This window comes from uncultured Campylobacter sp., assembly GCF_905373215.1.
Classification (GTDB): Bacteria; Campylobacterota; Campylobacteria; order Campylobacterales; family Campylobacteraceae; genus Campylobacter_B.
Map to the genome: position 1 here is coordinate 1 of NZ_CAJPRT010000006.1, position 115343 is coordinate 115343.

Annotated in this window: 96 protein-coding genes (1 of these 96 running past the window's edge); 73 read left to right on the forward strand and 23 right to left on the reverse strand. The window is 45.7% G+C overall.

The features are described 5' to 3' along the window. Together fbaA and QZ176_RS04225 are read right to left on the reverse strand one after the other, a co-directional pair. A partial coding sequence (fbaA, locus tag QZ176_RS04220; RefSeq protein WP_295151430.1) for a class II fructose-bisphosphate aldolase occupies window positions 1–674 on the reverse strand: 674 nt, incomplete at its 3' end. A 14-nt stretch (window positions 675–688) separates the two neighbouring features. Next, window positions 689–1498, reverse strand: coding sequence for a peptidyl-prolyl cis-trans isomerase (locus QZ176_RS04225; RefSeq protein ID WP_291936539.1), 810 nt, complete (start codon window positions 1496–1498; stop codon window positions 689–691). A 105-nt stretch (window positions 1499–1603) separates the two neighbouring features. Here QZ176_RS04225 and nth point away from each other — a divergent pair, with 105 nt between their 5' ends. Then, window positions 1604–2239: an endonuclease III gene (gene nth / locus QZ176_RS04230; protein ID WP_295151431.1), complete on the forward strand. Its 636-nt coding sequence runs from the start codon at window positions 1604–1606 to the stop codon at window positions 2237–2239. 176 nt (window positions 2240–2415) lie between these two features. Here the strand turns inward: nth and QZ176_RS04235 are convergent, their stop codons facing one another. The 5 genes from QZ176_RS04235 to pyk all read right to left on the reverse strand — a co-directional run bounded on the left by QZ176_RS04235 (window position 2416) and on the right by pyk (window position 8343). Next, complete coding sequence (locus tag QZ176_RS04235; RefSeq protein WP_295151432.1) at window positions 2416–3891, reverse strand: hypothetical protein; 1476 nt, start codon at window positions 3889–3891, stop codon at window positions 2416–2418. A gap of 342 nt (window positions 3892–4233) precedes the next feature. Then, window positions 4234–5511: a M20/M25/M40 family metallo-hydrolase gene (locus QZ176_RS04240; protein ID WP_295151433.1), complete on the reverse strand. Its 1278-nt coding sequence runs from the start codon at window positions 5509–5511 to the stop codon at window positions 4234–4236. Between the two features lie 281 nt (window positions 5512–5792). Then, a complete protein-coding gene (locus QZ176_RS04245) occupies window positions 5793–6053 on the reverse strand; it encodes a cation transporter (protein WP_005871832.1) in 261 nt (86 codons plus the stop codon). Next, window positions 6046–6447 (reverse strand): aryl sulfotransferase, encoded by a 402-nt coding sequence (locus tag QZ176_RS04250; RefSeq protein ID WP_295151434.1) that lies wholly within the window; start codon window positions 6445–6447, stop codon window positions 6046–6048. Before QZ176_RS04250 ends, QZ176_RS04245 begins: the two co-directional genes overlap by 8 nt. Before the next feature lie 426 nt (window positions 6448–6873). Then, on the reverse strand, window positions 6874–8343 hold the full coding sequence (gene pyk, locus QZ176_RS04255; RefSeq protein ID WP_295151435.1) for a pyruvate kinase: 1470 nt from the start codon (window positions 8341–8343) through the stop codon (window positions 6874–6876). A 110-nt stretch (window positions 8344–8453) separates the two neighbouring features. On the opposite strand from pyk, the gene QZ176_RS04260 reads away from it, so the two are divergent. Beyond that, a complete protein-coding gene (locus tag QZ176_RS04260; RefSeq protein ID WP_295151436.1) occupies window positions 8454–8585 on the forward strand; it encodes a hypothetical protein in 132 nt (43 codons plus the stop codon). A 10-nt stretch (window positions 8586–8595) separates the two neighbouring features. On the opposite strand, the gene QZ176_RS04265 is transcribed toward QZ176_RS04260, so the two are convergent. After that, the gene (locus QZ176_RS04265; protein WP_295151437.1) at window positions 8596–9942 is read right to left on the reverse strand and encodes an FAD-dependent oxidoreductase; all 1347 of its coding nucleotides are present in this window, start codon (window positions 9940–9942) and stop codon (window positions 8596–8598) included. A 121-nt stretch (window positions 9943–10063) separates the two neighbouring features. Here QZ176_RS04265 and dctP point away from each other — a divergent pair, with 121 nt between their 5' ends. After that, window positions 10064–11248, forward strand: coding sequence for a TRAP transporter substrate-binding protein DctP (dctP, locus tag QZ176_RS04270; RefSeq protein ID WP_295151438.1), 1185 nt, complete (start codon window positions 10064–10066; stop codon window positions 11246–11248). Window positions 11249–12315: 1067 nt separating this feature from the next. Here dctP and metK read toward each other — a convergent pair. Further along, on the reverse strand, window positions 12316–13515 hold the full coding sequence (gene metK / locus QZ176_RS04275) for a methionine adenosyltransferase (RefSeq protein WP_295151439.1): 1200 nt from the start codon (window positions 13513–13515) through the stop codon (window positions 12316–12318). 144 nt (window positions 13516–13659) lie between these two features. Here metK and sstT point away from each other — a divergent pair, with 144 nt between their 5' ends. The 16 genes from sstT (at window position 13660) to QZ176_RS04355 (ending at window position 33329) form a co-directional block, all read left to right on the forward strand. Continuing rightward, window positions 13660–14919 (forward strand): serine/threonine transporter SstT, encoded by a 1260-nt coding sequence (gene sstT / locus QZ176_RS04280; protein ID WP_295151440.1) that lies wholly within the window; start codon window positions 13660–13662, stop codon window positions 14917–14919. Between the two features lie 111 nt (window positions 14920–15030). After that, the gene (locus QZ176_RS04285) at window positions 15031–16944 is read left to right on the forward strand and encodes a M3 family oligoendopeptidase (RefSeq protein WP_295151441.1); all 1914 of its coding nucleotides are present in this window, start codon (window positions 15031–15033) and stop codon (window positions 16942–16944) included. Window position 16945: 1 nt separating this feature from the next. Beyond that, on the forward strand, window positions 16946–17353 hold the full coding sequence (locus QZ176_RS04290) for a hypothetical protein (RefSeq protein ID WP_295151442.1): 408 nt from the start codon (window positions 16946–16948) through the stop codon (window positions 17351–17353). Next, window positions 17350–19410, forward strand: a complete 2061-nt coding sequence (locus QZ176_RS04295) for a UvrD-helicase domain-containing protein (RefSeq protein WP_295151443.1) — start codon at window positions 17350–17352, stop codon at window positions 19408–19410. The genes QZ176_RS04290 and QZ176_RS04295 overlap by 4 nt, the downstream gene beginning before the upstream one ends. Continuing rightward, entirely contained in the window at window positions 19403–20251 is an 849-nt protein-coding gene (truB, locus tag QZ176_RS04300) for a tRNA pseudouridine(55) synthase TruB (protein ID WP_295151444.1), read from the forward strand. The genes QZ176_RS04295 and truB overlap by 8 nt, the downstream gene beginning before the upstream one ends. Before the next feature lie 807 nt (window positions 20252–21058). Beyond that, window positions 21059–21802 carry a 4-(cytidine 5'-diphospho)-2-C-methyl-D-erythritol kinase gene (locus QZ176_RS04305; protein ID WP_295151445.1) on the forward strand — a complete coding sequence of 248 codons (744 nt, stop codon included), beginning with the start codon at window positions 21059–21061 and terminating at the stop codon, window positions 21800–21802. A gap of 125 nt (window positions 21803–21927) precedes the next feature. Next, window positions 21928–22392: an SsrA-binding protein SmpB gene (gene smpB, locus QZ176_RS04310; protein ID WP_295151446.1), complete on the forward strand. Its 465-nt coding sequence runs from the start codon at window positions 21928–21930 to the stop codon at window positions 22390–22392. 55 nt (window positions 22393–22447) lie between these two features. Then, window positions 22448–23146 carry a TlpA family protein disulfide reductase gene (locus QZ176_RS04315; RefSeq protein ID WP_295151447.1) on the forward strand — a complete coding sequence of 233 codons (699 nt, stop codon included), beginning with the start codon at window positions 22448–22450 and terminating at the stop codon, window positions 23144–23146. Continuing rightward, the gene (locus tag QZ176_RS04320; RefSeq protein ID WP_295151448.1) at window positions 23136–23441 is read left to right on the forward strand and encodes an ATP-dependent Clp protease adaptor ClpS; all 306 of its coding nucleotides are present in this window, start codon (window positions 23136–23138) and stop codon (window positions 23439–23441) included. Before QZ176_RS04315 ends, QZ176_RS04320 begins: the two co-directional genes overlap by 11 nt. Before the next feature lie 15 nt (window positions 23442–23456). Further along, window positions 23457–25838, forward strand: a complete 2382-nt coding sequence (locus QZ176_RS04325; protein WP_295151449.1) for an AAA family ATPase — start codon at window positions 23457–23459, stop codon at window positions 25836–25838. Then, window positions 25838–26521, forward strand: a complete 684-nt coding sequence (gene aat, locus QZ176_RS04330; RefSeq protein ID WP_295151450.1) for a leucyl/phenylalanyl-tRNA--protein transferase — start codon at window positions 25838–25840, stop codon at window positions 26519–26521. Before QZ176_RS04325 ends, aat begins: the two co-directional genes overlap by 1 nt. A 62-nt stretch (window positions 26522–26583) precedes the next feature. Beyond that, window positions 26584–28404: a penicillin-binding protein 2 gene (locus tag QZ176_RS04335; RefSeq protein ID WP_295151451.1), complete on the forward strand. Its 1821-nt coding sequence runs from the start codon at window positions 26584–26586 to the stop codon at window positions 28402–28404. Between the two features lie 160 nt (window positions 28405–28564). After that, window positions 28565–28777 carry a hypothetical protein gene (locus QZ176_RS04340; protein WP_295151452.1) on the forward strand — a complete coding sequence of 71 codons (213 nt, stop codon included), beginning with the start codon at window positions 28565–28567 and terminating at the stop codon, window positions 28775–28777. 110 nt (window positions 28778–28887) lie between these two features. After that, window positions 28888–30123, forward strand: a complete 1236-nt coding sequence (locus QZ176_RS04345; RefSeq protein WP_295151453.1) for a nucleotide sugar dehydrogenase — start codon at window positions 28888–28890, stop codon at window positions 30121–30123. A gap of 242 nt (window positions 30124–30365) precedes the next feature. After that, window positions 30366–31772, forward strand: coding sequence for an ankyrin repeat domain-containing protein (locus QZ176_RS04350; protein WP_295151523.1), 1407 nt, complete (start codon window positions 30366–30368; stop codon window positions 31770–31772). Window positions 31773–32015: 243 nt separating this feature from the next. Continuing rightward, the gene (locus QZ176_RS04355) at window positions 32016–33329 is read left to right on the forward strand and encodes an ankyrin repeat domain-containing protein (RefSeq protein WP_295151454.1); all 1314 of its coding nucleotides are present in this window, start codon (window positions 32016–32018) and stop codon (window positions 33327–33329) included. Window positions 33330–33486: 157 nt separating this feature from the next. On the opposite strand, the gene hemH is transcribed toward QZ176_RS04355, so the two are convergent. Both hemH and QZ176_RS04365 read right to left on the reverse strand, forming a co-directional pair. Beyond that, window positions 33487–34569, reverse strand: coding sequence for a ferrochelatase (gene hemH / locus QZ176_RS04360; RefSeq protein WP_295151455.1), 1083 nt, complete (start codon window positions 34567–34569; stop codon window positions 33487–33489). After that, entirely contained in the window at window positions 34566–35438 is an 873-nt protein-coding gene (locus QZ176_RS04365; protein WP_295151456.1) for a Gfo/Idh/MocA family oxidoreductase, read from the reverse strand. The genes hemH and QZ176_RS04365 overlap by 4 nt, the downstream gene beginning before the upstream one ends. 121 nt (window positions 35439–35559) lie before the next feature. On the opposite strand from QZ176_RS04365, the gene alaS reads away from it, so the two are divergent. The 15 genes from alaS (at window position 35560) to QZ176_RS04440 (ending at window position 54738) form a co-directional block, all read left to right on the forward strand. Then, window positions 35560–38103 (forward strand): alanine--tRNA ligase, encoded by a 2544-nt coding sequence (gene alaS, locus QZ176_RS04370; protein WP_295151457.1) that lies wholly within the window; start codon window positions 35560–35562, stop codon window positions 38101–38103. Next, window positions 38100–38609 (forward strand): hypothetical protein, encoded by a 510-nt coding sequence (locus QZ176_RS04375; RefSeq protein ID WP_295151458.1) that lies wholly within the window; start codon window positions 38100–38102, stop codon window positions 38607–38609. The genes alaS and QZ176_RS04375 overlap by 4 nt, the downstream gene beginning before the upstream one ends. Continuing rightward, on the forward strand, window positions 38609–39154 hold the full coding sequence (gene maf / locus QZ176_RS04380) for a septum formation inhibitor Maf (RefSeq protein ID WP_295151459.1): 546 nt from the start codon (window positions 38609–38611) through the stop codon (window positions 39152–39154). Before QZ176_RS04375 ends, maf begins: the two co-directional genes overlap by 1 nt. After that, window positions 39148–41058, forward strand: a complete 1911-nt coding sequence (locus tag QZ176_RS04385; protein WP_295151460.1) for a PBP1A family penicillin-binding protein — start codon at window positions 39148–39150, stop codon at window positions 41056–41058. The genes maf and QZ176_RS04385 overlap by 7 nt, the downstream gene beginning before the upstream one ends. Before the next feature lie 226 nt (window positions 41059–41284). Then, window positions 41285–41419 (forward strand): hypothetical protein, encoded by a 135-nt coding sequence (locus QZ176_RS04390; RefSeq protein WP_295151461.1) that lies wholly within the window; start codon window positions 41285–41287, stop codon window positions 41417–41419. A gap of 600 nt (window positions 41420–42019) precedes the next feature. Then, the gene (locus tag QZ176_RS04395; protein ID WP_295151462.1) at window positions 42020–42226 is read left to right on the forward strand and encodes a hypothetical protein; all 207 of its coding nucleotides are present in this window, start codon (window positions 42020–42022) and stop codon (window positions 42224–42226) included. A 226-nt stretch (window positions 42227–42452) separates the two neighbouring features. Beyond that, a complete protein-coding gene (locus QZ176_RS04400) occupies window positions 42453–45260 on the forward strand; it encodes a hypothetical protein (protein WP_295151463.1) in 2808 nt (935 codons plus the stop codon). A gap of 188 nt (window positions 45261–45448) precedes the next feature. Next, the gene (locus QZ176_RS04405; RefSeq protein WP_295151464.1) at window positions 45449–46138 is read left to right on the forward strand and encodes a hypothetical protein; all 690 of its coding nucleotides are present in this window, start codon (window positions 45449–45451) and stop codon (window positions 46136–46138) included. 120 nt (window positions 46139–46258) lie between these two features. Next, complete coding sequence (locus tag QZ176_RS04410; protein WP_295151465.1) at window positions 46259–47764, forward strand: Ig-like domain-containing protein; 1506 nt, start codon at window positions 46259–46261, stop codon at window positions 47762–47764. A 17-nt stretch (window positions 47765–47781) separates the two neighbouring features. Then, window positions 47782–49194 carry an Ig-like domain-containing protein gene (locus tag QZ176_RS04415; RefSeq protein WP_295151524.1) on the forward strand — a complete coding sequence of 471 codons (1413 nt, stop codon included), beginning with the start codon at window positions 47782–47784 and terminating at the stop codon, window positions 49192–49194. A 312-nt stretch (window positions 49195–49506) separates the two neighbouring features. Next, window positions 49507–51744, forward strand: a complete 2238-nt coding sequence (locus QZ176_RS04420) for a nitric-oxide reductase large subunit (protein ID WP_295151466.1) — start codon at window positions 49507–49509, stop codon at window positions 51742–51744. 274 nt (window positions 51745–52018) lie between these two features. Continuing rightward, the gene (locus QZ176_RS04425; protein ID WP_295151467.1) at window positions 52019–52462 is read left to right on the forward strand and encodes a GatB/YqeY domain-containing protein; all 444 of its coding nucleotides are present in this window, start codon (window positions 52019–52021) and stop codon (window positions 52460–52462) included. 132 nt (window positions 52463–52594) lie between these two features. After that, window positions 52595–53218, forward strand: a complete 624-nt coding sequence (locus QZ176_RS04430) for a hypothetical protein (RefSeq protein ID WP_295151468.1) — start codon at window positions 52595–52597, stop codon at window positions 53216–53218. Between the two features lie 63 nt (window positions 53219–53281). Then, a complete protein-coding gene (locus QZ176_RS04435; protein ID WP_295151469.1) occupies window positions 53282–53914 on the forward strand; it encodes a hypothetical protein in 633 nt (210 codons plus the stop codon). A 173-nt stretch (window positions 53915–54087) separates the two neighbouring features. Beyond that, a complete protein-coding gene (locus QZ176_RS04440; RefSeq protein WP_295151470.1) occupies window positions 54088–54738 on the forward strand; it encodes a hypothetical protein in 651 nt (216 codons plus the stop codon). Between the two features lie 619 nt (window positions 54739–55357). On the opposite strand, the gene QZ176_RS04445 is transcribed toward QZ176_RS04440, so the two are convergent. Continuing rightward, the gene (locus QZ176_RS04445; RefSeq protein ID WP_295151471.1) at window positions 55358–57604 is read right to left on the reverse strand and encodes a hypothetical protein; all 2247 of its coding nucleotides are present in this window, start codon (window positions 57602–57604) and stop codon (window positions 55358–55360) included. A gap of 205 nt (window positions 57605–57809) precedes the next feature. On the opposite strand from QZ176_RS04445, the gene groES reads away from it, so the two are divergent. The 3 genes from groES (at window position 57810) to QZ176_RS04460 (ending at window position 61382) form a co-directional block, all read left to right on the forward strand. Continuing rightward, window positions 57810–58073, forward strand: coding sequence for a co-chaperone GroES (gene groES / locus QZ176_RS04450; protein ID WP_295151472.1), 264 nt, complete (start codon window positions 57810–57812; stop codon window positions 58071–58073). A gap of 12 nt (window positions 58074–58085) precedes the next feature. Beyond that, window positions 58086–59723, forward strand: coding sequence for a chaperonin GroEL (groL, locus tag QZ176_RS04455; RefSeq protein ID WP_295151473.1), 1638 nt, complete (start codon window positions 58086–58088; stop codon window positions 59721–59723). A 594-nt stretch (window positions 59724–60317) separates the two neighbouring features. Then, window positions 60318–61382: a hypothetical protein gene (locus QZ176_RS04460; RefSeq protein ID WP_295151474.1), complete on the forward strand. Its 1065-nt coding sequence runs from the start codon at window positions 60318–60320 to the stop codon at window positions 61380–61382. 23 nt (window positions 61383–61405) lie between these two features. Here QZ176_RS04460 and QZ176_RS04465 read toward each other — a convergent pair whose 3' ends face one another. Continuing rightward, on the reverse strand, window positions 61406–61552 hold the full coding sequence (locus QZ176_RS04465) for a hypothetical protein (RefSeq protein ID WP_295151475.1): 147 nt from the start codon (window positions 61550–61552) through the stop codon (window positions 61406–61408). A gap of 461 nt (window positions 61553–62013) precedes the next feature. On the opposite strand from QZ176_RS04465, the gene ispG reads away from it, so the two are divergent. From ispG to QZ176_RS04510, 9 genes are all read left to right on the forward strand, one after another. Further along, window positions 62014–63081 carry a flavodoxin-dependent (E)-4-hydroxy-3-methylbut-2-enyl-diphosphate synthase gene (gene ispG / locus QZ176_RS04470; RefSeq protein ID WP_295151476.1) on the forward strand — a complete coding sequence of 356 codons (1068 nt, stop codon included), beginning with the start codon at window positions 62014–62016 and terminating at the stop codon, window positions 63079–63081. Between the two features lie 517 nt (window positions 63082–63598). Then, entirely contained in the window at window positions 63599–63766 is a 168-nt protein-coding gene (locus tag QZ176_RS04475; RefSeq protein WP_295151477.1) for a hypothetical protein, read from the forward strand. Between the two features lie 149 nt (window positions 63767–63915). Further along, window positions 63916–66000, forward strand: coding sequence for a replicative DNA helicase (locus tag QZ176_RS04480; protein ID WP_295151478.1), 2085 nt, complete (start codon window positions 63916–63918; stop codon window positions 65998–66000). Further along, a complete protein-coding gene (locus QZ176_RS04485; RefSeq protein WP_295151479.1) occupies window positions 65954–68146 on the forward strand; it encodes a hypothetical protein in 2193 nt (730 codons plus the stop codon). The genes QZ176_RS04480 and QZ176_RS04485 overlap by 47 nt, the downstream gene beginning before the upstream one ends. A gap of 597 nt (window positions 68147–68743) precedes the next feature. Beyond that, window positions 68744–69157 carry a hypothetical protein gene (locus QZ176_RS04490; RefSeq protein WP_295151480.1) on the forward strand — a complete coding sequence of 138 codons (414 nt, stop codon included), beginning with the start codon at window positions 68744–68746 and terminating at the stop codon, window positions 69155–69157. Then, window positions 69144–69674 (forward strand): hypothetical protein, encoded by a 531-nt coding sequence (locus tag QZ176_RS04495; RefSeq protein ID WP_295151481.1) that lies wholly within the window; start codon window positions 69144–69146, stop codon window positions 69672–69674. Before QZ176_RS04490 ends, QZ176_RS04495 begins: the two co-directional genes overlap by 14 nt. A gap of 456 nt (window positions 69675–70130) precedes the next feature. Next, entirely contained in the window at window positions 70131–72212 is a 2082-nt protein-coding gene (locus tag QZ176_RS04500; RefSeq protein ID WP_295151482.1) for an RNA degradosome polyphosphate kinase, read from the forward strand. Window positions 72213–72346: 134 nt separating this feature from the next. Further along, window positions 72347–73372: an SEL1-like repeat protein gene (locus tag QZ176_RS04505; RefSeq protein ID WP_295151483.1), complete on the forward strand. Its 1026-nt coding sequence runs from the start codon at window positions 72347–72349 to the stop codon at window positions 73370–73372. 458 nt (window positions 73373–73830) lie between these two features. After that, window positions 73831–76899: a TonB-dependent receptor gene (locus QZ176_RS04510; protein WP_295151484.1), complete on the forward strand. Its 3069-nt coding sequence runs from the start codon at window positions 73831–73833 to the stop codon at window positions 76897–76899. 761 nt (window positions 76900–77660) lie between these two features. Here QZ176_RS04510 and ppa read toward each other — a convergent pair. The 4 genes from ppa to aspS all read right to left on the reverse strand — a co-directional run bounded on the left by ppa (window position 77661) and on the right by aspS (window position 81156). Beyond that, a complete protein-coding gene (gene ppa / locus QZ176_RS04515) occupies window positions 77661–78179 on the reverse strand; it encodes an inorganic diphosphatase (protein ID WP_295151485.1) in 519 nt (172 codons plus the stop codon). Window positions 78180–78188: 9 nt separating this feature from the next. After that, window positions 78189–78620 (reverse strand): NirD/YgiW/YdeI family stress tolerance protein, encoded by a 432-nt coding sequence (locus tag QZ176_RS04520; protein WP_295151486.1) that lies wholly within the window; start codon window positions 78618–78620, stop codon window positions 78189–78191. Between the two features lie 203 nt (window positions 78621–78823). Then, window positions 78824–79405, reverse strand: a complete 582-nt coding sequence (locus tag QZ176_RS04525) for an adenylate kinase (RefSeq protein ID WP_295151487.1) — start codon at window positions 79403–79405, stop codon at window positions 78824–78826. Then, on the reverse strand, window positions 79402–81156 hold the full coding sequence (gene aspS / locus QZ176_RS04530) for an aspartate--tRNA ligase (RefSeq protein WP_295151488.1): 1755 nt from the start codon (window positions 81154–81156) through the stop codon (window positions 79402–79404). Before aspS ends, QZ176_RS04525 begins: the two co-directional genes overlap by 4 nt. An 83-nt stretch (window positions 81157–81239) precedes the next feature. On the opposite strand from aspS, the gene QZ176_RS04535 reads away from it, so the two are divergent. The 6 genes from QZ176_RS04535 (at window position 81240) to QZ176_RS04560 (ending at window position 86791) form a co-directional block, all read left to right on the forward strand. Further along, complete coding sequence (locus QZ176_RS04535; protein ID WP_295151489.1) at window positions 81240–82115, forward strand: NAD(+) kinase; 876 nt, start codon at window positions 81240–81242, stop codon at window positions 82113–82115. After that, window positions 82109–83632 (forward strand): AAA family ATPase, encoded by a 1524-nt coding sequence (locus QZ176_RS04540; protein WP_295151490.1) that lies wholly within the window; start codon window positions 82109–82111, stop codon window positions 83630–83632. The genes QZ176_RS04535 and QZ176_RS04540 overlap by 7 nt, the downstream gene beginning before the upstream one ends. Before the next feature lie 125 nt (window positions 83633–83757). Continuing rightward, entirely contained in the window at window positions 83758–84555 is a 798-nt protein-coding gene (locus tag QZ176_RS04545) for a TatD family hydrolase (protein WP_295151491.1), read from the forward strand. Continuing rightward, window positions 84552–85550 (forward strand): lytic transglycosylase domain-containing protein, encoded by a 999-nt coding sequence (locus tag QZ176_RS04550; protein ID WP_291936754.1) that lies wholly within the window; start codon window positions 84552–84554, stop codon window positions 85548–85550. The genes QZ176_RS04545 and QZ176_RS04550 overlap by 4 nt, the downstream gene beginning before the upstream one ends. A 13-nt stretch (window positions 85551–85563) precedes the next feature. Further along, window positions 85564–86319, forward strand: a complete 756-nt coding sequence (locus QZ176_RS04555) for a septal ring lytic transglycosylase RlpA family protein (RefSeq protein ID WP_295151492.1) — start codon at window positions 85564–85566, stop codon at window positions 86317–86319. Window positions 86320–86554: 235 nt separating this feature from the next. Then, window positions 86555–86791 carry a hypothetical protein gene (locus QZ176_RS04560; protein WP_295151493.1) on the forward strand — a complete coding sequence of 79 codons (237 nt, stop codon included), beginning with the start codon at window positions 86555–86557 and terminating at the stop codon, window positions 86789–86791. Window positions 86792–86865: 74 nt separating this feature from the next. On the opposite strand, the gene QZ176_RS04565 is transcribed toward QZ176_RS04560, so the two are convergent. Both QZ176_RS04565 and QZ176_RS04570 read right to left on the reverse strand, forming a co-directional pair. Beyond that, complete coding sequence (locus QZ176_RS04565; protein WP_295151494.1) at window positions 86866–87273, reverse strand: hypothetical protein; 408 nt, start codon at window positions 87271–87273, stop codon at window positions 86866–86868. Between the two features lie 244 nt (window positions 87274–87517). Continuing rightward, a complete protein-coding gene (locus tag QZ176_RS04570) occupies window positions 87518–88351 on the reverse strand; it encodes a YihY family inner membrane protein (RefSeq protein ID WP_295151495.1) in 834 nt (277 codons plus the stop codon). Between the two features lie 227 nt (window positions 88352–88578). On the opposite strand from QZ176_RS04570, the gene QZ176_RS04575 reads away from it, so the two are divergent. The 14 genes from QZ176_RS04575 to QZ176_RS04640 all read left to right on the forward strand — a co-directional run bounded on the left by QZ176_RS04575 (window position 88579) and on the right by QZ176_RS04640 (window position 103805). Continuing rightward, window positions 88579–90828 carry a TonB-dependent receptor gene (locus tag QZ176_RS04575; RefSeq protein WP_295151525.1) on the forward strand — a complete coding sequence of 750 codons (2250 nt, stop codon included), beginning with the start codon at window positions 88579–88581 and terminating at the stop codon, window positions 90826–90828. 287 nt (window positions 90829–91115) lie between these two features. Continuing rightward, window positions 91116–92534 (forward strand): TrkA C-terminal domain-containing protein, encoded by a 1419-nt coding sequence (locus QZ176_RS04580; protein WP_295151496.1) that lies wholly within the window; start codon window positions 91116–91118, stop codon window positions 92532–92534. A gap of 43 nt (window positions 92535–92577) precedes the next feature. Next, window positions 92578–93609 (forward strand): 3-dehydroquinate synthase, encoded by a 1032-nt coding sequence (gene aroB / locus QZ176_RS04585; RefSeq protein ID WP_295151497.1) that lies wholly within the window; start codon window positions 92578–92580, stop codon window positions 93607–93609. After that, on the forward strand, window positions 93606–95315 hold the full coding sequence (locus tag QZ176_RS04590; RefSeq protein WP_295151498.1) for a mechanosensitive ion channel family protein: 1710 nt from the start codon (window positions 93606–93608) through the stop codon (window positions 95313–95315). Before aroB ends, QZ176_RS04590 begins: the two co-directional genes overlap by 4 nt. After that, window positions 95312–96544 (forward strand): tRNA (N(6)-L-threonylcarbamoyladenosine(37)-C(2))-methylthiotransferase MtaB, encoded by a 1233-nt coding sequence (gene mtaB, locus QZ176_RS04595; RefSeq protein WP_295151499.1) that lies wholly within the window; start codon window positions 95312–95314, stop codon window positions 96542–96544. Before QZ176_RS04590 ends, mtaB begins: the two co-directional genes overlap by 4 nt. Then, window positions 96513–98300, forward strand: a complete 1788-nt coding sequence (locus tag QZ176_RS04600; protein ID WP_295151500.1) for an AAA family ATPase — start codon at window positions 96513–96515, stop codon at window positions 98298–98300. Before mtaB ends, QZ176_RS04600 begins: the two co-directional genes overlap by 32 nt. Window positions 98301–98329: 29 nt before the next feature. Beyond that, entirely contained in the window at window positions 98330–98857 is a 528-nt protein-coding gene (gene mog / locus QZ176_RS04605) for a molybdopterin adenylyltransferase (RefSeq protein WP_005871651.1), read from the forward strand. A gap of 65 nt (window positions 98858–98922) precedes the next feature. After that, complete coding sequence (locus tag QZ176_RS04610) at window positions 98923–99240, forward strand: HMA2 domain-containing protein (protein WP_295151501.1); 318 nt, start codon at window positions 98923–98925, stop codon at window positions 99238–99240. Continuing rightward, on the forward strand, window positions 99237–99848 hold the full coding sequence (locus QZ176_RS04615; protein WP_295151502.1) for a hypothetical protein: 612 nt from the start codon (window positions 99237–99239) through the stop codon (window positions 99846–99848). The genes QZ176_RS04610 and QZ176_RS04615 overlap by 4 nt, the downstream gene beginning before the upstream one ends. Before the next feature lie 95 nt (window positions 99849–99943). Beyond that, window positions 99944–100435: a hypothetical protein gene (locus QZ176_RS04620; RefSeq protein WP_295151503.1), complete on the forward strand. Its 492-nt coding sequence runs from the start codon at window positions 99944–99946 to the stop codon at window positions 100433–100435. Between the two features lie 8 nt (window positions 100436–100443). Further along, entirely contained in the window at window positions 100444–100746 is a 303-nt protein-coding gene (locus QZ176_RS04625) for a Cys/Met metabolism pyridoxal-phosphate-dependent enzyme (protein ID WP_295151504.1), read from the forward strand. Next, entirely contained in the window at window positions 100739–101233 is a 495-nt protein-coding gene (locus QZ176_RS04630; RefSeq protein ID WP_295151505.1) for a hypothetical protein, read from the forward strand. The genes QZ176_RS04625 and QZ176_RS04630 overlap by 8 nt, the downstream gene beginning before the upstream one ends. 3 nt (window positions 101234–101236) lie before the next feature. After that, on the forward strand, window positions 101237–103318 hold the full coding sequence (locus QZ176_RS04635) for a heavy metal translocating P-type ATPase (protein ID WP_295151506.1): 2082 nt from the start codon (window positions 101237–101239) through the stop codon (window positions 103316–103318). Then, the gene (locus tag QZ176_RS04640) at window positions 103308–103805 is read left to right on the forward strand and encodes a hypothetical protein (protein WP_295151507.1); all 498 of its coding nucleotides are present in this window, start codon (window positions 103308–103310) and stop codon (window positions 103803–103805) included. The genes QZ176_RS04635 and QZ176_RS04640 overlap by 11 nt, the downstream gene beginning before the upstream one ends. A gap of 68 nt (window positions 103806–103873) precedes the next feature. Here QZ176_RS04640 and QZ176_RS04645 read toward each other — a convergent pair whose 3' ends face one another. Next, entirely contained in the window at window positions 103874–104671 is a 798-nt protein-coding gene (locus QZ176_RS04645; protein WP_295151508.1) for a hypothetical protein, read from the reverse strand. 154 nt (window positions 104672–104825) lie between these two features. Beyond that, on the reverse strand, window positions 104826–105143 hold the full coding sequence (locus QZ176_RS04650; protein WP_295151509.1) for a hypothetical protein: 318 nt from the start codon (window positions 105141–105143) through the stop codon (window positions 104826–104828). Window positions 105144–105308: 165 nt separating this feature from the next. Between QZ176_RS04650 and QZ176_RS04655 the strand changes: the two genes are divergently transcribed. Next, entirely contained in the window at window positions 105309–105509 is a 201-nt protein-coding gene (locus QZ176_RS04655; protein ID WP_295151510.1) for a transcriptional regulator, read from the forward strand. A gap of 162 nt (window positions 105510–105671) precedes the next feature. After that, entirely contained in the window at window positions 105672–106838 is a 1167-nt protein-coding gene (gene tgt / locus QZ176_RS04660; RefSeq protein WP_295151511.1) for a tRNA guanosine(34) transglycosylase Tgt, read from the forward strand. A gap of 687 nt (window positions 106839–107525) precedes the next feature. Here tgt and QZ176_RS04665 read toward each other — a convergent pair. Both QZ176_RS04665 and glmS read right to left on the reverse strand, forming a co-directional pair. Beyond that, on the reverse strand, window positions 107526–108659 hold the full coding sequence (locus QZ176_RS04665) for a hypothetical protein (RefSeq protein WP_295151512.1): 1134 nt from the start codon (window positions 108657–108659) through the stop codon (window positions 107526–107528). A gap of 60 nt (window positions 108660–108719) precedes the next feature. Further along, window positions 108720–110537 (reverse strand): glutamine--fructose-6-phosphate transaminase (isomerizing), encoded by a 1818-nt coding sequence (gene glmS, locus QZ176_RS04670; protein ID WP_295151513.1) that lies wholly within the window; start codon window positions 110535–110537, stop codon window positions 108720–108722. 141 nt (window positions 110538–110678) lie between these two features. On the opposite strand from glmS, the gene mqnE reads away from it, so the two are divergent. The 5 genes from mqnE to QZ176_RS04695 form a co-directional block, all read left to right on the forward strand. Beyond that, window positions 110679–111761: an aminofutalosine synthase MqnE gene (gene mqnE, locus QZ176_RS04675; protein WP_295151514.1), complete on the forward strand. Its 1083-nt coding sequence runs from the start codon at window positions 110679–110681 to the stop codon at window positions 111759–111761. Between the two features lie 18 nt (window positions 111762–111779). Beyond that, on the forward strand, window positions 111780–113075 hold the full coding sequence (locus tag QZ176_RS04680; RefSeq protein ID WP_295151515.1) for an NCS2 family permease: 1296 nt from the start codon (window positions 111780–111782) through the stop codon (window positions 113073–113075). A 16-nt stretch (window positions 113076–113091) separates the two neighbouring features. Further along, complete coding sequence (locus tag QZ176_RS04685) at window positions 113092–113541, forward strand: phosphoribosyltransferase family protein (protein WP_005871628.1); 450 nt, start codon at window positions 113092–113094, stop codon at window positions 113539–113541. 111 nt (window positions 113542–113652) lie between these two features. Next, window positions 113653–114879, forward strand: coding sequence for a hypothetical protein (locus tag QZ176_RS04690; RefSeq protein ID WP_295151516.1), 1227 nt, complete (start codon window positions 113653–113655; stop codon window positions 114877–114879). A gap of 27 nt (window positions 114880–114906) precedes the next feature. After that, a protein-coding gene (locus tag QZ176_RS04695; protein WP_295151517.1) for a type II secretion system protein crosses the window boundary here: on the forward strand, window positions 114907–115343 show its 5' portion. It continues 247 nt past the right edge of the window; the window shows 437 of its 684 coding nt (coding positions 1–437); it begins with the start codon at window positions 114907–114909; the stop codon falls past the right edge of the window.

Below are 115343 nucleotides of genomic sequence, written 5' to 3' on the forward strand. Positions count from 1 at the left end.
TTATACACGCCGTGGACGTTGCCGAAGCTCGCTGCTATGCTGAATCTATCGCTGATTTTGCCAAGTCGTTCGTAGGCAAGCGCGACATCTGCGGGCTGGGTGTAAAGCCGCGCATTATCGACGCCGGTATTATCGACACCGTCCTCTTCGCCGCCTGTGACGCCAAGCTCGATCTCAAGCGAAATTCCAAGATCGCTTAAAATTTCCAAATATTTCTCGCAGGTAGCTAAATTTAACTCCAAATCATCCTCGCTAAGATCGAGCATATGCGAGCTAAAAAGCGGCACGCCGTGAGCTTTTTTATGAGTGGTATTGGCTTTTATAAGCTCGTCGATCCACGGGAGCAGCTTCCTTGCGGCATGATCGGTATGTAAAATCACCGCAACGCCGTAATGAGCCGCCAGAGCATGCACTTGATGCGCGCCTGCGATAGCGCCTAAAACTGCGGCATTAGGGCAAGTAGCGCCTGCATAAAATGCTGCGCCGCCGTTGCTAAACTGAATTATTACGGGCGAATTTGCGATTTTAGCGCTTTCCAAGACGGCGTTTATGGAGTTGCTCCCCACTACGTTTACCGCAGGGATCGCAAAGCCTTGCTGCTTCGCATACGCATAGACCTTACTTACGTCATCGCCGCTTAAAACGCCCGGTTTTACTATATCTAAAACGCCCATTTTTAGCTCCTATATTATTTATACTCGATTTTAGCGTTTTTGTGAAGATCTGCCGCTTTTTGCTCTACTACTTTTGCCGCTTTTTGCTGTCTAAGTACGCGCTCTATAAAAGGCTTTGCCTCGCTTTGGCTTAGCTGCTTTTTAGCTTGAGACTCCTCTTTTAACACGACGTGATATCCGACCCTGCTTCTAATAGCTTTAGTAGTGATTTGACCATCTTTTATCTTAGAGATCGCATCGGCAAAAGGCTTGACCTGATCGCTAGGCATCCAGCCTAGCTCGCCGCCGGTTTGTTTAGCCTGCGGATCGATAGATTTAGCTTTGGCAAGCTCCGCAAATTTAGTAAATAGCGCACTGTCGCTAAGCCCTTTTAACTGCTTAATAATATCGTTTGCCTCAGCTTCGGTTTTAACGACGATCTGAGCCGCTTTGATTCTCGCAGGCTCGGTAAAGCGCGCTTTGTTTTTGTTATAAAAATCGGCTATTTCTTTATCGTCGATATTTATTTTGCTGGCTTCTTTAGCCTGCCATACACGAAGCGCTAAGTTATCTTTTACGATTTCAAGCTCTTTTTTATAAACGTCCTCGTCCATAACGCCCGATTTTTTAGCTTCATCCGTTAGCAGCATCAGATCGATGCCTTTATCGATAAGCTCCTTCTTTTGATCGGCATTAAGAGCAGCGATATCTACATTGCCTATGCCTTGAAGTAGCGGAGCAAGCTCTTTTTCGGTTACGTCTTTGCCATTTACGGTAGCGTAAACGGTAGCGTTAAGGCTGATAGCGGCAGCCAAACTAAGTGCTGTAAATAAAACTTTTTTCATCATGATTCCTTAAAAAAATTTTAATGGCGATTATAACTCAAAGTTGTTAACAATCAAACTGTACTTTAGAATTTTAGGGTAGAATTCCGCCTTGAGGAAATGCAAATGAGAAGTAAAAAAGATATTTTAGAGATAAAAAAGAGAATTCTGCAAAACTTCGCGGAAGAGCGCAGCGAGCTGAAATTTAAAGACAACTATCAGCTTTTGGTCTGCGTGATGCTTAGCGCGCAGTGCACGGACAAGCGGGTAAATTTGATCACGCCGCGCTTTTTTGCGGAATTCCCTAGCGTTGCAGAGCTCGCAAAGGCCAATCTAGCGAGCGTAAAGCTGCTAATCAGCTCGTGCAATTTCTACAACAACAAAGCGGTAAATTTAATCAAAATGGCGCAGGCGGTGGTTAGCGACTTTGACGGCGTCGTGCCGCTTGATGAAGCGGGGCTAAAATCTCTTGCGGGCGTGGGGCAAAAGACCGCTCACGTCGTGCTTTTAGAGGGCGCGGGCGCAAATGTGATGGCAGTGGATACGCACGTATTTCGCGTCGCGCATCGCCTGGGGCTGAGCCGCGCAAAGACGCCCGAGCTTACGGAGCGCGATCTAAGCGAGGCTTTTAAGACGGATCTTGGCAAGCTGCACCAAGGTATGGTGCTTTTTGGCCGCTACACCTGTAAGGCGATCAAGCCAAATTGCAAGGAGTGCTTTTTAAACGAGCTGTGCAGCAGCAAGGATAAGAATTTTCCGTAAAATTTTAGCCTGCAGATGCGAGCTTAAATTTGACGGAATTTTAAAATTTTGACGCCTTGCTTAAACCCGCTTTACGGCAGACGTTCGGCTTTATGGCGCAAAAAATTTAGATTGAAATTTCATAAACGCCTCTTTGATTTTTATCTTTTAGCAAATTAGCGTTTTGCTTTCGGGGCCTACTGCTTTGCCAGCCAAGCCCGGTATCCTTCGCTTTTAATCACGTCCGCGATGCTTTTTGCCATCTCCTGCGGCAAAAATTCGGACTTTTTATCGATGACGGACACTAGCGCGTAAGTGCTATCATAATCTTGCAGCTCCAAGCCCGCGCGCACCAGCGTTTCGTATAAAAACGGCTCGTCTTTTTCGATGCTTACCGCATCATCGTTTAAAAATTCATAGATGAACGCAAGCTGTTTTTTATCGCCGATTTTTAAAAAATAATCGGCTAAATTCGTCGCGCTCTTAATGATGATTTTGCGCAGCTCGTCTATCTGCCGCGCAGAGTAACGCTGCGTAATCAGCCGCCAATTTTCCGCCATTCTCGCCGCGACGATAGATAGCTCAAAGGCCCTACCGCCATAAGCATATTTTTCGCTTTCATCGTCTATTTTTTCTATGGCCTCAAATTCGCTCACCATATACTCGTATAGCTCCTCATCGCTGCCGCTGAAATTTTCTAAATTTAATATCTCGGCGACGGTTTCGGAATTTTCAGGCAGATCGCTTGCGTATTCGGGCTCCTGCTCTTCATTTTCTTCGTCCCAGGCGGCTTTTCTAGCTTCAAAAGTTTTAAAATCCACCATCGGATTAGCGCCCTTTTTTACGAATTCAAAAAAGGCGGAAATATTGATCTGATGCTCATCTTCGCAAATTCCATCCTTAAACATCAGCTCGCAATCTTCAAAAAATTCCCAACCATCAAGCGCGCCTAGGTAGCTTTGACCGATCCGTCCGTCTAGGACATAGACGCATTCGCTAGCGCTATGATCAGGCATCGCGTGGTCGTTTGAGACGATATATGGCGCTTGCGTTTTCCCAAAAACCTGCAACATTCCGTCGTTGTATTCGCCGCTTATGCCCCAAAGCGCCGTTAGATTGCCGCCGATTGCGATAACGCCGTCCTGCGAATGCAGATAATTACACGCCATATCTTTGGCGACTTGCAAAAACAGATAATCATCATCGACGATATTGCCGCTGATGAATAAATTTCCATTAACAAACATCGCTCGTGCGTTATTTTTGCCGCCCGCTTCGTTAAATTTATCCTTAAGCCAAGCGGAATTTATCGTGCCTCCTGACAGGCTAAGATCGCCGTCAAACACCAGCACGTCAAAACTACCATCCAAATGTAAATTTGAGCCGTATTTTTTCTCAAATTCATCATAAGGCAGTATAAAAACGGGTGGAATTTTGGTTGCGAAAGGGCTGCGATTTTCGTATCGCTTTACCTGCGATTTAATAATCTGCTCGCAATTTTGCAGAAAATTTTTGATCTGGCTTTTCATTCTATTTCCTTTTAAATTCTTATTTGCGGTTTGCGTATTATTTATAAAAGTTCCTTGTTTGGACGATAGATCCACCGCCATCACGCAGGCTACGCCAAAAGCGCACAAAACGGCGATCAATGCTAGTCGTAATATCTTTTTCATTCACATACTCCTTAGTTAAAACAATAATTTTAACCGCAAATTACAAGGCGAAGTATCGCGCGATAATTTTGAACGTTGCGCAGAAAATTTTAATCAAGACTAGGCACTAAGCCTGTCGCAGATTAAAATTTTCAAATTTCTTTCAAAACCAACGTAGCGACGCCGCAAGCATAATTTCTATAAAGACACCCAAAAGACAAATTGTCGCAAAATTTAAAGGCGAAGTATTTTTGTTCTAGACGAGGCGGATTTAAATTTAAGGGCGGGGAGCTACCTCGTAGGTAGTGACCGAGTAAAATTTAAATCCAACGAAGTATAGGACAAAAAGACAAGCCGCTAAATTTATTGCAACCTAGCGATTATGTTTCTTACCACCTTCGCCATCATCTCCACCGACGCTATCTCGCAGTGCTCGTTTACCGAGTGAGGCGAGTGGATGTTTGGGCCTATGGAACAAGCCTGCAGTTCGGGCTGTTTTGCGACCAGTACGCCGCACTCAAGGCCTGCGTGCACGGCGGCAAATTTGGCCTGCGGCTTTTGTTTTTGCAGTTCCTCAAGCACCAGATGCGCGAAGTCGCTGACGTGCGGCGCCCAGTTTGCCGAGCGGTCGGTTACTCTCACGTCAAAACCTAGCGCGCTAGCCAGCGTAGCGGTCTCAAAGCCCAGATTTTCGAGCCCCTCTCGCTTCATCGCGCGTCCAAAAAAGTCAAACTCGATCACGCCCTCTTTTTGCTTAACGGTCGAGAGGTTTATGCTTTCGTTTACCATGCCAAGCTGCGTGTCGTAGCTGCGCACGCCCTGGGCGAATGAGTTAATTAGCGCCAAAATTTTGCCGCTGTTTACCAGCACGTCCGCTTCGCCCTCGCCTAGGCTCTTTACCCACGCCAGGCCGCGCTGCGCCGGCTCATGCGCGCACAGCGCCTTGCACACGGCATTTGCGGGGATCGAGTTGCTCCTCTCGCCAAAATCCAGGCTAATAAGCTCACAGCCCTCCTCGGCGAGAAATTTCGCCAGCAGCTTCGTCGCGTTTGGGATATTTTTGTGTATCTCGTTACCCGAGTGCCCGCCGCTAAGCCCGGTAACGCCGATCTCGTAGATTTTACCGCTCTTTTTGACGCTCGCGGCGTCTATTTTCGCGCTTACGTTTATGCCGCCGGCGCATCCTAGCGTTACGCGGTCGTCCTCCTCGCTGTCTAAATTTAGCAAATTCGGCGATAAAATTTTACCCTTAAAGGCGTTTGCGCCCACGAGCCCGACCTCTTCGTCGTTGGTAAATAGACACTCTAAATTCGCAAACTCCCTCATCGCGCCCATCATCATCGCCACGCCGATGCCGTCGTCAGCGCCCAAGCTCGAGTTTTTCGCCCTTAGGATGCCGTCCTCTTCGATGAGCTGCAAATTCGGCGCCGCGCCCACGCAGACCATATCGTAGTGGCTTTGCAGGCAGATTTTAGGCTCGCCCTTTACGGCGTGGATGTTACCCGCCTCATCGACGTTTACGTTAAAGCCCAGGCAGCGCGCAAAATCCGCTAAAAACTCCCTCATCTGCTCTGTTTCGCAGCTACAGTGCGGTATCTCGCACAGCTTTTTAAAATCGCTCATAACCTCGTTTTTTTGCATGTTTGCTCCTTGGAATTTATTTTAGCGCGGCATATATGCGGCGGCGCATATCGCTAAATTTAAGCGCGACCGCGCTCGCTTAATCGCTTGCGAAATTCTGCTAAATTTAAACGCGACAGCGCCGACATAGCGCTTCTGCAAAATACGCGCAGAATTTCAATCGCACTAGCTTACGCCGCAGGCAAGCTGCGCAAAATGAAATTTTACGCAAATCACAGGAATTTTACCGAAATTTAGCAAGAATTTTATTTAAAATTTAGTCCGAATTTTGCCGGGGATTTTTATTTTACGATTACGCCCTCATAGCCCGTTTTTGCGATCGCCTCAAGCATCGCGGTCTCGTTTGCATCATCCTTTGCCGCGACGGTCGCGGTTTTGCTCTGCTGCGAAACCTTCGCGCTTATCACGCCTGGTGTTTGCAAAAGCGCCTTTCTCACGATCGTAGTGCAGAGCGGGCAGTGGATTTTTTCCACGTAAATTTTAACCTCTTTGTCGGCAAAAAGCGCCGTAAATCCAAGCATCAAAAACAAAATTTTACGCATAAAGCCCTCCTAAAATTTCGGGATATGTAAGCATAAAGGCAAGCAAGGCTCCTAAGAGCGCGTAGATTAAAATCCATTTTTTACGCCCGCTTTGTAGCGAGCATGTGCGCGGCTTTTTGAAAAATAAAAACGCCGAGAGAGCGAAGCAAAAAAGCGCTAACGCAGAAAGCGGCGCGCGGTAACCTTCCAGCGCCTCCGCGCCTGAAAAAATGGAAAAACTCGCGCCGAAAATCAAAAATAAAAGCGCGGGCAGGCAGCAAAACGTCGCCACAACCGCGCTAAAAATCGCGGCAAATATCAGCCAAAGACTGCGCGCGCTGAAGCGATTTTTGCCAGGATTTTCCCGTTTTTGCGTCAAGGTTTCTTGCGCGGGATTTTCTAGTTCGGTTTTCAAATTTTGCCTTTCAGTATAATCTTGATAATCTTGTCGCACTCCAGCCGGTTTTTAGCACGGAATTTTATCTGCAAATTTTAAATTTAAATTTCACCTTTTTTAGCGTCGTATGCTAGTCATTTATCGCTTGATGCGGCTATAAATTGGTCGTAGCGCGCCATGCGGTATCACATAAAAAAATCTGCCAGTCCACGGTGAGCCATGAAATCAAAGGCATAAGTGCTCGCACGCTCGTCCTTGATCTGCGCGAAATAAAGCTGCCGAAGCACTACCAAAGCTTTAGTGGTTAAATTTCTATCCCATGATCTCGCAATGGAATTAAATTTACAAATTCTATCACGACATAAACGCGACGTTGCTGCTCGTAATCTCGTAGCGAAATTAAATTTAGCTGCAGCCTCTGACTTTATGACCTTTGGCTACGCTTTAAATTTTACTTTCAAAGCCCGTTTTCGCCGCGTCGCGGTAGAAATCGATCTGATCTTTTTTGATGATGCGGATGTAGTCGGTACTGCCGGGATGACCGCTTTGAAAGCCCGCTGTCATCACGTAGGTGCCGCCTTCTTCGATGAGCCCGCGCTGCAGAGCCTCGCTTATGATACGTGCGAGCAGCGAGTTGATGCTCGTTTTTTCCCTGACCATCGCGGGATTTACGCCCCACACGAGACTTAGCGCGTGCGCGGTCTGCTCGTCGTGTGCGATTGCGATGATGTCGATTTTGGCGCGGTTGCGTGCGAGTTTGATCGCCGAGCGCCCCGAGCCCGTGATCGAAAGTATCGCGCCCGCACCCAGTCTTGCGGCGAGCGCTGCGGTGCTTGAAGTGATCATATCGGTCTCATCGTAGAAGTCGTAATCGTTAAATTTATCGTAAGGATAGATCTTTTCGGTCTCGCGAATCGTCTCGCTCATCGCAGCGACCACGGCTGCTGGGTTTTTGCCGATGGCACTCTCCTCGCTTAGCATCACGGCGTCGGTGCCGTCGAGTACGGCGTTTGCGACGTCGCTGATCTCGGCTCTGGTGGCGCGCTCGTGCTCGGTCATGCTAAGCATCATCTGCGTGGCGGTGATGACGGGCTTTGAGCGGGCGTTGGCTAACGCTATGATGCGCTTTTGGATGCGCGGGATCTCATAAAACGGCATCTCGATGCCCAGATCTCCGCGCGCGACCATTATGCCGTCGCTTGCTTCGATGATCTGCTCGATGTTTTCTACAGCGTCGAATTTCTCTATCTTGGCGTAAATTTTAGCTTTTGAGCCCAGTGAGTTTAAAATTTCGCGCACGCGCAGGATGTCGTTTTGCGACTGCACGAAGGAGATGCCTACGAAATTTACGCCGTGCGCCGCGCCCCAGCGCAGATCCTCGAGGTCTTTTTGCGTGATAACGTCGATATTTAGGCGGGTGTTTGGGAAGTTCACCCCCTTATTTGAGCTTAAAAAGCCGTCGTTTTCGAGCATCGCTCGCACGCCTTGCTCGCTTACCGCGACTACCTTGGCGCGGATCGAGCCGTCGTAGAGGTAGATAAACTCACCCGTCTTCATTAACGGCAAAATTTCTGGGTGATTGATACACAGCTCGTATTCGCCCGGGGCGGTCTTTTTGCCGATGATTTCGTGAGGAAGGAAGGTGATTTTATCGCCCGTTTTTAGTTTAAAATTTTCTTCGAGTTTGCCGACGCGGATCTTTGGCCCGCTGATGTCCTGAAAGACGCCTATTCGTACGCCCAGGCTCTTTTCTACGGCGCGAATTTTGTTTAAATTTGCCTCGTGATACTCGTGCGTGCCGTGGCTGAAGTTCATCCTAAAGGCGTTGCAGCCCGCCTTTACCATCGCGCTCATCATCTCTTCGCTGTCGCTTGCGGGCCCGATGGTTGCTAGGATTTTGGTTTTTTTAAGCATCTTTTTCTCCTTTAAATTTAAAATTTATCGCCGCATTAGGCGAAATTTTACGTGAAATTTTGAAATTTCTAAATTTTAAAATTTGCTAGGCAAAGGAATTTTAAAATTTTATGGCTCGAGAGAATTTCAGAATTCTACGGCATGGTGAAATTTTAAAACTCTCTATATATGTGAAGCGCGAGCAAAATTTTAAAGTCCTCGCCGAAGTAAAATTTCAAAATTCTTGCCCGAGCGAAATTTAAAAATTCCTCTTTATTGCATCATTTCCGCGTCAAATTTTGCATCATCAAAGCTCACTCCCAAATATTCGCAGGCGCTTTTTGCGTCGCGAAGCGCGTTACCTAGGCAGCTCGTAGCACCGGGACTTGGGGTCATATTAAAGATAATCCCCGGATTTTCGCCTATTCTTGCTTCGCCTAAAAGCAGCTTTTTTTGCGAGTGTGAGATTACTTGCGGGCGCACGCCGCCAAAGCCCTTGGCATAGTAAATATCCTCCTCGCGGATGCTAGGTATGATTTTGCGCGCATTTTTGACGAAAAGCTTTTTGCCTAAAATTGGTATCTCAAAGCCTATATTTCGGATTAAGAAATCCCTTACCTCGCTATCGCCAAAATTTTGCCAAATGACCTTGGCTACGTCCATGTCAAAATTTAATGACTGAAAAAATTCCGGCACCGAACGACAGCCCTTGTAGCGCTCAAGCTTCGGCATCGTAAGCGCGGTAGGGCCAAATCTGGTGCAGCCATCCGCCAAAAGATCGGGATCGCCGTGAAGCGCGGCAAATGGAAGCTTTGGGTTTTGTACCATGTAAACCTTGCCGTTTAGAAGTTTTTGCTTGGTTAGATAGAAGCTGCCCGCGATGCAAATCGTGCTAAGATCCTGTCCAAGCCCCATTTTGTGCGCCAGCCACAGCGAATGAGCGCCCGCATCTACGACTACGAAATCGGCGCTTAGAGAGAGTCTATTTGCTGTGCGGATGTAGAGCTTATCGCCTACCTTAGTGATGTTTTGCACTTCGGTGTTGAGGTACAGATCGCAGGTTTTGCCCTCTACGTTTTTAGCGTTTTGCACGAAGGAATTCGCCATCGCGCCGTAATCGATCGTCGTGTAAACTCCCGATTGCACGCCCATTGCTACGATATCCTCCGCTCGCTCCTCGCCGCGCTCATCAAAAACTAGCTTGGGCTCGATTTTTTTGAGCTCTTCCTTGTCAAAAAGCTGCAGATACGGATAAAGCTCTTTAAATTTCTCAAAGCGCTCTTTTATGAGCTCTACCTCGCTTTCGCCCACGCCAAGAGCCATTTTCTGCCCCTGAAATAAAAATTTATTCTCATATCCGTGCTTTTGGCAATATTTCACGATCATATCCGCCTTGCGCTTGACTTCGGTTGCTTTTTGCAGGTCGTAGTTGGTCTCGATATCGCCGCAATGAATCGTCTGAGAATTTGCGCTGGCTTTAGAATTTAGCGTCGCAAGCCCTTCGTATTTTTCAAGTAGAGCGATATTTTTGATCCCGCTAAATTCCGCAAGTACATATGCTAGTGCGCTGCCCGTGATACCGCCGCCTATGATGATTGCGTCGTAATGTTTTTCTTGCATGCCCTTTCCTTATCGAATTTGGCTGCAATTGTGCGAAAATTTCGCTTAAAAGCTAGTTATAAAAGCGTGAATTTAGATGATTTTATATAAAATTCGCACCATTTCATTTTGGGAGTAGTATATGAAAAAATCGATTCTTGTCGGATTAAGTTTGATTATAGCCACGTCGCTGTGGGGCGCGGATAAGAAAGTTTATCGCCTTAAGCTAGCTCAGACTTACGAGCTTAGTATGCCTATCGTAGGCGATGTCGCCAAGCGTATGGCGGATCTTGCAGATAGTATGTCTGATGGCAGGCTGAAAATCAGCATCGACGCGCCCAGCAAACATAAAGCACCTTTTGCGATCTATGATATGGTCAAAAACGGACAATACGATTTAGGCTATACTGCGAGCTACTATTATAAAGGCAAAAATAGTGCGAATATGCTATTTACGACCGTGCCTTTTGGTATGACGAAAGATGAGCAACACGCTTGGTATTACTTCGGCGGAGGCAAGGAGCTAGCGGATAAATTCTATGCTAAAAGCAATCTGAAGGTCTTTAATATCCTAAATAGCGGCATGCAGATGGGCGGCTGGTTTAAAAAGGAGATTAATACGCTAGATGATCTAAAAGGGCTTAAATTTAGAATTCCAAGCTTTGGCGGGGAGGTTATGAGCCGCCTTGGCGTCGCAGTTGCTACGATACCGGTAGGTGAGCTATATATGGCGCTAGAGATGGGCACCATCGATGCGGTCGAGTGGGCAAGTCCTAGCTTTGATATACCTCTAGGCTTTCACAAGGTCGCAAATTACTATTATACGGGATGGCAAGAACCCGCTAGCGAGCAGCAGATAGTGATAAATCTACAAACTTGGCAGAAGCTTCCTAAGGACTTGCAAAATATCCTAGAGGCTTCGATCGCAAAGGCGCGCGAATACGCAGAAAATGAGACGTTTTATAAAAACGTAATAATTTGGGACGAGATCAAAAAGAAATATCCGAACGTTCAGATTCGCTCTTTTTCGTCCGAGATCATGCGTGCGCTTCGCAAGGCGACGGATGAAATTCTAGCCGAAGAAAGCGAGAAAAATCCCGATTTCAAAGAGATTTGGGAGAGCCAAAAGGCGTTTTTAGCTAAAGCTAGAACATGGACGAAGATGGGAGATTTTACGTATATCGAAAAAACGGGCGATGTTGAAGCTGAGCAGAATTTCACTGCTTCGGTGAAAAAAATCTCTGTTCCTGAGCCCGTAAATAGCGCAGCCAGTGAGATAAATGCAAGCACCGCCGCCCCAAAAAACGAGGATAATCAGACGAAATAGTGCTTCATTTTTTAGCTGCGTTTTTATGCCGCGCGGCTAAACTAAGCGCCAGATAAAGGTGCATGCGGCTTAAATTTGATCGGCAATTTAAGAGATTTGGGCGAGGCGCGGGTGATTAAAATGCGGGCGATTTACTTATTGCAGCTGCGTAGCTCGGACGTATCTTTAAAATTTTAATTTATGAAAGCAGCGATGAAATTTTATCGCTGCTTTAGCATTTAAGTTAAGGCACGGAATTTGCATCGCTGCGTTTAAAGTCCAATTTAAAAGCCGCTCGGTCGCCGCCGCACAAGGCTAGAATTTTATCAAGCTCCAAGCCTCCTATCTTTTTGCTTTATTCCTTATACCTTTTGCGTTATTTAAGCTTGATATTCCGCCGTGCTTGCTTGCGGGCGACATCGTGCGGGAGAGAATTTAATCTTGCTTTTTCATTTTACGTAGTTAGCGGAGGAGCTTCGGCAGAGCGTGCTAATCTGAGATTTTAAATTAGTAGCGTTCATAAATTCCACATTTTAAAATTTTAATGTTTTTGTCTTGCCGATACCGCTTTTAAATGAAATTTGCTTCGGGTTTTCTTTCTATATAAAAGCGACAAACTTCAAATAAAATGCAAAATTTAAAATTTACACGCTTAAACATCACAAGTAAGGAGAATTTAAAATTTTACTCTTCGGAGATTAAGTAAAAAGCGCGTTAGAAAAAATTTTATAGGTCAAATTTCATTTTAAGCGATTGCGAATTTAAAAGCTTGCGTGTAAATTTTTTAAAGCCTGCTCTAGTTAGAATTTATCACTAAACTATACGGGCTTAGCCTTGAGATTTCACCGCGTCAATTTTAAAATTTTGCGCGAGCTACGCCTAAAATTTTTGAGATTCAATTCTACCTGCGAAAACTCTTAAATTTCATGGCTTAAAATTTTGATGCAGAATTTTGCCGCAACGCTATTTTTTGGGATGCGATAAAACTACACGGCATGCAAAGCCGCGTAGAATAATCGAGCTAGGCTTGCAGCAGCAAGCCTAGCGAATGTCGTAAGCTAAAAAGGCGCTACTGCAAAGCGTAAATCTTATTTCAAAGCCCTAAAAAGCTCCACGCCGTCAAGCTGCTCCCACGGATATTCGTCGTTTCCGACCTGTCCGCGTGCGGCGACGTCGGCGTAGAGAAAGCTTCCTTTGCCGGGGCGATCAAGGCCGAATTTATCGATAATCCAGCGCGGCGTGAGTGGGAATTTTTCAAGCACGAAAGCGGATAGCTCATCGTCGCTCGCCGCGCCTAAATTTGTCCCCATGCAATCGACGCTGACGCTGACGGGCTTTGCGACGCCGATTGCGTAGCTGAGCTGGACAATGCATTTTTTCGCAAGCCCCGCCGCGACGATGTTTTTGGCGATGTAGCGCGCCGCATAAAGCCCGCTACGATCGACCTTGGTGTAGTCTTTGCTGCTTTGAGCGCCACCGCCGATCGGGCTGTAGCCGCCGAAGCTATCTACGATCAGTTTGCGCCCTGTTAGGCCGCTGTCGTGAAGCGAGCTGTGATTTACGTAGCGGCCGGTCGGATTGATGTAGATGATCGTTTTGCTTTTGTCGTAAAGCTCCTTCGGAAGCCCCGCCGAATCGATTAAATTTCCGATCAGATCTCGGACGCGCTCTATGCTCATACTCTCGACGCATGGCGCTGAAACCACGATCGTATGGATGCTTTGCGGCTTGCACTCCTCAAAATTGCTCTTCGTGCCGTAATCGACCGTAACCTGCGTCTTAATATCGACGCCAAGCTCGTTGGGATGAGATTTTGCGTAGGCATAGACGTGATCGCAAAGAAGCCTCGCGTAGGTGATCGCCGCCGGCATAAAATTTTTCGTCTCGCAGCTTGCGAAACCGAACATTATGCCCTGGTCCCCAGCTCCGATCTCGCCGCCCTCTTGATCGACGCCTTGGTTGATGTCGGGGCTTTGCTGGTTTAAAAATACGTCCACTTGCAGATCCTGCGGATGCAGGCACTGTGCGCGTGTGAAATGAGGGTTGTCGTTGTAACCGATCTCGCTAAGCGCGCCCTTTACGATGTGGCGGTAATCGTCGTGGGTGAAATCGACCTTGGCGTTTACTTCGCCGCCGATTACTACGTGTTTGCCCGCGATGAAAACCTCCGCTGCTACGCGCCCGTTTGGGTCTTGCTTTAAAATTTCATCTACGATGCTGTCTGCGATGATATCGGCGCACTTATCCGGATGTCCGGGGCTTACTACTTCGCTTGTGAATAGATACATATCTGCTCCTAATTAAAATTTCGGGGCATTTTATCTAACGAGTTTTTAAGATTAACTAAAAATTACGAAATTCCGCTCAAATTTAAATGCGCTTAAATAAAATTTCGATATATTTCAAACGACGTTTTGATTGAAAGGTAAAAAATGAGTTCGATTCAAAAATTAGTAGCCAGCTACAAAGATAAAAATCTAGTTCTGCGCATAGTTACAGGTTTGATAATAGGCGCCATTTTGGGCTTTGCCGCGCGTTCGGCGGCGGGCGATATTGCGACAGAGCACACTTCGTTTTTAATAAACGTAGTAGCTTTTGCGGAAATTTTAGGAAATTTATTCGTAGGCGCCCTTAAAGCTGTAGCTCCGATTTTAGTTTTTATCTTGATTTTAAGCTCGATCGTAAATAAACAATACGGCAGCGCAAGCGGCTTAAAACGCGTGGTTGTTCTATATATCGTAGGCACCTTTTTAGCCTCGTGCGTGGGGGTAGCAGCCAGCTTTTTATTTCCGACGCAGCTTGCTCTAAGTAATGTCGGTGCGGCAGAAAATGCGGTCCCTGCGAGCGTTTGGATCGTGCTAAAAGATCTGCTTTTTAAGGTCGTAGATAATCCGCTAAACGCTATCGCGCATGGAAACTACGTAGGAATTTTAACCTGGGCGATAGGTCTTGGCGTCGCGCTTAAATTTTGTACTAATGAAACAAAGAAAATTTTTACCGATCTGAGCGAAGCGGTAACCAAAATCGTGCAGTTCGTAATCCAGCTCGCGCCGTTTGGAATTTTCGGTCTAGTGGCTTCTACCGTGTATCAAGCCGGCGTCGATGCGCTGCTTGGATATGCGCGAATCGTAGTCGTGCTCGTAGGCGCGATGGCGTTCGTAGCCCTCGTGGTAAATCCGCTCATCGTCTTTGCGGTGATTAAGAAAAATCCATATCCGCTCGTATTTACCTGCCTGCGCGAAAGCGGCCTCACAGCGTTTTTTACCCGCAGCTCGGCGGCGAATATCCCCGTAAATTTAAATTTATGTAAAAAGCTCGGCATCAGCGACGAGCTAAGCTCGATCTCGATCCCCTTGGGAGCTACGATAAATATGGCGGGCGCTGCGGTGGTAATCGCGATCTTAGCGCTTGCTGCGGCTCATACGCTTGGCGTGCGCCCCGATTTTTGGACGGCGCTACTGCTTTGCGTGGTCTCGGCGGTCGGTGCATGCGGCGCTAGCGGCGTGCCAGGCGGCTCATTGATGTTGATACCGCTTGCGTGCTCGCTCTTTAATATCTCAAACGATATCGCAATGCAGGTAGTCGCGATCGGCTTTATCATCGGCGTGATCCAAGACTCGGTAGAAACCGCGATCAATAGCTCCACGGACGTGATTTTTACGGCGATCGCGTCGCAAAGTATGCAAAAATAACTCACCTTAAAATTTTACCGCAAATTCCGTCCCTGCGGCGGATTTTGCGGTTTTTAAAATTTTACTTATTCTTTTTTGATAAAATTATCCAAAAATTTTAAAAGGAAATCGATGAATTGGAATTTAGGCGAGCTGTTTGCAAACGAAGCGGAATTCGGCGGCGCGATAGATAGCGCGGCTGCGCAGGCTAGGGATTTTGAGCTTAAATTTAAAGACAGGTTGCGCGCTCTTAGCGCGGAGGAGTTTTTAGGCGCGCTTGAAATTTATGAGAGCATCAGCGAGCAGATCGGCAAAATAATGAGCTTCGCACATCTTAGCTTTGCGCGAGATACGAGCCTTGGGGCGCAGCAGGCTAAGACGGAGCAGGCTTGCAACGACATTTCGCAGAGCCTGCTTTTTTTCGAGCTTGAGTTTAACGAGCTTGACGCCGCAAAACAGGACGAGTTTATCGCAGGGAGCGGGAGATTCAGATACTATTTGAGCCTACTTAAGCGGCGCAAGGCTCACCAGCTAAGCTTGCCGCAAGAAAGCGTGCTTTTAAAAACTTCACTCGTAAGCGGCGAGGCGTTTTCGCGACTTTTTGACGAGAGTATGGCGCGGATGAGCTTTGATTTTCGCGGGCGGAAGCTTGGCGAGGAGGAAATTTTAAGTCTGCTTCATAGCTCCGATCGCGGGGTGCGAAAGGACGCCGCAGCTTCGCTAAGTGCGGTGCTAGAGCAAAACTCCCACCTGCTTGGCTACATCTACAATATGATCAAAACCGATCTTAAAATTCGCTGCGAACTGCGCGGCTACGATAAAGCCGAGGCGGTGATGCACGAGGAAAATCAGATAAACATCGCAAGCGTCGATGCACTGATCGCAGAGACGGAGCGAAGCTTCGCTCTAGTCGGCAAATTTTACGCCAAAAAGCGCGAAATTTTAGGCTACGACGCGCTGTATGATTACGACAGATACGCGCCTCTTGGTGGCGATGAGAGCGAGTTTAGCTTCGAGCAGGCTAAGCAGATCGTGCTTGCGGCATTTGAAAAATTTAGCCCGAAATTTAAGCAGATCGCGCTGATCGCGTTTGAGCGAAACTGGATCGACGCGATGCCCGCGCAAAATAAGCAAAGCGGCGCGTTTTCTCATTCAGGCTCGCGCGATACGCACCCTTTCGTGCTTTTAAATTTCACGCGCAAGCGCCGCGACGTATTTACCCTCGCGCACGAGCTGGGGCACGCGATACATCAGTATCTAAGCTACGGCGTGGGCTATTTTAACTCCTTTACGCCGCTAACGACGGCTGAGACCGCATCGGTTTTCTGCGAGATGCTGGTGTTTGATTATATGCGCGAAAATTTTTCACATTTAAACGGCTCGCCAAATTTAAAAAGCGCCGCCGCCTCGGACAGTTCGCAAAATTTAAAGCACGACGCTTCGCAAGAGGCTCAGGGCGGTGAAATTCCAAACGAGCGCGCCGCAAAAAACTCCGCCTCGCAAGACTCCACAGGTTCGTGCGAGCTTGCTGCGAGCGATACGGATACGCCCTCGCAGACCGCAAGCGATAAGACCGCGCTAAGAGCAATGCTTGCGGCAAAGATCGAGGATATCTTCGCTACGCTTTACCGCCAGATCGGATTTACGACCTTTGAGCGGTGCGTGCATGCAAGCGCGGATGAGCTAAGCGTAGACCGTATTAATGAGCTTTGGATGGAGGAGTCGCGCAAGATGTTTGCGGGCGAGCTGATCTTACAGGATCATTACAAAAGCTGGTGGAGCTACATCCCGCACTTCGTTCACACGCCGTTTTACTGCTACTCCTACGCCTATGCGCAGCTTTTGGTGCTCGCGCTTTATGGGCTGTATAAGAGCGGCAGGCTCGAAAATTTCGTTCAAATTTACACCGAGTTTTTAAGCTCGGGCGGCAGCGACGCGCCGCAAAAGCTGGTGGCGAAATTCGGGTTTGACATCAATAAAAGCGAGTTTTGGCGCATCGGCATAGAGCAGGTCGCGGCGCTTGTAGATGAGTTTGTGAGGGGTTAGGATGATAGATAAAATTTTAAAAGACGATAAATTTATCGCTGCGAGTAGCGCAAATATAGGCGCGGTTTTGGATTACGTTTTGGCTCTTGGATGCGGATTTGGCATCGTTGCGAGGACGGATCAGATAAAATTTGACCCGCCGCTGCCGGAGGAAATTTTAAAAAGCTTCAAAATGCCCGCGATCTTTTTGCAGCTGGAGGAATACACGCTTTCTAGCGCGCACCTTAGCAAGGATGAGCTGGTTTTCGAGGCGGGATTTGGGCCGCAGGATTTTGCAAGCACACTTAGCGTGCCGTTTTACGCGGTTTTGCAGATCGTCGTGGACGGCAAGCCTATCGCGGTAAATTTTTCTCGTCCCGAGTCCGAGTGGCTTAAACGCGAAAAATCGCGTAAAATTTTCTCAAAATGAGTGATATTTTAGAGGGTCTTAATCCTGCTCAGCGCGAGGCTGCGAGCCATGTGGACGGAGCAATGCTAATCTTAGCGGGTGCTGGTAGCGGCAAAACCAAAACGATCACCGCGCGCCTTGCCTATCTGCTATCAATCGGCGTGCCTCCGGGAAATACTCTCACGCTTACGTTTACGAATAAAGCCGCCGCCGAGATGCGCTCGCGGGCGCTTAATCTGATAAGCGGGCTAAATTTAAGCGGCGTGCCGCTTCTGTGCACCTTTCATAAATTCGGGCTTTTGTTTTTGAAATTTCATATTAGCGAGCTCGGACGTAGCGCAAACTTTCAAGTAATCGACACCGACGATAAGAAAAAGATCATCAAGGGCTTTGAGATAAATTTGCCCACGTCGCTATTGGCGGCTAAAATTTCAACCTACAAAAATTCTCTAATCGGCCCCAAAGATATCGACGAGCTTCTAAAGGGCGAAGAGGACGAGCTAAGCAGGATGTATAGCGGATTTTACGCGCATTGCGCTGATGCATATAAACGCTACGAGGCGTATTTGGCGGCGAATAATCTGGTGGATTTCGATGATCTGCTAATTTTGCCGTATAAAATTTTAAGCGCGAATGAGCGGCTATGCGATGAAATTTCGCGCCGTTACGCCTACATCACGGTCGATGAGTATCAGGACACCAACGACATTCAATTCAAACTGCTGCAAAAGCTCTGCACCGCGCACGAAAACCTCGTAGTAGTGGGCGATGACGATCAGAGTATCTACGGTTGGCGTGGCGCGCGGATAGAAAATATTCTAAATTTTAAAGATCAGTTCTCAAACGTAAAATTTATCAAGCTAGAGCAGAACTACCGCTCCACGGATGAAATTTTAAATGCCGCCAACGAGCTCATCTCGCATAACAAAAACCGCCTCGGCAAGAGCCTTACTAGCATGAACGGCGGGGGCGAAAAGATCGAAATTTTGCGTTCAGACGAGGAGAGTATCGAGGCGGCAAAGATCGCAGAAGCCATAAAAAAGCTGCTTTCAAGCGGCGCAGCGCCCTCTCAAATCGCCGTGCTTTACCGCGTAAACGCTCTTTCGCGCGCGCTGGAAGAGGGGCTGAATCGCGCCAAAATCCCGTACAAAATGGTAGGCGGCGTGAAATTTTACGAGCGTGCCGAGATCAAGGATACGATCGCCTATCTGCGCTTAGTAAACGACGAGCACGATGACTTTTCGATGAGGCGGATCATAAACGTGCCCAAGCGCGGCATCGGCAAAGTCTCGCTGGCAAAGCTCGAGGAGCTTTCGCGCTTGCGGCTTATCAGTTTATTCGACGCTTTTAGCGAGCCTGATGCGGGGCTTAGCGCCAAGGCGGCGCAGGCTCTAGCGGAGCTTAAAAGCGGCATCGCTTCTATTTCCGCGCTAGCCGATACTATCAAAAAAATAGAGGCGCTGGAGCCCGCTTTCGGGCTAAAGGCTTACTACGCCTCGCTTCCGGACGGCGCCGATCGGGTAGCGAACATCGACGAGTTTTTGGCTATGCTAAAGGATGAGGCGAGCAATAAGCCCGATTTTGATCTGGCGGAATTTTTAAATGAGCTAAGCCTTCTTAGCGATCAGGACGCCATCATGGGAGATGCGATAAACATAATGAGCGTGCACGCAAGCAAGGGGCTTGAGTTCGAGCATCTTTTCGTAATCGGGCTGGAGGAGGGGTTTTTCCCGCTTTTGGGCGATAGTAGCGACATTGAGGAGGAGCGCAGGCTCGCATACGTAGCGATAACGCGCGCTAAGCGCACGCTTACGCTTAGCTTTGCCGCCAGTCGCTTTTATCGCGGCAAGCGCGAGAGGCTGGATGCTAGTAGGTTTATAGCCGAGGCGGGTTTGGTGGCTAAAGAGCCGCCGCACGAGCAAAGTAGCGGCTTTAACAAGGGCGAGCTGATCAAACACAAACTCTTTGGTATCGGACAGATCACGGCGGTAAATGGCGAGCGACTCACGATAAATTTCGGCGGAATTTCACGCGTGATAATGTCAAATTTCGTAGAAAAGATCGGTACTTATGAATAGATTGTTTTTGGCGGACAAGCCCGCGGGCATTGGTAGCAATAAATTTTTAAGCGCTCTAAAGCGCAAATACGGCGTGAAAAAGGCGGGCTTTAGCGGCACGCTCGATCCCTTTGCGAGCGGCGCGCTGATCGTGGCATTTGGGCAATACGCGCGCTTTTTTAGATTTTTAAAAAAGGAGCCAAAAGTCTACGCCGCAACGTTGTGGCTGGGCGCGCAGAGCCCAAGCGGCGATAACGAAAACATAGGGCGCGTGGAGCAAATTCCGCCGCTTTCGCGCGAGGTTTTAGACGCCGCGATGGCGCAAATGCGCGGCGAGATAAAATTTATCCCGCCCACTTTCAGCGCCAAGAAAATTAACGGCGTGCGCGCATACAAGCTCGCTCGCGCGGGCGAAGAGGTGAGCCTGAAAGAGAGCTCGATGCGGATTTTTGATGCCGAAATTTTAAGCTACGCTCATCCATTCGTGAGCTTTCGCGTGGCACTCAGCGAGGGCGGCTACGTGCGCTCTTTCGCGCAAATTTTAGCAGAAAAGCTAGGCGTTTGCGGTACACTTAGCGCGCTTAGGCGGGAGAGCGAGGGAGTTTTTGACCTGCAAGATCCGCGCTTTGCGGATGAGGCGGCGCTAAATCCGCTCGAGTTTTTGGACCTCGCGCCGAACTTTTACGACGGCGACGCTCGCGACGTGATCTTGGGCAAAAAGCTTACCGCAAAGGATCTGACGACGCGCTCGGACGGGCGCTATCTGCTTATCTGCGGCGATTTTTACTCGATCATCGAGATAAGCTCGGGCGAGGTGCGCTATCTTTGGAACGACGTTCCGATCGCAGGCGGTGGGTTTTAATCAGCGGCTCTAGCCTGCGGCGAAATTTTAATCGGACGGTTCGAGTTTGAAATTTGAGCGGTTATAAATACGGCGCGTTTTAAATTTGCTCGCATAGCGCGCCGCCCGCGCGGCTAAATTTTATCGTGCGGAGCAGCGGGTGAGCGATCACGCTTTTTCGTTGCGCACAGATCGCAAAATTGGCATCGGGCGGCGTAAATTTAAACGTGCGGCTAGGCAGGCGACGCTCGCTTGTGAAAAGAAATAAATCCGTGAGGGCTAAATTTAAACGCGGCGGAACAGCGTTTTGATTTGCTTTTTGGTGCGATATGACGACGCGCCGCGAGATTAAAATTTCGCGATTTAAAAAGCGCGCAGGTTTGGGCTTATTGCGGCGCAGCAAGCAGCTTTTGTCGAATGAAATTTCGGCTTGCGGTAATGCGTAGTCTGTGCCGATGGGTTTGATTTTGCAGCGGGCGGCGTATCGCCAAGCTAAATTTGCGACTTAGCGCAGCGCGGCTAGAATTTTGCCGGCTTGGAATTTTAATCGCTGAGATAGATTTGCGCCGCGGGTTGAAATTTAGCCGCGTGCGTTGCGGATTAAAATTTCGTACCGCATTAAATTTACGCATAAGACGGTTAATCGCGGGTTAAATTCCACGGCGCGCACTTCACGGCACGCGGTTTTGAAATTTTAATCGCACTGGACATGGCGTGCCGCAGGCTGAAATTTAACTTGCGCACGGATTGAAATTTTAATCGCGCTAGATGAGCTTGCCGCTGGCTAAATTTAACGCAAGCGCGCCAAGGCGGAGAAGGAGTAAAATTTTGAAAGCTTATGCAAAGATCAATATTTTTTTAAAAGTCGTCGGCACGCGCGGCGGCTACCACGAGATCGCCTCGCGCTTCGTGCTGCGCAGGGAGCTGTTTGATGAGATAAGCTTCGAGCGCGCGAGCGGCTTTGCGCTTGAATGTGACGTCGCGCAGATCGCGAATAATATAATTTTAAAGGCCAAGGCGGCGCTTGAGCAGGCGGGCTTTGCGCGCGAGCTTGCGGAATTTTTCAGCTCGCACAAGATCGTGCTTAAAAAACGTATTCCGATCGGTGCGGGTCTTGGAGGCGGCAGTAGCGATGCGGCGGCGTTTTTGCGGCTTGTGAACGAGGAATTAAGCTTAAAAATTTCACGCGAGCGGCTTATAGCGATCGCGCAAAATATCGGCGCGGACGTCGCGTTTTTTGTTAGCGGACTTGAGGCCGCAAACGTGCGCGGTATCGGCGAGATCATCGAGCCTTTCGAAGACTGGCTACCCGCGATCGAAATTTTAACGCCCGCGATCTTTTGCTCCACCGGCGCGGTTTATAATGAGTTTCGCGCAAGCTTTATGCAAAATATAAACGCCGCGCAGGCTCAAGAGATGTTGCGTTTAAGCAGCGAGCAGCTGCTATCGCAATACGGCGGCTTTACGCTAAATGATCTTTTCGCGCCGTGCATAAAGCTATATCTGCAGATGAGCAAATATCGCGATATGTTTCTAAGCGGCAGCGGCAGCAGCGTGTTTTTCTTAAAATAAGAATTCCAAGGCGCGCGGTTAAAATTTAAAAGCTAAATTTAAAGATAAAATTTAAAATTTGCTCGCCCGCTTTTAAATTTAAGCAAAAACGGGCTAAGCTTAGGGTCAAATTTAGAAGGAAAAAGATGAAAGAACTGAGTAAAAATCGCAAGGCATTTCACGATTTTACGATACTTGAAAGCTTTGAAGCGGGTATCGTGCTAAAGGGCAGCGAGGTCAAAGCTCTGCGCGCGGGCAGGGGCAATCTCAAAGATAGCTTTTGTCGCGTGATCCGCGGCGAGCTATTTTTGCTAAATGCCCATATCAGCTATCTTGAAAGCACAAACGCCCACTTTCGTCCAGACGAAGGGGCAGTGCGAAAGCTTTTGATGCACAGAAAGCAGATCGACAAGCTGCTTGGCGCGGTTAGCAAAGAGGGCCTTACCATCGTGGTTTTGTCGCTGTATCTGAATGATAAAAACCGCGTAAAGGCGCGTATCGCTTTAGCAAAAGGTAAAAATCTGCACGATAAGCGCGAATCGCTAAAGCGCAAGGAAGCCGATCGCGAAGCGCAAAGCGCGATGAAGCGATACGATAAGCATTCATTTTAAATTCACAAAACTTTGGTTAAAATGCGGGCTTAAATTTAAACCCGAAGGAAATGCAATGAAGAAATTTTTACTATCATGTTTAGCGATTTTTGTCTTGAGCGGCTGCGGAGATGATTCGCAGAAAAAGACGGGCTCTGCTGGCGAGAATCCTGCTGCGAGCGAGAATCAGATGGCAAAAAATTCCGCTCAAGATAAAAGTGGTGAGCGTATTGGCGGAGAGAGTGGCGAGGAGGTAGCTTTTACGCCGTTTAAAACGGGCGAACGATTTACGCTTAAAAGCGTCGTAGGCGGCGAGGTAACGATCGAGCGGACAGAAAAGGGCTTTAAGCTCGCGGACAGCGATAAAATTTTAATGTTTGATATTTTTGGTACTTACTGCCAGCCATGCCGCATCGAAGCGCCGCATCTGATGGACTTTCAGTTAAAAAATTCCGCGGATTTTCTAATGGTCGGCTTGATTTATTTTGAGGACATTACGGACGCGCAAGTGATCGAAAATTTTACGAAAAAGTTTAATGCGTATTATTTCATCTCCAATTCAAAACAAAACGAGCGCATAGTGAGTCAAATTTTAAGCGACATCGGTTATCGCCACGCGCTTTCGATCCCTTTTAAGGTAGTGCTTAAAGACGGAAAATATCAAAGGCTCACCGACATTAATGAAGGCGATGAGCGGGGCAAGCCGTATTACTTAGGCATGGTCGATACCGATGTGATAAAAAGCGATATCGCCAGGATAAAAAATGGCAACTAAAACCGGCGTGCAGATTCGCACTCGCGCCAAAACAAAATCTTTCGTGCCTCGCCCGTATAAAGTAATTTTGCTAAACGACGACGAAACGACGATGGATTTCGTGGTTTATATTTTGATGGAGATTTTTGCCAAAAACTTTAACGACGCCGTAGATTTAATGATGAAAGTTCATAAGCAGGGTCGCGCGGTTTGCGGCGCGTATCCTAAAGAGATAGCCGAGTGCAAGCAACAAGCGGTTTTACAAGCGGCAAAGGCCGCAGGATTCCCTCTTAGATGTGAGATCGAAGAGGATTAAATTTAAAGGAAAGTAATGATAGGATTTTTTTTAAACAAACATTTTGAACAAGCAATCAGCGTCGCAAACGACGGCGAGGACGAATACATCACCACTTCGCACGTAGTTTATGCGATTTTTAAATACAATAAGCCCTTTCACGGGCTCATCGCCAAAGAAATTCCGGATATTAACTACCTAAATATCTTGGATAATCTGGGCGGGCTTTTGGATATGATGCCTAAATCAAGCGGCAAGGCTCCGGCGCAGACGATAGAATTTAAGCAGTTCTATACTGAATTAAATAACGCTAAAGAGCCTAAAAATGAGCTTGATTTTATGCTTAAAATTCTAAATGATAAGGAAAACGACTGCACTAAAATTTTAAATCACTACGGTATCAACGCTGCGATTTTTGAGCTCATCGTGAGAAAGTACAAATCTGCTTTCGATCACCGTGATGAGGTCGTTTCTCGCGATGAAGCCGCAGCGATTAAGCTAAACTCATACGATATCGATGATATCACGCATGCGATGAATTACGACGAAAGCCGCAGGCAGTGGCAGAATACGGAATTTGAACCTGCGTTTGAAGGCGAAAAAGACGCCATAAACGAGCGTGATATTAAAAAGGATTCGCCTAGCTCACTTTATACAGCAAACCTCAATAAAATCGCGCTTGAGGGTAAGATCGATCCGCTCATCGGGCGCGAAAAAGAGATCGAAAAGACGCTGCAAACCCTCTGTCGCCGCAAGAAAAACAATCCGATTTTAGTGGGCGAAGCAGGAGTTGGTAAAACCGCGATCATCGAAGGTATCGCGCTAAAAATCGTCCGTGGCGAAGTGCCAGAAAAGCTAAAAAATAAGGTGATTTACGCCCTTGATGCTGGCGCGCTGATCGCAGGAACTACGCTGCGCGGGGAGTTTGAGGAAAGGCTAAAAGACCTTATAGACGAGTTTAGCGCCAATCAAAACGCGATTTTATTTATCGATGAAATTCACACGATCGTTGGCGCAGGCGCGGGCAATCGCAACGAACTTGATATGTCAAACATCCTAAAACCTTCGCTTGCAAGCGGCGAGCTATCGGTCATCGGCGCTACTACATACGGCGAATACCGCTCGTTTTCGCAGGATAAAGCGCTTAGCCGCAGGTTTTGTAAGATCGATGTAAGCGAGCCTAGCATTGACGATAGCGTCGAAATTTTAAAAGGCGTAGCCAAAAAATATGAGGAATTTCACGGAGTGAAATTTAGCGACGAAATTTTGCGTGATAGCGTAACGCTTGCTAAAAAATATCAAAGCGATAAATTCCTTCCCGATAGCGCCATTGATCTTATCGACGAGGTGGGTGCGAGCTTTGCGTTTAAGCCACACGAAGCTCCTCTTGAAATCAGTAAGGATGATTTAGTAAATACACTTTCGATTAGCGCGAATATCGCAAATTTAAGCAGTAGCGTCGATAATAAACAGGTACTAAAAAATCTAGAAACCAATATCAAGCGCGAAATTTTCGGTCAAGACGAAGCGGTTAGCAGTCTTTGTAAGGCGCTTCTACGCTCTTACGCCGGGCTTGGAGGCGCAAGCTCCCCAATCGGCGTATTTTTGTTCGCAGGTAGTAGCGGCGTGGGCAAAAGTGAGCTAGCCAAGGTCTTAGCCGCGCAGCTTGGAGTGCATTTTGAGCGCTACGATATGAGTGAATATATGGAAGCTCACAGCGTCTCGAGGCTCATCGGAGCACCTCCCGGATACGTGGGCTTTGAAAATGGCGGAATTTTAACGAATAATATCAAAAAGCACCCCTACAGCGTCATTTTATTTGATGAGGTAGAAAAAGCTCATCCTAGCATGACGAATATTTTTTTAGGAATTTTCGATAACGCAAGCCTTACCGATAACAACGGCGTTACGACCGATTTTAAAAATACGATCATAATAATGACGTCGAATTTAGGCACGAAAGAAGCGCCGCAGGTTGGATTTACGAAGGACGAGAGCTATAAAGTAGATAGCGCCATAAGAAGCTTCTTCGCGCCAGAATTTCGCAACCGCATCGATAAAATCATAAATTTTAACCGCTTAAGCGGCGAAATTTTAGAAAAGATCGTGGATAAAACTATCGGCGAGCTGGAGTCGCAGCTAAAAAACGTAAAGATTAGTCTAAACAAGGAAGCAAAAGATTTGATTATCTCGCGCGGCTATTCGGATGAGTTTGGCGCGCGAAATTTAAAGCGCGAGATCAGCTCGCAGATAAGCGATCATATAAGCGGTGAGCTGCTTTTTGGCGCGCTACAAGAGGGTGGCTTAGTTAGCGTGAGCGTAAAAGATGGCGAGCTAAGCTTTAGCTTTGCTTCTACGCCTTTGCCGCAGATAGAAAAAAAGCAACCCGCACTAGCTCAAAGCAGTATCGTTAAATAATGGCTCGGTTTTACGATTTTCCAGATCCTATGGATGCGCCCGATTTTGCGCCGCTTGCAAGTGGCGGCGATCTGAGTGAGGATTGCTTGCTTAGCGCTTATAGCGCAGGGATATTTCCGTGGTTTAACGAGGATGAGCCGATTTTATGGTGGTCGCCCGATCCGCGCGCAGTGCTTGATCCGCGTGAAGTGCGTGTGCAAAAGTCCATCAAGCCCTATCTTAAGCGATATGAAGTGAAATTTGACGCAAATTTTAAGGGCTTCATCGAGCGCTGCAAAGACGTACGCAAAAAAGAGAGCGACGGCACGTGGATCAGCGAGCAGATCGTGCAGGCTTACTCGCATTTGGCAGCAGACGGTTACGCTCACAGCGTCGAGACATACGAAGATGGCGAGCTTGTGGGTGGGCTATACGGGCTAATTTTTGGGCGGGTGTTTTGCGGCGAGAGTATGCTGAGCCTAAAGAGCAACGCTTCGAAAGTCGCACTGATTAGGCTTTGTGAGGTGCTTGCAAATTTCGGCTTTTTAATCGACTGCCAGATTATGAACGAGCATCTGAAATTTATGGGCGCTAAAGAGATGCCGCGAGCGGAATTCCTCGCTCTATTTGCTGAGCTTAGTGTGCAAGATAGCGGCTTTGAGCGCTTTGCGGATCTTAAAGTTCCGCGCGGAGCACAGCATTGAGTCAAAGCTTGAGATGCAGCAGCATAAAAAACGTGCGGAATTTAAAATTTTAAAGAAATAAGATGTGGCAAAGAGATAAAAGCTCCTCGGTCGGTATGATTATCGTGATGTTTATATTCGTGCCGGCGGCGCTTTTCGTATTTTTGGCGATTTTATATTTTTGGGGCAGCACCGAGCGCAAATTACCGCGCCTGGACGTCAATGAAACCAACAGCGCGATCCGCGGCGCGATAATCGCAAAGGATAATTATGTCGCGGCAAATTCCGTCAAACTCTACAAAGTTAGTGTCGATGCGCGAAGCATTGATAAAAACAAGCTTGATCTTTTCGTGCGGCTATACTGCATCTACACGGGTGATAGCGAAAAGCGTGTCAAAAGCGCGATCGAGGGCTCTGGCGGCACGACCGTGCTGTCGTATAAGATCGACGCCAAAACCGCCGTGCATCTAAAAGAGCTTGCGTATAAGCTAAATTTAAAAAAGGTCTTCGTTAGCTTCATGGGCTCAAACGGCAGGCTAAATCCGCCTATCCGCATGAGCGTGAGCGAAAGCGGCGAGAAGCGCAGCTACAATGTCGGCGATTCGCTCACTCCGTTAATCGGCTATATCAATAAAAAAGAGGTTGATGGTATCACCAAAGTTAGCGGAATTAAGGGGATCGAGAAGTACTATGAGTATTATCTAGCGCCGGTTAGAGATGAGTTTATCGTGGGTCCGCGCGATATCGGCGGTAATATCATTCTAGAGCGCAGCAGCAAAAAAACGGGAAGGATCGACGGCTACAATGTCCGCCTAAGCGTGCCACTAACGCTGCAAAGAAAGATAGAGCGCCTAAGCGATGAGGGCGCTGATAATTACGATGCGCGAGAAATCGTGGTGGGCATTATGAACTCCAAAACGGGCAAAATTCTATCTCTTGCGACTAATGCCCGCTATGATCCCTCAAACATCACAAAAAACGATCTTAAGAATTTAAATTTTACCGCGAGCGAATACGCCTACGAAGTGGGCTCGATTATGAAGCCGATAATTTTTGCAATTGCCTACGACGCCAAAGCCGTCAAACCGGGCGAGATTATCAATACCTATAACGGCAGCTATAAGCTTGGTACTCGCACGATCCGCGACACGCACCCGGCTAAGCAGATGAGCGGCGAGGAGATCATCATCCACAGCTCAAACATAGGAATGATTAAAATTTCAGAGCGGCTGGAGGGGCAGGCTATTTATGATGGGCTTATGAACTTTGGTATGTCGCAAAAAACAGGCATTGATCTGCCGTATGAGCAAAGTGGAAATATCCCAAGCATCAAAAGCCTGAATAATAAAATTTACAAAGCCACGATCAGCTACGGCTACGGCGCGCAGATGACCTTTCTTCAGATGCTCAATGCCTATACCGTCTTTAACAACGGCGGCGTCATGATTAGCCCGCGCCTAGTCGAAAATCTAGAAAATAACGGCAAAACTTACTTCGTCAACGAAAGCGAAACCCGCCATGTCATCTCTAAAACTACCGCTGACGTAATAAAAGGAATTTTAATCAAAACGGTCGAGAGCGGCACGGGGCGCAAGGGTCGAGTAGCGGGGCTGCAAATCGGCGGCAAGACGGGCACTGCGCGCATCGCCAAGGGAGGCGGCTATTCGAGCGCCTATAACAGCTCGTTTTTTGGCTTTGCCAATGACGCAGATACCAGCTACACGATCGGCGTTTTGGTGCGCGAGCCTAAAAGGGGCAGCTACTACGCCGCTCAAAACGCGCTGCCGATCTTTAAGCGGGCGGTAGGAATTTTGATAGAAGAGGGCTATCTAAAGCCCGCAGCTGACGCAAACGCTACGCAAAAGGTTGAGATCAAGGATGAGGCAGTTGAAATTAAAGATTAAATTTGCTAAATTTCGTGAGGTTTTTTAAAATTTTGCGGCTTGCGACGACGAAAATTCGCGGAATTTAGCGCGGCTTTTTGAAATTTTACGGCGTTTAAATTTTATAGCGCAGAATTTTGGCGGGATAGAATTTCGTGGCGTAAATTTTAACGGCACGGCGATGGAATTCTATCGCGGCACAAAATTCGGCACGGCGATAAAATTTTATCGTGACACGGAATTTTGCATGGCGCGGCTCGCTGAGCTAAGGCATTGGAATTTTATCGTGGCTTGGGATTTTGCCGTAGCGCAAAATTCCGCGTCAAGGCAAAATTTTAAATTTGCCGCCGCGCAAGTAACGCAAGCAAAATGGCGAGCGAGCTTGCAGCGTTAAGTTTTAAGACGCGCAATGCGAGCATGAAATTTAGCGGGTTTGGCTGCGGAATTTAACGACGAAATTTAACGCAAAGAAAAGAGGAAAATATGAAAGCAAATGAGGGAAAAATGAAAATAGCGATAATCGGGCTTGGCTACGTTGGGCTTCCTTTGGCGGCGGCGTTTGCGGCGAAACACGAGGTCGTGGGCTTTGACGTTTCGCAAGAGCGCATAGACGAGCTGCGCGGCGGGCACGACCGCACGCTGGAGCTTAGCGACGAGGAGCTTGCCGCGGCGATTCAAAACGGGCTTAAATTTAGTGCAAAGTTAGATGATATGAGGCAGAGCAATTTTTATATCGTGTGCGTGCCAACGCCCGTAGATAGGCTAAATCGCCCCGATCTTACGCCGCTAATCAAGGCCAGCGAAAGCGTCGGAGCCGTGCTTAAAAAGGGCGACATCGTCGTGTATGAAAGCACCGTCTATCCGGGCGCTACGGAGGAGGACTGCGTACCGGTTTTAGAGCGAGTCAGCGGGCTTAAATTTAACCGCGATTTTTTCTGCGGATATTCGCCCGAGCGGATCAATCCGGGCGATAAAATTCACACCGTCACTAAGATCAAAAAGATCGTCTCGGCAAGTACTGAGGAGGCTTTGGACGTCGTAGATAGCGTCTATCTTAGCATTCTGCAAAACGGCACCTTTCGCGCTAGCAGTATAAAGGTCGCAGAGGCCGCGAAGGTGATCGAAAACACCCAGCGCGACATCAATATCGGCTTTATCAACGAGCTTGCGATTCTGTTCGGTAAGCTCGGTATCAACACCAACGATGTTATCGACGCGGCGGCTACGAAGTGGAATTTCTTAAGCTTCCGTCCAGGGCTCGTGGGCGGACACTGCATCGGCATCGATCCGTATTATCTGGCGCAGAAGGCGACCGAGGTGGGCTATCACCCAGAAATCATCCTATCAAGCCGCCGCATTAACGATAATATGGGAAGCTACGTCGCTACGGAGGTCGTTAAGATGATGATAAAATACGACGAAAAGGTTAAGGGCGCAAAGGTCTTGATCTTGGGACTTACGTTTAAAGAAAACTGCCCCGACACCCGCAATACGCGCGTCGTGGATATGATAAACGAGCTTAAAAATTTCGGCTGCGAAGTAAGCGTCTATGATCCTTGGGCGAGCGCCGCCGACGCCAAGAGATACTACGACATTGATCTGCTGCAAAAGCCCGATTTGGGCAAATTTGACTGCGTCGTAATCGCCGTGGCGCATAAGCAGTTTTTCGAGCTTGATTACGCGGGCTCGCTGGTTTACGACGTAAAAAACGTCTATAAAGACGCGCAAGGGAAGCTCTGAAATTTAGCCGAGGTTTAAATTTAGACTTTATCAGTGCGGTTTATTTTCTATGTTTTGAAGCTCAAACACAATGTAAGCCGCAAAAATAGATAAAATTTTTTGGTATAAGTGAAAGTTAATCCTCATCGTTATATAATCGCGGCACTTCCTGGGGAATAAAACGAGTTGTCGCTTTAGGTTTTGCTTAAAAGCTAAAGCTCTTTACAGGCTAGTGTTTTAAGGCTAAAGGATCAAATTTGAAAATGAAAAAATTCTTTGCGCTCCTACTTGGCGTCCTTTTAGCCTCTTTTATTAGTTTTTATTACGATAGATCATCTAAACCAAGTCATTTCGTCGTTACCCCCGATACCAAAATAGATCCCAACTCCGAGCTTGCCAAATATGTAACGCAAGAGGAAATAGACGATTTTGCTTTCCGCTATTGGGATATAGACGAATACGATGAGGCGAACGCTACTTTAAACGACTTGAGAAATCTTTTGCGTCTTAAGAATACCGATAAAATTTTAGATTATATGAAACAAAATAATCTTAGCGCTAATCTTAGGATGAAGGCCAATACAACGCCTCTGATGTATGCATGCTTTTACGATGATATAGGTACTGCAAAAGAGCTCGTAAAAGAAGGAGCGGATATTAATGCTACAGATAAATTTAAGCTTACTCCGATAGCTTATGCTATTGAAAATAACTCTACTAAAGCAGTAAAATTTCTGTTGAGTAAGAAAGTAAAATTTGATAGTAAAGCACTAATACAAAGATATTTGCAATCGCCTCAGCATGATATGATAAAACATATAACAATAAACGGAGATAATATATCTGTAGAATATGAATCAAAGTATGGAGCAAGAGAGAAAGGGTCAAAAGATGGCGTACATCCTTTTATATATGTTACTTTTTATGGTCTTACGGAAATTTTACAAATGCTTCTTGATGAAGGATACAGAGACTACGATTATGAATTTTCTCATGGTCTAACATATATGCCCGATTATAAACCCACATTGGAAATTCTTTTAAAATACAATGCCCCGAAGCAGCCCTCCAATGAGGAGCTTAAAGAGGCATATAATAAGTGCTATCAGGCACATAAAGAGGTAATAGAAGACAAATTTAAATATATTGATGCGATGAATGAGGGTATAGATAGGGTTAAAGAAGAGAAAATTATAGATAAATATATAAAAGACTTCCGCGATAGCCGAGCCGCTATGAAACAAAAACTGATTCAAGAAGGTATCATCGTAAGAAAACCGATTCCGCTTGATCCTGATGAGATGAAAGAATATGATACGCAGCTTGCGATATATGAAAAATATTGCCCTATTAAGAATTTTAAATTTGAAGAGCTTAAGAGCTATAATGATCTTTGGGCATTTGAAAAAAGAGAACTGGATAAAAATGAAACGTTTATGGATTTTAAGAGCTATATAGAATGGTCAAACAAGATAAAGATAAATAAAGAGATACGAGATTTTAAATTTCGTCATCTCGACAGCGTATTTCTAGCCGATAAAAACATGACCCAAAAAGAATACCTTCTTTTTAAATTGAAAAACGTACCTACGGAAACGCAGGCCGAAGATATAAAATATATATTAAAAAGATATGAACCGGCGAGCAAAAACGGTGGCTTGGTAAGATAAAGCTTATAAACCAAAGGCAGGGGGTTAAATTTAGATTTTATCAATGTAGTTTGCTTTTTAAGTTTTAAGCTCAAACACGATGTTAAGCTACAGAAATATATAAAATTTTGGTATAAGTGAAAGTTAATCCTCATCGTTATATAATCGCGGCACTTTCGGGGAATAAAACGAGTTGTCGCTTTAGGTTTTGCTTAAAAGCTAAAGCTCTTTACAAGCTAGTGTTTTAAGGCTAAAGGATCAAATTTGAAGACCTTGCTTAAAATCATAAAAAACATTTTAAAAAGCATTCCTTATATAGTTATTGTTCTCATCGCCATTGTTTTAGCGTTAAAATTTGGAATCGGCTTAAGATTTACATCAACCTCCTCTCACTATACCGTTACTGCAAATACCAAAGTAGATCCTAACTCCGAGCTAGCTAAATACGTAACGCAAAAGGAGATAAACGCAGTTGGCTATAGATATTGGGATATAGACGAAGAGGAGGTTAGAGATAACCCCACGATGGAACTTTTGCGCAGGAGCTTAAAATCAAAAGATACGGATAAAATTTTAAAATTTATGCAGGATAATAATATAAGCGTAGATACCCCTCTTCATTTCGGCGTTACCCCTTTGATGTATGCTAGCTTTTACGATGATGAAAAAACCGCAAAAAAGCTGATAGAGATGGGAGCCGATCCTCATAAGAAAGATAATTACGAGCTATCCCCTATGGCATACGCTATGGAAAATAACGCCACTAAGTCGGTCAAGCTTTTGCTAGATAGCGGAGTTAAGTTTGACGAAGTAGAGATCGTGCAGGAAACCTACGGCATTATGGATGTCGAAAACTGGATAGATTCTGTAAGCTTTGACGAAAACGCTACGCCGATCATACATTACCGTACCAAAGAGGTTCTTTTTAGCGGCGGAGGCGAGCCATATTATTTTATCACCCACCTAGTTAGAAACAATATGTACGATATAATGAAAATGGTGCTAGAGAGCGGTTATAGACCGTATACCTACTCCACTTTCAATATGGGAGAGGTCTCCGTTTCAAATAAACTAGAGGAGATATCCGGCTATAAAAATATAAAAAATACTAACAAGGAGTATGGGGTAGAGGAGTTTAGGCTTTATATGTCGGTATATGGCGATCTACTGGACGTGCCCGAGCCCGGAGCTATGATAGATCTACTTTTGCAATATGATATAGGCGGAATCCCAAGCGATGAATTTTTAAAAAGAATGTATGATGATAGGTGTTATAAGGAATATAGGTATGATGTAGAAAGCGAATATTATAAGAAAGCAACCAAAGCTAGGTTCCAGCTTGCTTTTTTGCAAAAACATTGTTCCGACAAGAACGCTACCTTTAAAAATATTAAAGAGTATATACTATTTGCGGTAGAGCGGAAAAAAGTTCGCGTGATAGAATTTACGGCAGATGAAAGAAATATCAAAAACCCCAACTTTCATATATCTAAAGAGGAAGTCGAGAGACTAACTAACGACTATAAAGAATATAAAAGAAATTTATTTAGTAAAGAAGCGGAAGATCAAAAGCGGTAAGCGGCTACGCAACCCGCTGCGAAATAATTAAATTTAAAGCTCTATCTAATTGCTTAAAAATGAAATTTAGCCGATTTTATCGGCATTGTATTAGGCTTTCAAACTCCGCAAAAAGTTTAAAAGGCTCGAATAGAAAAGTTAAATTTAATTCCTAAATTTACAGCGCTTGCGCGAGTATAAATTTCGCGAAATCCTCGCGGGAGTTCGGGCATTTGCACACTTCGTAGTATTCATAACCCAGCTCGCGTGCCCTAGCTCGATAAAAAATATCCAGCTCAAAATCGGTCTCGGAGTTATCCACGCAAAACGCGATCGGAAATATGAGCGCTTTTTTGCTCCGCAGATCCCGCAAGACGTCCGCGATATTGGGCTCTAGCCACTTCACGGGGCCAAGGCGCGATTGATACGCCAAAATAATCTCTTTAAATTTAATCCCGCGCGCAGTCAGCAGATCTTTTAAAATTTTTACGTGCGCTTCTACCTGCGCCTCGTAGGGATCGCCCGCGGCGATCATTTTTACCGGCAGTGAATGGGCGGAAAATATGAGTGAAATTTGCGAAATTTCATCTGCGCTAAATTTTGCGGCGCACCCCGTAATTAAATTTAGTAAAATTTCGTTGTAAGCGGCGCTGTCGTAGAAGATGCCCGCTATTTTATAATTTTTTATACCGAGCCGTTTAAGTGCCGCCTCGGCAGAGCACAGGCTCGATTGCACCGTAGTTTTCGAGAAGTGCGGATACAAAGGCATCAAAATTATCTCATCAAAATCCGCGTATTTTTTAAACACATCCTCCGCAAAGGGCGGCGTGTAATTCATCGCATAATCGCAAATTAGCTCGTCTATCGGTTTTTTATCCTGCAGCGCCTCGCCCTGCGTCGGAACGTCTTGCGACGGCTTGCTCTGCAATGAAATGTCTTGCGACGGCTCATTTGCGACGCCCGCATCAGCCGCGCCTTCAAATTTTAACCCCGCGCTTAATTCGGCTTGCGCTAGTTCATTTACCCGCTCGCAAAGAGCGGCGGTGATGGAGCATATCGGCGAGCGTCCGCCTAGTTTTTCGTAGTTGCTACGCGCCGCCGCCGCTCTACTTTTTACGATGAGCGCAGCCAAAACGCTACGCCAAAAACCACTTTTAATGCTCAAAATAAAGGGGTCGTTAAACATATTTGTTAAAAAAACTTCAACCTCGCTCAGATTGTTCGGACCGCCCATATTGAGCAAAATTAGGGCTTTTTTCATGAGATAATTTCTCTGATTTTTATCGCATCCTCGACGCTTGCAAGACCTGCGTTAGTACTGCTGTCGCACATCGCGCAAAATGCTTCGTGTTCGCGGCGCAGCGAAAAGTCATCGCGATCGACGCGCAGATTAACGCGCCCGTCAGGCGTAATTTTAAAAAGAGTTATTGAGATTAGATCGCCGAAATACACACCGCTGTCGGTGCAAATCTCGATACCGTGGCGCCTGATCGGATAGAGATTGGACTGCATTAGCGTGCAATAGCAGCCGCTTTTTGTGTGAAGCGTCGCGCATGCGGCTAGAGTGCGCTCTTTAGAGATATTTTTGCTAAGTTCTATGCAGGCGATCTCGCTGTGAGAAAGCAGCCGCACAAGATCAATATCTCTAAAAAGGGCATTGGCTACGATATCTGCTCTATCATCGTTTGCAAAACCGCTTACAAAGCTCATCGAAAAAATTTTATCCCCCTTGGCTAGCTCGCGTAGCAAGGATACGATGACAGGATTGTAGCGGTCGGAGTAGCCTACGGCTAGGCGCGTACCGTTAGTGGTGACTGCGTAGTTTATCTCTCTAGCTTCGGCTAGGCTTTGTGCGAGCGGGGATTCTACAAAGATATTTTTGGTAAACGGCAGGCATTTTAAAATCAGCTCTTTATGCGATGGCGGGGGAGCCGTGATGACTACGGCATCGGGCTTAGCGACGTTAAAAAGATCGGTTAGATTATCAAAGATCGGATATCGCGGGCCGAAATTTTCACTGTTGCCCTTATGATAAAGCGCTACAAGTTCGAAATAATCGCTCCTTCTTAGCTCGCTGAAGTGCTTTTGACCAAGCTCGCCCATGCCTATGATCGCTATCTTTTTTTTCATCGCCATGCCCTAAATTTAATCTTTTGCGCCATTATAACTAAGAATGGTTAAAATTTATAATTTTTAAAATCTAATTTAGCTAAAATGCGCCTTTAAAATTTAACTTGAAATAGGACAAATCATGGATATTAGAAGCGAATATTTAAATTTCTTTGCAAGCAAGGGCCATCAGATCATCCCTAGTGCACCGCTGGTGCCAGATGATGATAGCTTGCTTTTTACAAACGCGGGCATGGTGCCGTTTAAAAGCATATTTACAGGAGCCGTTCCGCGTCCGACACCGCCTATTCGCACGAGCTGTCAGACCTGCATCCGCGCCGGCGGCAAGCACAACGACCTAGACAACGTCGGCTACACCGCGCGCCATCATACGTTTTTTGAGATGCTTGGAAATTTCAGCTTCGGCGAGTATTTTAAAGAGCAGGCGATTGCCTATGCGTGGGAGTTTATCACTGAAATTTTAAAGCTTCCAAAAGACAAACTCTATGTTACCGTGCACGAAAAGGACGACGAAGCGTTCGGGTTCTGGGCGCGCCACATAGCGCAGGAGCGCATATATCGCTTCGGCGATCACGATAATTTTTGGGCGATGGGCGATACCGGGCCGTGCGGGCCGTGCAGCGAAATTTTTTACGATCAGGGTGAGGAGCATTTTCACTCGCCCGAGGATTATATGGGCGGCGACGGCGACCGCTTTTTAGAGATTTGGAATTTAGTTTTCATGCAGTACGAGCGCAGCAAAGACGGCAAGCTTAGCCCGCTTCCAAAGCCTAGCATCGACACGGGCATGGGGCTTGAGCGCGTTACGGCGATTAAAGAGGGTAAATTTAGCAACTACGACAGCTCGCTTTTTATGCCACTAATCGACGAGGTTGCAAAGCTTTGCGGCAAGCCTTACGCTTATGAAAGCGGCGCAAGCTATCGCGTCATCGCCGATCATATCCGCTCGGTTACGTTTTTGCTAGCACAAGGGACAAATTTTAACCGCGAGGGTAGGGGATATGTTTTGCGTAGAATTCTGCGCCGTGCCGTTCGCCACGGCTATTTGCTCGGCATCAAAGAGCCGTTCATGTACCGCCTCGTGGATAAAGTATGCGAGCTGATGGGTGGGCATTATGCCTATCTGAACGAAAAAAAGCAAGCCGTAAAGGAGCAGATCAAACTCGAAGAGGAGCGGTTTTTTGCCACTTTGGCAAACGGCATCGAGCTTTTTAACGAGGAGCTTGCACGTACTAAAGAAATTTTTAGCGGCGAGGTCGCGTTTAAGTTATACGATACCTACGGCTTTCCGCTCGATCTGACCGCCGATATGCTGCGCGAGAAAAATTTGCGCGTGGATGAGGCTAAATTTGACGCGCTTATGAGCGAGCAAAGGCAGATAGCTAAAGCCGCATGGAAGGGCAGTGGCGATAAAAACGTCCGTGGCGATTTCAAGGCGCTGCTAGAGAAATTCGGCGAGAATAGATTTAGCGGTTACGAAGAGCTTAGCCGCACGAGCAAGGTTTTAGCGCTACTTAATGAGGATTTTGCGGAAGTGGATGAGCTCAAAGCCGGCGATATCGGCTGGGCAATGTTTGATATCACTCCGTTTTATGCACAAAGCGGCGGTCAAACGGGCGATAGCGGCGAAGTGGAGTCCATAGCCGATGTGTTTGATACGCAGAAATTTTATGGGCTAAATTTATCCCACTTGCGCCTTAATCGTAACCTAAAAATTGGAGATATCGTCGGGCTCAAGGTTTCTGAGGAGCGTGAGCAGATTGCACGTCATCACAGCGCGACACATCTTTTACACGCGGCGCTTCGTGCGGTGCTAGGGGCTCATATCGCTCAAGCAGGAAGCTTGGTCGAAGCGGACCGCTTAAGATTTGACTTCTCGCATCCTAAGGCACTTAGCGACGAGGAGCTAGCTAAAATCGAGGAATTTGTAAATAATGCCGTTTGCAAGGGCTATGCGGCAAAAACCGAGATTATGGATATAGATGATGCTAAAAACAGCGGCGCGATTGCGCTTTTTGGCGAAAAATACGGCTCAAAAGTGCGCGTTGTGAGCTTTGGAGAGATTAGTAAGGAGCTTTGTGGCGGAATTCACGTGCGTAATTTAAGCGAGATAGGACCGTTTTTTATAGTCAAAGAAAGCGGCGTAAGTGCGGGTGTTAGGCGTATCGAGGCGGTTTGTTCGCGCGCCGCTTTAAATTTAGCGCTTCAAAATCGCGCTAAGCTTGCTGAAATTTCTACGGAGCTAAAAGGGATTGAGCCTCTCCGTGCGATTGAGAAATTAAAAGATGAGATCAGATCGCTAAAAGATCAGATCAAGCATGCAAGCAGTTCTCATGCACTGGCTTTTTTAAATGTCGGCGATACTAAACTTTGCGTAGCCTCGGTCGAAAGCGGTGATATAAAAACTATGATAGATGAGTTTAAAAATAGCCACGAAAAGGCGGCGATAATGTTGATGCAAGTAGGCACTGACGGCAAAATTTCAATCGCGGCAGGCGTTAAAAACGCGCCGATCAAAGCTGGCGAATGGGTTAAGCTCGCGGCGCAAATTTTAGGCGGCGGTGGCGGCGGACGCGATGATTTTGCGACTGCAGGCGGCAAGGACGTGCTAAAAATCGAAGAAGCGACCAAAGAGGCGATCTCTTACGCAAAAGGTAAAATTTGAACGAAATCGATACCGGCTTCATCAAAGCCTCGCAAATTTTGCCGCTGATTCACATTTTAAGCGTGATTTTTTTGGTCTGCGCGCAGATCTGCGTATTTTTGATCGCGCGAATTTTTATGAATTTAAGCAGTAAAAGCCAAGCGGATGCGAAGGATGTAAAATTTACAGAAATTTTGCGATATATGAAACGCTATGAGCAGTTCTTTGCGCTATTTTTGGTGATCGTTTGCGTAAGTGGATTTTTTCTTGCGGACGGCGGAGGTTTTAAATTTTCAGATCCTATGGTAAAAGGCGCGATTGCCACGCTGTGGGCTGGCGCCGGCTTTATACTACTAAATTTTATCTACATGCATTATAAAATTTCATCTTTGAAGCGAGCTTTGGATGCAGGCGATGAGCTTGAGGCGAATGAGCATTTAATCATCGTCGTTAAATATTTCATCCCGTTAAATATCGTAGTTACGCTGATTTGCGTTTATCTAGGCGTGACGGTGGGCGAGTTTTGATGATTTATTTAGCTTCCAGCTCGCCTACTAGAGCGCAAATTCTAAAGGATAACGGCGTAGAATTTACGCAAATTCCTTTTAATTTCGACGAAAGCGGCATTAGTAAGGACGATGCACGCATCTATGCTTACCGCGTTGCCGTAGCCAAAAAAACGCAGTTTTTTAAAATTTATAAAAATTATGATAGAGTGCTGTTTGCCGATAGCTCTGTGCTTGCCGGCGGTAAAATTTTAGGCAAGGCGCGGGATGAAGCGGACGCATTAAGGATGCTGCGAGCTCAAAGTGGTGCTAGCTGCGCCGTTTATACTGCGATGATTTTTTGCAGTAAGGCGCTAGAGCTTTCGGCACTTAGCGTCGCAAGCTTTGAATTTGCAGAATTTAATGAAGCGGATTTAAAAAGCTATATCGCTAGCGGCGATTGGTGCGGCAAGGCGGGTGCGATGAGTATCGAAGGCTTTAACGAAAAATATATCAAAAGCTCGCGTGGGTCGAAATTTACGGCGATGGGGCTTGATCTGGAAATTTTAAAGAGGTTTGTATGGTAAGAGTTTTATTTAGTTTTATTACGGTTTGTGCGTTTGCCGCAGGCGGGATTTTTTTGTATTTTTACTCGCAAATCCGCTTGGAATCGGACTCGATCATCGATTATCATCCCGAGCTTACGACTAAAATTTATGACCGCAACGGCAATTTGATAGCCAATGTTTTTAATGAACAAAATAGAATTTACGTAAAATTCGACGAGATCCCAGGTCGCGTGATCGAGGCGCTTGTAGCTATCGAGGATACGGCGTTTTTCGAACACGGCGGCGTGAATGTCGAGGCGATTTTTAGGGCGATTATTAAAGATGTCAAAGCGATGAAATTTGTCGAAGGGGCTTCCACGATTACGCAGCAGATCACGCGAAATTTAGTTCTTTCGAGCGAAAAGAAGCTTGATCGCAAGATCAAAGAAGCGATCCTATCGCTTAAGATCGAAAATGCCCTAAGCAAGGAACAAATTCTAGAGCGTTACTTTAACGAAGTGTATTTTGGGCACGGATATTACGGTATCCGCACGGCGGCTTTGGGATATTTCAAAAAAGATTTGCAAGATTTGAGCCTTAAAGAGATTGCGATTTTAGTGGGTTTGCCGAAAGCTCCTAGCAGCTTTGATCCTACTAAGCACCTGGATTTGTCGCTTTCGCGCGCCAATAACGTGATTTATAGGATGCATGAGCTCGGCTGGATAAATAAGACCGAATATGAGCTTGCGATGAACGAACAGCCTACGATCTACAACGAAACGCTCACGCAAAACGTAGCACCGTATGCCGTAGATGAGATCATAAAAGAAGCGGAAAAAATTCTACCGGACGTCCGAACGGGCGGATACCGCATAGATACGAGCCTTGATCTAAAGGCGCAGGCGATGGCGCAAGAGGCATTAGTTTTCGGCTACAATGAAATTTTAAAGCGCAACAAAGACGCTAATGCAAGCAACGTAAACGGCGCTATGGTCGTCACGCATCCACAAAACGGCGAAATTTTAGCCTTAGTAGGCGGTGTGGATTACGCGAAATCAAATTTCAATCGTGCCAGCCAATCCCAGCGCCAAACCGGCTCCAGCTTCAAGCCTTTCGTCTATCAAATCGCCCTTGATATGGGCTACTCGACGATGACCGAAGTACCCGATATAGCTAGAGAATTCGACGATGGCAGCGATAAAACGTGGAAGCCGAAAAATTACGACAAGACTTACAGCGGCTACATCACGATCAAAGAAGCTTTAACACGCTCGCGTAACCTTGCCTCGATCAATCTGATGCAATCTATCGGCGTTGATCGCGCGGTAAAAAAGCTGGGCGAGTTCGGCTTTAAGAACGTCCCGCCCGCCCTGTCGGTGGCTATCGGCAGCTACGGAATTTCGCCGCTTGAATACTCCACGATGTATTCGATGTTTCCGGGGCTTGGGATTACTGCAAAATCAAAATTTATCGTTTCGATTACCGATAAGGACGGCAAAACTCGCTTTATCGAGCCTGAGCGACGTCGCGTGCTGCGCCCTGAACAGGCATATCTGATGACTACGCTATTAAAAAATATCGTGCAGCGCGGCACCGGTACTCGCGCGCGCGTGCAGGGCATCGACATAGCGGGCAAAACAGGCACCTCAAATGATAGCATAGATGCATGGTTTTGCGGCTTTACGCCGGATTTGCAGATCATAATCTGGTATGGCAACGACGATTATAAACCTATGCGAAAGGTCGAGGGCGGCGGTCGCACTGCAGCACCGGTGTTTGCAAAATTTTTAGATGCCTATTTAAAAGAATATCCGCAAACCAAGCGCAACTTCACCGTCCCTGACGGCGTTTTTAGCCGCCAATACAACGGCAAGGAGGAGTATTACACTAAAATTTCGCCACTTCCTAAACCCCGCGAAAGCAGCAGCGACGGATCGCTTTAAATTTGGATGCAAATCCAAATTTAATCCGTTTTTGGAAGCCCTTACATAGATTGCGTTTATTACACAAACTATAAATATGCTAATTTTATAGTTTGTTTAGTGTTTGAGGCGATAAAATATACAATTCGCGGGGGCTAAAATAACAAGGAGACTTATAAAGTCTTTTAATTTAGACGATAAATTCGTCTGCTTTAGTAAAGCAATATCTATATCTTACGGCAAAGGAGTGGACAAAGATGAAAATAAGGGGAGAAGAATCTTTGAAGACAATTGCAAAAATGGAGAAAAATTTAGCTGCGAGGCGCTGAAGAATATCGATAAGATGGATAGTGGTGATGCAATTTCGGTCATGGTGCAATGAAAATTTTGGCTGCAGAATTTATTTAAACCTAAAAAGAGAATGTATGAATATTAGAAATTTGAAAGATATAATTGCTTATCCGATAGGAATTATGTTTATATTTCTTATAGTGATTTATCCGTGGTACAACTATATAATCTATCCAAGCCCGGAGAATATCAGTGAACTAAAAGTTATGAATGGAAGGATAATGGGGCGAGTTAGCGGAGCCGTAAAAGGCTCCCTAATGTTATAATTTCCGTTTTTTTGATACGGATAGAAACGAAACTTTCGTAATAACTCCTGTAGATTTTAATAAAATAGATCCGTTTTATAATTTTACTAAGTTGGGCGATAAAGCAGATTTATTAATAGATCGTAGAGTCAAAATTTGGTATGCAGAATTTCCAGGTACTACTGAGTCAGTACTTCGAGCGTATCAAATTTTAGTTTTAGATTATAATTTTAATGTAAAACCGGAACTAAAAAATCACACGTATTTCATAAAATTTCATGGTAAATATTATAAAGACGTATCGGTATATTTTCTTTTAATATTTTCTAATATATTTTTAGTTATTGTATTTATAAAATTTATTTTAAGATCTAAAGGAGAAAATTATGGCGAATTTTAATCCATCTGCAGCGATTGATTTTATAAAGGAGATTTCGAAACGCACATTCGATGAATCTGGATATGGCGCTGGCGTATATGATGCAATAAAAAATTATAATTCATTTGAGAAAGAAAAAAATGAGCAACAAAAGAAACAATATTTCGATAAATTTGCCACAGATGTTATTTCAATACTTTCTGGAGTGCGATAAAAGGTGCTAGCTCAGCTATATTTCCTGTGGCTTTGGATTTGGATTTAAAACAAATGGAATTAGATTAGAAAAAATATGGTTCCAGACAGTGGTCAACCGTAGTAACAACTGTATCAAATATTGTTTTAGCCCTACCCTTTGTTCCACCCCATATAGCTGTACCCCTCGCAATAGGGGGGAGCATTACTTTACTGTTATTGCTTGGTATTTAAGCGCCAAAGAGCAGATGGCATGGGATGGATTAAATGATTTTATAAAATTTTATGAATTTTTAAATAAAGATGAAGTTCAAGATTACTTAAAAGACCCTAACAAAGTAAATGTAACCGTTTCAAATTTGCGTATTATAGAAAATGATGGAAAAGCTATATTTACTGTGAGTATAGATAAGGCATTGGAAAATGATTTGAATTTAAGATTATTTACCGTAAAAGGCAGTGCATTAGAGGTAGAAGATTATGGTAAAATAGGCGGAGAGAAAAATTATATCTTTACAAAGATTCCTGCAGGAACCACCTCTATCACCCAAAAGGTAAGTATAGTAAGAGATGGTAAAACAGAGGGTAAAGAAGTGTTTTTGCTAGTAGCAGAAAGCTCACATTATTATGGATCTGATATAGAAAATGTAACCGAAATAGCCTCAGGGCTAGGTACCATTATCGACTTCCCAGAAGATAAATGTCCTCAAGCGATACACAAGAATTTTGATCTAAGCTTCACTCTTCCTAGCACTCAAACATACGGCGTAGGTGGAGGATTTGGCGGAGCTGGTGGAGCCGGTGGCTCTGCGTTTTGGGGCATAGGCTCAGTCCCTAGTATCTCAGTTCCTTCCAAGCAGCCAGCTCCGGACATTCCTTACGTAGAGTGTCCTAGTGAATCGGATCTTTACTTGATGTTGGTGACGAGATTAAAATCGGAATTAAATTCTGATTTAAATGTTAATTTGACTGGAAATAGAAGTATGAATTTTTATAAATCATTAACTTCACAAGCCGTAAACGAAAACGACAATTCAGACTCTTGCTCCGACGGTATGTGTGTACCTAGCCGCTCCGAGCAGAATCCTGGCTCCGGTAATAAAGATAAGGCGGGCTACGCTCCAAATGCGAATAATGTAAATTCCAAGCAAAGCGGAGCTGCGTTAAATTTATCGGGTACTACCGATATTGATAAATCCGGCAATAAACTCTATTTCGATATGAATTCCGACGGATTTAAAGAGAGGATGCTTGATTGGTTCGGGCAAGACGAGGGAGTGCTGGTAAACGATACAAATCGTAACGGCATAGTTGATAACGGCAGCGAGATCATAGGCAACAGATATTTAAATTCCAAGGGCGAAACTACCTTGGATACTTTATCTTTACTTAGAGATTTTGACGCTAATAAAGATGGAGTGATAGATAGCAAGGACAACTCCGGTCTAAGCGTCTGGATAGATAAAAATCGCAATGCGGAAACGGATGAGGGCGAACTGATCTCTATAAACGACGCCAACTCCCCGATCAAATCGATATCTCTAAATTATTTAGACACTCTTCTTAGTGGATATGATAGAAATCACGATATGAAGATCGATAAAAACGACAAAATTTATGATTATATCTACGTTAAAAATAATGACGATAACTCTATAAATTTATACATCTATGGAGACGATAGAGCAAGAGCATTCTTGGGGGATAAAACAAAAGATCTTACTTTACAAACAGACCAGGGGTTAAAAAGAGCAAAAGAGGTTATCTTTTATAAGGATGTGAAAGAGCTAAATTTAAATAAGCAAAAGCCTGAATATAGCGATCCTAGATCGATTCATTTGGTTTCCGATGCTGCACCTTGGGATTTGAATAAAGTAGAATATGCAAGGAATGTTGAACTTAAGGAAGAAAATTCTGTACTTACAGAGGAGTCTTTCGGTAATACTCTTTATACGTACAAAAGGGGAAGCGGCAAGGTCAATATAGATGATTGGAACGGCATAGATACCTTAAAATTTGGCGAGGGAATCAGTAGAGAAAATTTAATCATTGAAAAGGCAAGTGGATATATTAAAATTTACGTTAAAGATGGTATCGCTACCAAGGATGAGGATTTAAGCAAAATAACAGACGTAATTACTATGAGTCTGGGTGTAAATTATGCTATTGCGGGCGATGCACCTGTTGCAGAAGCGGAAGGCGCAGTAGCAGATAAAGCGGGTTATTCATCCGCGGATTCTCATTCTAGGAGTAAGCGAGCTGCTACCGCCCCAATAAAAACTACTGGAATTATAGAAAATATTGTTTTATCGAACGGCAATAGATTAAATCTGGATTTTTTATACAATGGTACCGATAAAAGCGATCTGATAGTTTGTGGAGACGATGATTGCGAAATTAATGCCGGAGATGGCGATGATACGATATTCGTAGGCAGTAGAAATAATACTATAGACGCAGGCAAGGGGAACGATACAGTAACTATGCATTTTGGATGGGATGTTGAGAGTAGTGTTAATGTTTTTAGATTTGGTAGGGGAGACGGAAAAGATTTTATAAAGGGTTTTGTAGGGCATAAATCGAGGTCTTTCGCTGAACAATTTGTAAATATAGAATTTAAAGAAGGAATTACTGCAAATGATATTATAATCAGAAGAAAACATGACTTATTTACTGGCGCACTATATGAGATAGCGCTAAAAGAAGATGGCAAAAGCTTTGAAGAGTTAAGCGATAAAATATATATTAGAGGGGGCGCTAGTTTAAAGTCGCTTAAATTTCAAGATGGTACTCGCTGGGGAAAGGAAGAGATAAATAATGCCAGAGAGGATAAAGTAATCCACAACTCACTTAATGCTTTTGTGCTTGATCTAAACAATAATGATATTACTTCCACTTCAGTAAGCGATGCATCTCCTAAATTAGATTTAAATGGCGAGATAAAAAAGAGTGGTTGGATAGAGCAAGGTGACGGATTGCTTGCCATGGATTTAAATAAAGATGGGCTTGTTGATCCCGCCAACGAACTAATAGGGGAAAATTTGGTGGATGGTTAGATAAAGACGATAACTATATAGTAAGAGAAACAGGATTTGCGGTATTAAAACAATTCGATAGCGATAATAACGGAATTTTAGACGAAAAAGACGATAAATTTAATGAGCTTTTAGTTTGGCAAGATAATTGCGATGGAATAAGCCAAAAAAGAGAGCTAAAAACCCTAAAAGAACTGGGAATAAATAGCTTGGATTTAGGCTCGTTCAAAGAATATGATAGAAGTGAAAACGGCAATATCATTTCTACCCATAGCACTTTTTTGCAAGATGGAGCAGATAAAAAAATCAAAAAATTATGGTTTAAATTAACCGATATAAACGAGGCTTTACCAGATCATGGCAACGAAGATCATTCGGGTCCGGTCGTTCCTAACCCGACCCCTAAAAACGGCATAAAGTCACTATCTAATGCAGGCATAGAGCGCATTGATATACGCAGTGGCTATACAGGCTCGGGAGGAGCTAAAATAGGTGCTAACGACGGTGAGCTTAGCTTTGAAAACAGATGGTTTAAATCGGATACTTTGGATACGGTCTACGAAAGGAAAGACACAGAGCAAGAGGGAGATCTTTCAAGCCTCGCAGAAAGCGGTAAAGTTAGATCGCTAAATGACGCTATGGCGGGCGATGATGGTTTGAAACGAAGCGTGCAAGAGTACAGAGCGGGTGCGGTAAATAAAGCGTTTGATGAGCTAAGTTCGGATATGGATAAAATTTTAGACAAATGGGCTTTAAACGATAATTTCGGCTCGCAGGACTTATCGCTGCCGCCGGTTGTGCTTGATCTTAACGGCAATGGCATCACATCTACGCCGCTAGATAATTCGCAGGCATATTTTGATTATATAAATGACGGCAGGAGAAATAAAACCGCATAGATAGAAAAGGGTGATGGAATTTTAGCCGTAGATATCAACAAAGACGGAATTATCAATAATTCTTTCGAGCTTTTCGGATCAAATTCCAAGCTTAAAAATGACACCTATGCAAAGGACGGCGTGCGGGCTCTAAAGGAGTTTGATAGCGATAATAATGGCGTGATCGACGAAAGAGACGAGAGATTCGGTGAGCTACTTCTTTGGCAAGATAATGGCGATGGCAAATGCGAAAAAGACGAAGTAAAAAGCCTAAAAGAGCTCGGAATTTCATCTATATCTTTAAAAACTACAGAGGATACCCAAAGCGAAAACGGTAATAAAATAACCGCAAGCGGGGAATTCAGTAGAAGCGACGGAAGCAGCGGCATAGTACGTGATGTGTGGTTTGAGACGAGCAAAAAGCAAAGCATCGCCCTTAGCGATCTAGATGACGAAACCGAAAAGAAAATCTCCGTCGTGGAGGCTTTCCGCGGCGCAAGGCTTAGCGCAGAACAAAGGGCGAATCCGTATATAATTACTGCGGTACTTAAAGAATACGAGAATATAAAATTTGATTCTATCAGTAAAATTTTAGCAAATAAACTTTTTGGCGAGGATGCGAAAAGCTGTGCACTTATGTTTAACGCTCTAAATTTAAAGTTAGCTCGCATAATTAGCGGTGAAGCGAATGCAAGTGAGACGGCTCTAGCGATCAATCTGCTAGCATCGGTGCTAAAAAGAGATTATAATTACGCGCTTTTTAAGCTCAATAAGAGTTATTTAAGCGATGATAAAATTTCGTCGCTTCTGGCTAAAACCGGTATAAAATTTAGTCTTTCAGGAAACGAGATCACGGGCGTTATCGGCAAGCATGTATTCGGCGATAAAACTAGTGAGACCTTTGATTATAGCAAAGAGCGTTCGGGCGTTATCGTCTCGTCAAAAGAGGGTAACGACCTCGTAGCGGGTTCAGATTTTAACGACGAGCTTTATGGCGGCGCAGGAAACGACATCTTAATGAGCGGCAGCGGCATAGATATTCTTAACGGCGGAGCCGGCAACGATCTACTAATCGGATCGAAAGATAGCAATATCTACGAATATTATTTAGGCGATGGCGAGGACATCATCTACGATGACGGCGGTGCGGATGCGTTAAGATTTGCCTTTTTAAGCCCTGAAGATCTGAAGTTTAGGCGAGATGGCGACGATATGAAAATTTCGGTCTACAATCCATATAATAAAACCGAAATTATAGGCGGCATAACTATAAAAAAAGGTTACACTGAAGGCAAGATAGAAAAATTTTATTTTGACGGCAAGGTTTATGATTTTGATGAGTTTATTAAAGAGATATCCGAAGCGGAACCTTCGCAAAACAATCCTGTAAAATTTAAAGATAAGCTCGTAAATGCCGAGTTAAACGACGTTAGACAGTTTGCATCCGCTTTAGAAGCAATTGATCCTGACGGCGATAAGCTTAGCTATGAAATTTTAAAAGATGCAGAAAATGGAAAATTCCGCATAAATGAATACGGAAGCTACGAATACATCCCGAACGATAAATTTATCGGCGAGGATAGCGTCAAAATTAGAGTGAGCGACGGTCGGGGCGGCTTTGATGAAAGTGAGATAAATTTAACGTAAAAGTTTCGGCTCCCGACATAAAAAGCGAAAAATTTATCTTCGATGAGGATACGAGCCTAACTGAGGTGCTCGAAGTGGAAAACAAAATAGACGGTGCGTTAAAATTTGAAATTTTAACTACAAATGAGAATTTGAGCACCGAGCTGGACGATAATGGAATGCTACACGTAAAACCTGCGCTAAATTTTAACGGCGAGCAAAGTCTTAAAATTAGAGTTACGAACGAATTTGGACTAAGTTGCGAAAAGGAGATTACTCTAAAAATCAATCCGGTAAATGATGCGCCGATCGTAGAAGATCCTAATGAAACCGTCACTCTTAAAAATACTTTCAGCTACGCGGGTAAGATAGCAGCTAGTGACGTAGACGGCGATGTGCTTCGATTTAAGCTTATTAGCGGCGGTAAAAATTTAAAGCTAAATTCCGACGGAAGTTATCTTTATAATTCAAAATCCGCAGGCGAAGAGGAATTTAAAATCGAAGTTAGCGATGGTGGTATCTCGGTTACCAAAACGCTTAAATTTAAAAACCTCGGCTACGTAAATGACGGAAGCGAAAATATCGTAATCGACGGTAAGGCAAGTGATACGCTAAATTTGACTACAAGCAGGGCAGCAGATCTTAAATTTGCAATATCGGGTAATGATCTGATCATTAATGGCGGTAGATCGAACACGACGCTTAAGGATTATTTCGTCTCAAAAGATATGAAACTTAACAAAATTCTTCTTGACGGCGACACTAAGATAAATATCTCAAATTCTAACCTGACGCTTCCAAGCAAGAAATGGTATCAGTTCAAAAAGACGGCTACTTTGAAAACAGCAGGCACCATCGTCTCATCCGGTGATAAAAACATCCTAAACGGCTCGAAGCAAAACGACACCATCATTAGCCTTGGTAAATTTAACCATATCAATGCAGGTAAGGGTGACGATGTAATCTTTGCGGCGGAGGGCGATATCGCAAACGGCGAGAGGGGAAACGATACGCTGATAGCCACTGCAAATCGCGCTACGCTTATCGGTTCGGACGGCGATGATACATACATCGTATCTGTGAGTTTAGACGGCGTCGTGATTAGAGATAAAGAGTATTTAAGCTTAAAAGACGGCGGCAAAGATGTGCTAAAACTACAAGGCGCTCGCAAGGATGAAATTTCATTTAGCAGAAGCGGGGTTTTCGGCAAGGATTTAGTATTGCGTTACGCAGGCAAAAGCCTAACCATAGAAAACCAGTTCAGCTCTAAATCTGCTGTAGAGAGAATAGAGCTTGGTGATGGAGATTACATCACTAGCGATAAAATTTCAAAGATCATAGAGGATCTAAATTCTTATGCGAGCGATAAAGGATTTGTAAATTTCGGTGAGGATAAATTCCGTTCTAATGAGCAGATCGCACAGATTTACGCAAGCGGCTGGAGTAATTAAGTAAAATTAGGCGAGGAAAATTCCTCGCCCCTCATTTACCTGCTGCATATCTTTTTCTGTCTCTAAGTTGCGCGCACATCGTGCCGCCATGCTGATTAATCATTTAAAATCACCAATTTGGCGCTATTTAATTACCGTATCTTTACGCCATTTTATACGTATATTTTCTCAATCGTTTCGTACTCCTTCCAAGTATACTTTAATAAATTTTAGCTTAAGCAGATAAATTTTATCTTTTTATTGACGAGCCTCAATGCTTATCGAAATTTAAATAGGTAAAATTCTCTCCTAATTTCAGTTAAAGGAGTGAAAATGGCAGAATTTAAAAGGCTCTGGATGACGCTTGTAGCGGTACTCATCGTGGGCTTTAGTTTCTTGGGTTTTTACGGTGGCGAGGTTTATAGGCAGTCTCCGCCGGTGGTAAAATTTACCGATGCTAGCGGCAACGAGTTGATCGGTACCGAGCGTATTTACCGCGGGCAGGAGGCCTGGCAGAGCATCGGCGGTATGCAGGTAGGCTCGATTTGGGGTCACGGCGCATATCAGGCGCCCGATTGGAGCGCAGATTGGCTGCATAAGGAGCTAGTCGCGTTTATGGACATTAAGGCGCAGGAGCGCTTCGGAGCGAAATTTGACGCTTTGAGCGACGAGCAAAAGGCGCAGATCAAGGCGCTTACCAAGGCCGAGTACCGCACCAACACCGTAAAAGACGGCACCGTTAAGCTAAGCGATGATCGCTTGAGGGCTATGGCGGTCGTAAAAGACGAGTACATGGGCGTTTTCGGAAACGATCCGCGCTTTAAAAAGCTTCGCGAGGATTACGCGATGAAGGAAAACACGCTCGCAAACGAGCAACACCGCGCCGAGCTCATGGATTTCATCTTTTGGACTGCGTGGGCGGTTTCTACGGATCGTCCGAGCGGAGAGGCGACCTATACCAATAACTGGCCGCACGAGCCGCTGATAGACAATGTCCCTACCACGGAAAACGTCGTTTGGACGATCGCAAGCCTCGTTATTTTGCTTACCGGCATCGGTCTTCTGGTGTGGTTTGGAAATTTCTACGGCAAAAAGGACGAGGATTTCGAGGCTCCTGCGAAGCTTAGCGCCGATCCGATCGCCGCTTTGGCGCTTACGCCGTCGCAAAAGGCGCTCGGCAAATATCTTTTCGTAGCGGTTGCATTGTTTGCATTTCAGGCCTTTATCGGCGGCTTTGTTGCGCACTATACGATCGAGGGTCAGTCCTTTTTCGGGCTTGATATTTCGCAGTATATTCCTTACTCGCTAGCGCGCACCTGGCACGTGCAGGCGTCCATTTTCTGGATCGCTACGGGCTTTTTGGCGGCGGGATTGTTTCTGGCTCCGATCATCAGCGGCGGCAAGGATCCGAAATTTCAAAAGCTCGGCGTGGACGTGCTTTTCTACGCGCTTCTTTTCTTGGTCGTCGGCAGCTTCGCGGGCGAATACATGGCGATTGCGGGCAAGATGGATCCAAGCAGCAGCTTCTGGATCGGGCATCAAGGATACGAGTATTTAGACCTCGGTAGAATTTGGCAGCTGATACTGTTTGTGGGCCTTGTGATCTGGATGGTGCTCGTGCTTCGCGGCTTTATTGCGGGCTTTAGAGCCGAGGGCGATAAAAATTTATTAGCGATCTTCACCGCTTCGGTTATCGCCGTGGGGCTTTTTTACGGTGCGGGACTATTCTACGGACAGCGCTCGCCGATCCCTGTGATGGAGTATTGGCGCTGGTGGGTCGTGCACCTTTGGGTCGAGGGATTTTTCGAGGTTTTCGCGACGGCGTCTTTGGCGTTCGTATTCGCGTCTTTAGGTTTAGTAAGCAAGAAATTTGCCACTTACACCTCGATTGCTAGCGCATCGATTTTCCTAATCGGCGGAATTCCTGGCACCTTCCACCACCTCTATTTTGCGGGCACCACTACGCCGATAATGGCTGTGGGTGCAAGCTTTTCGGCGCTTGAAGTCGTGCCTTTGGTGCTTTTGGGTTCAGAGGCGTTTCATTACTACAAGCTTCAATTCGCGCAGGATTGGGCTAAGCGTCTAAAATGGCCGCTTTACTGCTTCATCGCCGTGGCATTTTGGAATATGCTGGGCGCGGGCGTTTTCGGCTTTTTAATCAACCCGCCGCTTGCGCTATTTTACATCCAGGGTTTAAACACCACCGCAGTGCACGCACATACGGCGCTATTTGGCGTATACGGCTTTTTGGCGCTCGGCTTCGTGTGGCTCGTGGCGCTGTATATCTACAGGCAAAAAAGCTTTGACGATACGCTGATGAAGATCGGCTTTTGGGCGCTTAACGCAGGTCTGCTTCTAATGGTGCTGATTTCGCTATTACCTGTCGGAATTTTGCAGGCGTTTGCGGCGATCGACGTGGGTATGTGGTATGCAAGAAGCGCAGAGTTTTTGCAGAAAGACAGCCTCTACGGGCTCCGCTGGGCGCGCATCATCGGCGATACGATCTTTTTGGTAGGAAGCGTGTGCTTCTTGCTTCAAATCGTGCGAATGATATTCTTGCGCGCTAAATAGAGCTTTCGCGAGCTTTTATCGCTTGCTTTGCCTCGCAGGAATTTTATATTCTTGCGAGGCTTTTTAAATTTAGCGCGCTTCGCGCGAGCTTTTTTCCGCAAAGGGGAGCTGCGCGCGAGTCTTTGCCGCGGACGATATCCGCGCGAGCTTTAAGTTTAGCCGCAAATTGCGCTAAATCTTTAAAATTTTAAAATTTCATCCTCTTAAATTTACCCGAGCCAAATTTTAAATTTGCTAAAATTACCGCCGAAATTTTAATCTCAAGGAGTGAAAAATGGGTGTGCGAGAGCGAATTTTAGAAGACATAAAAACGGCGATGAAAAGCGGCGATCACTTCCGCAGAGACAGCCTGCGGATGCTTAACGCCGCGCTTAAACAGGTCGAGGTGGACGAGCGCATCAGCCTTAGCGACGAGCGCGTCTTTAGCATACTTCAAAGCGAGATCAAGCGCCGAAACGACTCCGCGGCGCAGTACCGCGCGGGCGGTCGCGACGATCTGGTGCAAAAAGAGCAGGGTGAGATCGAGATTATCGCGTCCTATCTGCCCGCGCAGCTAAGCGATGCCGAGCTTGCCGCCGAGGTTGGCTCGCTAATCGCCGAGCTTGGCGCTAGCGGCGCAAAGGATATGGGGCGCGTGATGAAAGCCGCCAAGGAAGCGCTCGGCTCAAGCGTGGACGGCAAGCGGCTAAGCGAGGCGGTCAAAGCGGCACTGAAATAGCCTGCGTTTGAGGTAAATTTAAGTCCGGCTGCGGCTAAATTGTATCGACGTAAAATTTCGCTGCTGAAATTTTTTGAGATAGAGCTTTGGCTACGGAATTCATACGCTAATTTAAAATTTTAAAGGATCATCATGAAAAAATTTATCGCGGTTTTACTAGCTGTCCTGCTTGTGGGATGCCAGTGCAAACAAAACGTAGTGCCTGGGGCGAACGAAACGCCCGAAAAGATTACGGCATTTTTCATAAACGATGGCAAGGAATACATCGTAGGCGAGAAACTCAGCTATGTGCTTACGGATGGCTCGTCGCTTAGGAATATCTCGGAATTTTACGACGGCGGATACGCCAAAGGGCTTAAGCGCGAGTTTGTGCAAATCGAAGTGATGGATGCGAAAAACGGCGAGGTGCGCGGTAGCTTCAGCGCATTTTTGAATTCCGCAGCGGGCGCGGACGTCGCTAAAATCAAGGCTCTAGCGAACCGCATCGAAATCGATGAGAAAAAAGGCGAGATCGAGGTTATTTTTAACTTTGATGCGCGAGTAGTGCAGATCAAAAATCTTAGCGAAATAATGAAGCCTAGTGATAGGTTGCGCTCCCCGATTCCGGCAAACATCGAGGTTAGGCCTGAACGCTGTGAAGGCAACATCGTCTTAGATGCTATAGGCACTATTGTGGCTATACCGGTGATAATCGTGGGGATGGTGTTGTTTGTTGCCTATGGTGGCGATGGAGGCGCTGGCGATGCAACACTATAGCCCTCGATAATAAAAGCCGTGAAAATTCCGTATCTTACAGCAAAACTTACAATGTAATGAGCGATGAAGCTCGGCGAAATTTGGCATAACTTAGATCGCAAGTTCGATCTATTTATGATCGCGTTTTATTTGGCGGCGATGTGGTATGGATTTCTTTTTAGCTTGAATCCTAAAAGCTTAGATGATCTGAAAATCGCGAATGGAATAATCATGGATGTCGGAAGCGATGATGGGCGCGAATATATGCAGATTTTTACGGACGAGCGCAAATTTATCAAAGTCTTTTTGAATGGCGATACGGATAACTTAACCTACTTTTATAAAAATAAAATTTTGCTCAATGCAGCAATTGCTGAAGCTAATTTTAAGCGCTCAGGAGCGGACGAGTGGCGAGACGTGAATATCAAGCCTTCTATCTCGCTAATCGCATACGAATGGCTGGAAGGCAAGCGAGTTAAAGCTTGGTATCAAAGCCGTCCGTTTCCGTTTCAGAGTCGCGGCACGGCATATCAAGTTTTATTTTTGGATTACAATGCAAGCATAGATCCGCCGCAGCGCGAGTATTTGATGAAATTCAGATATGACAAATACGCCGCGATGGATGATAAATTTACAGCTACGATATTTGGAGCTTTGACGCTCATTTTTCTTGCGATAGCGGCAAGCAAAATTTATCGAGCGTGCCAGTTATCATAAAATTCTATGACGCTAAATTTTGAGCAGTGCGCGGAATTTGTAGCGCGTCCGTTTCGCGCCTTTGCTCATTAAGCGGCGCTTCGGCTTTACGGCGCGGCGCGCGCCGTAAATTTTACTTTGTGTCCGTAAATTTAAAGCCCGTGATCGCTTGCGGCTGATTTAAGGCAGGAATTATGCTTATTTTTACATTGTGCTTTTGCGGCTTTGCGGTGCTTTGTAACCTGATTTGCCGCGCGATGAAAAGAGGCGATGCCTCGCTGCTCGCGCGATTGAAAGCTTCAAAGCTCGCCCGCGTCTTTGCTAGAGCTTTCGTTCCTTTCGGCGAAGCGCCTTTGATTAAAATAGGGTTTTTGCAAGTAGCGGGAATTTTCGCATTCGCCGCGCTTTTTTTATCGGTAATCTTATTTTTAAACGCCCCCGAAAATAACGACATCAGCGGCGCGCAAATTCTAAGCGGCGAGCTCGTATCCTATGAGCGTCATCGCCATTACAAAAGCGATTATTGCGATATCGAAATTCGCACGAGCGAGGGCGAGCTGGAGCGGCTGCGATCGGGCATTTGCAGGGATGAAATGCAATTTCGTCGCGGCGAGCGGGTAAGCATTTGGTATAGACGCGATTTGATGCATCCGGGTGAAATCAGAATTTATCAGTTAAAATTTGAAAAGGATAAGGGCTATTTGATCGAATTTAACGAGGGCAGAAGAGATACCTATCTCAAAACGGCGGCGGGCTCGCTTTTTGTGCTCGCGCTATGCCTGGCGCTGATATACGCGCTTAATACAGACGAGGCGCGAGAGGCTTATGAGCGCAAAAAGCGTTAGGCTCGCGGCGCACGGAATTTATCGCAAATAGCGGCGCGCGAAATTTTAAAATGCGACTTTGAAATTTGGCTATTTTGCGAACCGATTCATAAATCGAATTTAGGGCGCGCGGAATTCATCGCAGCTTTAAGGATTGCGCGTGAGATTTAAATTCGCAGCCTCGGCGTAAATTTAAGCCGTTATTAAAATGCAGACACGGCTGATATGCCCGCGCTGACAACCGCATTTTTTGATAAATTTAAGGCGCTACTCAAATACAAACCGCAGCAGGCTTTAAATTTAATAAATTCGGCTTGATAAATTTGCCTCGCGCCAAATTTTGAAATTTTGCAGTTTTCCCCGTGCCGCTTCGCTTAAATTTTAAAATTTCGGCGATTTTGCGGCGCCTAGCAAAAAAAGGCGCGGTCGCAAGAGGTTCAGCTTCCGTAAAATCGGCTTTAAATTTAAAGCCCGAAATATACAAAAACAAGCCGTTTCATAGAGTGCTTGTTTCGCGGATTTGCGTTTTTAAAATTCTAAAAATTTCCGCTCGCAGCGCGCGTTTAAAATTTCAAATTCACGCTACGTTTGCCTCGGCTTGCTGCACGAAATTTAAATCGCCAAAATAAGAGCAAACGCGCTAAAATAGCCCATTTATCAGCCCCTTAATCGCGTCTGATTTCTCCTTTTTCGCGTCGTTTTTGCTGCTGTTATCGTCCTTTTTCACGCCGAAAAGCTTGTCGATACCCTTGCCGATCTGCTTGTCGAGCTTGCCCTTTAGATAGTCCGATTGGATATTGTATTTCGGCTCTTTGATCGTGCCGGTGATGTTTATTTCAAGATCGGTCTTTTCGATATTTGCCTTAACCGGCACCGAAATCGCGCCCGTTTTGCTATCCAGTGTGCCGCCGGTGACATTTAGCTTGCTTTTTTGCGCGCTCATATCGGCGTTAAAATTAATTAAATTCTGCTTGATCGTGCCGTTTACTTTGGCGTCGTTATAGACCTCGCCGCCTAGATCGCGTCCTAAAATTTTACCGATTTTATCGATCAATCCGCCGCTAGGAAGGCGGCCGTTGTTGATGATCGCGTCGAATTTTCCGCCGTGCGAGCTCGTATTATACGTAAGATTTGCGTTGCCCGTGCCGTCGTAAACGTGATCGATATTTAGAAGCGTCGTAAGTTCTTTGACGATGAAATTTTGGATTTTAAAGTTCGCCTCATCGCCCGCAATCTGTCCGTTTAACTCGCCGCCCGCGACTTTAGAATTTACGGTAGCAAATAGGCTCTTGCCGTCGTGCGAAAGCTCGCCGGTAGCGGCAATTTTGCCGTTTAGTCTGCGATTTAGAAAAAACTCGAGTCGCTGCAGACTCGGGATCAGCAGTGCGTAGTTTGCCTTAAGCGTTTTGTTTTTGAGCTCGTAGGTGCCGTTTAGGCTCTGAAGCTGCGCCAGATCGGAGTTTGCGCTTACGCTAAAGGTTGCGATGGAGTTTTTGATATTTGTCTGCGCCTGTGCGTCCGTTTTCAGATCGCCTGAGAAGCTCTTGCCCGTCGCGCCGTCTAAAAATTTCTTAAAAATCACGCCGTTAGCGAGCGAAATTTGCGCCGTGCCGTTGATGCCGTCTTTTAAGCTTAACTTCGCATCGCCGTTTATCGTGCCCTCTCCGATCGCGCTGCCGTAAAACAGAGCCGAAAGCACGGCCAGATTTAGATTGCTCGCCTTAAGCTTTAGATCGCTTAAATTTCCGCTCGCATTCAGGTTACCGCCCATAGCGTTTAAATTTAAGTTTATATTTTTAAGCTCATTTTGCGCTAAAGCTGCGCTAAGCTCGCCGTTTGCCTTGCCCTGCAGCTTCACTCCCAGGACGTTTTGCAGCGCGGCTAGATCGTTTGCGTTTAGCTTTGCGGACAGCTCGCCGTTTTTGTTTTTTAGATCGTATTTGGCTCCCGCATCCGCTTTAAGCGCGTCTTTAAACGCTGAAATTTGCGAGTTTGAAAGCTCAAGCGTATAAAAATCGGTCTTTAAATTTCCGTTTGCTTTAACGTCGCCTGAAATTTTACGCCCGATAAGGCTTTCGAGCTTCGCAAGATCGGGCAAATTCAGATTGAAATCGGAGTTTAAAGTTTTGTTTTTCAGATCAAATTCCGATTTTTCGGCGCTGATCTTGCCTAGCGTCGAATCGATCTTACTTACTGCTCGCAGGACGTCATTTTGCGCCGTGATGTCCGAATTTAACGTGATCTGCACGCCCTTTGGGATGGAGATGTTCATATCTTTAAACGCAGATTCGTTTAGGATCAAATTTGAGCTCTTGATGCTTGCGTTGCCCTCTGCGCCGCTGCCTCCAGCTTTGATGTCCGAGAGCACGTCGATATTTCCTTTTACGTAGATCGGCAGAGAGGCCACGGCAAGGGCCTTTTCGACGTTTAGGCCCTTAGCATCGATTTGCAGATCAAGCGGACTAAGGTCTTTTAAATTTGCCAAAAATTTTACGTTACTATCAAAAATCCGCCCGCTGCCGTTGATGCCGAATTTGTCAAGATCGCCTAAAATTTGCCCTTTGAGGCTTAGCCCTTCGCTCGTTTTTATGCCGAGCTTGGCTAGATCGTGCGCATTTGCGTCGTAGTTAAGATCGAAAGAGCGCGCAAAAAGCGAGTATTTACCCTTTACGTTTACGCTCGCGGCGTCATTTACGTTGGCGCTGATGTCCAGATCGCCAAAATTTAGATCGAATTTCTCAAGCTTCACGTCAAGGCCGCTTTTTTCTTTGATCAAATTTTCTATATAAGGCTTAGCAAGATTGTTGCCAAAATCGCTGAAAAATAGGCAGCCCGCGCCTACGATAAGCAGGATTAAAATTCCTGCGATTATGCCGAAAATTTTCATTTCGTCCCCTTAAAATTTAAAATTTGAGGGTATTATAGCCCTTAAAATTTAACGTTTGAAATCTCAATACTTGAGTTAAAATCACTAAAGTTTTATAAAAATTTTTCATAAACTATTGACAAGATTTTAAATTTTGCATATAATCTTAGCACTCAAACACATTGAGTGCCAATTTTAGAAATCACAAATCAAAGAAAGGACTGAAATGAAATTTCAACCACTTGGCAAGCGCGTTCTAATAGAGCGCGAGGAGGAAACTAAAAAGACCGCTTCGGGCATCATCATCCCCGACAATGCTTCAAAAGAGAAGCCTTCGACCGGCAAAATCGTAGCCGTCGGCAGCGAATGTGAAGGTGTCAAAAATGGCGATACCGTAGCGTTTGCAAAATACGCAGGTAGCGAGATTAGCTTAGATGATAAGAAATTTCTTATCTTAAATTTAGAAGATGTTTTAGGTATAATTAAATAAAAAGGATTGAAAATGGCAAAAGAGATTATTTTTTCAGACGACGCAAGAAACAAGCTTTACGCGGGTGTTAGGAAGCTAAACGACGCTGTAAAAGTTACGATGGGACCTCGCGGTCGCAATGTCTTAATCCAAAAAAGCTTCGGAGCTCCTGCGATCACAAAAGACGGCGTAACCGTCGCTAAAGAGATTGAGCTAAAAGATACGCTAGAGAATATGGGCGCTTCTTTGGTGCGCGAAGTAGCGAGTAAAACCAACGATCAGGCAGGAGATGGCACTACTACAGCTACCGTGCTAGCTCACGCGATCTTTAAAGAAGGCCTACGCAACGTAACCGCGGGCGCAAATCCTATCGAGGTTAAACGCGGTATGGATAAATTTAGCGCTGCAGTTATCGAGGAGCTAAAAAAGTCCTCTAAAAAAGTAAGCGGCAAAAAAGAGATCGCTCAGGTTGCTACGATCTCTGCCAATAACGACAGCGCGGTGGGCGATCTGATCGCAGATGCTATGGAAAGAGTCGGCAAGGACGGCGTTATAACCGTCGAAGAAGCAAAATCGATCAATGATGAGTTAAACGTAGTCGAAGGAATGCAGTTTGACCGCGGCTATCTAAGCCCATATTTCATTACAAATGCCGAGAAAATGCTAGTCGAGCTAAGCTCGCCGCTAGTGCTTCTATTTGACAAAAAAATTACAAATTTAAAAGACCTATTACCGGTTTTGGAGCAGGTTCAAAAAAGCGGCAAGCCGCTTCTAATCATCGCCGAGGATATCGAGGGCGAGGCACTTGCGACTTTAGTCGTAAATAAACTTCGCGGCGTGTTAAACATCTCTGCGGTCAAAGCCCCTGGATTTGGCGATCGCAGAAAGGCAATGCTTGAAGATATCGCGATTTTAACGGGCGGTACCGTCATCAGTGAAGAGCTTGGCAGAACGCTAGAAAGCGCCTCCATGGCTGATCTTGGACAAGCCGAGCGCATCGTGATCGACAAAGATAATACCACTATCGTGGGCGGCGCGGGCAAGAAAAAAGATATCGATGCGCGCGTTTCGCAGATCAAAGCTCAGATCGCAGAGACTACGAGCGATTACGACAAAGAGAAGCTTCAAGAGCGCATGGCTAAGCTTAGCGGCGGCGTCGCGGTCATCAAGGTGGGCGCTGCGACCGAAACCGAGATGAAAGAGAAAAAAGATCGCGTGGACGACGCTCTAAACGCAACCAAAGCAGCCGTAGACGAGGGTATCGTAATCGGCGGCGGCGCTGCGCTAATCAGAGCTGGACTTAGCGTAAAGCTAGCTCTAAGCGGCGACGAGCTTATCGGTGCGGACATCGTTAAGCGCGCGCTTTTCGCTCCACTTCGCCAGATCGCAGAGAATGCGGGATTTGACGCGGGTGTCGTAGCAAATAAGGTCGAGCAGGGCTCAGACAAAAAATTTGGCTTCAACGCCGCAAACGGCGAGTACGTCAATATGTTTGAGGCAGGTATCATCGATCCAGTCAAGGTTGAGCGCATCGCGCTTCAAAATGCGGTCTCCGTCGCAAGCCTGCTTCTAACGACCGAAGCGACCGTCAGCGAGATTAAAGAGGAGAAACCTGCAATGCCTCCAATGCCTGATATGGGCGGAATGGGTGGCATGGGCGGAATGATGTAGTCCCATAGGAGCGTCATTCGGCGCTCCTATGCCATTGCAACGGCGTGGTGAGATTTTACGGTGCCCCCGCAATGCCTTTGCGGCGATGCTTTTGCTATGCGCCGTAAAATGAGATGTGCCGCGTTTTGGGTATGTCTAAGGCGCGGCGATTTATTATGAATTAACGATTAAGCGGTGTAATTTTTAGTCACCGCATGATCTGATAAATTTTGTATCTTACCGCAAATTTGCAGTTTTGCCACTTTATCCTTTAAATTTAAAAACTTTATATGAGCTTGATTTTTACCTTAAATTCTGACTTGCCGCTCAAAATCTAAGCGTAGAATTCTAAAGCTTTAAAATTTTTCAGCTCTCCCGCCTAAACGCTTACAAGATAAAATTTTTGCCGTGGCGTAATATTTTTAGTGTGATAAAATTTTATTGCCAAACAGAATCCTGGCTGCGGAATTTTTCAAGCTGAGCCTTTATCCAGGTTTTTATCTGGTGATACGGCTTGGAATTAGAGCTGAAATTCCACAGCCTCACTCATTAAATTTAACGCGGCTTAATCTAAGCTTTGCTAAATTTCGCCTAAAATCCATGGAAAGGAAAACGATGAAAAATTTAGCTCGTATTTTTTTAATTGCGTTCATTTTGGCGAGCTTCTCTAGCGTTTTTGCCGCGCAGCAAAGCCACAAATCTACCGTCGCGCAGCAAAACCATAAATATAAAATTTCATCTCAAAATTTGCGAGCCAAAGATCATTCGAGTAAAAATATAGCGGCAAGATCCTCTACCGAGCCGCATGCTAAAAAATCTGCAAATGCTAAAAGCCTTTCAAATTCCAAGCTCACAAAAAATACGCGTGCATCTGGGAATTTCGCTAAAAATTCCACGCAAAAAAGTACGAAAAATTTTACTAAAAATCCCGGGCAAAATTTCGCATCGCATTCTTCGAGAAATAAAGCATCTAGGCGCCCTGCTAATCAATCGAGCAGTCAGAATGGAGCTAGCAAGAACCTAGCCGCGACGCTGATGCGTTTGCCAAAGACTCGTATTTATGAGGATGAGGTGCCAAACGCCCGCGATACGGAGCAAACTTACAGAGGCGCAGATATGCGGAGAAGCGCAAGCGCGCAAACTCACGGAGGCGCGGATGAGCAGACCGGCAAAACCGTAGACGCACGAGCTCGAAAATTAATGACGACTCGAATTGCACAGCCGCAAGCTCGCTACGGCTATAGTGCAACTCGTTCTGGCGCTATGGGACATACAGCCGCATCTCATTCGAGTGCCACGAAATATATGGCTCGTCAAAATGCCCGCGCGCCCTATCTTCCCACATCTGCTCGCTCTAGCCGTGCGATAGGGCGCTCTGGCGGTAGCGCGCTTGGTAAGATGTCGTCGCCAGAGCGGGGTAATGCGCTAGGACAAGGTGTTGCGATGCGTTATGATGAGCGTTGGGCGAAGCCCGCTCCACAGCCTTACGAGCCTGCACCTGAGACCGAGAAAAAGCGCGGGCTGATATTTTCGTCGCAGTGGGGTCCTGCCGCGCCGAAAAGTAAGTGGCAGCAGCACGAAGCCCCGATAGATGACGCTTCGTCGCGCAATGAGTCGGTGATGGATATGCTGCAGGACAAGATGAGCAGGGTCAAGGTGAATATGGAGCTGGTGCGCTAGCCTAGGCGGCGCGCCGGCGCAATTTATATGCGTAGGCAGTTTAATTTCGCTGCCTCTGTAAGATCGCGATATAGCGCTTGTGGTGCAAAAACATGAACGCTGACGTTTTTTTTGGATTTGCCGCCGTGCGAAAAATGCCCTACTGCTGCAATTAAAAATAAAATTTTCATATTTCATCCACGCGCTTTGAAATTTCACGGCTGCATGCCGTGCTGTTAGGATAAACCAGACTGCACTCGTTTTGCGCGAGCGAGCGCTACGACGATACTGCGGTTAAAATTTCACTGAAATTTCAAGAGCTTAATTTCGTAATTTTATGTCGAGGACTTCGCCCGCCTGCTAAATTCGCAGAATTTTGCTTAGCTGCGTGGTTTATTAAATTTCGCTTGCCATCAAATTTTGCAGAGTTTCATTTGTCGCCGGAATTTTTATAATTTTATTAGATGGCGGAATTTTATAGAACTCTATTCGCTCAAATTTCGCGGCGAAATGAAATTTTTCGCAAGCGCGAAAGCAAAATTTAGCTGGTGAAATTCTGCAGGCGAAATTCTACGGCGGCTGGCAAACGCGAATTATTAAATTTTAACCCCGTTTTGAATAAAATAGCGCAAAAAATTCTAAAGGCTTAAATTTGAAAAATCGCTATCCGACCCGCCAAATCTCCGTCGGCTCCGTCAAAATCGGCGGCGGCGCGCCCATCTCCGTGCAGTCGATGAGCTTTTCTAAGACCAAGGACGTGGAGGGCACGCTAGAGCAGATTAACCGCCTGTATTTCGCGGGCTGCGACATCGTGCGCTGCGCCGTGCTTGATAAAGCGGACGCGGACGCGCTTGCACGTATCAAAAAAAGCTCGCCGCTTCCCATCGTAGCGGACATCCATTTTAATTTTCGCTTGGCGCTGCAGGTCGCGGAGTTTGTCGATGCTATCCGCATCAATCCGGGCAATATCGGCGGCAAGGAGCGTATCAAAGAGGTCGTGCGCGCGTGCAAAGCTCGCAGCCTGCCTATCCGCATCGGCGTAAATTTGGGCTCGCTTGAGGAGCAGTTTGAGCAAAAATACGGCCGCAGCGTGGAAGCAATGGTGCAAAGCGCGCTGTATAACGCCGCGCTGCTGCAGGATGAGGACTTTAGCGACATCGCGATCTCGCTTAAGACTTCGGACGCGCCGAGCACGGTGGCTGCGTATCGCGCGCTGCGCCCGCTATGCGAGTATCCTTTTCATCTGGGCGTGACCGAGGCGGGGACGAAATTTCACGCTAGCATCAAGAGCGCGATCGCGCTGGGTACGCTTCTGATGGAGGGGATCGGCGATACGATGCGCGTGAGCATCACGGGCGAGCTTGAGGAGGAGATCCGCGTCGCGCGCGCGATCCTGCAGGACGCGGGCGTACAAAAAAGCGGCGTCAATATCATCTCGTGCCCTACCTGCGGGCGTTTGCAAAGCGATCTGCTAAGCGCGATCAAAATCGTCGAAGAAAAAACCGCGCATATCAAAACGCCGCTAAATATCAGCGTCATGGGCTGCGTCGTAAATGCGATCGGCGAGGCGAAGGGCGCGGACGTGGCGATCGCGTTCGGCAACGGGCGCGGCATCGTGATGCGCCACGGTGAAGTGGTCGCCAAACTCGATGAGAGCAAGCTCGTGGAGCGGTTTTTGCAAGAGGTCGAGGACGAGGTGCGGGCTCGCGAAGGAGCGTGAGAGCTGCGGCGCCTAGCGGCTTAAATGTCGCTATGATTCGTAGTTTGGTCGGCTCGGCTCTGAATTTTGGCGCGCTTGACTAGTTGTAGTTTGCTCGGCGTTTTAAGGCGCTCTTGGGCTCATCGGTGCGGCTCGTTTTAGCGTGAGATTTTGAAATTTGCGCTTTGAGGCGGCGCCTTGAAATTTTAAAATTTCATCCTTAGGCGGCGCTTTTAAATTTGAGCCTTTGGGGAGTGCGGCTTGGAATTTTGGTTTTGAAATTTCGGGCTTGAAATTTTAATGCTGAAATTTTGAGTTAAAATTTTGGCTTTGGAATTTCGTCTTGAAATTTCGTTTTAAAATTTCAATCTCACGATTTGGAGTGAAATTTCATAGCGCAGAATTTACCGCGCGAAATTTTAAGCGGTAGAATTTTATGCTGTCTATGAAATTTAGGCGCAGGCTCTATGCGCTCGCTAATTTTACTCGCAGGATTTGCCTCAGTAGAATTCCGTGCCGCAAAGCGGAATCTTGACGGATGAATTTTCGATACGCCGCGAAATTTCATCCGGCTGGATTTTGTCCTGTACCTAAATTTAAGGCGAGCGAAATTTTAAGAGCCAAAATTTCAAAGGGCGAAATTTCAAGCCAGTGGAATTTCAAAGGCGAAAATTCCGAGGATGAAATTTTAGATAGCAAAATTTAAAGCGGGCAAAATTATACAAATTCCTTCCGATAAAATTTTGCTAAGAGGCGAGATTTCAATTCTATAAAATTTAAAATTACCGCGCCGCAGAGATTTTCGGAGGCGAGCCTGAAATTTTATAGAATTTAAATGCGAAACGAGGGGAAGCGATGGCAACGAAGCAGAATGTACCTGCAAATTTATACGATCTGGATATGGAGCGCGCGATCTTAAGCTCGCTTTTGCAAAACGAGGACGCATACGGCGAGCTGAGCGAGATAATCTCGGTCGGCGATTTTTTCTACAAGCCGCACGCCGACATCTACGAGGCGATCGTCAAATGCTCCTCGCACAACGAGCCGATCGCGCCGAGCTTCGTTAAAAAATGGCTAGCCGAGCGCTACGACGATGGCGCATTTACCGAGGTCGTAGCCACCAGCGGTGTGGTCGATGCCCCAAAATACGCGCTCGAACTGCGCGAAAAATCGATCAAGCGCTCGCTAATCAAGGTCGCGCACGAGATCCCTTCGATGGTAAACGAAGCCGTGCGCAGCAAAGACACCGCCGATAAAATCAGCTCTAAAATTTACGAGCTCATCGACGAGGAGCGCCACGGCGGCATCAAAAAATCGCACGAGATCATCGCTGACGTGGTAGAGGAGCTGAAACGCCAAAAGGCGCTCGCAGGCTCGGAGCTCGTGGGGTTGGATACCGGCTTTCGCTTCCTAAACGACTGCACGAAGGGGCTGAAACCTGGCGAGCTCATCATCATCGCCGCCCGCCCCGGCATGGGCAAAACTGCTTTTGCGTTAAATTTGATGATGAAAACGCTGCAAAGCGGCAAAGGCGTCGTATTTTTCTCGCTAGAGATGCCCTCTGTGCAGCTGATGTATCGCATATTAAGCGCGCTTAGCTCGATCCCGCTAAGCGACATAATGAGCGCCAAGCTCAGCGACGACGACTGGACGCGCTTCAACGACGCTTGCGATGCGGTGCTGAATATGCCGCTTTTCGTCTATGACAGCGGCTATGTAAACATCCACCAGGTCCGCACCCAGCTGCGCAAACTTAAATCCGTGGACGCTAACATCGAGCTTTGCGTGATCGATTACATCGGACTTATGACGAGCACGAGCAACTACTCCGAGCGCCACCTGCAAATTGCCGAAATTTCACGCGGGCTCAAGCTTTTGGCGCGCGAGCTCAACATCCCGATCATCGCGCTATCGCAGCTAAACCGCTCGCTTGAGGCGCGCTCGAATAAACGCCCGATGCTAAGTGATCTGCGCGAAAGCGGCGCGATCGAGCAGGACGCCGACATCATACTTTTCGTCTATCGCGACGAGGTTTATAAAGAGCAGATGGAGCGCGAGCGCATTTCGCGGCTGGAGGCCGAGGGCAAGGACGCGGGCGAGCCCGTGTTTAGGCGCAACGACTATCAGGAAAAAGCCGAAATCATCGTCGGCAAAAACCGCTCTGGAGAGGCGGGTAGGACGATCGAGGTGGGCTTTCAGGGCAGATTTACCCGCTTCGTCGATACGAGCTTCGGCGGCGAGCCCAGCGAGAGCGCGATCTTTAACGAAAACGACAATCTCGACTACGTCTCGCAGCTGCAAGATCAGGGCTTTGAGGAGCCTGCTGCGGCGCGCCTAGATATGCCGAATACAGATGCGGCGCAGAATTTGCAGCAAAATTTCTCGGAAAATTTTATGCAGAATTCATCTGAAAATTTTACGCAAGGCTCTGCCGGCACCAGAAATTCCAGTGTAAATATTGATTTTGACGAGATGCCTGGCTTCGGCCAAAGCGGCGGGCAAGATGGCGAGGAGATAGACGGCGAGTCTAAATTTAGCGCAGGGCATGACCTGGCAGAGGCGCAGCGCGCACCGCAAAAGCAAGAATTTCAGGGACAAAATTTAGATGATGTAATAGCGGGCAGTATCTCGCCCGAAACAGAGCACATGCGTGGAAATTCGGCCGAGCAAAACGTAAAGAGTGCGGAGAGCGCAAAAGACGCGCTGCAAGATGTAAAAGGCGCGTCGCGAGGAGCGGAGAGTGCGCAGCGAGAGGATGCCTCGTATTTTGGGGGTGATGATAGTGTCGATGGCGGCAGGTCGTCTTTTGAAGCGCAAGAGCGGCGGCAGGATGAGGCAAAATTTAAACCCGCGCCGCCTTTAAATATCGAAGAGATGGGCATTCCAAAGATCAATGAGGCAAACAGACTCGATGACGACGACGCGCCGCTGGATCTGTGAAATAGCGCTTAGGCTAGCGCTGATTGTTAGCGTTTTTTGCTTCGCGCTTTACGCGCAGGATTTCAGTGACGCGGGCTTTTGCGCGCTGGCGGCGTTTTGGGCTTACGCGCTATTTCGGGTGCTATTTAGCTTTTTTTACGAGGCGAAGCAGCGCGCCAATGCGGCGCTATTTCGCAGCGGCGGGACTTTGATTAAAATTTTTAAAGGCAGGCTGCTAAGCGGGGTTTTTGCCTGCGCGGGCGCGATCCTCTTGAGCGTCACTTTGGCGCTAGGCCTAGCGGATCTGCGCGGCGCGGAGCTATTCGTGACGCTCGCGGCGCTGCCTGCAGCTCTTGCTCTGATGCGCCTGGCGGTGCTGAAGCTCAGTCTAAAAGAGATTAAAAATCCTAGAATTTTATCGCTCAAACTTAGCATTTTGCTGCTCGCCGCGCTTGCCGTAGCGGTAAATTTCGCTATAAATTTAGCCTATTTGCGGCTTGCAGACGCTACGGGTTCAGCCGCACACTCTTTAAATTCCGCGATAAATTTTACTCCGCCCGCCCGCAACGCCGCATCCATGGGAAATTTCGCGGCAAACGACGCTTCCGCGCCCGTCGGAAATTTAGTAACAGATAACGCCGCTAAATTCGCTAAAAATTCCGCGACGAATAACGCCGCCATAATTGTGCGAAATTCCGAGGCTGATAATGCCGTCAAGCCCGCGCCGAACGCCGCTAAAAATCTCACCGCTTCGCCCGCAAATTTTAAAGCGGGCTCCGTCAGGGCGGTGCGTGCCTCGGCTGCAAATTATAAGGCAAATACCGCCGCTGCGCCGCAGATCTTCGCTAAAAATTCTACGACAAGCTCCGCCGCAGCGCAAAATTTAAATTTAGCTCCAACTCCCGCCACGCCGAACGCATCCGCCGATAATTTGGCTGAAAAATCCGCGACAAACTCCGCATCGGTAGCCGAAATTTTTGAAATTTTAAAATCTACCGCGCCGCAAGCGCACTTCAGATCCGCCCTGTTAAATGAAATTTACGCTTTGAAATTTTACAAAAACGCGCTGTTTGATCTGGCGCTGTCGCAGAGCCCTAGCGCGCTAAAAATCGTCCTTTTGCTTCTGATATGCGCGGGAGATTTCGTTTTTTACTGCGCGATTTTGCATATTTGTGCCTTCGTGCTTTTTATGCCGCGAGCCACGTCCGTGCCCAAAATAGGGCGCTTCAGTGGCACGATCTTTGCGCTTGCCTACGTCACGCTGTGTTTGATCTGCGCCGCGCAGACGCGCACTGCTGCGGGCGAAGCGGAGGGTGCACATCCTAAAAGCGCGGTCGAGACGAGCGTGCAGATCGTGCTGCAAAGCGGCGAGCGGCTGATCTTAAGCGCTCGCGAGGCTGATGCGCTAAGAGGCGAGCTAAACGCCACGCGCTTCGCCGCAGAAGCAAACGCCACGTCCGCGCTGAATAGTTACATCGACGCCGTTTACGACGAGGGCGCGAGGCTTAGCGCGCAGAAAATGGCGGACTTCAATTACTCGTTTCTGAGCGATTATCTGGTGCTGTGGCACGGCGTGTGGGACGATGACGCGGGGGCGTATCTGAATGAGAAATTTGCGCTCTTCGTAAGCGAAAGCTTCCCGAAAGATTTTGGCGAAAATATCGCTAAAATCGCTGCGGCAAACGTCAAAAATTATGAGAGCTCGCTAAATTTTACGCTTAAAAAATACGGCGCGAAAATCGATCTTAACGTCACGCAGAGCTTCAGTCTAAAAAGCAAGGCGTATCGCGCGAGCGGAACGGGGCTGGGGGCGCTGGGCGGCGTGCTGGGCGCAAAGCTGATAAGCAAGAGCCTAGCTAAAACTGCGGCCAAGACTGGCGCGAAAACCCTTACCAAGGCGGGCGCCAGCGCGACTAGCGGTAGCGCGGGGCTCGTATGTGGCCCGGGCGCGGTGGTATGCGTGCCTGCGTTTGCCGTGGCTACGTGGTTTGGGCTGGATTTTGCGTTTGCCAAGGGCGACGAGGCGCTCAATCGAGAGGAGTTTGAAGCTGCGATCGTGCGCGATATGATGGCGGCGAAAGAGGAGCTAAAGCGCGCGCTGGCGGAGGATTTCAACGCGACGATAGATGAAATTTCGAGTGAAATTTTAAATTTAGACGGGAAGTAGGGCAGCGGATTATGCCTGCGCAACTTAGACCCGTTGCGAGCGAAATTTTACGGCGGATTATGGAGCTTTCGTGCGTAGCGGGCGGCTAGCGATGTGCATCAAAATGGGTGGTTCGGTAGGTACGAAACGGTAGCGAAACTAGCGGCAAAAAAATAGGCGCACAAAACGACAGCGCGGCGGGTGCACATTAAGCAGCGCTGCAAGTGAGGAATTTTATAAAATTCTATTCTGCTTTGCTTGCTTTGCCGCACCTGCGCGATTTAAATCGGTTGCGAGTAAAATTTGGCATGGATTATGGAATTTTCATACGCTATGCTTGCGCGACAGCGGCGAAATTTTAAAATTTCATTTAAGTGTGGGCGGGACGGGATTACGGCGCACTTATTGCGCTACCGCGCCTCTTAAATTTAAGAGCCTGCTAAAATTTTTTAAATATAATCGCCGCTTAAAATAAGGAGTGCTAATGAAAAATTCTATCTTAAAATTTCGTTATTTGCGTTTATAACGGTATTCTCGGCGATCCCTGCTGCGGCACAATCGTCTTTAACAGGTTTAATAAAGTTAGAAGATTTGAGGAGCGAAGAGCAAAGAGCGCTTTTGAAATCCTGCGATTACGGTGACGGAAAATATAGTTCGTGCAATAAACTCGTTGAAATTTTATCTAAAGAGTGCGATGGCGGTGATATGCGCTCATGTGCTATACAGAGTGATCTTTTGCGATCATTACGCCGAATAGAGGAAGCTACGAAATATCTGATTAAGCTGTGTGATGCTAATAGTACATATCACTGTTTTATATTGGGTACGCTAGATATATATGTAAACGGTAATATGCAAGCAGCAATTAAAAGTCTTGAAAAAGTTTGTAATAGCGATCTTAAAGATAGAGATATAGTTTGCAAAAATATCGAGGAACTGAAAGCTTGCCTGAAAGACAAAGAGTGTAACCCTATAAAAAAAGGTAAAATTATTTTTGAAGGTGTCGAAAGGAAATTGTATGGGGAAAATTAATTTTGTATTTTATTCCATGATATTTTTAGCTTCTATCGCAATAGCGGATAAGCCTACGGCTGAAGAGGAGAATCTTTATAACGAATGCGATAAAGGAAACGGCAAATATAGCTCGTGTACTAAACTAATAGAAATTTTATCTAAAAAATGTGATAGCGGAGATATGATCGGATGCTCGGATCTTGGTTATATATTAGGTCCTAAGCTTGGTATGCGTGAAGCTTCTATCACTCCTTATGAAAAATCTTGCAAGGCGGGTATCGCGGAGTCTTGTTTTGCTCTTGGAACACAAGACATAGGTTTAAGAGGCAACATTAAAAAGGCTGTTATAAATTACACTACGGCTTGTGAAAAATTTACCGATCAGAAAAAACTATTTAAACTAAGATCTTGCGCGTTAAAGGTAGCTTTAGAAAACTGCTTACGAGATGAGGAGGAACACGATCCCGTAAAGTGTGCGCTAGAAGCATTTGAAGAAATAACTGATAAATACAACGCAAATTCAATTAAGGAGTAAAAGATGGCAAATCCAAGGGGGGGGGCAAAGAGCAATAATGAAAGAAATTTATCCTGTAATTTTGGCGCCTTTAATAATGCAAGCCGCGGCAGAGCATAATTAAAGCGCAGTCGCTAGCAAAGAGATAAAATTTACATCATTTTCTTATTTAAATTTATATCGTTTAGAGCGGCTGAAATGAAAGCACTATGTTTATACTCGCAATAAAACAAGCGCGCAATGGGTGCTCGATATAAATGAGGAGGAGGAGGGGCAAATTTTATATTTGAGGCGGTATTTAAAGCTGGGCTGCAAAGACGGCGACGCGCAAATGTGCAAGGATTTAGGAAAAATAGGGAATTAGAGCAGAATTTTAAATACTAAATTGCCCCACTTGCAAGCTCATGAAATTCGGACTTTAAAATTTAATCTTAATTGGGCTATAATCTTAGAATTAATATTCAAAAAGGAGTTTTTATGCAAACACAAAATAATTTTATAAACCGCGAACTAAGCTGGCTACGCTTCAACACCCGCGTGCTGGAACAATGCAAAAAGGATATCCCGCTAATTGAAAAATTAAAATTTCTAGCGATTTACAGCACGAATTTAGACGAATTTTATATGATCCGTGTGGCGGGCCTAAAGCAGCTTTTTACCGCCGGCGTTATAACCAGCGGGGACGATGAGATGACGCCTCTTGAGCAGCTGCGCGCGATCCGCTCATATTTAAGAAACGAACAAACCGAGCTTGAGCAGCAGTATTTCGGCATCCAAAAAGAGCTTTGCAAAAACGGGCTTTTTATCAAAAGTTACGACGAGCTACCGCCCGAGCTGAAGCCGGTAGCGGACGAGTTTTTCTTCTCGCAGATAATGCCAGTAATCGTCCCGATCGCAGTGGATGCGACCCATCCTTTCCCGCATCTAAACAATCTCAGCTTCTCCCTCGCAGTCAAGCTCTGCGACGAGGGCGCGCCCGAGTCGGTGCATTTTGGAATGATTAGAATTCCGCGCGTGATCCCGCGCTTCGTGCAGGTCGCGCAAAATACCTACGTGCCGATCGGCACCATCGTAAAGCGCCATGCGGAGGAGATTTTCCCGGGCTACAAGCTCATCAGCTCCGCAGCTTTCCGCGTCACGCGAAATGCAGATATCGTAATCGAGGAGGAGGAAGCGGACGATTTTATGATGATCCTAGAAGCGGGGCTTAAACTGCGCCGCAAAGGGGCTTTCGTACGACTTCAGATCGAAAAAGATGCCGATGCTGAACTATTAGAATTTCTAAATTCTCATCTTAAAATTTTTTACAAAGATATATATGAATGCGCCGTGCCGCTTACGCTAGACGGGCTTTGGGAGATCGCTTCCAATAAGGATTTTTCCTTTCTAGCCCATCCTCAGTATCTGCCAAAGACGCTGCCCCCCTTTAACGAAAACACCTCCGTTATGAGCGCGATGGAGAAGGAGGATATCCTGCTGATCCATCCTTACGAGAGCTTCGATCCTGTTCAAAAGCTCATCAAAGAGGCCGCCAAGGATCCGAAAGTCATCTCGATCCGTATGACGCTATATCGCGTGGAGAAAAACTCCCCGATCGTTCAGAGTCTGATCGAGGCCGCAAGCGACGGCAAGCAGGTAACGGTGATGGTCGAGCTTAAGGCGAGGTTTGATGAGGAAAACAACCTGCACTGGGCGAAGGCTCTCGAAGACGCCGGCGCGCACGTAATCTACGGTATCACGGGCTTTAAAGTCCACGCCAAGGTAACTCAGATCATCAAAAAAGAGGACGGCAAGCTTAAATTTTATATCCACCTAGGCACGGGCAACTATAACGGCTCGAGCGCTAAAATTTACACCGACGTGAGCTTTTTTACCTGCGGCGACCGCTTCGATAAGGACACGACGAATTTCTTCCACATCCTCTCGGGCTACAACAAAAACCGCAAGCTCGACAACCTCTCTATGTCGCCGATGCAGATCAAAGAGCGGCTTTTAGCGATGATAAAAAACGAGGAGAAAAAAGGCTCTGCCGGCAGAATCATCGCTAAGATGAACGCTCTTGTCGACGGCGATATGATCAAGGCGCTGTATAAAGCAAGCGCCGCGGGCGTAAAGATCGATCTCATCGTGCGCGGTATCTGCTGCTTGCGTCCGGCGCTTAAGGGCGTTAGCGAAAACATCCGCGTGATCTCGATCGTCGGCAAATACCTGGAGCACGCTAGAATTTTTTATTTCGCGCACGCGCAGCCCAGCCTATATATCGCGAGCGCGGATTGGATGCCGCGAAATTTAGAGCGCAGACTGGAGCTGATGAGCCCGATTTACAATGAAAATTTGCAAAACAAGCTCAAAGAAATTTTAAAACTTCAGCTAAGCGACAATGAGCTCGCATTCGAGCTGCAAAGCAGCGGCGAGTACCGAAAGATCGTGCCGAAAAAGGGCGAAGAGAAAATCGACGATCAGGAATTTTTAGAAATTTATTTCAATAAAATTTACAAAAACATCCGCAAACACGACGAAAGCGGCACGGCGCTAACCAAGCTTTTGAAAGAGAGCTAAACGTCTAGAAATTTTGCGCCGTCTTGGGCTAGCCGTGCGCTAAGCCCACGCGCAAACCGAGATCATAAATATTAGATGCAGAATTTTGCGCCGTGAATGCGCGAGTAGATTTACAGAAATTTCAAAGGGATTAAATGAAAAGATATCTTTATCTAGCCGTTATAGCTGTGTTTTGCATGGGTGGAGTCTTTGAAGATGCAGACAAGCTCTATGAGGACGGCGATTATTTTAAAGCGATAAAAATGTGGCAGCGCAGCTGCGACAGCGGAGAGGCACAAAGCTGCTATATGCTCGGGAACTTATATAGATTCGGCAGGAACGTCACTCAAAACTATCAAAAAGCGGCGGATTTTTATCAAAAAGCCTGCGATGGCGGAGATATGACTGGCTGCTATGAGCTTGCAGGACTATACTTCGAAGGCTATGGCGTTAGACAAGATTATCAAAAAGCGGCGAGCTTGCATCAAAAGGCTTGTGACGGCGGCAATATGTTTTCGTGCAATTTGCTTGCAATTTCATACGAATCCGGTATCGGCGTCCCAAGAGACAAGCACAAGGCTATGGTTTTGCGTCAAATGATTTGCGATAACGGTGATGCAGATATGTGCAATAACCTTGCATATTTATATAAAAACGGCGACAAGGTCAGACAGGACTTGCAAAAGGCGGAGATTCTATATAAAAAAGCGGCTGTTTTGTACCAAAAGAAAGCTCAAATAAATCAAAAGAAATGCGATGAAGGCGACTTATATGAGTGCCAGCGCCTAGCGGATCTATATATAGATGGCAGGGGCGTAGAGAAGGATTTCAAAAAGGCTGCGGATTTATACCAGAAGGCTTGTGATGGCGGCAAGGCGGCGGCGTGCTTGATTCTGGGAGACTTATACAAAGCAGGCAATTACCAAAAAGCAGAAAGCCTATATCAAAGCGGGCTAAATTTGCTTAAAAATACTTGCGAGAGCGGGGATGCGGACTCGTGTAGTTATCTCGGGGATTTATACAAAAATGGATGGCAAATTAAACAAGATAGATCCTTAGCAAAAGAATTTTACGGGAAAGCATGCGATTTAGCAGAGCAGATCGGCTGCGACGAATACAAGCAATTAAACGAAGCAGAACTCATCGATGATAAACACGGCATCACACCGAGCGCGCCTTAATCCGTGAAGCTTGCATGCTTGGGCACAAACAAGACTACGCAATAGCAAGCTATCAAATTTTAGAATTTTAAAATTCTAAATTTTATAAATTATCTTAGGCGTAGCTTCCCAGAAATACTAATCTGCCATGATGCCAGCTATATACTACGCGTAGATAAAATTCCGCTCACTTATGATAAAATTTTAAAATTTCTCAAGTTAAAATCTTAAAATTTACTCACTGTCTCATCGTTTGTATTTCATAAAAATACTTTTAAATTTAAAGTAAAAATTTGTAATTTTAAAAAATGTAAATTTAAGAGATAAAGGCGTAAACCTGGAAATTCTTTAAATTTAATTAAGTTCTATAATTATAAATGATAAATAAATTCTTTTTAATTTAAATTTAAAGAATTTTTCACTAATATACTGCTCTTTTTAATAACGCCTATGAGAAATAGTATTATAAAAGGATCAAAATGAGCTTATTTAGGTTTTCTATTGCAGCGGCGGGAGCGCTTTGTTTATGCGCGGCCACTTTAGCTGCACAGGATGATAGCGAAGGTGGCTCCCAAAATTTAGGGCAGATCAATGTTACGGGAAACGTAGAAAGCGACCCGCTTACCAAAAAAGTCGGCGAAACTAAAAAGAGCGCCAAAACACTAGAAAAGCAGCAAGTCTCCGATACTAGAGACCTCGTAAAATATGAAACGGGGGTTAGCGTCGTTGAAGCGGGTAGGATGGGCTCTAGCGGCTACTCGATCCGCGGAGTGGACGAAAACCGCGTCGCCATCACGATAGACGGACTTCATCAAGCAGAGACTTTAAGCTCGCAAGGCTTTAAAGAGATCTTTGAAGGATATGGAAACTTTAATAACACTAGAAACGGCGTCGAGATGGAAAACGTCAAACAAGCTACTATCACCAAAGGCGCAGACTCGATAAAAGCGGGTTCCGGCGCACTTGGAGGCTCCGTTATGTTCGAGACCAAGGATGCACGGGATTATTTAATCGATAAAAATTGGTTTTATGGCTTTAAAGCGGGCATTTCGAGCAGAGATAAAGAGAAAATGAGATCTCATACTCTTGCTGCAAAAGTTAATTGGTTTGACTTTTTAGTAATCAGAACCGATAGAAATTCTCACGAGCTTAGAAACTACGGATATGGCACTTACGACGATAGTGTAAGAGGAAGAGAGAGGGAGCAAACCGATCCTTATACCATCAAAAAAGAGAGCACCTTAGTTAAAATATCCTTTCAGCCAAATGATGAAAATAGAATTACCCTCATGAATGATGATTCTAAAAATAGATCGAAAGGCAACGACTACTCATATACGCTCTATCCAAGATCGATCACTAATCCCGATTTTTTCGAAAGCAAGCTCGGAGAGAGATACACGGACGATCTTAGTAAGAGAGAAAATAGAGGTATTGCTTACGAAAATTTTATCGAAACGCCGCTTTGGGATAGTGTAAAATTCTCATTCTCTAATCAAAGAATCAAACAAAGAGCCAGAACGGAGGAGTATTGCAGAGGCGATAACTGCGCAGAAACAAGCAATTCAATCGGGCTGCAACCAAAAGGATCAAAAGTAGTCGATAAATACGGCAATGACTTTACTGTCGCCAGAGAGCGATTGCCCGGGGATTTTACAAATTTTCCGACGCTTACCGACTCGCAAGGCAATAAGCATAGAGACTTTGCCCAGACCAATATAAACGAATACGGCTTTGACTGTTCTGTTTTTGATTGCTCCGGAACGACTAGACTTTACAAACCGTCGCCGGGATGGGGGGATGCGCCGTATCAAACACTAGATATAGACCTGTCTCAAAAAACATATACCACCCCTGACGGTAAATATAAATTTGATATTACAGAGGAAACTCGTAATGGAAAAACATACAAAAAAGTAACGCAAAACTCATATGATACCGCAACGAATACTTGGTATAAATCTATCGCCAGCGACCAATATGGAGTTATCCTACCCAACTCAAAAGGCTATAAGGAAAGAGATTGGAAAGAAAGGGATCTAAATACCGATACGAGGCAGTTTGACTTGGATTTTAGTAAAGATTTTGATCTTTTGACTATGGAAAATAGCCTTACATATGGATTAAAATATATAAAAACCGATAAATCTATGGTAAATAGAGCGGGCTATGACGGAGCGGATCCTCAGTGGTGGGCAAATACCTCTCCCGGTGCGGATTGCCAAGATGCCGATAAATGGGATGCGCTAAGATGCCCTAGAACCGATCCGGAAACATCGTTTCTAATACCGGTCGAAAGCAAGAACGGAGTCTTTCACGTAGCGGACGACGTTATAGTAAATGACTTTTTTGATTTCAATCTAGCCTATAGATACGATAGAGTAAGATACAAACCCGGCTATGTTCCGGGCAAGACTCCAAAGATCCCTGACGGTATGGTTGAGGGGCTATTTATACCGCTTGCGAAAAATCCACTTCCCGAGCCTAAGTGGAGCGACTATCCCAACTGGTCGGATTATGTAGAGGCAAGAAGGAAATATGATGCCAAACAAGCCGAAGTGGATGCGCTAAATGCAACAAATGCCGAGCGAAATATAGAGTATATGTCAAAGCCGAAGGAGTATAAAAACAACTCCTATGCCGTGGGTTTAAATTTTAATCCGCTTGAGTTCATAAGAATTCAAACGAAGTATTCAAAAGCCTTTAGGGCGCCTACTACGGATGAGCTATATCTTGCGTTTAAGCATCCCGACTTTACGATAAAGCCGAATGTAGATCTAAGACCCGAAATAGCTAAAACCAAAGAGGTAGCCGTTACCTTTCATAGCGAAAGTAAGAGTTATATTACGATTAGTAGATTCAAAACGGACTATCAAGACTTCTTAGATCTGGAATATCAAGGCACCAAAAGGGTAAATACGAACGCAAATAGCGCACTTGATTTCGATATGTATCAAAACGTAAACAGACAAAGAGCCAAGGTGCACGGTATCGAGATAAGCTCTAAATTTAATCTAAGCGATATCTCTGATAGCCTAGGCGGATTTTATGTAGGATATAAATTTACGAAGCAAAAGGGTAAAATTTTAACAGATGATGACGGTTTAGTGCCGATGAATGCGATACAGCCTAAGACTTCGGTTTATAACGTAGGCTACGCCGAGAAAAATGATAAATTCGGAGTTGATATATACCTTACGACCGTATCGGCCAAAAAACCCGAGGATACCTACAATATGTTTTGGAAAAACGAGAGGCAAAGCGGAGATCATATAAACGGACGCCCAGTGACCGATTACAGAGCGCATTGGTTGAGCTCTAGCTACAAAGTGCTAGACCTAGTGGCATACACCAAGCCAACTAAAAATTTAACCTTCAGATTCGGCTGCTACAACATAACCGACGAAAAATATCTAACCTGGGAATCGGCTAGATCGGTAAGGTCTTTCGGCACCACGAATATGGTCCGCAAATCAGATAGCCTGGGCATCAACCGTTTCTACGCTCCGGGGCGAAATTTTAAGCTGACCTTCGAGCTTACTCTGTAAATTTCAATAAAATTTGGACTAAATTCAATATCTAGTCCAAATTTTAATCTTTAAAATTTTTAAACGGCTCGGTAAAACCGCAACTTCTTTTTGAGTGTATCAACGAGGGTATTGTTTATCAAATCTCCCGACTGCTTTCGAGATCAGCTAGGGCTCGTATAAAAAGAGCGGGTTAAATTTTACCCTGCAGCGATCTAGCGAAAAAATTTATAGAATTTTATAAAACGCGCAACCACACAGATGCCGCTACGCTTTCGGTAAAGAAATTTTACTGCTATCTGAGGCTTGCCAATTACATAGCATCGTATGATTTTGTGATATATCTTTAAAATTTTAAAATTTTACGTAGCGCAGCAACTCAAAGGATTCTATCTGCGATGATGTCAGCTTTGTAATTTTGCAATGACGCTCGCGATCTCTTTCAAAATTAAGATAGCGAATTTTGAAATTTTAACTGCACCATGCAAAGCTTTTTGGCTCGCGGAATTTCTCTACCGTTAGCTTGTAGAGCTCCGATCCTCGTCGCACCATTTCACGCAATGTAGTTTTAAAAAATCTTTATTTGAATAACTCAAGACTGCTTAGCTTAACCGCCGAAAAACAAGCGAAAAAACTAAGCGCGGGCTTTAGGTAAAATTTGCGTGGAATTTAAAATATTTTAAAATTTGAGAATTTGTAGAATTAAAATTTAAAGATAAATTTTGACCGAACTGATCGGTCAAAATTTGATTAAATTTTAGCGCCGAGTGCGCAAAAAGGGATTATTTATATGCCTTAATTGCTTTGTCTAGGATTTTCTCCGCTTCCGCGGCGCTTGCGAAATCCTTCACTTTGACCCATTTATTCGGCTCTAAAAGCTTGTAGGTTTCGAAGAAATTTTTGATCTTATCCAGCGTCGCTTTAGGAAGATCGGCGACCCCTTTGATGCCGTTATATCGCGGATCGATCTTGCTAACCGGCACGGCAAGCAGCTTCTCATCCATGCCGCTTTCGTCCTCCATCATCAAAACGCCGATTAAGCGGCACGGGATCACGCTACCGGCGGCAAGCGGGTATTCGTTTAGCACCAAAACATCCGCGGGATCACCGTCGTCAGCCAAGGTATTGGGCACGAAGCCGTAGTTTGCGGGATAAAACATGGCGCCGTAGAGCACGCGATCTACGCAGAGCGCGCCGCTTGCTTTGTCGATCTCGTATTTGATGTTCGAGCCGTAAGGGATCTCGATTATCGCGTTGATTTTATCGGGGTTTGAGCCCACTTTTATCTTTGAAAGATCCATAGTTTTCCTTTATTTAGAATTTAAAATTTTGATATTTTTCACATCTATCGTCGTTTTGGTAAAATCTTTGTCGATCTCGCCGCTAATTCGCACGAGCGTATTTTCATCCACGCTCACGCCGCGCCAAACGTCATCATCGATCTCAACCTCGATGCTATCGCCGTTTTGATCCACAAATCGATAATGTTCATGTCTGAGCTGGGATTTTATCTTGCCGTCGATTACGACAAAAGAATCATCTCTTAATTTAAGCGCTTCTTTGACGCTTGACGGCTGAGTTTGCGCCGCGGAGCCGCTTGGCACGAACCCGCCCGCAGCGAATGCGGCCGCGCACAAAACCATACTAATTAAAAATTTTCTAACCATATCTATCCTTAAAATTTTAATCTCTGCGTCCGCAAACAGATCCGAAATTTCATTAAATTTAAAATCCGCTTGCATTTGGGCGCTCGCATTTAAATTTACACGGCGAGCTGCTTATAAATTTACGCTTGAAATTGGCTATCTCGCGCAACGGCAAGCTATAAATTTCAAAGCGCGCTCGTCGTGCTAAAGGGCGCGTTAAATTTAAGCGCGATCTGCACCGCTTGCGGTATGTAAAAGAAACCAAAGGCACTTAAAATTTAAGCCGCCATCCAAGCGCGCTAGCCCAGTTTTTCGATCTGCGCGGCGATTATAGCGTTTATGTCCGCTACGATCTCCTCGACCGTGCGCTCGCCGTTTACGCTGTAAAATACGCCTGCGTCGCCGTAAAATTTACGGATATCCTCGATCGGCTCTGAAAATACCGCCATGCGGTTTTTAAAGACCTCCTCGTTGTCGTCCGCTCCGCGAGCTCGTCCTAAAACACGCTCCTTGGCGACCTCCTCGCTGACGCACACTTCGATGACTGCGCTAAGATTTACATCATCGTCGCCTCGCAGCACCTCGTCTAGCTTATTCATCTGCTCGACGCTCCTTGGATAGCCGTCGATGATGATGAAATCTTTAGGCGAGCTCTTAATTGCGCTAACTATAGCATTTACGACGATATCAAGCGGCACGAGATTGCCTTTAGAAATGAAGCCATCTATCTGCCTGCCCAGAGCGCTGCCGCTTGCTACCTCGGCGCGTAGCAGATCGCCCGTGGAGTAGTGCTCGATGCTTTGATTCATCTGAGCGATCATACTCGCATCGGTCGTTTTGCCGCTGCCAGGAGCGCCGATGATTAAAAAAAGGCTTTTCATTTTTGCTCCTTTTTCTGAAGCCTAAGACCTAGCTCGCGAAGCTGCTCGTCTGTAACGACGCTAGGGGCTTTGGTGAGCGGACACTGCGCGCGCTGCGTTTTAGGAAACGCGATAACCTCGCGGATACTGCTTGAGCCGGTAACCAGCATCATCAGCCTGTCAAAGCCGATCGCGATACCTCCGTGCGGAGGCGCGCCGAAGCTTAGCGCATCAAGCAGGAAGCCGAATTTCTCCCTCTGCTCCGCAGGCTCGATCTTAAGCAGCCTAAAGACCTTTTCTTGAATGTCCGCTTTATGGATCCTGATGCTGCCGCCGCCAAGCTCGATGCCGTTTAGCACGACATCGTAGGCAATCGAGGTAATATCCTCCAAATCAGGCTCGTCGGGATTGTTCGGCATCGTAAAAGGATGGTGCATCGCGGAGTAGCTGCCGTCGTCGTTTTGCTCAAACATAGGGAAATTTACGACCCACAAAAACTCAAGCCTGTTCGGATCGATAAGACCAAGCTCGTTTGCAAGGAAAATTCTAAATCTGCCCATATAATCAAGCACGATTTTCTTTTTGCCTGCACCGAAAAATACGACGTCGCCGACTTTAAGCTCGCAGCGCTTGATGAGCTCGTCCAGCTCGCTTTTTTCAAAGAATTTTACTAGCGGCCCCTTTAGACCGTCCTCTTTTACTTGGATAAACGCAAGTCCCTGCGCGCCGAATTTTTTTACGTATTCCTCAAAGCCTTGCATCTGGCGCTTGCTAAATTTCAGATCGCCGCCCTCGACTTTTAGGGCTTTAACGCGGTTGGCTTTGCGGTCTTTGGCTAAATTTGAAAAAATTTCGTTGCTCGATTTTTCAAAAATATCGGCTACGTCGATGAAAGGCATATCGTAGCGCAGATCGGGTTTGTCGCTGCCGTAAAGCTCCATCGCGTCCTTATACTCCATATGTCTAAAAGGGGTGACGATCTCGCGGCCGCAGGATTTGAAAATATCCTTTAAAACCTCCTCGGCCACGCTCATTACGTCGTACTGGGTATTGAAACTCATCTCGATATCGATCTGCGTAAATTCCGGCTGGCGGTCGGCGCGCAGGTCCTCATCGCGGAAGCAGCGCGCGATCTGGAAGTATTTATCAAAGCCCGAGCACATCAAAAGCTGCTTGAAAAGTTGCGGACTTTGCGGAAGCGCGTAGAAGCTGCCCGGATAGACGCGGCTAGGCACCAGATAATCCCTAGCGCCCTCAGGCGTCGCGCGCGTTAAGATCGGCGTTTCGACCTCCACAAAGCCGAGCCTATCAAGAGCATTTCGCGCGGCGATCGCAGCCTTGGAGCGCATCTTAAATTTATCGAAGCTTCCCTCAGCGCGCAGATCCAAAAAGCGGTATTTTAGCTTCGTTTCTTCGTTGACGCTTTTATCGCCGATTACGAAAGGAAGCGGCTTGCTTGGATTTTCGATCTCTAAGCTTTCTACTACAACTTCGATATCGCCGGTTTTTAAATTTGGATTTTCAAGCCCTTCGCCGCGAGCGCGGATCTTGCCAACGGCTTTTAGGACGAATTCGTTTCGCACGGTATTTGCTACCTCGTATGCCGAGTGGCTATCTTTGGGATCACAGACTAGCTGTAAAAGCCCGCTTCGGTCGCGCAAATCTATAAAAATAACGCCGCCGTGGTCGCGGTAAGAATTTACCCAGCCGCACACGGTTACACTTTTGCCGATATCGTTTTTACTCAAATCGGCGCAATAATGACTTCGCAAATTTACTCCTTTAAAATTATTTGTAAAACGCAAGTATAGTTAAATTTTGCTTTTACAAAGCTAATTTTTTATAAAATAAAACTATGGAAAACAAAATTCATAAAAACCTTAAATTCGCGGGGCTAATAGCCAAAAAATCAGAAGAGATTCGCCCCGTCGTGGAGCAAATTTGCGAAATTTTAAAAGCGCAAGGTATTGAGCTTTTGTTTGAAGAGGACGGAGCGGAATTTTTTGGCCTTAAGCCGCATACGCTTGCAGAAATTTTAAAAAAGACCAATTTTTTAATTAGCCTCGGCGGCGACGGCACGCTTATCGGGCTTGCGAGGCTGCTAAGCGATAAAAACGCCTTTATTTTGGGTATCAACGCGGGCACTCTCGGGTTTTTAACGGACGTGCAGCCTAGCGAATTCGCAAAATTTTTAAAGGAATTTTTGCGTGGCGAATACGAGATCGAGCGCCCGTTTTTGCTTGAAGTTATACTGGAAAACGGCGGCGGCAAAATCGTCCGCAAGACCGCATTTAACGACGTCGTAATTACCCGCAGTCATATCTCTTCGATGGCGAAGATCGATGCGTTTTTAAATAGAAAATATTTCAACACCTACTACGGCGACGGCGTGATCGTAAGCTCCGCCGTGGGCTCGACCGCGTATAATATGAGCGCGAACGGATCTATCGTCTATCCGCTGTGCGACGTGTTTTGCGTCACGCCGATCTGCTCGCACAGCCTGACGCAGCGGCCTTTGATCTTGCCAAAAGAGTATCTCGTAAGTTTCAAAAACGCCGGAAGCTCCGAAGTTAGCGTCGTCATCGACGGACAAGATGTTTTTGATATGGCGGAATTTCACAGCGTGAGCGTTAAAATTTCGCACGCAAAGGCAAATTTAATAAAACGCAGAAGCTACGATTATTTCGACGTTTTAAAAGCCAAACTCAGATGGGGGCACGGCGGATGTTAGAAAGAATTTATATTAAAAATAATCTAGGTTTTTGCGAGAGCGAGCTTAGTTTTGGCCCAGGACTTAGCGTATTTACAGGTATCAGCGGCGCGGGTAAATCGGTATTAATAGGCGCGATTTTAGCGGTGTTCGGGCTTAAAGAATGCGAGGCTGAGCTCATAGAAGCGGACGTAGAGCATCAATTTGATATGGGAAATTTCGGCTTGATAAACGATATGCCAAATACCTTTCGCGTTCTAAAAGAGCGTAGCTTGCGATACTTTATAAATTCCCAATCGGTCTCGAAAAAAAATCTAAGCACGATCGCCGGCGAATACGTGAAATTTTTAGGCGCGAAAAACGCCGGCGAAATGAGTAGCGACAGCTTGCTAAAATTACTTGATTTTATCGCCGCGAAAAAAGATGCGGCGCACGCGCAAAGCCTATCGGAGCTTCAAAGCGCTTTTGTGGAATTTAGCCGCACAAAAAAGCAGCTGGATGAAATTTTGGATCAAGAGCGCAAGATTGAGGAGTTAAAGGAATTTGCTCGCTTCGAGATTGAAAAAATCGAGCGCGTATCGCCTAAGATCGGCGAATATGAGGAGCTTTTGCAGATCAAAAAAAAGCTTAGTAAAAAAGATAAGATCGAGGAACTTTGGGCTAGGGCGCAGGGCGTTTTTGAGCTGGAGCGCAGCGTCATCGAAGCGCTAAGTCTTAGCGGACTGGATAGTGCGTTTTTTGAGGATGCGATGAACGAGCTGCGGCTAAAGCAAGAAAGCTTGAATTTAGACGAGCTCGAAAATATCGACATAGAGAAAATTTTAGATCGCATCGAAGCTCTTAGCGCGCTAAATAGGCGCTACGGAAGCATAGAAGAGGCTTTAGCTACGCTTGAAGCGCGCAAGAAAGAGCTTGAGCATTACGAGCAGTTAAGCTTTGAAAAAACCAAGTTGCAAACGGAATTTAAACGTCTTAGCGAAAGCACCGCTACCCTTGCCGAAAAAATTAGCGAGGCTCGCAAGGGCGCTAAAAAACGGCTCGAGGATCTGATAAATTCCTATCTAAAGCAGCTTTATATGGACGGAGTGGAGCTTAGTTTTAAGCCTACGGCGCTTAGTGAGTGCGGCACGGACGAAATTTGCGTTAGCTTGTGCAAGACGGAATTTAAAAATTTAAGCTCAGGCGAGACGAACCGCCTACGCCTTGCTTTCATCGCGGCAAGCTTGGAGCTTACAAATAACGGCGAGGGAATTTTAATCTTAGACGAGATTGATTCAAATTTAAGCGGAAAAGAGGCGATGAGTATCGCAAACGTGCTGGTAAAAATTTCAAAATTTTATCAAATTTTTGCGATCTCACACCAGCCGCAGCTTAGCTCAAAGGCTGCGTCACACTTTTTAGTAAGTAAAACGAACGGCAAATCTAGCGTGAGATTATTAAGCGAAAATGAGAAAATAACAGAGCTAGCTCGTATGATAAGCGGCGAGACTATTACTGCAGAAGCCCTGGAATTCGCTAAAAAACTAAGGCAAAGCTGAAGGAATTTTAAGCTTAAGTTTAAATCTGAAATTTTTTGCTACAATACCGCGTTTAATTTAAATTTAAGTGTGATTTTGCAAAACGACGTAAAATCCGCTTCGAAAAATTTTATCAAGTGAGTTTTATGATTATAGATACACATTGCCATTTAGACGATGCTAGTTTCGACGCCGATTTGGACGCAGTGATTGAGCGCGCCACGATTGCAGGCGTGCGCAGCATCATCATTCCCGGTGCCGATGTAGCAGACCTAGATAAGGCATGTAAAATTTCACACGCACGGGATAATGTGTATTTTGCCGTAGGGGTACATCCATACGAGATAGATTCTTTCGATATGGAGGTGCTGAAGCGGTATGCTGACGATCCCAAATGCGTGGGCGTTGGCGAATGCGGTCTTGATTATTTCAGACTTAAGCAGCAAGAGAGCAAGGAAACCAAAGCCTTAGAAATCTCCCGCCAAAAAGACGCCTTCATCTCACAAATCGATCTAGCAACACAACTTCAAAAACCACTTATAGTCCATATCCGAGAAGCAAACGAAGATAGCTTTGGAATTCTAAAAGATCGCGCCGGCGATTTATGCGGCGGTGTTTTACACTGCTTCAATGCCAGCAAGCTTTTGCTAGGTCTTAGCGAATACGGATTTTACTTCGGTATCGGCGGAGTTTTGACATTCAAAAATGCAAAAAACTTAGCTGAGATCTTACCGCAAATTCCGCAAGAGCGCCTCTTAATCGAGACGGATGCACCGTATCTAACCCCGCATCCGCATCGCGGCGAGCGCAACGAGCCTGCATTTACGAGACTCGTGGTAGAAAAAGTCGCGGAAATTTTAAGCCTAAGCGTAGAAGAGGTCGAAGCAATAACGACTCAAAACGCCTGTAGGCTTTTTGGCGATAAAATCAAAGGAGAGATATGAAAGCCATAAAATTTATACTGCTAGCCCTGCTTTTAATGGGCGAAGCGTTTGCGAGCCAGCCCGGTCTGATGCGCGCAAATCACGACTATATTTTAAATCAATTCGGCATCGAAAATAACGAATCGAGCAAAAACGTAGTCGCGGGCATATTCCGTGCGATCAATGCAAGCGATCGCAAGCAGTTTAAGCATATCGTGACTTCACAGTCGCACAATGCCTACTTAGTCAAATCCGAGGTCGATAACATTGAAGCTCCGGAATTCTTATTGTATTTGGCAATGGTAGAATCTCATCTTAAAAATACGGTCACATCAGGCGCTAGTGCAGGTGGTATGTGGCAGCTGATGCCGGCGACTGCAAAAAATTTCGGTCTTAGAGTAGATAGCGCTGTGGATGAGCGTCGCGATCCTGCAGCCTCTACGGATGCTGCGTTTTCGTATATTTTGCATCTGAAGCAAAATTTTGGCAAGTGGTATTTAGCGCTAATGGCGTATAATTGTGGTGATCAAAAGCTTAAAAATGCGATTGCAGCTACTGGCAGCGACGATCTGGATCGCTTGCTAAAAAGTCCCGCACTTCCTAATGAGACTAAGAATTTTATCAAGCGCATTATCAAATACGCTTACATCGCTCAAAATGAAAATATGCGTAAAATTCTGCTTTTTGAAAGCGAGCCGTGGGGGCTAAAGCGTATCGCCGTAGCTCCGGGCACAAAGCTAAGCGCGGTTGCAAAACAGATCGGAATTTCGCCGTCGCAGATGCAGGATTACAACGCGCATATTAAAAACGGAATTTCGCCGCTTAACGGCAAGTACTTTTTTTATATCCCACAAAGCAAATATGCAGAATTTGTCGTAAATCAAGGCGCGTTTCAAGCGTATGAACCACGTCTGAAACAGCGCAAGCCAGGACGCGTGTTAGCAGGTTTGGCGAACGAGCTTAGCCTCAAAGACAAAAACGAAATAGCGCTAAATAATATAAAATTCAACAAATAAGATCGGATCGCAGGTGTCGTACCAGAAAATCGCTCTTTTTAGTGCGCTTTTTGCGCTGATTCTTGCCGGTTGCTCATTTCGCACCGCACCGTCGTCTAGATCGTCTGCGGGCGGTGCGGGCAAGATCGGCAAAAACTCTCCCGCCACCATGCGCCCTTATAAAATCAACGGCAAAACCTACTATCCAGAGCAGGTAAGTGTCGGCGATACCCAGATAGGTATCGCCAGCTGGTATGGGCCGAATTTTCACGGCAAATACACCTCAAACGGCGAAATTTACGATATGAACGGCATGACTGCCGCGCACAAAACCTATCCAATGAATACTATGGTAAAGGTCACGAATCGTGACACCGGAGCTACCGCAACCGTGCGCATCAACGATCGCGGTCCATTCGTGGATGGTCGCATCATTGATCTTAGCAAAACAGCTGCCAATCTAGTGGGCGTATTTGCCAAAGGTACGGCGCCTGTAAAGCTCGAAGTAGTGGGTTTTTATGGGCATACTATCACCAAAGGCTCGCCGAAAGCAACCATCGTCGGCGGAAATTTTATGGTGCAAATCGGTGCGTTTAGAAACAGAAGCGGAGCGCAAATTTATCAGCGCGATTACCACGGCACGGCGGGATATCCTGCGATCATCAAAGAATTTAGCATAGATGGAGCGCCAATTTATCGCGTCTTTTTAAGCGGATTTAAAAGCGAGGATGAGGCGAGAGATTTCGCGCATAATGGCAAGTTTACTGGAGCTTTTATCGTAAGGGAGTAGCAGTTTTATTTGACGGCTTTTACCTTCGCTTTTTCTCGATAAGGGCTTTGTCAAATTTATTTGTGAGCTACTTGCGGTAAAATTTCCCGTCATCTAATAGTTATCTGCTTTAGCTGCGGCGAAGTGCAGGCTACTTGCAAGCTATTTGTAGCAAAAAGTGCGCCTGCCTGCTTGAGCTTTGTTTTTTAATAGGGCGCCGCAGCTGATAAAATTTTATATTGCTAGGGGATAAAGCATGCAAAAATATCCGGAAGTTTATAGTTTAGAAAAGAGTTCGGCTATACTTGAAAAATATAAAGACGGGCTGAGCGTAGAACAATACGAGCAAAACAGATCTATCATCTGCAACCACGCGATAGAGGGTATGTTTGCAAACGAGCAAGATATAATCGATCTTATCATGGTTGATAAGGGAGAAAAAACGCCCGATGAGATAATAAACGAATATAAAAAAGAGTGGGGCGTTTTATAGCGCAGTAGAAAATATTAAATTTGGATGGCGAAATATCAGAGGTATTTAAACGCAGCTCATCGTCTGTTTGAATTTTAATAGTGCAAAAAAGTTACGACTTCGTTTTCTTTTGGCAAATTTTCTCTACCTCTAATACCGCGATTGCCGTATTCCGCTAGAGCTTCTTTTAAAATTTTATAAAGCTCGTCCAGTGAAATTCTGTAAGTGCTGGAATTTATACTTTCTAGCTTATATTTGATAAAAAACGGATTATCCACGAGCATTTTACTTGTAGTCTCGTCATAAATTCGTCTTATATCAAGCTCAATATCTCTACCTTTATAGTGAAGCAACCAAATATCCTCACCCGTAAATCCATCTCGCGGATCCGGCATAGATGCCAAACATACATGAATAAGCCAAGCATCTCTTTGCTTATCGATAACCCAATTCATCCAATCGGTATCATTATCCTGGATTGGGTATGTGTAATTGTGTTTCATCAATAGCTCGTTCATATTGCTTAAAATATCATATTAATATATTCCGCAACAAACGCCATCTAGCCCTCCTTGAGAAATTCTATAATTTAAAGTAGATCGCTCGTATATAGACCGAACAAAGACGAGAATTCAAATTTAATCCTTTTACTGACGATAACTTATCGTTTAAACAGCCAATTAATATACGATTATCGTCAATTCTTACTATAATCTTTCGTAAAATTCGTTATGAAATTTAAAAATTTCAAGCACTTTGTCGCTCGTCGCCTCTTTTAAATTTAGCGTCCAAAAATACGCAGAATTTCACGCCGTATAGGTAGAAAATCCAGCTTATGTAGATCCACAGAAAGAAAAATAGCGCGACCGAAAACGAGCCGTAGATGCTAAGATAGGTTTTGTTATAAAAGACGTATTGCGCGAAAACCAGTCTTGAAAGCCACCATAAAATCGATGCTACGAGCGATGAGGCAAGCACTGCTTTTGCGCGGATCTCGCGGTTGATCGCCGTAGCGTAAGTGATCGCAAAGATCCCCCAAACGATTAAGTAGGGTAGAATTTTAAGCAAATTTATCCAGCTCGTAAGCTCGGTTTTATTTAGTAGCTCCTGAAGCTCGCCGCTGATATAAAACGATGCTCCAAGCCCCACAGGAGCGAGCGTCATCAGCGTCCAGTAGGTGCTTAGGCTCTTAAAAAAGCTCCGCTCGGGCGAATGCGAAATTCGCGCGATAATCGCTTCAAAATCTCCGAAAAACAGCACCGACGTAACTAATACTGCGCAAAAGCCCGTTACGCCAAGGCTTAGGCCGTTAGCCATAAATTCCTCGATATAGTGCGCCATGCTCGCTTGATTTGCGGGCAGGAAGTTTGAAAAAATAAATCCCATAATCTTATCATAGTAGCCTTTAAAGCTTGGTAGCTGCATAAAAACGCTAAGCGAGACCATCAGCACCGGCAGTAGCGCCAGAATCGTGTGAAAGCTAAGGCTTGATGCATGGTGCATGAGCTCGGTATCGTAGAGGCGGAAGAAATTTTTGAGTCGGTTTTGCGCTTGCTTAAGCGCCGGTATTAGTTTTTTCATACGGGCGATTTTACATTAAAAATTTAGAATTTCATATAAATTTGCGCAATTTTTCTTTTGTATCTCAGTATATCGTCTATGAAATTTTAAACTGCAAAAATGCGACTACAAATATATAAATTTATATCTCGAATTTAGTCTAAATTTAGGAAAATTTTTCTAATATGCTAAAAAATAATATTAAATATATCCATAACGAAGGGAAAATAATGGAACGAAGGAAAACGATGAAATTTAAAATTTCATTAGCGGCATGTTTGTGTCTGCTATGCGGTAGTTTAGCTGCAGCGCAAAGTGGCGGTAATTCTGCGCCTGAAAAATCGCAGAATATGGGCGTAATCGAGGTAAATTCCGTCGGCGATAATATCAGCGAGAGCGGCATCGACGAGGGCTTTTTGAGCAAAAACGTGCAACAAGGCCTGCTTGCGGGCAAGCGCGCTTTGGATCTTCCGTATCAGATCAACACGATCAGCAAGAAGATCATGAACCACCAAGGCGTCACCGGCTACGAGGAGGCGGTCAAATACTTCCCGTCCGCGCAGATTCAGATGCGCGGCGGCGCTACGGTAGGCCGCCCGCAGACGCGCGGCTTTGAGGGCAGCGTCGTAGGCAACAGCTTCTGGGGCGGCTTTTATACTATTTCGACGACGGCGATTCCGATGGCGATGTTTGAGAGCTTTCAGGTGCAAAACGGCGTCGCGGGCTCGCTCTACGGCGCACAAAACCCGGTGGGCATTTTCAGCTACACGCGCAAACGCCCGGTAAAAGATCAGTATATAATTTGGGGCGATTACATGTCGCGAAGCAACCTGGGACTGGGACTTGATCTATCGAATAAATTTGAAAAATTCGGCTACCGCGCGGTGTTTTACGGATCCAACGGCGACAGACAGCCGAAGGGCTCAAATTTGCAGCGCCGCTTAGCCAGCATCACGATGGAATTTTATCCGACGGGCGATCTAACGTTCGAAACCGCGGCGAGCTATTACGAGCACAATACCAAGGGCTTTGCGGGGCAGTTTGCCTTAGGCGTTAAAGACGGCAAGATCGTTGACGGAATAGTACTTCCAAAGGCGGTCGATTCCTCAAGGCGCGGTCTTGGGCAGAGCTTTGGAGGCATGCATCTAAAAACTACCACGGCTAGCGTTAAATTTAAATATTCGCCGCTGGATAGGCTATATTTCGAGGGCGGCTTTCAGTTTCAGCGCGCCGATCGCGACACTCATGGCGTTGTAAATTATATCTTGCCTAGCACACATCCGCAATATACGAAGTCGGGCGATTATCAAACCAGACACAGCGGCGGTGCTACGGCGGCATATAGATTTGACCTGCCAAGCGGCTATCTCAAGGCCAATACGCAGTTTAACACGGGCGATATCGAACATGATTTCAGCGTGCAGACCAACGGATATCACTGGACGCAGGATAGATATAAAAACGCGAGCACTGACTACACTTCACCTACTATAGGTAATATCTACGATCCTAAAATTCTAAATTACACCGGTGCTAGGCGCGGAAGTGGGCTGTATCACTACGCTGTTTTGGATATGTATAACGTCTCAGTGCTAGATGATATCACGATAAACGATAAATTTGACGTGATGCTAAGCGCATCTAAGGCGTGGATGAGGCAGGAATCCTACAATGCCCGCCAGCAAAGACTTGTCAAAGCCTATAGCGATTCTGGCTATAGCTGGGCGGGAAGCCTGATCTTCCATCCGATAGAGGATGCCAGTATCTACTACACCTACGCAGATAGCTTGCAACAGGGCTCTACCTATGTTTATAATAGCGGTCCGCATAACGGCGAGGTCGCCTCCACGTCGCCGTATCGCTCCAAGCAGCACGAGATTGGCGCTAAAATTCGCGTAGCAGATATGATCGATTTTAGCGTAGCGTATTTCGATATCCGCAGACCTATCGCGTATCTAAATAGCTCTACCGGACTCTACGGCATAAATGGCGAGCAGCGCAACCGCGGATTTGAGTTTATGAGCGGTGGACGAATTACGCAAAATTTAAGTGTGCTAGGAGGCTTTACCTACATCGATCCTAAGATGCATAACGTAAGTATCGCGGGTGCTAATCGCAAGGTCGCAAACGGCATCCCTAAAATCAATGCAAATTTAATGCTTGATTACGTGATCCCCGGCACCGATAAGCTTGCGATCAGTACGAATTTCCACTACACCGGCAAGATGTATCTGGACGATCTAAATACCCAGCACACGCCTAGCTTTTTCGTTACCGATATCGGCGTCAGATATACGAGCGAGCATCTTTTGGGCGATAAGACCACGCTACGTTTCAATGTAAATAACGTATTTAACAAAAAGTACTGGGCGGGAATGTATCCTGCGAGCGCCGACGGCGCGGGCGGACTTAACGTAACCAGCGTACTAGGCTCGGCAAACGGCGTAACGCTGGGCGAGAGCAGAAGCTTCATGCTCTCTGCGGAGGTGAAATTTTAAGCCCTAAGCCTTGAAAATTTTTAGTTGAGCGGCGCGAATGATTATGGCGCCGCTTTTAAATTTATGAAATTTTATCGCTCTAAGCAGCAAGACTAAATTTAACGAGACTTAGTTTTAATTATTTTAAAATTTAAGCCTCGGATTTTGGAATTTTAAACATTGATTTTAAAATTTCGATCTTAAAATTTTAAGTCGCCGCGCCTAAGCTCGCCCGCAAATTTTATCGCGCGGTTTAAAATTTAGCCGTTTTTGGTTATAATCTTTGCAAAACCACGAAACGGAGAGCAATGAAACAAGTTTTAATCATCGCAAGCGGAAAGTTTGCGCGCCATTTTTTATCCAAAGTTTGTAAAATCAAAGATGTCATCAGATCATATCGCGTCATAGCTAAAAATATGGATGCTGTGCCCGCAGAGCTTGAAAACGAGTCAAATTTTTCAGTCGAAATTTTTGATCCTACTAGCATTGAGCGGTTGCGCGTGGTGCTAGCAGAAGAGGAATTTGACCGCTGCATAGTGATAATGGAGGATGAATTTGACACTAAAGTAACGCTTGAAAATTTAAAGACGCTCGCTCCGGATTTAGAGCTTTACGTGGCCGATTTTTGGGGACTTTTGCGCGAGAATAAAAATGAAGCTCACGTAAAAATCGTAAATACCCTCGCGCTAAATTCCTCGCGCTTCATCGGCTTTTTGCCGGACAGTCCCGTTTTTGCTGATAACATCGGGCTTGGACGCGGAGAGATAATGGAGGTAAAAGTGCCCGTAGGAAGCTCGTTTGCGTATAAAAAAATCAGCACGCTTTCTAATGCCAAATATCAAATTCCGATGATCTACCGTCACAATAATTACATCGTAACGACACCCGGCTCGCGGATATATCCGAATGATACGATCTTGGTCGTTGGTGAGCCGAGCGCGCTGCGAGTGGTGTTTGCTGAAGTAAAAAAGCAAAGCGGGCAATTTCCATCGCCGTTTGGGCTAAATATTTTCGCGCTAATTGATATGAAAAAAATGAGCAGCGACGAGATAGCTAGGACGGTTAGAGCGCTTGAGTTTTTGGATTTGCATATTAGAAATCATAAAATTTATCTGCGAATTTTAAATCCTCTGCTAAACGACGCTTTTAGCGAGCTTAAAGCTCTGTGCAAGCGGGATAAATTTGAAATTCTCATCGATTACTCGGGCGAATTAAATTTAAAGCGCGACGTGAGCGAAAATAAAGCAGGCTTGGTAGTTTGCTCAAGCGGAGTTTTTGAGGCGAAAAAAGCAGCACTTAAAGCGCTTGAAATTCCGGTGCTAAGCCTTGGAGAGGGCGAGCTAAAAGATGTGCGTAAAAGCGTCGTGCTAAGTGCCGGCGAGCGGCTTCGCGAGGAATCAAGCATCGTCTTTGACATCAGCTCGCAGCTAGGGCTAGACGTGTATTTGTATCTTTTCGGCGAGAGCGAAAAGGGCGAGTTTGCGCAAAGCTACGTGAGCTTATCGAAGCTTTTTAAGCAGAGTTTATTCGTGATTCCTTGCGAGCGACAAAATCCGATTTTAGCGCTAGGCAGCGAGCGAGATCTGCTACAATTTGTGCCATTTAATGATAGAATTTTGGCGCGCAAGCTCACATCGATTTTCAATCAGGATTTGGATCAGATGTATTTTAAGCTCGGCAAAAATCATCAAATTTTCGTTCCGAGCGATTACGGGTATGAAAAGTAATCGAAATTTATGTTACAATTACCCAAAAATCAAAGGCTAGCGTATGAAAATCGATCTTAATTTAGGTAAAAAATACAGCGTTTTTATCGACGAATTGCAAGAGATCAAACTCAAAGGCAAGGTAGCGATCATCACAAATCCCAAAGTAGGCGGGCTGTGGCTTGATTTCTTACTGCAGCGGCTAGATTGCGAGCAAAAATTTATCATCACGATCCCGGACGGCGAGGAGTATAAAAATACCGCGAGCGTGGAGCAAATCTTAGAGCAGCTTTTCAGCTCCAAGCTTGATCGCAAAAGCACGCTCATCGCTCTTGGTGGCGGTGTTATTAGCGATATAACGGGCTTTTGCGCGAGTATTTATGAACGCGGCATCGATTTTATCAATATACCTACGACCTTGCTAGCGCAAGTGGATGCAAGCGTCGGCGGCAAGACGGGCGTGAATAATCGCTTCGGCAAAAATTTAATCGGCTCATTTTATCAGCCGCGCGCGGTTTATTGCGAGAGCAAATTTTTATCGACGCTTCCTGCGCGAGAATTTGCGGCGGGTGTTGCAGAGGCGGTAAAGATGGCTGTATGCTTTGATGTCGAACTATTTAAATTTTTCGAGACGCACGATCTAAAAAGCGCCGATGAAATTTCGTACGTAATCGCTCGTTGCGTGGAGATTAAAGCGGGCGTCGTAGAGCGTGATGAGCGCGAAAGCGGCGTGCGCGCGGTGTTAAACTACGGACACACCTTTGCTCACGCTATCGAAAAAATTACTGATTATAAAAAATTTTTGCACGGCGAGGCTGTGGCGATCGGCATGGTGATGGCAAATGCGCTAGCACGCCATCTTGGTAAATTAAATGAGCTTGAGGAGGAGCGAATCCGCAAAGTGCTTCAAAAATTCGCGCTTCCGATAAAATTCCACGTAGAGGATGCAGCGGAATTTTACGAGCTGTTTTTTCTCGATAAAAAAAGCGAAAACGGCAAGATAAAATTTATCCTGCCCGACGGCATCGGTAAATTCTACGCTTCCAAAGAGATCGCAAAAGATGAAGTAATCGCAGCGCTGAAAGAGTTTGAATGAGAGTGCTTGCAGCTATTTTTTTGATTTTTAATCTTGCATTTAGCGAGGCAAATTCTACGCTCTCCGCCACGCACACGCGCTTAGAATCCAACGCTAGCTCCGCTGCTAGTGAGAAGAAAGATGAAAATTCCAAGTTATCCGCGACGCTAAAAGATCAGATCCGTGTTATTGACGATGAGATCAAAAATAATATCTGGGTCTCTCGCTTTTCAAATTTCATCGGCTATCAAAATTTACAAAAGCAATCCAGCCAGCTCGAAGCGGAGCTAAAAAAGAACGCCGGCACCGATAAGATCGCAGAGATTCAAAAAAGACTTCGCGCCGTAAAAGAGCAGCTCATACTGCTAAAAGAGTATGAAAAATCTCCGTTTTTAGATATCATCGCGATGCCTGAAACTCCAGAGCCTGCGCGCATTACCAACCCTTTTTCGATAATTTCCGGTTTTTCTACGATTAGAAATTTGCAAGCTCAAAAGATGGAGCAGAAAAACGCCATCGAAAATATTAAAGCTTTAATCGATAAACTTGAAGCAAAAAGGGCGCTATATGAGCGTTTGATCCAGATTGATACGGACGCAAGCGCTGCGGCGGAGCTTAAAAGCTTAGATTACGAGCTTAGTGAGTTTAGCTCCGCATACGAGATCGCGCAGACCACGTACGACGTTTACGAAAAAAAGATCAACTCCCAAATCGCCGTGCAGACCGCCGATATAAAAGCTCAAATCAAGCGCGCGGGAAACATCGCCGTATGGATACTCGTAGTCATCGCACTGTCGTTTTTCTGCAAGGTAGTGGCGAAAAAATATATCAAAAACGACGAGAATTTTTATATTGTAAATAAAGCTATCAACGTTTTAAATTTCACTCTGATCGCGCTGATACTGCTCTTTTCTTACATCGAGAATATGACGCACTTCGTGACGGTTTTAGGCTTTGCCTCTGCCGGTCTTGCGATTGCGATGAAAGATATGTTTATGAGCTCCTTAGGCTGGCTTACGATCGTGCTCGGCGGCAGCTTTCGCGTGGGCGATCGAATCAGAGTACATAAAAACGGCGAGACCTACGTAGGCGATATCATCGATATTTCAGTGCTTAGGATGACGATTTTTGAGGACGTTACTATGACTACGTGGAGAGAAAATAAACGCGCAGGCAGGGTAATTTTCATACCGAATAATTATATTTTTACCGATCTTATCTCAAACTACACCCATAGCGGACTTAAGACCGTCTGGGACGGCATCAGCATACTTTTAACATTTGATAGCAACCATAAAAAGGCGATGTATCTCATAAAAAACATCGTGCGGAAGTATTCTAAGGGCTACACCGACATCGCCAAAAAGCAGATGAGCCAGTTGCGCTCGCAATACAGCATCAAAAATCCAAACGTCGAGCCTAGAATTTTCAGCTTTTTTGAGCCATACGGCATTGAAATTTCGGTTTGGTATATGACGAACTCTTATGCGACGCTCGGGCTTCGCAGCAACATCTCGGCTGAAATTTTAGACGCCCTAAGAAGCGAGCCCGACATCAAGATTGCCTATCCTGCTTACACGCTTTTTAACGGCAAAAATTATGCGGCTGCAGGCGGAAATTTTGGGGCGCAAGATCTCGGCTCCGAGCAGCAAGGCTCACAAAATTTAAACGCAGCGGCGCAGGGTGCGGGCTTTGCCACAGGAAGCGGATTCGGGAGCGAAATTTGAAAATTTATTTTAAAACTTTTGGATGCCGCACCAATATCTACGATACGCAGCTTATCAAAAGCAACCTCAAATCGGGCGAGATTACGCACGACGAGCAGGGCGCGGATGTCGTCGTGATAAACTCCTGCACCGTTACGAACGGCGCCGACGCAGACGTGCGAAACTACGTAAATAAGATGAATCGCCTCGGCAAAAAGATATTGCTAACCGGCTGCGGCGCGGTCTCGCGCGGCGAGGAGCTGTATAAAAACGGCGCGGTCTTCGGGGTGTTTGGGATGTCGCAAAAAGAAAAGATCGACGAGTTTTTGGGCTCGGAGTCGAAATTTTACGATATCGGCGATCTAAGTAGCGTCGAAAAAAACCTGGTAAGCGATTACGAGGATCACACCAAGGCCTTTATTAAAATTCAAGAGGGGTGCGATTTTAACTGCAGCTATTGCATAATCCCCTCCGTGCGCGGCCGCTCGCGCAGCAGCTCTGAAGACGCGATCTTAAAAGAAGCGACGAGCCTTGCCGCAAACGGCTTTAGCGAGATCGTACTAACCGGCACCAATATCGGAAGCTACGGCAAATCCGCTGGCACGAGCCTGGGCGCGCTGCTTCAAAAGCTGGGCGCGATCAGCGGAATTCGCCGCATTCGCCTAGGCAGCATCGAGCCCTCGCAGATCGATGCGAGCTTTCGCGAAATTCTATCCGAGCCCTGGCTGGAGCGGCATCTGCACATCGCGCTTCAGCACACTTCGCAAAAGATGCTAAGCATAATGCGCCGCCGAAATTCCGCGCTAAGGGATTTGGAGCTTTTTTGCGAGCTTGCGGAGCGCGGGTTTGCGCTGGGGACGGACTTTATCGTCGCGCATCCGGGCGAGAGCGAAGAAATTTGGCTCGAGGCGGTAGAAAATTTCAAAAAATTTCCGCTCACGCATCTGCACGCCTTTATCTTTTCGCCGCGGCAAGGCACCGCCTCGGCGTCGCTAAAAGGCCGCATAGACGGCAAAACGGCGAAGGCGCGGCTAAAGATGCTACAGAACATAACGGCGCTGAATAATTATAAATTTCGTCTTTCGCACAAGGTGCCGCTAAATGTACTGATCGAGCGGAAAAACGGAGAGTTTTATGAAGGATATGATCAATTTTATGATAAAATTTGGATCAAAAGCGATGAGGATTTGTCGAAAAAATGGATGGAGATAAGAGATTATGAGGTTAAATTTGATGGAAATTTTGCATAAAATCAAAAAAAGCAAGCTAAATATAATTCTGATTTTTTTAGTGCTGCTTATCGTTTTGCTCTCGATCGTTTATTTTAAAGACGATTCGCGATACATCACCGAGCGCGAATTTAGCGAGCTGGTACGAAAAGATCAGATCAAGCGCGCGCATATCGAGGACGGCACGCTAAGCTTTGTTTACGACGGCAAACGCTATAAAATTTTAACCGATATCGTTAATTTAAAAGAGCTCTCCAACCACGCTTTGATTACAAAGGAAGAGGATAACGAAAGCGGCGGTATCAGCGCGATCTTGGTAATTTTTACGTTCGCATTTTTTCTCTTTGTATATTATTTTGAAACCGTTTTAGCGCGGCGCCGCAGGATGGACGGCGTGGGCACTGCGCGTCAAGGCGGCAGCGCAAATGCAGAGCTCGGCGATCTCTCGCCAAGCGTTAGCGACGTTAGATTTAGCGACGTCGCGGGCATCAGCGAGGTTAAGGACGAGCTAATCGAGATCGTGGATTTTTTAAAAAATCCCGCAAAATACCGAAATTTCGGCATCAAACTGCCGAAAGGAATTTTAATGATCGGCGAGCCCGGCGTCGGTAAAACGCTTATCGCAAAAGCCGTAGCGGGCGAGGCGGACGTGCCGTTTTTTTACCAAAGCGGCGCAAGCTTCGCCGAGGTCTTTGTGGGCGTCGGTGCTAGGCGGGTTCGTGAGCTGTTTGCGAAAGCCAAATCCTGCGCGCCCGCGATTATTTTTATCGACGAGATCGACGCAGTTGGCGGCAAGCGCGGCATCGGACGCAACGATGAGCGAGAAGCGACGCTAAATCAGCTGCTGACCGAGATGGACGGATTTGAGGAAAATAGCGGCGTGATGGTAATCGGCGCGACCAATAAAATAAATTTGATCGACGATGCGTTATTGCGCTCGGGGCGCTTTGATAGGCGCGTTTTCATCGGGCTTCCGAACTACAAAGACCGCATCGAAATTTTAAAAATTTACCTCGAGGGCAAAAGATGCAGCGCGAATATCAACAAAGTAAGCCGCCTCTGCGTGGGCTTTAGCGGCGCTGGAGTAGCGACGCTGGTAAATGAAGCCGCGATCAACGCTCTTAAGCGCGGCAGCGATACGATCGAGCTTAGCGATTTTGAAAACGTGCGAATGAGGGTCTTTTACGGCGTGCAAAAAAGTAGAATTCTCACCGAATACGAAAAGGAGATTCAGGCGTTCTATCAGGGCGCAAAGGCGCTTAGCGCGTATTGGTATTCGTTTGATTTCGAAAAGATCGAGCTTTTAAACGATAAATTTTTAAACGAGGATTTCGAGATCGAATCCAAAACGCAAATTTTAAATCAAATCAAAGTGCTTTTAAGCGGTATGGCGGCGCTACAGATCCATAAAAACGACGCTTTTTCAAATTCTGCTAGCGACGTAAAACAAGCTATCGCGCTGGCGCAAAAGATGGTTTTTGAGCTCGCGATGGGCGATAGTTTCACCCCTAGCGCGCAGAGCGTGAATAAAATTTTGCAAGATTGCTACGACGAGGTAAGCGAGATAATCCGCACGATGCAGGATAAGCTAAATCAAATTTCAAAGCAAATTTTCGTCTATGAGTTCATAACTTTCGAGGATGTTCAAAAGATTTGCGAATCTGATGGTGTGGAGCAAGAGGGCGCTTTCACGCAAGAGCAAGATTTGCAAAAGTCCAAAGAAGATAGCGAAAGCTCTGAAGAAAAGCCGCAAGACAGCACGCTAAATTTCGATTAAATTTTAAAATTCTAATAAAGGAGAGAAAAATGGTAAAAATAGGTGTTTTGACGATAAGTGATCGCGCTAGCGGTGGCGTTTACGAGGATTTAGGAGGCAAAGAAATAATTGCCGTGATGGATGATTGGCTAACTTGTGAGAAGCAGTATTTTTATGAAATAGTTCCAGATGAGCTAGAGCTGATCAAAGATAAGCTGATTTATCTTTGCGACGAAGCGGGTTGTGATTTGGTGCTAACCACGGGCGGTACGGGTCCTGCTCCACGCGATGTAACGCCTGAAGCGACTGAAGCGGTAAGTGAGAAATTAATGCCAGGCTTTGGCGAACTAATGCGCGCAGAAAGCCAAAAGATCGTGCCTACGGCAATTTTATCGCGCCAGATAGCAGCGATCCGCAAAAAATCTCTGATTATAAACTTACCTGGCAATCCAAAAGCGATTAAAGAGTGCCTCCTGCCGGTATTTCCTGCCGTGCCGTATTGTATTGATCTAATGGGAGGAAATTACATAACAGCGGATGAAAATAAGATAAAAATATTTCGTCCTAAACGCAAATAATTTGCAAAATTTAGCAGGAATTAAATGATTTATGATATTATTTAGGTGTAAATTTAAGGAAAAATATGAAAATAAATCACAACGATATTTTGGAATTTCATAAGTATTTTAGCAAAATCAGCCACAGCAAAGGTCGTATTCGTATCCGCGTAAGTCCTAAAATTAGGGAGTTGCGAGATAGCGTGAGCGAAGAGAGCCTGAAGGCTAAAATAGCTGCAATTCGCGGGATAAAAGAGTATAAATTTAACTCTCTAATTGGCTCGCTTACGATTAATTATGATGAAAGCGTTTTTCCGATGCACCTTTGGGAGCAGTTTTTAAGCGGCATCAGTTCGCCTGAGCTAGTAGCGCTTGTAAATTCTAATATCGAGGCGATTTCTTGAGCGAAGAAGCATTGCGTAGCACTAAAAAATCGCGCAAAATTTCTAATAAATCTCGGAATTTAAATGAGGCACAAATTGCAGATATCTCTCTTTTGCTCGAAAAAGAGGCGCAAATTTTGCAGTTTTATTCGCTGGGCGCAGTTAAATTTCAAGATAAAAAGCTAGGAGAAATTCTATCTTTACGAGCTGGATTACTTGAGCGGATGTTAGACTTTGCAAATTCTTGCGGGCTTGGCGTCACGCCTCCTGAAAATAGCAGTGAGGCACTGGCTGCAAAAGGTATGAATGAGTTTTTGGCTTCGGCGCTTTTGATAGAAAAAAGCTCTATGATGTTTTATGACGATCTAATTAATTCGTGTAAGAACGCGGAATTTAAAGAGCTGCTGTATAAAGCGCAGGCGGTTTCGTATAATGAAATTTTGCCGATTTTAAAGGAACTGAATTCTAAATACGAGGCTGATTTAAATTCTTTGAATTTTACCGATTTATTGAACGAAATTTTAAAAAATCCGCAGGAATTAGAGCGGATATTTCAAAAATACGATTTACAAAATATCTTAAATAGCGCATTTTCCAATTTAATTAAAGGAATTTTGCAGAAAAATTAAATTAGGATTGCAAAAATCTAAAAAAGTCGCTATAATATCAAAATCTATGTAAAGTTGATAAAATGACTTTATAATCTTAACACAAGGAGAATGAAATGCCGATCCCATTTCTAGCAGGTTTTGCGCTTGGTTGCGCGGCGGTTTACGCTTATAACAATCGAGATAAAATCAAAGAAGGTGCGAATAAAATCGTAAGTAGCAAAAGCGTCGAGGAGCTAAAAAATAGCGTCAAAGGCGGAGCAGAAAAATTAAGCAAAAAATCAAAAGAAATTTTTGCAGAAGCCAAAGAAGGCCTAGACGATGTTGCCGAAGCTGTAAAAAGCAAAAGAAAGTCTGGCGGTAAAAAAGCTGCGACAAGTAGCGCCAGCACTGAGACTAGCACTGCAAAAAAAACCAGAAAAAAACCGGGACCAAAACCTGGATTTAAAAGAACTAAAAAATCCACTGCGAGCGCTAAGACTGGCGCAACACAGGTAGGTGAGACATCCGCAGCATCTACTACTCCGCTTAATATCCCGCAGATCGTAAAAATGGACGATAATTCTTCGGCTAAATTTACGTCCACAGACGATAAATCAGAAAAATAGAGGCCTAAATGAATAGATTACTTACGACACAGCGTTCGCCGCTGGATCACGTTTTAAGCGGCGCTATAGCGGGGGCGATCGGCGGTTGCGCCGTAGAGCTCGTTAAAGCTAAAGAAGGCAAAAGTAAATCTAAAGCGATTCGCGATGCGTTAGATATAGCGCTAAGCGGCGGTATCATCGGCGGCGGCGCGATTTACAGCGCAAATAAGCTCGTACAAGGCGAGTATCTACGCGCAGCGGCAGGCGTCGCAGTATGCGTAGGCGCGCTCATTGCGGGTAGAAATTTTATTCTTAAGGTAGGCAATGAGTAATCCGTATATCACAAAAAAAGATTTGAAAGAAATTCTAGACGATTACGATTTTGGTGGCAATAAATATTCTAGCGGCTCTGCGGGCGGCTCTGCCGGCGATGATAAGCTCGGCGGTTGGGCAAAATGGATAAATGAGCGGGTAAATTCTACACCTTTTAATAGCTCAGCCTCCGACAACGGCTCGGATAATAAAGATTCCGCCGCTCCAAGCTCAAGCGACGTAAATTCTACTCAAAGCTCGCAAAATTCCGCTTTCGGTGGAATTTTTAATTCCATTGGTAGCAGACAAAACGCGAACGGCTTATTTGGTAGCAACTCATTTATCACAGGTATCGTTCTGGGTGCTGCGGCAACCTATTTTCTAACCGACGAAAACGCGCAAAAAAAGCTTTTTAAGCTCATCGCAAAGGGTACCGAGATGTTTCAGATGGGCGTTGAAGAGATGAAGGAACGCTTCGAAGACGCCAAGGCAGAGATGCAAGAGTAGTTTATGCAAAATTTTAAAATTTTACATGAGACTAAAACTAGACTACGCATAAAGGTCGCGGGCTTTAAAGGGCTTGATACGAGCGCACTACAAAAATCAGCTGCGAGGCTTGAGGGCGTAACTGAAGCTAGATTTAACGCTAAAATCGGCTCTTTGATCCTTAGGCTTGACGCAGGTGTAGATAAGGCAGGAATTCTAAAGCAACTTGAAGATTTAAATTTAAGCGAACTAAAATCAATTATCCCCGCTAACCATAAAAATTTGCCAAGCAAAAACGAATTTATTTTAGCGCTTCTTGCGTTGGGGGGAAATTTAATCTTTCGCACTTCGCCTTTAGCGCGCGTATTTAGCATCGTAGCGTGCATGCCTATCTTAAAAGAGGGCATTAAAGAAAGCTTTCGTCATGGACTTACTTCAAAGGGCTTGGAGGCTGCTGCTGTCGGAATTTCTCTCGCGCGCGGAGATATCTTTGCCGCAAACAGCACCAACGCGATGCTTGCTCTTGGCGAATATATGGAGGAGAGCACCGTTTATAAAAGCGACGATCTTATCCGCGAGCTCGCTCGCCCGGACATCGTCGAGGCGTGGGTCGAGATAGATCAAAACGGCAAAAAGACCGAGGTCAAAATCGCAACTTCTAAGCTAAAGGTAGGCGATATCGTGGTCGTGGGAGCGGGCGACGTTATAGCCGTGGACGGACACGTCGTAAGCGGCGAAGCGATGATAAATCAAGCCAACATGACGGGCGAATCGGTCGCGGTGAAAAAATCCCGCGGCGATAGCGTGCTAAGCGGCACGATCGTAGAGGAGGGCAGGATCCGTATCTGGGCGGAAAACGTCGGCGAAAACACCTCCACGCAGCGCATCAAGCATTACATCACGGCATCTCTTAACGAGCGCTCCAGCATCGGCATGCATACGACTCACTTAGCCGACAAGCTCGTGCCGGTAACCTTCGGGCTTGCAGGCGTGTCCTATCTGATAAATCGAAATTTTATGACCGTAGCTTCGGTGCTGCAGGCGGACTACTCGTGCGCGCTTAAGCTGCCTACGCCGGTTGCTTTTAAATCAAGCATTTCAAAGGCGGGCAAGAACGGGATTTTGATCAAAGGCGCCAAGGCTCTTGAGTCGCTTGCGAGCGCCGACACCTTCGTATTTGATAAGACGGGCACGCTTACGTACGGCAACCTGGAGGTCGCCGAGATCATATCGTTTGACGAGCGCTTTAGCAAAAACGATATTTTAAATTTAACCGCGAGCGCCGAGGAGCATTACTTTCATCCCGTAGCCGAGGCGATCGTGGATGCGGCTAAAAAGCACGGCTTTATCCACAAACACCACGACGAGGTGGAATTCGTCGTCGCTCACGGCGTAAAGACCAGCATCGAGGGCAAAAAGCTCATCATCGGCTCGCGCCACTTCCTAGAGGACGACGAGATGATCTCGTTTGCGGCACATGAGCAGACCATCGATCTTGCGATGCAAAAGGGGCTCGCGCTGCTTTACATCGCATTTGACGGCAGACTTTTGGGGCTCATCGGGCTTAGAGACGAAGTGCGCGCAAACGCCCGCACCGTCATCGCTAGGCTCCGCGAGTTGGGCGCTAAACAGATCGTCATACTAAGCGGCGACGTGAGCTCAAAAGCCCGCGCCGTGGCCAAAAAGCTCGGCGTAGATCGCTATTATGGCGAGCTGCTGCCGACGCAAAAGACCGAAATCTTAGAGCAGTTAAAAGCCGAGGGGCGAAAGGTGGTCTTCGTGGGCGACGGCATAAACGATGCGCCGAGCCTGATGAAGGCAGACATCGGCATCAGCATGCTAAACGGCGCCGAGATTGCCAAGGCTTCCGCGCAGATTGGGCTCTTGAAAAACGATATCGAGGGCGTCGCGCAGGTAAAGGCGCTGGCCAACGACACGCTGCGGCTCGTAAATCGAAATTTTAACGCCACCGTGGGGATAAATTCGATCATTTTATTTTTGGCGACCTTCGGCGCGCTAAGTCCCGTAGCTACGGCGCTGCTGCATAACGGCACGACGATAGGACTACTACTAAATTCCATCAAAGGGGTAAAATTTGAGCATTGAAGATAAAATTTTGGATCTAAATTTTCAGCGCAAAGCGGCTAAAGTGACGCTGGGATTGAGTATGGGTATCACGGCTCTAACCGCGCTGAATATGAACTCGCGAATGTCGCAGCTGCATAAAATTTCAGGTCTAGTGATGCTAGGATGCGCGATTTGGCACGCTAGCCTTTACGGCTCGCCATACAGCGAGTTTTTGAAAAACAGAAAGGCCAAAGCGCTAACCTTAAGAAACGAGAATTTTGATTTAAATCCCGCTGCCGATACGATGTACGGCGCGGCGGATGTCGCTAGCGCAACCGGCGCTGCCGCCGCATTAACAGGCGCTGCGAGTGCCGTAGCGGCTGCCGCCGGCGCGGCGGGAGGTAAAGGCGGGTCTGCTCGCTCTAAGACGGCGGGCGGTAAGACCAAGTCTGCAAAATCTAACAAAGCAGGCGCGACGCAGACCGCACCGAAAACGCGCCGCCGTACGCGCAAGAGCGACGCCTAAAGCTGTAACTGGTGCGGTAAGACCTTACAACTGATTAAAATTTTATAGTAAAACGTTTTGATAGGCTATTAAAAAGACCCCGTCTTGCATAAATTATTTATATCGTCCACATTTTCTTTTATATATTTTTGGATGTCGTGAGGGTAATAGCTTTGTAGCGGTTTTCCCGCTTTGTCGTATTGGTCTATATGTGTTAGCATTCCGTCTTCATTGCATTCTATGTATTCTTTTTCTCCATTACTATTTATTGTTGATGCACTTTGTATATATCCGTTCTTATACCAACTACGCGATGTTCCATCGCTATTTTCTTCTAATTGTTGTTGACCATTTTCATACCAAGCACGACGACGAAACGGTCCTTCCTTATTGTATTCATCTCTTTGTTGACCATTTTCATACCAATATTTACTATTACCATTGCCATCATCTTGAGATTCTAACTGCCCGTTTTCGTAATATTCCACATAACGTTTTTTTCTATAGCCATCTTCGTAGTCGGTTTCGCTTTTTTTCTGTCCGTTATCATACCAGGACATAGTTTTTAAAAGAATTCCTTTATCGTCATATATATTTTCTTTTATAGGCGTTCCGTTTTCATTATATGTTTTAACAGAGCCTATAATCTTATTATCCTTGAAATTTCCCTCAGTTAGTGTTTTAAAAAAGTTATTATTTTCCTTAAAAGACCCATCTTTTTTACCATTTTTATATCTTATTTCTAGTTTAAAATCACCATTTGGGTACCATTCTCTTACAATTCCATGAATTTGCCCCACTTCGTTATAGGGAACTTCTCTTACCAGTGCACCATTTGCGTCATGAAATTGTCTGACCTCCTTTACATCGCCGCTTTGCCCTTCCATATCGCCATCACAACCGTGACGTAGATGCTATGCGAGTAGAAATTTAGATAGGCTTTGCCCTTTCATATCGCCATCACAACCGCACATAAAAATCATTAGATAAGAGATGATTATAAATTTTTTCATTTTTGACCCTTTAAATTTTTAAAGTAGTTCATGGCTTTTTTATCCTCTCACTTTTACATATTACCTCTCCATTTGGATTTTTATTTGTTAAGATCGTTTGTAGAAAACTCTCGCTAAAATACCAAGGCGGCCTAACATATCCTTCACGTGGGTATCCCGTGCGGCTTTTATTACCTTTCTTATCTATAATCCATCTTATTCCAATAGATTTTTCTTTAATATCTTCCATTTCTTCGGCTGTTCCGAAAACCACGCAAAACCAATCGTCTTTATATAGACACTCTAGTGCCTCATCGTTTTCATACGGGAAAAATTTCTCGCACTCTTTTATATTGTCTTTATTCATTTTTTACTCCTACAAAAAATTTGATTGGAATTATATTAAATATAATATAAATACAAACTTATAAAGCATAACATTTATGCTTTATAATCCTAAGAATAGTAAATATTATGCTGTTAGAAATTTAATCTCTTTTTTATAGTCTATGATTAAAAAAATGGGGCGAAAATGACAAAAAGAGATATAGCCGGATATTTGGGCGTCGATGTGCAAACGCTTAGGAACTGGAAAAAGACGCGACCTAATTTGTATCGCGTCATAATGCAAGGTCTTGCGATAAACGATGCCATCGAGCATATGCGCAAAAGCTACGAAAAGCTTTTAGAATTTTCAAACGAAACTAAAGATAAAAATACGAAAACTCTTTAATCTTATTGACGTTGTGTTGCGCGTTTGCACAGCATTCTTAAAATTTTGGCTTTAATACTATAAAATTCCTTAATTTACCTGCCGCAAATTTAAATTTCGCTACAATCGCTTTTTAAAATTTTGCGCCAAGTACGCGCAAGAAGCTAAATTTAAAGGATCAAGATGGATTTTACGATAGACGCCGCGGACGGCGCGGCGCGCGCCTGCACGATCCGCACGGCGCATAGCACGATCCACACCCCCGTTTTTATGCCGGTCGGCACCGTGGGCGCGGTCAAAGCGCTCGATGCGACGGACGTAGAGTATCTTCTGGGCGCGCAGATCATCCTTGCTAACACCTATCATATGTATCTGCGCCCCGGCTCGCGGGTAGTGGCGGAATTCGGCGGGCTGCACGGATTTACGAAATTTACCCGCAGCTTTTTGACCGACAGCGGCGGCTTTCAGGCGTTTAGCTTGCGCGCAAACACCAAAAACGACGAGGGCGGCATAAAATTTAAAAGCCACATCGACGGTAGCACGCATTATTTCACGCCGCGCTCGGTGCTAGATACGCAGTATGAGCTAAACTCCGATATTATGATGATTTTAGACGATTTGGTGGAGCTGCCGCGCGAGCCGGGCGCGCTTAGCAGCGATGATAGATCGCGGCTTAAAAAGCGGATCGATCTAAGCGTCGCGCGCACGATAAAATGGGCTCGCGAGGCGATAGATTATCACGAGGCCATGAAATCTCGCGGCCTGCACACTCATCAAAACATCTTCGGTATCATACAAGGCGGCACCGACCCGCAGGCGCGTAAATTTTGCGCCGAAGCGCTGTGCGAGATGAGCTTCGACGGGCTTGCGATCGGAGGGCTTAGCGTGGGCGAGAAAAACGAGCTGATGTACGAAACCGTCGAGGCCATGATGCCATACGTCGATGCGGCGCGACCGCGATATTTGATGGGGGTTGGCACGCCTGAGGATCTTGTAGAAAACGTCGCTCGCGGCGTGGATATGTTTGACTGCGTGATGCCTACGCGCAATGCCCGCAACGGCACGCTATTTACGAGCTTCGGCAAGATTAGCATCAAAAACGCGGGCTTTATTAGTGATCACGATCCGATCGATCCGCACTGCGACTGCTACACGTGCAAGCGCTTCAGCCGCGGCTACCTAAATCATCTATTTCGCGCGAGAGAGCTTAGCTTTTACCGCCTCGCAAGCATTCACAATCTGCATTATTACCTGCGCCTTGCCGCGGATATGAGAGAGGCGATCGTGCACGGGCGGTTTGCGGAGTTTAGGCGGGAATTCTACGCCGCACGAAGCGGGGCGCGAGATTAAATTTTAGTAGGCGAGGGCGTGGAATTTAGCGCGGTAGTTAAATTTAGCCGCGGCGGCAACGAGCGGAATTTTAATACGGCGCGCGGACGGCTAAATTTAAACGCGACAAAATTTTGGCAGTGAAATTTTAAGAGCTGCGGCGCGTGGAGCTTGTAGCTTTAAATTTGATTTGAATCCGCACTTAGGCTTTGGCATCAATTAGAATTTTATTTCAGCAAAATCTTATTATGATAGAGCTATGTCTTGGAATTTCGCCGTAGAATATGAGATAAAATTTAGTTTTGAAGCTTTGCGCTAAGTTGCGTGGATAAAATTCTGCGTTGATATGCGCTGAGCGTGCGAGATTTAAAGATGGATTTTAGTAGTAGAATTTAAAGCCGTGATATCAATTGCCACAGCTTTTGTCAAATAAGGGGCATTGCATCGAAATTTCGCAGGCATTGGTGTTATTTTTGTAAGCCGTGCGTTACGCGTATAAAACACATATATTGCTTTATGGTATGATCTACGCCTAAAATTATAGAATTTTATTGCGATAAAATTTTAATGCGGTAGAATTTTACTTTGATAAAGTTCAAATCCCCGTTAAATTCTGTCGTCGTGCTAAATTTTGCGATGAAATTTTGAGCAGAATTATATCATAGTAGAATTTCATCGTAACTAAATCTGCGGTAAAATTTTGTAAAATTATTTTTTAATCCGCCTTATCATGCAAAATCCAAGGAAATAAAGTGGCGACATAACGATAAAAATTATGATGTATCTCCATGCCGTGCTTGCAAAAAATAGTCCCGTTAGCTCCATAAATTTCATCGACGCGCCAGTATAGCGGTCGCCGATGCCGATGAAAATAATAGCCGCGAGCTCCACAAGCAGCGCGGGGGCGAATAGGATCGAGCCTGCAGTTTTGAAAAACATAAACGCAAATGCCTTGAACTTATAATAAAACGAAATGAGCCCAAATCCGATCACGCCGCAGATGAAAATCTGCTCGAACTCATCCAGCCCCAGGCTCTTATCCTGCAGGATCGTAGAGATGACGCACAGGATGATAAAGACGTTGTAATTCGCCATTTGACGCATCGGGTATTGATCGTGCGTCGCTATGGAGAGTAGGTTTATCGCGCGGTTAAGCGGCAGCAGATAAAATAGCGCAAAACTAAGAAAAATTAGCAGGTCCATCACCATATAAACCGTATCTTGATTGACGTAGTCTTGGATCTGCGAAAAAGATAGAAATATGCTTGCGATTTGTGAGCGGAATATCAAAATAATGACTATCGGCACTATGGGCAGGATTATGGATTTAAGCCCTTCCTTGCGGATAGATGAAGTATAAATTTTACTCTCGACGCTTTGCGTAGTGCGCAGATCGTCTGTTTGGACGAACTCAAATCCAAAGAATTTCGGTTTTTTTGCACTCGTAGGCTTAGCTTTGCGGTTAAATTTAAAATTCTTAAATTTTTTTGCGACTTTCGCTCCTTTTACGGCGGATCTATCCTCTGCGATATTTTCGGTGGAGCTTTGAAAGGATGGCGTTTCGGATATATTATTTTCTGCGAAATTCTTATCGCCAAAAATTTCATCGTTTTGCTTTGCAGATTCTTTTGGCTGTGGGACTACTTTTTGCGCTACACGGTCTTTGGATTTAGAGCCCTCGACGCGCTTTATATTTATCGCGCTGGATGCTAGCGTGTCGAAGCTTACCTCATCGCCGTCGGTTAGGCTAGGATCGCGTTCGCCAAGCATTTCGTAGCTATACTCGACCCCGCCTGTGGCAACTATGACATTTTCACCTCTGATAAATCCGATAAGTCTCATATACTAACATTCCCCGATTTTTTAATGAGAAATATTAGTCAAAATGAACTTAAAAAACGATTATTCTACGGTGACGCTTTTGGCTAAATTTCGCGGCATATCCACATCATTGCCAAGTCTTACGGAGATTTCAAGAGCTAGAATTTGTAAAATTATCATCATCTCAAAAAATTCGCTCATCGCGTGACTTTGCTCGCTCGTTTTGATAAAATCGTCCGCGACCTCGGGCTCTTGGGGGCTGATCGCTAAAATATACGCATCGCGCGCAGCAAGCTCTTCGACATTGCTTTTCGTTTTTTCGTAGAGCAAATGCTTTGGCATCAGCGCAACTGTAAAGAGATTAGAATCGGCAAGAGCGATCGGACCGTGCTTCATCTCGCCGCTTGGATAGCCTTCCGCGTGCAGATATGAGATCTCTTTGAGCTTGAGTGCGCCCTCAAGAGCGAGCGGATAGAAAATATCGCGCCCGATAAAGAAAAAGCCGTGTCCGTGCAGATAGTGCTTACTCATGCGGTAAATTTTATCCTGCAAGCCGTCCTTAATCTTTAAAATTTGCGGGATATGAAGCATCGCTGAAATTTCAGCGGAATTTGTACGCGCCGAGATGACCTCGCGCAGATTTGCAAGATACACGACGAACATCCATAGCACCATAACCTGCGTCGCAAAAGCCTTCGTGGAGGCTACTCCCTTTTCGATGCCTGCGCGAGTTAGGATCACGCTGCCCGCCATGCGCACGATCGAGCTGTTATCGACGTTGCAGATCGCAAGCGTCCTAAGACCGGCTTTTTTAGCGATATGCAGCGCCTCTAAGGTGTCGGCTGTCTCACCGCTTTGCGAAATCACGATAAAAAGGGAGTTTTTATTCAAAAACGGTTCTTTATAGCGGAATTCGCTAGCAACTTCTACTTTTGTGCGGATTTTAGCGATGCGCTCGAAAAGATACGAACTTACGAGCGCGGCGTGATAGCTCGTACCGCAGGCGCATAGTACAACCTCATCGATGCCCTCAAACATCGCCGCATCAAGTTCGCCAAATTTTATCTTGCCGCCCTTTATTACACGCCCCATCATTGCTTCAGTTACGACTTGCGCTTGCTCGTAAATTTCTTTTTCCATAAAAAATCTAAAGCCCTCTTTTTGCGCATAGCCTTTATCCTTCGGAAGCTCACTAAAGGCGCAATTATGCGGTTTAGAGTTTTTAAAAATGTCGATTTGCCCAAGCTTTGCAACGCCGTAAATTTGATCGTCCAGATACGCAGCCGTATTCGCAAGCCCAATGAGCGGAGCATCCGAGGAGCTAAAGAAAATTTCGTTTTTATCGTTTTTTGCGACGATCAGCGGAGCTGCGTTTTTAGCAAAGAAAATTTCGCCAGGTGCTGCCTTCGTGATCAAAAGCGTAGCGTATGCGCCTTTTAGCCGTTTAATTGTAGCTTCATATGCCTTAAATGCGTCGTTACTAGCCTTGAAATTTTTTTCAAAAAGATGCACGATCACTTCAGTATCGGTCTGGCTTAAAAATTTCACACCATCCGCTTCGAGCTCATCCTTTAGCTCGATGTAGTTTTCGATGATGCCGTTATGCACGACGAAGCTAAAATCTCCAAAATGCGGATGCGCGTTAAGCTCAGTAGGCTTTCCGTGCGTCGCCCAGCGAGTATGTCCGATCGCAACGCCAAAGCCTTGCGAAGTGAAATCTTTCATCTTCTCTTCGAGATTATTAAGCTTGCCGACCGCTTTGAAATACTTTATATTTGCACTCTCATCCATCACGGCAAGCCCAGCGCTGTCGTATCCGCGATACTCGAGTTCTTTCAGTCCGTTTATTATGATTTTTTTCTTTTCGGCATTTCCTATGTAGCCTACGATTCCACACATCTTGCTTTCCTTATTTAAAATTTGGCGCTCATTTTACTACGCTATTTTAAATTAACGAAATTCGGCTCTAAATTTAGTCCGCTTATCCGTTTTGTAAGCAAAAAATTATATAATTAGCACAAAATTTGGCTTGGGAAATCGATGGAAATTTTAGAAAAACTACAAAGCGGAGAGAGATTAAATTACGAAGACGGCGTAAAATTATGGGATTTGGATCTTTTCGATCTGGGTAAATTCGCCTTTGCTATTCGCAAAGAAAAAAATGGCAAAAACGTCTATTTCAACGTAAATCGTCATATCAATCCTTCAAATTTATGCGCAGATACCTGTAAATTTTGCGCATTTTCGGCGCACCGCAAGAACGAAAACGCTTACACGATGAGCGATGATGAGATCATGCGTATCGTGGACGAGACGGTAGCGCGCGGCACGAAGGAGATTCATATCGTAAGCTCACACAATCCGTTCGTTACGCCGCAGCAATATTTGGGAATTTTTAAAGCGATAAAGCAAAAATATCCGCTTCTGCATATCAAGGCGATGACTGCGGCGGAGATTGATTACTGGCGGCGAAAGTGGAAGATGAGCTACGAGGAGACGATAGAGCTGATGATGCAAAGCGGCGTGGATTCGATGCCCGGCGGCGGCGCTGAAATTTTTGACGAGGACGTGCGCGATAAAATTTGCAAAGGCAAGGTCTCAAGCGAGCAGTGGCTACGTATCCACTCGCTGTGGCATGCACGCGGGCGCCAGAGTAACGCCACGATGCTCTTTGGTCATATCGAAAGCCGCGCTCACCGCATCGATCACATCTTGCGCATCCGCGCGCTGCAAGATGAGAGCCTAGCTCGCGCTAACGGCGGCGGTTTCAACGCCTTCATCCCGCTCGTGTATCAGCGCGAGAATAACTACTTGGATGTGAAGGGCTTTTTGGGCTCGGTCGAAATTTTAAAAACGATTGCGATTAGTAGAATTTTGCTCGACAACGTCGCGCATATCAAGGCGTATTGGGCGACCTCGACGCTAAGCTTAGCTCTTGTAGCGCAGGATTTCGGCGCGGATGATCTTGACGGCACGATCGAGAACGAAAGCATTCAAAGCAGCGCCGGCGCCGGCAGCAAAAAAGGGCAGAGCAAGCGCGATTTTATCGATATGATCAGCACCGCAGGCTTTGTGCCCGTAGAGCGCGATAGTTTGTATAATCAGATCGAAATTTACGAATAAATTCTAAAGGAGGAGCAAGTGGAGAAATTCTTTCATCTCGCCGCCGCAAAAACGTCGGTAAGGCAGGAGCTTATCGCAGGGCTTACTACGTTTTTGGCGATGATTTACATCGTGCCGGTAAACGCTAACATTATGAGCATCGCAGGCATGCCGTTTGATGCGCTGGTTACGGCAACCGCGCTTATTACGATAATCGCAACGCTATTTAACGGGCTTTTTGCAAATACTCCCGTAGCGCTTAGCGTCGGCATGGGACTAAATGCGTATTTTACCTTTGCGTTGTGCGTGGATGCGAAGATGCCATGGCAGAGTGCACTTGGCATCGTAGCGATAAGCGGAGCGCTTTTTACCGTGCTTTCGTTTACCAATTTTCGCGTTTGGGTTATCAAATCTATCCCGCTTGATCTGCGTCGCGCCATAAGTGCTGGTATCGGGGCTTTTATCTGCTTTATCGGACTTAAACAGATGGGCGTCATCGCGCCTAGTCAGGCGACGTTAGTAACTTTAGGAAATTTAAAAGATCTAAACGTTTTACTTGGAATTTTAGGCTTAGCGGTCGTGCTAGTGCTCTTTGTGCTTAGAATCAAGGCAGCGTTTATCTTAAGCATCTTGATTACTTCGTGCGTTGCGTGGGTGGCTGGAATTTCGCCCGCACCTCATGGCATAGTAAGCGCGCCAAGCGGCATAACGCCGATATTTGCTAAGCTAGATATCTCCGGAGCGCTAAAGCTTGCGTTCGTGCCTTTTATAATCACATTTTTCGTTACGCATCTATTCGATAGCATCGGCACTCTAACTGGCGTCGGCAATCGCGCGGGACTTTTTGGAGAGAATAGCAAAGACGGTATGAGAAAACTATCTAGAAATTTAACCTCCGATGCAATAGGAAGCGTCGCAGGCGCCGTTATAGGAACGAGCACGGTTACTGCATTTGCCGAGAGCGCCAGCGGCGTGGAGGCGGGCGGCCGCACGGGGCTTACCGCGGTATTTTGCGCTATATTTTTTGTGCTGACGCTGTTTATGTTGCCGCTATTTAAGGCGATCCCCGCAAATGCAATCTATCCGATCCTCGTAATGGTCGGGGTTTTAATGTTTAGCGAGCTTGGTAAGATCGATTATAGCGACGCTGGAATTTTAATCCCTGCGTTTTTTATAGTATTTTTGATGCCTTTTACCTACTCGATCACCAACGGCTTAAGCTTCGGCTTTATTGCATATATCGTAGTTAGACTCGCTCAGCGCAGGATAAAAGATTTAAATTTCGGCGTTTTGACGCTCGGCGCGATTAGCGTTTTAGTATTTTTAATGCATTAAATTTTTAAGGAAAGATATGAGATTTTATAGTTTTGACGAGATGGATCGCGACGCAAGAGTTATAGCAAAGCAGGTTAGGGACGAATTTATGCCCGATGCAATCGTGGCGATCGCTAGAGGCGGGCTCACATTCGGTCACGCGCTAGCTAATGCGCTTGATATGCGGACGATATTTTCGATAAATTCCATCCACTACGCGGACACCAAAAAGCTCGACACCATCGACGTTTTCAACGTGCCCGATCTGGAGCTTTACAAGCGCGTGCTGCTGGTGGACGATATCATCGACAGCGGCGACAGTATGGTCGAGATCAAGCGCGTGCTGCTGGAGAAATTCCCGCAAATAGAGCTTAAAACCGCGGTGATTTTTTACAAACCTAAAGCGCTTATCCAGCCCGATTTTAAAATTTCAAAGACGGATGAGTGGATAAATTTCTTTTGGGAAAATTATACGATAGAGGAATGAAGCGGCGTGCGGTTAAATTTAGCGGCTAAATTTTAAAGGATTCGGCGGATTAAATTTTGTGAAATTTCGGTCGTAGAATTTAGCCGTAAATCTAAAGCGCCCACAGCAAGGATGAGAGTGAAGAAGCTTTATCAAAACGAAATTTTCGTGATCTCCATAATGTGCCTGTTTCAGGGCATATTTCTGCTTTATGCGATTTCAAATTTAAGCATCAGCTACTACGAGGCCGAAATTTTTTACGAGAAAAAATCCCTCGTTTCGCTAATCGCAAATTTAAGCTGCGAAATTTTCGGCCGTAACGACTATGCCCTGCGCGTGCCGTTTATTTTGATCCACTTCGCAAATGCCGCGATGATCTATAAAATTTCAAAATTTATTCTAAAGCGTCGCTTCGATAGAGTAGTCGCTACGGCGCTATTTATGGCGCTTCCTGCGTCGATGAGTAGCGCGATCTTGCTAAATCCCGCGGGCATCATCGTTTTTTTCACGCTGCTAGCGATCTATTTTGCAAAAAGCGAATACAATATCGCGCTTTTCGTGCTTCTGTCCGTTTGCGCCCTGATCGATCGCGCGTTTTTTATGCTCTACGTAGGCTTTGGAATTTGGGCGCTTTATACGCGCAAAAAGGAGCTTTTGCTGCTTTGCATAGCGCTATTTAGCTTCAGCGTGATCTTTTACGACGTAAGCTCTGAGGGCAAGCCGAAGGGGTATTTTTTAGATACCGTGGGCGTTTTTGCGGGCGCGTTTTCGCCTTTAGTGTTTTTATTTTTCATCTACACGATCTATAGAATTTGGATCAAAGAGGAAAAAAGCCTGCTGTGGTTCATCGCTACAAGCGCGCTTTGTCTAACGATGCTTTTTTCTCTAAGACAGCGCGTGCCGCTTGAGATGATGCTGCCGTATTGCGTCATCGCTACGCCTCTGATCATTCGGGTTTTGTTTAACTCATACCGCGTTAGATTGCCTAAATTTCGCACCTTTCACAAGATCGCCGTGGGTGTAACGCTGGTAAGCTTAGCGGTGAGCTATTTTGCAGTGATTTTCAGCGACGTGATGTATGAGGCGATGTTCGCAAACAAACCGCAGCGGCATTTTATCTATAAATTCGACGTAGCTAGGCAGCTGGCAAGTGAGTTAAAAAATCGCGGAGTAAAAAGCGTAAGCTGCGAAGACGAGAGGCTCTGCCTGCGCCTGAAATTTTACGGACTGCCTAGCGGGGACAGCGCTTTTATCTATGCGTATGAGCCGAAATATGTCTCGGATCATAAAAATTCGATACAAAATATAGATATTTACAAGCGAGGCGTGCGAATTGCGAAATTTTATGTTAAAATATAAACAAAATTTTTATGAAAGGTAAAAATTATGAAAAAAGCATTTACTATGATAGAGCTGATTTTCATCATCGTGGTGGTTGGAATTCTAGCGGCGGTGGCGGTGCCTCAAATCAATCGAAATAGCCTTGTGGAGGCGGCAGATCAAGTAGCTGCTCATATTCGCTATACTCAGCAGCTGGCTATGAATGATAACAAATTCGATCCTGACGATCCTAATTGGTTTAAGAGATTTTGGAGGATTCAATTTACCGATCAAGGAGCACCGGGCTCTGCAGCAGGATGGCGATATAATATATATTGGGATAACGGAGCTTTCCCGGGTTCAAACGGACAACCAAATAGCCTAAATTCTATGGCAGCTGATCCGCAGAATCCTAACAAACTGCTTACTTCGGGCTTTGCTAGGCAACCTGCCAATACTGATGGTGCAAGAATGAATCAAAAGCTAAATTTAGGAGCAACATA

Bases quoted from the DNA above. Each gene is read 5' to 3' on its own strand.
- QZ176_RS04225 (WP_291936539.1), bottom strand. From the start codon at position 1,498: ATGAAAAAAGTTTTATTTACAGCACTTAGTTTGGCTGCCGCTATCAGC.
- nth (WP_295151431.1), top strand. From the start codon at position 1,604: ATGAGAAGTAAAAAAGATATTTTAGAGATAAAAAAGAGAATTCTGCAA.
- QZ176_RS04235 (WP_295151432.1), bottom strand. From the start codon at position 3,891: ATGAAAAAGATATTACGACTAGCATTGATCGCCGTTTTGTGCGCTTTT.
- QZ176_RS04240 (WP_295151433.1), bottom strand. From the start codon at position 5,511: ATGCAAAAAAACGAGGTTATGAGCGATTTTAAAAAGCTGTGCGAGATA.
- QZ176_RS04245 (WP_005871832.1), bottom strand. From the start codon at position 6,053: ATGCGTAAAATTTTGTTTTTGATGCTTGGATTTACGGCGCTTTTTGCC.
- pyk (WP_295151435.1), bottom strand. From the start codon at position 8,343: ATGCTTAAAAAAACCAAAATCCTAGCAACCATCGGGCCCGCAAGCGAC.
- QZ176_RS04260 (WP_295151436.1), top strand. From the start codon at position 8,454: ATGGCTCGAGAGAATTTCAGAATTCTACGGCATGGTGAAATTTTAAAA.
- QZ176_RS04265 (WP_295151437.1), bottom strand. From the start codon at position 9,942: ATGCAAGAAAAACATTACGACGCAATCATCATAGGCGGCGGTATCACG.
- dctP (WP_295151438.1), top strand. From the start codon at position 10,064: ATGAAAAAATCGATTCTTGTCGGATTAAGTTTGATTATAGCCACGTCG.
- metK (WP_295151439.1), bottom strand. From the start codon at position 13,515: ATGTATCTATTCACAAGCGAAGTAGTAAGCCCCGGACATCCGGATAAG.
- sstT (WP_295151440.1), top strand. From the start codon at position 13,660: ATGAGTTCGATTCAAAAATTAGTAGCCAGCTACAAAGATAAAAATCTA.
- QZ176_RS04285 (WP_295151441.1), top strand. From the start codon at position 15,031: ATGAATTGGAATTTAGGCGAGCTGTTTGCAAACGAAGCGGAATTCGGC.
- QZ176_RS04290 (WP_295151442.1), top strand. From the start codon at position 16,946: ATGATAGATAAAATTTTAAAAGACGATAAATTTATCGCTGCGAGTAGC.
- QZ176_RS04295 (WP_295151443.1), top strand. From the start codon at position 17,350: ATGAGTGATATTTTAGAGGGTCTTAATCCTGCTCAGCGCGAGGCTGCG.
- truB (WP_295151444.1), top strand. From the start codon at position 19,403: ATGAATAGATTGTTTTTGGCGGACAAGCCCGCGGGCATTGGTAGCAAT.
- smpB (WP_295151446.1), top strand. From the start codon at position 21,928: ATGAAAGAACTGAGTAAAAATCGCAAGGCATTTCACGATTTTACGATA.
- QZ176_RS04315 (WP_295151447.1), top strand. From the start codon at position 22,448: ATGAAGAAATTTTTACTATCATGTTTAGCGATTTTTGTCTTGAGCGGC.
- QZ176_RS04320 (WP_295151448.1), top strand. From the start codon at position 23,136: ATGGCAACTAAAACCGGCGTGCAGATTCGCACTCGCGCCAAAACAAAA.
- QZ176_RS04325 (WP_295151449.1), top strand. From the start codon at position 23,457: ATGATAGGATTTTTTTTAAACAAACATTTTGAACAAGCAATCAGCGTC.
- aat (WP_295151450.1), top strand. From the start codon at position 25,838: ATGGCTCGGTTTTACGATTTTCCAGATCCTATGGATGCGCCCGATTTT.
- QZ176_RS04335 (WP_295151451.1), top strand. From the start codon at position 26,584: ATGTGGCAAAGAGATAAAAGCTCCTCGGTCGGTATGATTATCGTGATG.
- QZ176_RS04340 (WP_295151452.1), top strand. From the start codon at position 28,565: ATGGAATTCTATCGCGGCACAAAATTCGGCACGGCGATAAAATTTTAT.
- QZ176_RS04345 (WP_295151453.1), top strand. From the start codon at position 28,888: ATGAAAATAGCGATAATCGGGCTTGGCTACGTTGGGCTTCCTTTGGCG.
- QZ176_RS04350 (WP_295151523.1), top strand. From the start codon at position 30,366: ATGAAAAAATTCTTTGCGCTCCTACTTGGCGTCCTTTTAGCCTCTTTT.
- hemH (WP_295151455.1), bottom strand. From the start codon at position 34,569: ATGAAAAAAGCCCTAATTTTGCTCAATATGGGCGGTCCGAACAATCTG.
- QZ176_RS04365 (WP_295151456.1), bottom strand. From the start codon at position 35,438: ATGAAAAAAAAGATAGCGATCATAGGCATGGGCGAGCTTGGTCAAAAG.
- alaS (WP_295151457.1), top strand. From the start codon at position 35,560: ATGGATATTAGAAGCGAATATTTAAATTTCTTTGCAAGCAAGGGCCAT.
- maf (WP_295151459.1), top strand. From the start codon at position 38,609: ATGATTTATTTAGCTTCCAGCTCGCCTACTAGAGCGCAAATTCTAAAG.
- QZ176_RS04385 (WP_295151460.1), top strand. From the start codon at position 39,148: ATGGTAAGAGTTTTATTTAGTTTTATTACGGTTTGTGCGTTTGCCGCA.
- QZ176_RS04395 (WP_295151462.1), top strand. From the start codon at position 42,020: ATGGCGAATTTTAATCCATCTGCAGCGATTGATTTTATAAAGGAGATT.
- QZ176_RS04400 (WP_295151463.1), top strand. From the start codon at position 42,453: ATGGCATGGGATGGATTAAATGATTTTATAAAATTTTATGAATTTTTA.
- QZ176_RS04420 (WP_295151466.1), top strand. From the start codon at position 49,507: ATGGCAGAATTTAAAAGGCTCTGGATGACGCTTGTAGCGGTACTCATC.
- QZ176_RS04425 (WP_295151467.1), top strand. From the start codon at position 52,019: ATGGGTGTGCGAGAGCGAATTTTAGAAGACATAAAAACGGCGATGAAA.
- QZ176_RS04430 (WP_295151468.1), top strand. From the start codon at position 52,595: ATGAAAAAATTTATCGCGGTTTTACTAGCTGTCCTGCTTGTGGGATGC.
- QZ176_RS04435 (WP_295151469.1), top strand. From the start codon at position 53,282: ATGAAGCTCGGCGAAATTTGGCATAACTTAGATCGCAAGTTCGATCTA.
- QZ176_RS04440 (WP_295151470.1), top strand. From the start codon at position 54,088: ATGCTTATTTTTACATTGTGCTTTTGCGGCTTTGCGGTGCTTTGTAAC.
- QZ176_RS04445 (WP_295151471.1), bottom strand. From the start codon at position 57,604: ATGAAAATTTTCGGCATAATCGCAGGAATTTTAATCCTGCTTATCGTA.
- groES (WP_295151472.1), top strand. From the start codon at position 57,810: ATGAAATTTCAACCACTTGGCAAGCGCGTTCTAATAGAGCGCGAGGAG.
- groL (WP_295151473.1), top strand. From the start codon at position 58,086: ATGGCAAAAGAGATTATTTTTTCAGACGACGCAAGAAACAAGCTTTAC.
- QZ176_RS04460 (WP_295151474.1), top strand. From the start codon at position 60,318: ATGAAAAATTTAGCTCGTATTTTTTTAATTGCGTTCATTTTGGCGAGC.
- QZ176_RS04465 (WP_295151475.1), bottom strand. From the start codon at position 61,552: ATGAAAATTTTATTTTTAATTGCAGCAGTAGGGCATTTTTCGCACGGC.
- QZ176_RS04475 (WP_295151477.1), top strand. From the start codon at position 63,599: ATGAATTTTCGATACGCCGCGAAATTTCATCCGGCTGGATTTTGTCCT.
- QZ176_RS04480 (WP_295151478.1), top strand. From the start codon at position 63,916: ATGGCAACGAAGCAGAATGTACCTGCAAATTTATACGATCTGGATATG.
- QZ176_RS04485 (WP_295151479.1), top strand. From the start codon at position 65,954: ATGAGGCAAACAGACTCGATGACGACGACGCGCCGCTGGATCTGTGAA.
- QZ176_RS04495 (WP_295151481.1), top strand. From the start codon at position 69,144: ATGGGGAAAATTAATTTTGTATTTTATTCCATGATATTTTTAGCTTCT.
- QZ176_RS04500 (WP_295151482.1), top strand. From the start codon at position 70,131: ATGCAAACACAAAATAATTTTATAAACCGCGAACTAAGCTGGCTACGC.
- QZ176_RS04505 (WP_295151483.1), top strand. From the start codon at position 72,347: ATGAAAAGATATCTTTATCTAGCCGTTATAGCTGTGTTTTGCATGGGT.
- QZ176_RS04510 (WP_295151484.1), top strand. From the start codon at position 73,831: ATGAGCTTATTTAGGTTTTCTATTGCAGCGGCGGGAGCGCTTTGTTTA.
- ppa (WP_295151485.1), bottom strand. From the start codon at position 78,179: ATGGATCTTTCAAAGATAAAAGTGGGCTCAAACCCCGATAAAATCAAC.
- QZ176_RS04520 (WP_295151486.1), bottom strand. From the start codon at position 78,620: ATGCAAGCGGATTTTAAATTTAATGAAATTTCGGATCTGTTTGCGGAC.
- QZ176_RS04525 (WP_295151487.1), bottom strand. From the start codon at position 79,405: ATGAAAAGCCTTTTTTTAATCATCGGCGCTCCTGGCAGCGGCAAAACG.
- QZ176_RS04535 (WP_295151489.1), top strand. From the start codon at position 81,240: ATGGAAAACAAAATTCATAAAAACCTTAAATTCGCGGGGCTAATAGCC.
- QZ176_RS04540 (WP_295151490.1), top strand. From the start codon at position 82,109: ATGTTAGAAAGAATTTATATTAAAAATAATCTAGGTTTTTGCGAGAGC.
- QZ176_RS04545 (WP_295151491.1), top strand. From the start codon at position 83,758: ATGATTATAGATACACATTGCCATTTAGACGATGCTAGTTTCGACGCC.
- QZ176_RS04550 (WP_291936754.1), top strand. From the start codon at position 84,552: ATGAAAGCCATAAAATTTATACTGCTAGCCCTGCTTTTAATGGGCGAA.
- QZ176_RS04560 (WP_295151493.1), top strand. From the start codon at position 86,555: ATGCAAAAATATCCGGAAGTTTATAGTTTAGAAAAGAGTTCGGCTATA.
- QZ176_RS04565 (WP_295151494.1), bottom strand. From the start codon at position 87,273: ATGAAACACAATTACACATACCCAATCCAGGATAATGATACCGATTGG.
- QZ176_RS04570 (WP_295151495.1), bottom strand. From the start codon at position 88,351: ATGAAAAAACTAATACCGGCGCTTAAGCAAGCGCAAAACCGACTCAAA.
- QZ176_RS04575 (WP_295151525.1), top strand. From the start codon at position 88,579: ATGAAATTTAAAATTTCATTAGCGGCATGTTTGTGTCTGCTATGCGGT.
- QZ176_RS04580 (WP_295151496.1), top strand. From the start codon at position 91,116: ATGAAACAAGTTTTAATCATCGCAAGCGGAAAGTTTGCGCGCCATTTT.
- aroB (WP_295151497.1), top strand. From the start codon at position 92,578: ATGAAAATCGATCTTAATTTAGGTAAAAAATACAGCGTTTTTATCGAC.
- QZ176_RS04590 (WP_295151498.1), top strand. From the start codon at position 93,606: ATGAGAGTGCTTGCAGCTATTTTTTTGATTTTTAATCTTGCATTTAGC.
- QZ176_RS04600 (WP_295151500.1), top strand. From the start codon at position 96,513: ATGAGGTTAAATTTGATGGAAATTTTGCATAAAATCAAAAAAAGCAAG.
- mog (WP_005871651.1), top strand. From the start codon at position 98,330: ATGGTAAAAATAGGTGTTTTGACGATAAGTGATCGCGCTAGCGGTGGC.
- QZ176_RS04610 (WP_295151501.1), top strand. From the start codon at position 98,923: ATGAAAATAAATCACAACGATATTTTGGAATTTCATAAGTATTTTAGC.
- QZ176_RS04620 (WP_295151503.1), top strand. From the start codon at position 99,944: ATGCCGATCCCATTTCTAGCAGGTTTTGCGCTTGGTTGCGCGGCGGTT.
- QZ176_RS04625 (WP_295151504.1), top strand. From the start codon at position 100,444: ATGAATAGATTACTTACGACACAGCGTTCGCCGCTGGATCACGTTTTA.
- QZ176_RS04630 (WP_295151505.1), top strand. From the start codon at position 100,739: ATGAGTAATCCGTATATCACAAAAAAAGATTTGAAAGAAATTCTAGAC.
- QZ176_RS04635 (WP_295151506.1), top strand. From the start codon at position 101,237: ATGCAAAATTTTAAAATTTTACATGAGACTAAAACTAGACTACGCATA.
- QZ176_RS04645 (WP_295151508.1), bottom strand. From the start codon at position 104,671: ATGGAAGGGCAAAGCGGCGATGTAAAGGAGGTCAGACAATTTCATGAC.
- QZ176_RS04650 (WP_295151509.1), bottom strand. From the start codon at position 105,143: ATGAATAAAGACAATATAAAAGAGTGCGAGAAATTTTTCCCGTATGAA.
- QZ176_RS04655 (WP_295151510.1), top strand. From the start codon at position 105,309: ATGACAAAAAGAGATATAGCCGGATATTTGGGCGTCGATGTGCAAACG.
- tgt (WP_295151511.1), top strand. From the start codon at position 105,672: ATGGATTTTACGATAGACGCCGCGGACGGCGCGGCGCGCGCCTGCACG.
- QZ176_RS04665 (WP_295151512.1), bottom strand. From the start codon at position 108,659: ATGAGACTTATCGGATTTATCAGAGGTGAAAATGTCATAGTTGCCACA.
- glmS (WP_295151513.1), bottom strand. From the start codon at position 110,537: ATGTGTGGAATCGTAGGCTACATAGGAAATGCCGAAAAGAAAAAAATC.
- mqnE (WP_295151514.1), top strand. From the start codon at position 110,679: ATGGAAATTTTAGAAAAACTACAAAGCGGAGAGAGATTAAATTACGAA.
- QZ176_RS04685 (WP_005871628.1), top strand. From the start codon at position 113,092: ATGAGATTTTATAGTTTTGACGAGATGGATCGCGACGCAAGAGTTATA.
- QZ176_RS04690 (WP_295151516.1), top strand. From the start codon at position 113,653: ATGAGAGTGAAGAAGCTTTATCAAAACGAAATTTTCGTGATCTCCATA.